112 protein-coding genes and 3 pseudogenes (1 of these 115 running past the window's edge) are annotated in these 115,343 nt (G+C 41.0%); 41 read left to right on the top strand and 74 right to left on the bottom strand.

Going from position 1 to position 115,343, the window contains the following annotated elements; translation table 11 throughout:
• The 7 genes from G4P69_RS07020 to holA form a co-directional block, all read right to left on the bottom strand.
• A protein-coding gene (locus G4P69_RS07020) for a hypothetical protein (RefSeq protein WP_208339077.1) crosses the window boundary here: on the bottom strand, window positions 1-88 show its beginning. The gene continues 356 nt to the left of window position 1, outside the view; only the first 88 of its 444 coding nucleotides appear in the window; the start codon lies at window positions 86-88; its stop codon lies beyond the left edge, outside the window.
• Window positions 89-193: 105 nt separating this feature from the next.
• Window positions 194-583, bottom strand: a complete 390-nt coding sequence (ssb, locus tag G4P69_RS07015; protein WP_208339078.1) for a single-stranded DNA-binding protein — start codon at window positions 581-583, stop codon at window positions 194-196.
• A 177-nt stretch (window positions 584-760) separates the two neighbouring features.
• Window positions 761-1,258, bottom strand: a complete 498-nt coding sequence (locus G4P69_RS07010) for a hypothetical protein (RefSeq protein ID WP_243902118.1) — start codon at window positions 1,256-1,258, stop codon at window positions 761-763.
• Window positions 1,259-1,509: 251 nt separating this feature from the next.
• A complete protein-coding gene (locus G4P69_RS07005) occupies window positions 1,510-2,433 on the bottom strand; it encodes a hypothetical protein (RefSeq protein WP_208339079.1) in 924 nt (307 codons plus the stop codon).
• A gap of 138 nt (window positions 2,434-2,571) precedes the next feature.
• Entirely contained in the window at window positions 2,572-3,477 is a 906-nt protein-coding gene (locus tag G4P69_RS07000) for a hypothetical protein (protein WP_208339080.1), read from the bottom strand.
• A gap of 171 nt (window positions 3,478-3,648) precedes the next feature.
• Window positions 3,649-4,635, bottom strand: a complete 987-nt coding sequence (locus G4P69_RS06995) for a DNA polymerase III subunit delta' (RefSeq protein WP_208339081.1) — start codon at window positions 4,633-4,635, stop codon at window positions 3,649-3,651.
• Window positions 4,636-4,664: 29 nt separating this feature from the next.
• A complete protein-coding gene (gene holA / locus G4P69_RS06990) occupies window positions 4,665-5,630 on the bottom strand; it encodes a DNA polymerase III subunit delta (RefSeq protein ID WP_208339082.1) in 966 nt (321 codons plus the stop codon).
• A gap of 7 nt (window positions 5,631-5,637) precedes the next feature.
• Between holA and G4P69_RS06985 the strand changes: the two genes are divergently transcribed.
• The gene (locus G4P69_RS06985; protein ID WP_208339083.1) at window positions 5,638-5,808 is read left to right on the top strand and encodes a hypothetical protein; all 171 of its coding nucleotides are present in this window, start codon (window positions 5,638-5,640) and stop codon (window positions 5,806-5,808) included.
• A 17-nt stretch (window positions 5,809-5,825) separates the two neighbouring features.
• Here G4P69_RS06985 and G4P69_RS06980 read toward each other — a convergent pair whose 3' ends face one another.
• The 37 genes from G4P69_RS06980 to G4P69_RS06800 form a co-directional block, all read right to left on the bottom strand.
• Window positions 5,826-6,074, bottom strand: a complete 249-nt coding sequence (locus G4P69_RS06980) for a hypothetical protein (RefSeq protein ID WP_208339084.1) — start codon at window positions 6,072-6,074, stop codon at window positions 5,826-5,828.
• Between the two features lie 71 nt (window positions 6,075-6,145).
• On the bottom strand, window positions 6,146-6,358 hold the full coding sequence (locus G4P69_RS06975) for a hypothetical protein (protein ID WP_208339085.1): 213 nt from the start codon (window positions 6,356-6,358) through the stop codon (window positions 6,146-6,148).
• Between the two features lie 49 nt (window positions 6,359-6,407).
• Window positions 6,408-6,938: a hypothetical protein gene (locus G4P69_RS06970; RefSeq protein WP_208339086.1), complete on the bottom strand. Its 531-nt coding sequence runs from the start codon at window positions 6,936-6,938 to the stop codon at window positions 6,408-6,410.
• Window positions 6,939-7,132: 194 nt separating this feature from the next.
• Window positions 7,133-9,232, bottom strand: coding sequence for a DNA polymerase (locus G4P69_RS06965; protein ID WP_243902120.1), 2,100 nt, complete (start codon window positions 9,230-9,232; stop codon window positions 7,133-7,135).
• Between the two features lie 212 nt (window positions 9,233-9,444).
• Complete coding sequence (locus tag G4P69_RS06960; RefSeq protein WP_208339087.1) at window positions 9,445-9,789, bottom strand: hypothetical protein; 345 nt, start codon at window positions 9,787-9,789, stop codon at window positions 9,445-9,447.
• 98 nt (window positions 9,790-9,887) lie between these two features.
• Entirely contained in the window at window positions 9,888-11,624 is a 1,737-nt protein-coding gene (gene dnaX / locus G4P69_RS06955; RefSeq protein ID WP_243902121.1) for a DNA polymerase III subunit gamma/tau, read from the bottom strand.
• Between the two features lie 94 nt (window positions 11,625-11,718).
• Complete coding sequence (gene dnaN / locus G4P69_RS06950; protein WP_208339088.1) at window positions 11,719-13,188, bottom strand: DNA polymerase III subunit beta; 1,470 nt, start codon at window positions 13,186-13,188, stop codon at window positions 11,719-11,721.
• Between the two features lie 399 nt (window positions 13,189-13,587).
• Window positions 13,588-14,442 (bottom strand): DUF5895 domain-containing protein, encoded by an 855-nt coding sequence (locus G4P69_RS06945; RefSeq protein ID WP_208339089.1) that lies wholly within the window; start codon window positions 14,440-14,442, stop codon window positions 13,588-13,590.
• A 69-nt stretch (window positions 14,443-14,511) separates the two neighbouring features.
• Complete coding sequence (locus tag G4P69_RS06940) at window positions 14,512-14,820, bottom strand: hypothetical protein (protein WP_208339090.1); 309 nt, start codon at window positions 14,818-14,820, stop codon at window positions 14,512-14,514.
• A gap of 155 nt (window positions 14,821-14,975) precedes the next feature.
• Window positions 14,976-15,206, bottom strand: a complete 231-nt coding sequence (locus G4P69_RS06935; RefSeq protein ID WP_208339091.1) for a hypothetical protein — start codon at window positions 15,204-15,206, stop codon at window positions 14,976-14,978.
• 64 nt (window positions 15,207-15,270) lie between these two features.
• On the bottom strand, window positions 15,271-15,471 hold the full coding sequence (locus tag G4P69_RS06930; protein ID WP_208339092.1) for a hypothetical protein: 201 nt from the start codon (window positions 15,469-15,471) through the stop codon (window positions 15,271-15,273).
• A gap of 337 nt (window positions 15,472-15,808) precedes the next feature.
• Window positions 15,809-16,867: a DNA methyltransferase family protein gene (locus G4P69_RS06925; protein WP_208339093.1), complete on the bottom strand. Its 1,059-nt coding sequence runs from the start codon at window positions 16,865-16,867 to the stop codon at window positions 15,809-15,811.
• A 10-nt stretch (window positions 16,868-16,877) separates the two neighbouring features.
• Window positions 16,878-17,204 carry a hypothetical protein gene (locus tag G4P69_RS06920; protein ID WP_208339094.1) on the bottom strand — a complete coding sequence of 109 codons (327 nt, stop codon included), beginning with the start codon at window positions 17,202-17,204 and terminating at the stop codon, window positions 16,878-16,880.
• Window positions 17,205-17,268: 64 nt separating this feature from the next.
• Window positions 17,269-17,514, bottom strand: coding sequence for a hypothetical protein (locus G4P69_RS06915; protein ID WP_208339095.1), 246 nt, complete (start codon window positions 17,512-17,514; stop codon window positions 17,269-17,271).
• A gap of 208 nt (window positions 17,515-17,722) precedes the next feature.
• Window positions 17,723-18,448 carry a hypothetical protein gene (locus G4P69_RS06910; protein ID WP_208339096.1) on the bottom strand — a complete coding sequence of 242 codons (726 nt, stop codon included), beginning with the start codon at window positions 18,446-18,448 and terminating at the stop codon, window positions 17,723-17,725.
• 172 nt (window positions 18,449-18,620) lie between these two features.
• Window positions 18,621-19,451 (bottom strand): ThiF family adenylyltransferase, encoded by an 831-nt coding sequence (locus G4P69_RS06905; RefSeq protein WP_208339097.1) that lies wholly within the window; start codon window positions 19,449-19,451, stop codon window positions 18,621-18,623.
• A 2-nt stretch (window positions 19,452-19,453) separates the two neighbouring features.
• Window positions 19,454-20,053, bottom strand: a complete 600-nt coding sequence (locus tag G4P69_RS06900) for a hypothetical protein (protein WP_208339098.1) — start codon at window positions 20,051-20,053, stop codon at window positions 19,454-19,456.
• Window positions 20,050-20,772, bottom strand: a complete 723-nt coding sequence (locus tag G4P69_RS06895) for a hypothetical protein (RefSeq protein WP_208339099.1) — start codon at window positions 20,770-20,772, stop codon at window positions 20,050-20,052. Before G4P69_RS06895 ends, G4P69_RS06900 begins: the two co-directional genes overlap by 4 nt.
• Window positions 20,733-21,494 carry a hypothetical protein gene (locus tag G4P69_RS06890; protein WP_208339100.1) on the bottom strand — a complete coding sequence of 254 codons (762 nt, stop codon included), beginning with the start codon at window positions 21,492-21,494 and terminating at the stop codon, window positions 20,733-20,735. The genes G4P69_RS06895 and G4P69_RS06890 overlap by 40 nt, the downstream gene beginning before the upstream one ends.
• A complete protein-coding gene (locus G4P69_RS06885; protein ID WP_208339101.1) occupies window positions 21,495-21,929 on the bottom strand; it encodes a hypothetical protein in 435 nt (144 codons plus the stop codon).
• 1 nt (window position 21,930) lies between these two features.
• Window positions 21,931-22,389 carry a hypothetical protein gene (locus tag G4P69_RS06880; protein WP_208339102.1) on the bottom strand — a complete coding sequence of 153 codons (459 nt, stop codon included), beginning with the start codon at window positions 22,387-22,389 and terminating at the stop codon, window positions 21,931-21,933.
• A gap of 8 nt (window positions 22,390-22,397) precedes the next feature.
• Window positions 22,398-23,294, bottom strand: a complete 897-nt coding sequence (locus G4P69_RS06875) for a PriCT-2 domain-containing protein (protein WP_208339103.1) — start codon at window positions 23,292-23,294, stop codon at window positions 22,398-22,400.
• A gap of 179 nt (window positions 23,295-23,473) precedes the next feature.
• A complete protein-coding gene (locus tag G4P69_RS06870) occupies window positions 23,474-23,782 on the bottom strand; it encodes a GIY-YIG nuclease family protein (RefSeq protein ID WP_243902123.1) in 309 nt (102 codons plus the stop codon).
• A gap of 90 nt (window positions 23,783-23,872) precedes the next feature.
• Window positions 23,873-24,103, bottom strand: a complete 231-nt coding sequence (locus G4P69_RS06865) for a DUF4351 domain-containing protein (RefSeq protein WP_208339104.1) — start codon at window positions 24,101-24,103, stop codon at window positions 23,873-23,875.
• Between the two features lie 105 nt (window positions 24,104-24,208).
• Window positions 24,209-25,033, bottom strand: coding sequence for a DUF4351 domain-containing protein (locus G4P69_RS06860; protein ID WP_208339105.1), 825 nt, complete (start codon window positions 25,031-25,033; stop codon window positions 24,209-24,211).
• 224 nt (window positions 25,034-25,257) lie between these two features.
• Window positions 25,258-27,315 (bottom strand): hypothetical protein, encoded by a 2,058-nt coding sequence (locus G4P69_RS06855; RefSeq protein ID WP_208339106.1) that lies wholly within the window; start codon window positions 27,313-27,315, stop codon window positions 25,258-25,260.
• Complete coding sequence (locus tag G4P69_RS06850) at window positions 27,288-27,599, bottom strand: hypothetical protein (RefSeq protein WP_208348885.1); 312 nt, start codon at window positions 27,597-27,599, stop codon at window positions 27,288-27,290. Before G4P69_RS06850 ends, G4P69_RS06855 begins: the two co-directional genes overlap by 28 nt.
• Before the next feature lie 3 nt (window positions 27,600-27,602).
• Window positions 27,603-29,333: a type IV secretory system conjugative DNA transfer family protein gene (locus tag G4P69_RS06845; RefSeq protein ID WP_208339108.1), complete on the bottom strand. Its 1,731-nt coding sequence runs from the start codon at window positions 29,331-29,333 to the stop codon at window positions 27,603-27,605.
• Between the two features lie 203 nt (window positions 29,334-29,536).
• Window positions 29,537-30,844, bottom strand: coding sequence for a hypothetical protein (locus G4P69_RS06840; protein WP_243902124.1), 1,308 nt, complete (start codon window positions 30,842-30,844; stop codon window positions 29,537-29,539).
• A gap of 131 nt (window positions 30,845-30,975) precedes the next feature.
• The gene (locus G4P69_RS06835) at window positions 30,976-31,725 is read right to left on the bottom strand and encodes a hypothetical protein (protein ID WP_208339109.1); all 750 of its coding nucleotides are present in this window, start codon (window positions 31,723-31,725) and stop codon (window positions 30,976-30,978) included.
• The gene (locus G4P69_RS06830) at window positions 31,722-33,419 is read right to left on the bottom strand and encodes a TrbI/VirB10 family protein (RefSeq protein ID WP_208339110.1); all 1,698 of its coding nucleotides are present in this window, start codon (window positions 33,417-33,419) and stop codon (window positions 31,722-31,724) included. The genes G4P69_RS06835 and G4P69_RS06830 overlap by 4 nt, the downstream gene beginning before the upstream one ends.
• A 17-nt stretch (window positions 33,420-33,436) precedes the next feature.
• Window positions 33,437-34,213, bottom strand: a complete 777-nt coding sequence (locus G4P69_RS06825; protein WP_208339111.1) for a hypothetical protein — start codon at window positions 34,211-34,213, stop codon at window positions 33,437-33,439.
• Window positions 34,214-34,231: 18 nt separating this feature from the next.
• Complete coding sequence (locus tag G4P69_RS06820) at window positions 34,232-35,380, bottom strand: hypothetical protein (RefSeq protein ID WP_208339112.1); 1,149 nt, start codon at window positions 35,378-35,380, stop codon at window positions 34,232-34,234.
• A gap of 75 nt (window positions 35,381-35,455) precedes the next feature.
• A complete protein-coding gene (locus tag G4P69_RS06815; RefSeq protein WP_243902125.1) occupies window positions 35,456-36,205 on the bottom strand; it encodes a hypothetical protein in 750 nt (249 codons plus the stop codon).
• A 184-nt stretch (window positions 36,206-36,389) separates the two neighbouring features.
• Entirely contained in the window at window positions 36,390-39,212 is a 2,823-nt protein-coding gene (locus tag G4P69_RS06810) for a hypothetical protein (RefSeq protein WP_208339113.1), read from the bottom strand.
• Window positions 39,213-39,248: 36 nt separating this feature from the next.
• A complete protein-coding gene (locus G4P69_RS06805; protein ID WP_208339141.1) occupies window positions 39,249-39,590 on the bottom strand; it encodes a hypothetical protein in 342 nt (113 codons plus the stop codon).
• A 67-nt stretch (window positions 39,591-39,657) separates the two neighbouring features.
• Window positions 39,658-40,260, bottom strand: a complete 603-nt coding sequence (locus tag G4P69_RS06800; protein WP_208339114.1) for a hypothetical protein — start codon at window positions 40,258-40,260, stop codon at window positions 39,658-39,660.
• Window positions 40,261-41,098: 838 nt separating this feature from the next.
• Between G4P69_RS06800 and G4P69_RS06795 the strand changes: the two genes are divergently transcribed.
• Complete coding sequence (locus G4P69_RS06795) at window positions 41,099-41,332, top strand: hypothetical protein (RefSeq protein WP_208339115.1); 234 nt, start codon at window positions 41,099-41,101, stop codon at window positions 41,330-41,332.
• On the top strand, window positions 41,329-41,739 hold the full coding sequence (gene vapC, locus G4P69_RS06790; protein WP_208339116.1) for a type II toxin-antitoxin system tRNA(fMet)-specific endonuclease VapC: 411 nt from the start codon (window positions 41,329-41,331) through the stop codon (window positions 41,737-41,739). The genes G4P69_RS06795 and vapC overlap by 4 nt, the downstream gene beginning before the upstream one ends.
• Before the next feature lie 395 nt (window positions 41,740-42,134).
• Here the strand turns inward: vapC and G4P69_RS06785 are convergent, their stop codons facing one another.
• Together G4P69_RS06785 and G4P69_RS06780 are read right to left on the bottom strand one after the other, a co-directional pair.
• Window positions 42,135-42,686, bottom strand: coding sequence for a DUF192 domain-containing protein (locus G4P69_RS06785; protein ID WP_208339117.1), 552 nt, complete (start codon window positions 42,684-42,686; stop codon window positions 42,135-42,137).
• Window positions 42,687-42,785: 99 nt separating this feature from the next.
• Entirely contained in the window at window positions 42,786-44,441 is a 1,656-nt protein-coding gene (locus G4P69_RS06780) for an ATP-binding protein (RefSeq protein WP_208339118.1), read from the bottom strand.
• 182 nt (window positions 44,442-44,623) lie between these two features.
• Between G4P69_RS06780 and G4P69_RS06775 the strand changes: the two genes are divergently transcribed.
• On the top strand, window positions 44,624-45,196 hold the full coding sequence (locus G4P69_RS06775) for a PDDEXK family nuclease (RefSeq protein ID WP_208339119.1): 573 nt from the start codon (window positions 44,624-44,626) through the stop codon (window positions 45,194-45,196).
• Window positions 45,197-45,343: 147 nt separating this feature from the next.
• On the opposite strand, the gene G4P69_RS06770 is transcribed toward G4P69_RS06775, so the two are convergent.
• The gene (locus tag G4P69_RS06770) at window positions 45,344-45,886 is read right to left on the bottom strand and encodes a hypothetical protein (RefSeq protein WP_208339120.1); all 543 of its coding nucleotides are present in this window, start codon (window positions 45,884-45,886) and stop codon (window positions 45,344-45,346) included.
• A 145-nt stretch (window positions 45,887-46,031) separates the two neighbouring features.
• The gene (locus G4P69_RS06765; protein ID WP_390691846.1) at window positions 46,032-46,748 is read right to left on the bottom strand and encodes a siphovirus Gp157 family protein; all 717 of its coding nucleotides are present in this window, start codon (window positions 46,746-46,748) and stop codon (window positions 46,032-46,034) included.
• 440 nt (window positions 46,749-47,188) lie between these two features.
• Between G4P69_RS06765 and G4P69_RS06760 the strand changes: the two genes are divergently transcribed.
• The 3 genes from G4P69_RS06760 to G4P69_RS06750 all read left to right on the top strand — a co-directional run bounded on the left by G4P69_RS06760 (window position 47,189) and on the right by G4P69_RS06750 (window position 53,724).
• Window positions 47,189-47,488: a hypothetical protein gene (locus G4P69_RS06760; RefSeq protein ID WP_208348882.1), complete on the top strand. Its 300-nt coding sequence runs from the start codon at window positions 47,189-47,191 to the stop codon at window positions 47,486-47,488.
• Between the two features lie 536 nt (window positions 47,489-48,024).
• The gene (locus tag G4P69_RS06755; protein WP_208339123.1) at window positions 48,025-49,875 is read left to right on the top strand and encodes a helix-turn-helix domain-containing protein; all 1,851 of its coding nucleotides are present in this window, start codon (window positions 48,025-48,027) and stop codon (window positions 49,873-49,875) included.
• 546 nt (window positions 49,876-50,421) lie between these two features.
• Window positions 50,422-53,724 (top strand): plasmid replication protein, CyRepA1 family, encoded by a 3,303-nt coding sequence (locus G4P69_RS06750; RefSeq protein WP_208348879.1) that lies wholly within the window; start codon window positions 50,422-50,424, stop codon window positions 53,722-53,724.
• Window positions 53,725-53,876: 152 nt separating this feature from the next.
• Here the strand turns inward: G4P69_RS06750 and G4P69_RS06745 are convergent.
• The 6 genes and pseudogenes from G4P69_RS06745 to G4P69_RS06720 form a co-directional block, all read right to left on the bottom strand.
• A pseudogene (locus tag G4P69_RS06745) lies at window positions 53,877-54,756 on the bottom strand (hypothetical protein).
• A gap of 328 nt (window positions 54,757-55,084) precedes the next feature.
• Window positions 55,085-55,519, bottom strand: coding sequence for a hypothetical protein (locus tag G4P69_RS06740; RefSeq protein WP_243902126.1), 435 nt, complete (start codon window positions 55,517-55,519; stop codon window positions 55,085-55,087).
• 210 nt (window positions 55,520-55,729) lie between these two features.
• The gene (locus G4P69_RS06735; RefSeq protein WP_243902894.1) at window positions 55,730-56,449 is read right to left on the bottom strand and encodes a hypothetical protein; all 720 of its coding nucleotides are present in this window, start codon (window positions 56,447-56,449) and stop codon (window positions 55,730-55,732) included.
• A complete protein-coding gene (locus G4P69_RS06730) occupies window positions 56,410-56,877 on the bottom strand; it encodes a hypothetical protein (RefSeq protein WP_208339126.1) in 468 nt (155 codons plus the stop codon). Before G4P69_RS06730 ends, G4P69_RS06735 begins: the two co-directional genes overlap by 40 nt.
• Before the next feature lie 117 nt (window positions 56,878-56,994).
• Window positions 56,995-57,360, bottom strand: coding sequence for a retroviral-like aspartic protease family protein (locus tag G4P69_RS06725; protein ID WP_208339127.1), 366 nt, complete (start codon window positions 57,358-57,360; stop codon window positions 56,995-56,997).
• A complete protein-coding gene (locus G4P69_RS06720) occupies window positions 57,357-57,674 on the bottom strand; it encodes a hypothetical protein (RefSeq protein ID WP_208339128.1) in 318 nt (105 codons plus the stop codon). The genes G4P69_RS06725 and G4P69_RS06720 overlap by 4 nt, the downstream gene beginning before the upstream one ends.
• A 188-nt stretch (window positions 57,675-57,862) precedes the next feature.
• Here G4P69_RS06720 and G4P69_RS06715 point away from each other — a divergent pair, with 188 nt between their 5' ends.
• The 3 genes from G4P69_RS06715 to G4P69_RS06705 all read left to right on the top strand — a co-directional run bounded on the left by G4P69_RS06715 (window position 57,863) and on the right by G4P69_RS06705 (window position 59,618).
• Complete coding sequence (locus G4P69_RS06715; RefSeq protein WP_208348874.1) at window positions 57,863-58,141, top strand: hypothetical protein; 279 nt, start codon at window positions 57,863-57,865, stop codon at window positions 58,139-58,141.
• A 12-nt stretch (window positions 58,142-58,153) separates the two neighbouring features.
• A complete protein-coding gene (locus G4P69_RS06710) occupies window positions 58,154-58,522 on the top strand; it encodes a hypothetical protein (protein WP_208339129.1) in 369 nt (122 codons plus the stop codon).
• Between the two features lie 61 nt (window positions 58,523-58,583).
• Window positions 58,584-59,618 carry a tyrosine-type recombinase/integrase gene (locus G4P69_RS06705; RefSeq protein WP_208339130.1) on the top strand — a complete coding sequence of 345 codons (1,035 nt, stop codon included), beginning with the start codon at window positions 58,584-58,586 and terminating at the stop codon, window positions 59,616-59,618.
• A gap of 1,220 nt (window positions 59,619-60,838) precedes the next feature.
• Here G4P69_RS06705 and G4P69_RS39880 read toward each other — a convergent pair.
• Window positions 60,839-60,970, bottom strand: coding sequence for a hypothetical protein (locus G4P69_RS39880; protein WP_279605108.1), 132 nt, complete (start codon window positions 60,968-60,970; stop codon window positions 60,839-60,841).
• A gap of 887 nt (window positions 60,971-61,857) precedes the next feature.
• Here G4P69_RS39880 and G4P69_RS06700 point away from each other — a divergent pair.
• From G4P69_RS06700 to G4P69_RS06665, 8 genes and pseudogenes are all read left to right on the top strand, one after another.
• Window positions 61,858-63,057 (top strand): acyltransferase family protein, encoded by a 1,200-nt coding sequence (locus G4P69_RS06700; RefSeq protein WP_208339131.1) that lies wholly within the window; start codon window positions 61,858-61,860, stop codon window positions 63,055-63,057.
• Window positions 63,058-63,079: 22 nt separating this feature from the next.
• The gene (locus G4P69_RS06695; protein ID WP_208348870.1) at window positions 63,080-64,261 is read left to right on the top strand and encodes an acyltransferase family protein; all 1,182 of its coding nucleotides are present in this window, start codon (window positions 63,080-63,082) and stop codon (window positions 64,259-64,261) included.
• 109 nt (window positions 64,262-64,370) lie between these two features.
• Window positions 64,371-65,852, top strand: a complete 1,482-nt coding sequence (locus G4P69_RS06690; RefSeq protein ID WP_208348869.1) for a SulP family inorganic anion transporter — start codon at window positions 64,371-64,373, stop codon at window positions 65,850-65,852.
• A gap of 449 nt (window positions 65,853-66,301) precedes the next feature.
• On the top strand, window positions 66,302-67,450 hold the full coding sequence (locus G4P69_RS06685; RefSeq protein ID WP_243902893.1) for an acyltransferase family protein: 1,149 nt from the start codon (window positions 66,302-66,304) through the stop codon (window positions 67,448-67,450).
• Between the two features lie 414 nt (window positions 67,451-67,864).
• Window positions 67,865-68,555, top strand: a pseudogene (locus G4P69_RS06680) (IS1 family transposase).
• Window positions 68,556-68,652: 97 nt separating this feature from the next.
• A complete protein-coding gene (locus tag G4P69_RS06675; protein WP_243902587.1) occupies window positions 68,653-69,162 on the top strand; it encodes an NAD(P)/FAD-dependent oxidoreductase in 510 nt (169 codons plus the stop codon).
• Window positions 69,163-69,225: 63 nt separating this feature from the next.
• On the top strand, window positions 69,226-69,411 hold the full coding sequence (locus tag G4P69_RS06670; protein ID WP_208348865.1) for a hypothetical protein: 186 nt from the start codon (window positions 69,226-69,228) through the stop codon (window positions 69,409-69,411).
• A 9-nt stretch (window positions 69,412-69,420) separates the two neighbouring features.
• Complete coding sequence (locus G4P69_RS06665) at window positions 69,421-69,876, top strand: DUF2214 family protein (protein ID WP_208344347.1); 456 nt, start codon at window positions 69,421-69,423, stop codon at window positions 69,874-69,876.
• A gap of 34 nt (window positions 69,877-69,910) precedes the next feature.
• On the opposite strand, the gene G4P69_RS06660 is transcribed toward G4P69_RS06665, so the two are convergent.
• Complete coding sequence (locus tag G4P69_RS06660; RefSeq protein WP_208344348.1) at window positions 69,911-70,237, bottom strand: hypothetical protein; 327 nt, start codon at window positions 70,235-70,237, stop codon at window positions 69,911-69,913.
• A 261-nt stretch (window positions 70,238-70,498) separates the two neighbouring features.
• Here G4P69_RS06660 and G4P69_RS06655 point away from each other — a divergent pair, with 261 nt between their 5' ends.
• Window positions 70,499-71,113 carry a class I SAM-dependent methyltransferase gene (locus tag G4P69_RS06655; protein WP_208344349.1) on the top strand — a complete coding sequence of 205 codons (615 nt, stop codon included), beginning with the start codon at window positions 70,499-70,501 and terminating at the stop codon, window positions 71,111-71,113.
• A gap of 254 nt (window positions 71,114-71,367) precedes the next feature.
• Here G4P69_RS06655 and G4P69_RS06650 read toward each other — a convergent pair whose 3' ends face one another.
• A complete protein-coding gene (locus tag G4P69_RS06650; RefSeq protein WP_208344360.1) occupies window positions 71,368-72,267 on the bottom strand; it encodes a LysR family transcriptional regulator in 900 nt (299 codons plus the stop codon).
• A gap of 131 nt (window positions 72,268-72,398) precedes the next feature.
• Here G4P69_RS06650 and G4P69_RS06645 point away from each other — a divergent pair, with 131 nt between their 5' ends.
• Complete coding sequence (locus G4P69_RS06645) at window positions 72,399-73,400, top strand: YeiH family protein (protein ID WP_208344350.1); 1,002 nt, start codon at window positions 72,399-72,401, stop codon at window positions 73,398-73,400.
• A gap of 214 nt (window positions 73,401-73,614) precedes the next feature.
• Here G4P69_RS06645 and psbA read toward each other — a convergent pair whose 3' ends face one another.
• Window positions 73,615-74,676 carry a photosystem II q(b) protein gene (gene psbA / locus G4P69_RS06640; protein WP_208344351.1) on the bottom strand — a complete coding sequence of 354 codons (1,062 nt, stop codon included), beginning with the start codon at window positions 74,674-74,676 and terminating at the stop codon, window positions 73,615-73,617.
• Between the two features lie 152 nt (window positions 74,677-74,828).
• On the opposite strand from psbA, the gene G4P69_RS06635 reads away from it, so the two are divergent.
• Entirely contained in the window at window positions 74,829-75,947 is a 1,119-nt protein-coding gene (locus G4P69_RS06635) for an NAD(P)H-dependent flavin oxidoreductase (protein ID WP_208344352.1), read from the top strand.
• 30 nt (window positions 75,948-75,977) lie between these two features.
• On the top strand, window positions 75,978-76,514 hold the full coding sequence (gene petC / locus G4P69_RS06630) for a cytochrome b6-f complex iron-sulfur subunit (RefSeq protein WP_208344353.1): 537 nt from the start codon (window positions 75,978-75,980) through the stop codon (window positions 76,512-76,514).
• On the opposite strand, the gene G4P69_RS06625 is transcribed toward petC, so the two are convergent.
• Both G4P69_RS06625 and G4P69_RS06620 read right to left on the bottom strand, forming a co-directional pair.
• Window positions 76,515-77,078 carry an NUDIX domain-containing protein gene (locus tag G4P69_RS06625; RefSeq protein ID WP_208344354.1) on the bottom strand — a complete coding sequence of 188 codons (564 nt, stop codon included), beginning with the start codon at window positions 77,076-77,078 and terminating at the stop codon, window positions 76,515-76,517.
• 35 nt (window positions 77,079-77,113) lie between these two features.
• Window positions 77,114-79,180, bottom strand: a complete 2,067-nt coding sequence (locus G4P69_RS06620; RefSeq protein ID WP_208344355.1) for a hybrid sensor histidine kinase/response regulator — start codon at window positions 79,178-79,180, stop codon at window positions 77,114-77,116.
• A gap of 866 nt (window positions 79,181-80,046) precedes the next feature.
• Between G4P69_RS06620 and G4P69_RS06615 the strand changes: the two genes are divergently transcribed.
• The 6 genes from G4P69_RS06615 (at window position 80,047) to G4P69_RS06590 (ending at window position 84,883) form a co-directional block, all read left to right on the top strand.
• A complete protein-coding gene (locus G4P69_RS06615) occupies window positions 80,047-80,427 on the top strand; it encodes a TSUP family transporter (RefSeq protein WP_208344361.1) in 381 nt (126 codons plus the stop codon).
• A 47-nt stretch (window positions 80,428-80,474) separates the two neighbouring features.
• Window positions 80,475-81,311, top strand: coding sequence for a sulfite exporter TauE/SafE family protein (locus G4P69_RS06610; protein WP_208344356.1), 837 nt, complete (start codon window positions 80,475-80,477; stop codon window positions 81,309-81,311).
• Entirely contained in the window at window positions 81,312-81,701 is a 390-nt protein-coding gene (locus tag G4P69_RS06605; RefSeq protein WP_208344357.1) for a DUF1634 domain-containing protein, read from the top strand. It begins immediately after the preceding gene.
• A 741-nt stretch (window positions 81,702-82,442) separates the two neighbouring features.
• Window positions 82,443-82,928, top strand: coding sequence for a hypothetical protein (locus tag G4P69_RS06600; RefSeq protein WP_208344358.1), 486 nt, complete (start codon window positions 82,443-82,445; stop codon window positions 82,926-82,928).
• A gap of 3 nt (window positions 82,929-82,931) precedes the next feature.
• Window positions 82,932-83,609, top strand: coding sequence for a response regulator transcription factor (locus G4P69_RS06595; protein WP_208344359.1), 678 nt, complete (start codon window positions 82,932-82,934; stop codon window positions 83,607-83,609).
• A 23-nt stretch (window positions 83,610-83,632) separates the two neighbouring features.
• The gene (locus G4P69_RS06590) at window positions 83,633-84,883 is read left to right on the top strand and encodes a HAMP domain-containing sensor histidine kinase (protein WP_208348862.1); all 1,251 of its coding nucleotides are present in this window, start codon (window positions 83,633-83,635) and stop codon (window positions 84,881-84,883) included.
• Window positions 84,884-85,237: 354 nt separating this feature from the next.
• Here G4P69_RS06590 and G4P69_RS06585 read toward each other — a convergent pair whose 3' ends face one another.
• The 6 genes from G4P69_RS06585 to G4P69_RS06560 all read right to left on the bottom strand — a co-directional run bounded on the left by G4P69_RS06585 (window position 85,238) and on the right by G4P69_RS06560 (window position 90,199).
• Window positions 85,238-86,053, bottom strand: coding sequence for a COG4705 family protein (locus G4P69_RS06585; protein WP_208344656.1), 816 nt, complete (start codon window positions 86,051-86,053; stop codon window positions 85,238-85,240).
• Between the two features lie 399 nt (window positions 86,054-86,452).
• The gene (locus G4P69_RS06580; protein ID WP_208344657.1) at window positions 86,453-86,680 is read right to left on the bottom strand and encodes a hypothetical protein; all 228 of its coding nucleotides are present in this window, start codon (window positions 86,678-86,680) and stop codon (window positions 86,453-86,455) included.
• 107 nt (window positions 86,681-86,787) lie between these two features.
• The gene (locus tag G4P69_RS06575; protein WP_208344658.1) at window positions 86,788-87,552 is read right to left on the bottom strand and encodes an NAD-dependent epimerase/dehydratase family protein; all 765 of its coding nucleotides are present in this window, start codon (window positions 87,550-87,552) and stop codon (window positions 86,788-86,790) included.
• A 54-nt stretch (window positions 87,553-87,606) separates the two neighbouring features.
• Entirely contained in the window at window positions 87,607-88,617 is a 1,011-nt protein-coding gene (locus G4P69_RS06570) for a glycosyltransferase (RefSeq protein ID WP_310834117.1), read from the bottom strand.
• Window positions 88,618-89,231: 614 nt separating this feature from the next.
• Complete coding sequence (locus tag G4P69_RS06565; RefSeq protein ID WP_208344660.1) at window positions 89,232-89,585, bottom strand: hypothetical protein; 354 nt, start codon at window positions 89,583-89,585, stop codon at window positions 89,232-89,234.
• 449 nt (window positions 89,586-90,034) lie between these two features.
• The gene (locus G4P69_RS06560; protein ID WP_208344661.1) at window positions 90,035-90,199 is read right to left on the bottom strand and encodes a hypothetical protein; all 165 of its coding nucleotides are present in this window, start codon (window positions 90,197-90,199) and stop codon (window positions 90,035-90,037) included.
• 75 nt (window positions 90,200-90,274) lie between these two features.
• On the opposite strand from G4P69_RS06560, the gene G4P69_RS06555 reads away from it, so the two are divergent.
• Window positions 90,275-90,433 (top strand): hypothetical protein, encoded by a 159-nt coding sequence (locus tag G4P69_RS06555; RefSeq protein ID WP_208344662.1) that lies wholly within the window; start codon window positions 90,275-90,277, stop codon window positions 90,431-90,433.
• Window positions 90,434-90,448: 15 nt separating this feature from the next.
• Here the strand turns inward: G4P69_RS06555 and G4P69_RS06550 are convergent, their stop codons facing one another.
• Window positions 90,449-90,859, bottom strand: coding sequence for a BRO-N domain-containing protein (locus tag G4P69_RS06550; protein WP_208344663.1), 411 nt, complete (start codon window positions 90,857-90,859; stop codon window positions 90,449-90,451).
• A 952-nt stretch (window positions 90,860-91,811) separates the two neighbouring features.
• On the opposite strand from G4P69_RS06550, the gene G4P69_RS06545 reads away from it, so the two are divergent.
• Together G4P69_RS06545 and G4P69_RS06540 are read left to right on the top strand one after the other, a co-directional pair.
• Entirely contained in the window at window positions 91,812-92,489 is a 678-nt protein-coding gene (locus G4P69_RS06545; protein ID WP_208344664.1) for a response regulator transcription factor, read from the top strand.
• A gap of 52 nt (window positions 92,490-92,541) precedes the next feature.
• Window positions 92,542-93,798 (top strand): sensor histidine kinase, encoded by a 1,257-nt coding sequence (locus G4P69_RS06540; protein ID WP_208348859.1) that lies wholly within the window; start codon window positions 92,542-92,544, stop codon window positions 93,796-93,798.
• A 294-nt stretch (window positions 93,799-94,092) separates the two neighbouring features.
• On the opposite strand, the gene G4P69_RS06535 is transcribed toward G4P69_RS06540, so the two are convergent.
• The 3 genes from G4P69_RS06535 to G4P69_RS06525 all read right to left on the bottom strand — a co-directional run bounded on the left by G4P69_RS06535 (window position 94,093) and on the right by G4P69_RS06525 (window position 95,827).
• On the bottom strand, window positions 94,093-94,782 hold the full coding sequence (locus tag G4P69_RS06535; protein ID WP_208344666.1) for a manganese catalase family protein: 690 nt from the start codon (window positions 94,780-94,782) through the stop codon (window positions 94,093-94,095).
• Between the two features lie 447 nt (window positions 94,783-95,229).
• Window positions 95,230-95,388 (bottom strand): hypothetical protein, encoded by a 159-nt coding sequence (locus G4P69_RS06530; RefSeq protein WP_208344667.1) that lies wholly within the window; start codon window positions 95,386-95,388, stop codon window positions 95,230-95,232.
• A gap of 1 nt (window position 95,389) precedes the next feature.
• A complete protein-coding gene (locus tag G4P69_RS06525; RefSeq protein ID WP_208348856.1) occupies window positions 95,390-95,827 on the bottom strand; it encodes a tetratricopeptide repeat protein in 438 nt (145 codons plus the stop codon).
• A 915-nt stretch (window positions 95,828-96,742) separates the two neighbouring features.
• Between G4P69_RS06525 and G4P69_RS06520 the strand changes: the two genes are divergently transcribed.
• The 4 genes from G4P69_RS06520 to G4P69_RS06505 all read left to right on the top strand — a co-directional run bounded on the left by G4P69_RS06520 (window position 96,743) and on the right by G4P69_RS06505 (window position 100,483).
• The gene (locus G4P69_RS06520) at window positions 96,743-97,168 is read left to right on the top strand and encodes a DUF4142 domain-containing protein (RefSeq protein WP_208348853.1); all 426 of its coding nucleotides are present in this window, start codon (window positions 96,743-96,745) and stop codon (window positions 97,166-97,168) included.
• The gene (locus G4P69_RS06515; protein WP_208348906.1) at window positions 97,089-97,397 is read left to right on the top strand and encodes a DUF4142 domain-containing protein; all 309 of its coding nucleotides are present in this window, start codon (window positions 97,089-97,091) and stop codon (window positions 97,395-97,397) included. The genes G4P69_RS06520 and G4P69_RS06515 overlap by 80 nt, the downstream gene beginning before the upstream one ends.
• Before the next feature lie 900 nt (window positions 97,398-98,297).
• Window positions 98,298-99,323, top strand: coding sequence for an AI-2E family transporter (locus tag G4P69_RS06510; protein WP_208348850.1), 1,026 nt, complete (start codon window positions 98,298-98,300; stop codon window positions 99,321-99,323).
• Between the two features lie 230 nt (window positions 99,324-99,553).
• Complete coding sequence (locus tag G4P69_RS06505; RefSeq protein WP_208348847.1) at window positions 99,554-100,483, top strand: NADP-dependent oxidoreductase; 930 nt, start codon at window positions 99,554-99,556, stop codon at window positions 100,481-100,483.
• 12 nt (window positions 100,484-100,495) lie between these two features.
• On the opposite strand, the gene G4P69_RS06500 is transcribed toward G4P69_RS06505, so the two are convergent.
• Window positions 100,496-101,194, bottom strand: coding sequence for a DUF4396 domain-containing protein (locus G4P69_RS06500; RefSeq protein ID WP_208348845.1), 699 nt, complete (start codon window positions 101,192-101,194; stop codon window positions 100,496-100,498).
• A 1,256-nt stretch (window positions 101,195-102,450) separates the two neighbouring features.
• Here G4P69_RS06500 and lepB point away from each other — a divergent pair.
• Together lepB and G4P69_RS06490 are read left to right on the top strand one after the other, a co-directional pair.
• On the top strand, window positions 102,451-103,023 hold the full coding sequence (lepB, locus tag G4P69_RS06495) for a signal peptidase I (protein ID WP_208348842.1): 573 nt from the start codon (window positions 102,451-102,453) through the stop codon (window positions 103,021-103,023).
• A gap of 41 nt (window positions 103,024-103,064) precedes the next feature.
• Entirely contained in the window at window positions 103,065-104,339 is a 1,275-nt protein-coding gene (locus G4P69_RS06490; RefSeq protein WP_208348839.1) for an HhoA/HhoB/HtrA family serine endopeptidase, read from the top strand.
• Window positions 104,340-104,436: 97 nt separating this feature from the next.
• Here G4P69_RS06490 and G4P69_RS06485 read toward each other — a convergent pair whose 3' ends face one another.
• The 3 genes from G4P69_RS06485 to G4P69_RS06475 form a co-directional block, all read right to left on the bottom strand.
• Window positions 104,437-105,996: a Na+/H+ antiporter gene (locus G4P69_RS06485; RefSeq protein ID WP_208348836.1), complete on the bottom strand. Its 1,560-nt coding sequence runs from the start codon at window positions 105,994-105,996 to the stop codon at window positions 104,437-104,439.
• A gap of 141 nt (window positions 105,997-106,137) precedes the next feature.
• Entirely contained in the window at window positions 106,138-108,669 is a 2,532-nt protein-coding gene (locus tag G4P69_RS06480) for a chloride channel protein (RefSeq protein WP_208348895.1), read from the bottom strand.
• Between the two features lie 258 nt (window positions 108,670-108,927).
• On the bottom strand, window positions 108,928-110,313 hold the full coding sequence (locus G4P69_RS06475; protein WP_208348833.1) for a sensor histidine kinase: 1,386 nt from the start codon (window positions 110,311-110,313) through the stop codon (window positions 108,928-108,930).
• A gap of 81 nt (window positions 110,314-110,394) precedes the next feature.
• Here G4P69_RS06475 and G4P69_RS06470 point away from each other — a divergent pair, with 81 nt between their 5' ends.
• From G4P69_RS06470 to G4P69_RS06455, 4 genes and pseudogenes are all read left to right on the top strand, one after another.
• Window positions 110,395-111,069 carry a response regulator transcription factor gene (locus tag G4P69_RS06470; protein WP_208348824.1) on the top strand — a complete coding sequence of 225 codons (675 nt, stop codon included), beginning with the start codon at window positions 110,395-110,397 and terminating at the stop codon, window positions 111,067-111,069.
• A gap of 434 nt (window positions 111,070-111,503) precedes the next feature.
• The gene (locus tag G4P69_RS06465) at window positions 111,504-112,937 is read left to right on the top strand and encodes a glycosyltransferase (RefSeq protein ID WP_208348822.1); all 1,434 of its coding nucleotides are present in this window, start codon (window positions 111,504-111,506) and stop codon (window positions 112,935-112,937) included.
• 74 nt (window positions 112,938-113,011) lie between these two features.
• Window positions 113,012-113,779, top strand: a complete 768-nt coding sequence (locus G4P69_RS06460) for a sucrose-phosphate phosphatase (RefSeq protein WP_208348819.1) — start codon at window positions 113,012-113,014, stop codon at window positions 113,777-113,779.
• Between the two features lie 549 nt (window positions 113,780-114,328).
• Window positions 114,329-115,340: pseudogene (locus G4P69_RS06455) on the top strand (mechanosensitive ion channel family protein).
• Window positions 115,341-115,343: the final 3 nt, after the last annotated feature.

Here is a 115,343-nt window from a genome sequence, read left to right as displayed (position 1 = left end):
TGCACTCTCCATAGGTTATCTTGACTCCTTGCCCATCGTGAGTTTCGTTGATAGATTGTATTTTGAGGGTGAATGTGGCATTAATCATAGATTATTTTATCTCCAAAGTTTTTTGTGATTGCGCCTAGCGCGCCAAAATATCAACAAATCGCACTGACAACTGGCGAGATGGCAGTGGAATGTGTTGTTTTAATTAAAAATTCGCGTTGAGTATCTGGTTTTGTTGGTCGCTATTGGATTCAATTTCTTCGCTGCTTCGGGAGGAACTAATCAGTTCCAAGTTGTTTACACGAATTAAGGGTTTTTCTCTAAGTTCTTCTGTGTTTTTGTCAATCCATTTGTCGAGTACTAACTCGCCGGTGATACCAATAGTTGACCCCTTTTTCACGTACTGGGTTGCGACTTCTGCAATGTTGCCCCATGCCTCTAAGTCAAACCAGAGTGGGGTATCTGATTTGTAGGGTGGTTTAATGGCTAGTGTTAGAGTGCATTTGACTGCACCAGACTCGAAATACCTAGTTTCAGGGTTTTGTCCTACCCTGCCTACAAGTTCGATTTTATTAACGTAAACTTGTTGTGTCATATCCTTGATTATTGTACTTTTCTATATAAGAATGCGCGTAGCGCTTTTTTATCTGCGTTTTCCCATCTAAGAATGCAATGTGCAACTTCTAAATTGGGTTAAATTGGTGTCAAAAAAAGATAAACCTAAGAAAAGACTTAGGTTTATTTTGGAGTTGGAGAATATCACTAAGTGGCTTCAGTTGAGTTGGTTCTTTTCGACCATACCATGCAATTTTTCAACTAGTTTCTCAGAATTCATTTTGGTACGCCCCTTGATTTTGTGTAGTGCTGCTAGTTCTTGCAGTTTCTTTACTGGCAATGCCTTGAGTTCTTCCACAGTCGCTATTTCCAAAGGCTGGCTGGCTTCACCTTCTATAGCGGGTTCTAAAGTACTACTCGGCATATCAGGTGAATCATTACTGAATAAGATCGCCTTGTTATTTATTTGGTTTTCTTCATCTGCTATAGCTTTACCACTTGCTGAATTGGCGTAACCCAAAATTTGCTCTACAGTCGCGATTGTAGGTTCTTTCAACATAGTAATTCTATGGATATTTCCTACTTTCCTTACTGAAATTTTGGCACCAGCTGTGCGAAGTCTCTTTGCTAAATCATTAAGTACAACAAACTCTACATCAAGCTGACGGTATTGGTTTATTATGGCGCTCATAGTTTTTTCTGTAGATTTACTCATACACAAGAGCGCCTCAGCGCGAATAGATTTTTCTGTTATCCTACCCAGGTAGGATTTACACAGCAGGCTATGATTGTTACTCTCTAATTGTGCGATCGCCAATTCTTAGGGGCAATGGATTTGGGATAATAGTTATTGTTCTAAAGCCAATCCTTTAGTTCAAATGCAAAATCCAAAATTACCCCATGTCGCGCATATAGGGGATTGAACCAAAAAATACTTTCGATATCTAAAACTATGAGCTTGTATCCTTAATTAAATAATTCAAAATTATTCCTTAACTTTTGAATTTTGTATTTTGAATCCAAAAAATTCTCAAATAATTCGTTATCATTTCCATAATTCTCCAAAATCATATCCGCAAATTCCTTTCTTAGACTAGGTAGATTTCGGAACAGTTTTTCAATTGGGTAAATAAATAAAGCCTGTTGCCTACTGTAGTACCACACTAGTTGTCTAATGCTGTACATATCATCTGTATCTAGTAGACAATAGCTGATTTGTTGGTATAGATTCTCTAAGGTAAATGGTTGAGACTTGGCACTTGTTCGCACGTCAATTAATACGTTACTACAGATAATTTGAGCATCGGCTCCACCTATGCAATTACTTAAGGAGAAGGTGGCATTAGAAATGATTCTACCATTGATACCATTGGCACAAGATTGCCAAGTGTTAGGTATAGTTTTGATGATAGCTGCTGCATCTGTAATTGATGGTTGCCACTTCTCAAAAAACTCTTTGTCTAGGTGAAACAGTTTTTCGCCTTTGATGAATGGTTGAAGCATTGGATGATTTGAAATGCCCATTCTACCTGTTCCTTCTAGGACGGCTAGCAGTAAGCACAAAAATGCTTCTTCTTCAGGTACATTAGTGTACATTGCGCATTTTTCCAAGAGTGGTACAACATTTAGTTTTTTTGCGCCTACATTTGCTATAGTCTTGTATATCCAGTTAGCGTCATTGGCTGTTTGGGATAGATATTTTCTAACTGCATAGCATACAGCATTTCCTACCAATGCAAAGTCTGTGCCTTCAAGTGGTCTGATAATTGGTTGGCGACACATTAAATTATTGTGGTTTGAAACCAGCTTAATGATGGCATTATTTAATTTCCCGTTGAACCATTTTCTTAAAGGTGAGTTTTGGTTTCTTAATTCTGATGTGAGACTCATAATTTGTGTTGTAAATTTTAAATGAAAAATCTGCCAATTATTTTTGGCAGATTGTGATTGGTAACCGTATTTTGGTTAATTTCTGCTGGCAGTTAGCGTTTTAATTTCTCTTTACCAGAGTTCGATATAGTTTTGAACTCATCTTCTTTTTTGAAGAATTGCATTTTTCTGAGCAATCATAAGTTGATTAAGGTTGTGAATAGCTCGTCCTTTATTGTTTTGGTTAGAGCCGTATCTGCGTGTATCAATTCCTGCTTTTCTTAAAGTGAAACAGCATAAGCAGTTGCATAAATATACAGTAGAAATCTCCCCTGATTTGACTACTTTGTGTTTGATGAGCTTTTCTCCTTCAGCGAGAAAGAAGGAGCCTCCAGAGAAAGCCTCTTTAAAGTGACTGGCACCATCGAAACTAGTAACCCCTAATTGATGGAAAGCTTTAGCGTATGCTGGCGCTGACAATCCAAAGATATGAATCCAAATCTTTTCTGGCAGTTTTTGTAATTCCTCAACTATGGTTCGGATTATATGAATATTGTGATTTTTGTTAGAGGCAGAGGCAACTAATCCTCCTATACCCAGCGCTTTATATCCCAAATTATATAATTCAACCCCTCTTTTCAACCTTTCCTCCACAGTCAAACCATGTATGACTGCCATTGGTAGCCTGCCCTCTAGTTCAGCAGTTAATTCAATAAACTTAGCCGCACTTTCATAGTTGAATCTCCGACGCTGGTTGATATTGTTTCCTAAAAATAGTGAGTCTGGGGCTACTATAATATCTCCAGGTCTACTACGTTCCTTGTACTCACGAATTGCCCACTTTGGGGTAGCAAGATTTCCTCGGATTTTCGGAATATCTAAATAACGATATGAGTATGCACCACAGTCCCATAAGATAAGAGCATTTGGAATTAATGATTGTTTGAAAGCTAGAGAACACAACCAACCACTTGGTTGGTACTCTAAAAGCTCCCATATTCCTATCTTTCTTCCATATAGTTTTAAATATTCTGTCTTGCCAATTACAGCTAAATATTTTGTCATAATATTTAATTATTTTTACCGATATTTATAAACTAAAATGTTTCCTAGCAATAAAAATAGATTTTGATATTGATTCTAGTGTAATATTCCAAATTTAAAATAAGAAATAACCATCAATTCTTGTGAATAAAATTGAAGAATTGATGATATTATATGAATTTGAGATAGCTGTTAAGAATTTTGTAAAAGAAGTACTTCCCATACTAGCCTGGGAGAAGCATTAAGTAATGCAACTTTTGCTTCTTCTAATTTCGATAACCAATTATCACCGTGTTGATGCTTCCAGCTATGTTGGAGGTAGCTAAGTAACCACAGTTGTTGGTCGAACTCCAGCATTGCTTCGATTTCTTTGGCTATTTTCAGTGCATCCAGAAGACTGGTAAAAGGTGTTGCTAGCTGTTCTAGCAGTGATTGGGGAATCGATTTGAGGTAGTTGTAGTGAGAGATTGCTTGCCCAGGACTACCAGCAGCCATCATCCTCACTATAGGATTACTGAGAATGTGTTCTTGCCCCAACCTTTTCATAACTATAGTGATTTCAGCACTACTTAATCTCTGGAAAGGAATTGGTTGACAACGGCTTGTGATTGTGGCTAGTAAGCGTTGGGGATGATCCGAGAGGAGTATGATGGTGCCAGTGTTGGTTTCTTCCAAAGTTTTAAGCAGCGCATTGGCACTACCAAGTTGTATCTTCTCAGCACTCTCTATAACCACAGCTTTTTTGGGAGTTAAGAGGGCTGAGGTGGAGAGAAATTGAGTGATTTCTCGAACTTGTTCAATTCTAATAAGGGATGGAGACTTCCAGTGTACTCCATCAGCAACAGCTTCACTTTCCTTCAACAGTTGCCCCTGATGCAGATAAGTTGGCTCTATCCACAGCACATCGGGGTGGTTAATAATGTTGTGGATGTCAAAAGCCTGACTCAGAAAGCATTTGGTAGCTAGAGATTTTCCCACGCCCTTTGGTCCAGCAAATAAGTAGGCAGGAGCTATACGCTGTTTGGCGATCGCTCCTAATAAAAGAGACACTGCCAAGTTTTGTCCCTCTATGCTTGAGAATTCTGCAGTGCTCTCAACTGGTTCCACTACTGCTGTAGTACTAGAAGTTGTGTTGGCTTGTTCTGGAAGTTCTTGTGTAAGTAGATTTAGCTGATTCATGTTTCTTTAATGTAGTTGGTCAATTGGTACTAGAAACAGAGTTTGATAATTTGAGTAGTTAGTGCCAACTTTTCATTGCTGCCGCTTTTGAGCATCAACTCAAGTTCTAATAGCACCTTGAGAGCGTTCTGTAACTTAGCTACAGAAATAGTGGCTACTTCTTGCCGGAGGAAGTAGAGTCGCTTTGGGTTTTTTAGTTCTGCAAATTGGGCGATCGCGCCATCGTCTTTAGACCCAGTAATAACCATCAGTTTGACTATTAGCCAAGTACGGAAGGCAGTAGTCAGGGTAGCAACAATCCTTAAAGCAGGCTCATTGCACTTAGTTAAGTTTTCAACCAATTCCAACGCCTGAGAAACATTGCCCAAACGAATAGCATTGGCTAGTTGCAAACTATTGGCTGCACTTGCTGACACCAACTGTCTCACCATATCTGCATTCACAGTCTCACCACGAGCATAGGTTTTGAGCTTTTCTAGCTCAGTGAATGTCAGTCGTGTGTTGTTGCCCGTCGATTCGACTAATACCCTGTAGGCATCCGAGGTAAGGTTTATGCCTACCTCAAGAGCCAGGGTACGTGCCTGTTGCATTAATGCGTCCGTCTGCCACTGAGAAATTAGGGAGAACTCTTTTACCTGTGCCTGCTCTAGCAGTAGCTTAACTGATTTGTTTCTGCTATCAGGTTTGTTGGTACTAGTGATAAGCAGTGTGTTTGTCTGAGGAATGTTGGGTAGAATGCGCTCTAACTGCAGTAGAAGTTCTTTGGGGCAAGCCCCTAGCAGTGTACTATTGGGCAAATAAACTAGCCTTCCCCCATTCCCCACGGGTGCTGTCATGATATCTGATAGTGCTTGGAGAATGCTAAGAGAGGATTCTGGTGGATAATGGCTGTAGTTAAAGCTCTCCCAGTTTCGATCCAATACTTGTGTTCGCAATTGTTGAATTGCGCGCTGCATAAGGAACTCGTTCTCTCCCCAGTACAAATGTATTGACATAGTTGTGATGAATTATGATGGTGTAGCATTTGTTATTGCAGCTGAGCGTCAGCTCCAAACTATAAAATTTGTAACTACTTTACCGAACCAGTTATCTAAAGAAATTGCTTTAAAATACTTGAAAAAAGTAGAGAATCTTGAAATTGAGAATTATGAAAAAATATACAGCACCCTATGAAAGAGTGCTGCATATTTCTATAATGCGTCAACAGCTAAAAATGCTCGAAAATGCTCTTGAATTCTTCTTTGCACTGTACGATTGCATTGACCCTGCCATTCTTCTGTTAGGGTTCCTCCCATACAGGAGAGAATAGCACTAAATCCATCTCCCCGATATAAAATTGGTAGACTAATTTCGCCTTTAGATGTTTGCCGGGGATTGCACTGTACGCCGAAGCTATTAAGGAGTTTTTCAAGCTTGTTTAGTTGCTGGATTTCTGGCATAATATAAATGTTTATTGTTTAGTAGATGGCGGACGCACTGTATGTTTATGGGTAGTCCGCCGTTTTCGTATTCATATGCGCTTTTGCGCAAAAATATTCTTCACATAGCCAACAATTGTTTTTGCTGCTTCAAGTCCCTGATTCTCTGGAATGTCTCTGCATAGCCAATCAAATGCAGTCTTCCAAGTCTCCCATCTGCTTAGATAGTTTCTTGGGTTAGGATGATGAGTCGCAATAATTCTTGCAGCTTCCGCAATTACTGCTGATTTTGTTTGAGCTTTCATATTTATCTCGGTAAATTCTTCTGATTTGGTTTTAGGGTGATGAATGTATCTATAATTTATTGATTGTGATGAGATAGCATTCAACACTTGTGTAGCGTTCGCTATTGACAAACAGTCCCGAAGGCAATTCCTCTACTTGAGCATTAACTGTCGTGAGCCAATAACGAAATTGTTTATAGAAGCAGCTGTTGTATTGCCAAGGAGTACTGCTAGCTAATGACACAAGTTTACCTTTTGGTGAAAGACAATGGTATGCCTTTTTTATATGAGAAATTTGCTGAGAGAATGGTGGATTTTGTATGATGCTGTGATAGTGATTATGGAGATTGGGTGTGTTAATGAAATCTGAACTTATAACAGTGAGTCCTTGAAGAGTGAGGATTGCCTGAAGTTCTATAATTGGTTCGATGACTTCTACAATTGCTCCACAATTTTGCATAGCGATGGCTAAATTCCCAAATCCAGCAGATGGCTCTAAACACAAACTACCTGATTCAATATTGGATGCTTTTATCAACAGTTCTACCACCCAAGGAGGAGAGGGGAATACATCCCATTTTCTAAGGATTCTGTTATTCAAGGTTGGTAATTTTCACTATGGTTCTAGCAACTTATTGTGTGTACTATTTGAGTTCAATTTGTTGATTAGTACTAAATTTTCTAGTTTGGTTTTTCTTGACCACAAGCAGTTGAAGTATCTAGAAATGCTAAGGTCTGCCCAAAGCTTTTAGAGTGTTTGTGCAGATTGGCTATTCTTGTTAGCTCTCGGTAGTTCTATGCTTTGTCCGCCCAGGAGTTACAGATAATTGACTCTGGTGGTTCGTTTCTGTGTACGGGGACAAGGGAAATGAATTGGCTCATGCTCCAACGCATTGCTTGTTGGATAGTGCTGGCAACATCTTGAGCATATTTAGTATTAGATATGACATCTAACTCATCATGGCAAGAATTTCCTATCCAAACTTTTCCTACCCATTCAGGGTGTTGGTCGTAAATTTCTATGAACTTGGCTTTGGCAAGTTTGATAATCGTAGCTTCTGTCAATGTCCAGTATGCAGCACAAGCATCAGGTAGGCGTACCGAACGCTGTTTTCTATCCCCAAAATCTTGTGGATATTTGGGCAAAAACACGTAGCGTCCTGAAAGGGATTTGACACAGCCTACACCAAATTTCGTGCGAGCTTCTATTTCAGCCAATCCCAAAACGGAAGGTTTAAACTTATTTGCATCCTGTACTAGCTGCCATTGGAATTGTGCCAAGGTCGAATAAGTATTCTTCCAACTGCTAATGTGCAGTTTAGCTTCTGCTAAACTTAGCTCAATACCCGAACCCACCCTCACTGTTTCTTGATGCCGTTTAGGTCCGGATCCGTTTTGGGATCCATAATGAGCATTTTTACTTACTAATCTTAATAATGCGGCTTGGGAATGGTAGGGGTGTGTTTTATCGTTTTTCCAATGTTTAATGTTTTCTTCCGTCCATTCTTGACCAAATCCTTGGGAAGAGGCAATTTTGGCCGCGATAACGCAGAAGGCATCACCGGTAGGTGAATTTAGTTTTTGGATGAGCAAATTATCACCCGATGCTTGGGCTGCGATCGCAGTATGAGCGCTCATAAGGTCGTGAATTATATAGTTGTAACCTGCTGGTGCTACAAACACGCTTCGCACACTCTTGCGGTTTAATTGTCTCAGTTCGTAAGGCATTTTGTCTGGGTGAGGTGGGGTCTGTAAATTGGGTTCTCGGCAATTGGAGCGTCCTAATCCCATTGGTCCAATTTGGTTGTAGCTTCCTCGGACTCGGCCATCTTTGAGGTTTCTAGCAATTCCTTTAAGGTAGTTGATATAATTTTGCTGGGTGCGGATAAGGGATAGCAGTTTGAGGGAAGGGATACGCCAATAGGCACTGAGGGTTTCTGCTGATGTATTTTTAAGATTGAGTTTGAATTTGGCATTAATGAGTGGCAGTAGTGTTTTTGGACTGTTAATTGCCCCTACAGCTTCTGGAAAAGTTGCGTGTAGCTGGGAGAACAATTTTTCCAATACCAACTCATATTCAGCACTCACCTGTTGCAGAACTGTAGAGTTTACAGGCATCCCGTAGTGTTCCATTTGGGCGAATGCAGGGGCTGCTGCACACTCGATTAACCCATGTTCCCAGCTACCCACTGCTTCCATCAGGGGTTTGAGCTTGTCGTAAATTTCCAACACTACAGCAGCATCAGTAGCTGCATAATTGATCTGTCGATTAGATAGCTTCCCTTTTGCCAGTTCCCCCCAGCGCCAATCTGAGGTTTGTGCCGACTTGTCAATAGTAATGCCCAACCGCAGGCATAGAGATTCTAAAGAGTGGGGACGACCGTTTTTTTGGTCTAACCATTGCGTTAGCCCTGCCCAGTACACTTGAGAAAGTAGTTGGGTATCAATGATATTTCTAATGGGAAATCCATATTTAGCAAGCATGAAGGATTGTTCAAATCCCATTGAATGACCAACAACTTGCACCTTAGGGTTTGCTAATCTCTCTCTGAGAGTTGTCCAAAAACCAATCAATTTTAGCTGTTCGTGTGATTGTGCTCGTTCCTGGGGTGTCCATCCTAAATCAATTACCATGACTGCTGTCCTATTAAAAGAGTCCGTTACTGCTATTTGTATGAGCCTAATTTCTCCAGTGTCTGGGGATAAGCCTCCATCTGAGTCTCGTATTGTTGAATAAGTTTCCAAGTCAAACCCAAATCTCTTGCAGTTTTTCCACACTTCAACACACTGGTTGAATCTGCTGTCGTTGATCAAAACTATGCTTTCTTTCTTCGTCTCATCCGGCTCAAGCATCAACGAGTATTGGTGGAAAGATACATTATTCTTTTTACTCATCTTCTTCGGGACTATTGTTTTGAAATGCTCCAATCAACTGATTCAAACGTCCGCTCTTATTACTAATTTAACGAGTGCAAATACGACAAAGTAAAATAGAGAAATTTTTGTACATTGTATTGGTTGTCTAGAAAATATTTAGGTTGTTTTTCGACACTACACGTTGTCACTTTTAATCACAAATTATTAATGATTGTAGTATTATTCATTGTTCATTCAGATGGATTGATGATAATTATTACCTTCCGCATTCGGAAAACATTTGAATTAATTTCTAAAAAGTACTCTTGAGAGGGATGCTGGGATAGAAAGTAATGAAGATCATCAAGATGAGTAAGGGTTAGTTCTCGAAGCGCTGTCGTTCCTTTATTAAGAACGATTTTCGGATAATCTCGTGGTTCGCACTTTCCTAATTTCAATAAATAGTAAGTGATGTACTTGATATTTAAGTAGTAATCTGTCGTGGAATAAATTTTGATAAACTCTGACAATTCTTCGATTCTATTTATTGTCTGACTGTGGACTTGTCTATCTTCTATTTGACAAAATATTTCCATATAAATTTGGCATTAAACTCTCAACAAATAAAGAAAGGCGTCAGCCACTAACGGCAGCCCCTTTGTTGAGGGGCCGTCAATAAAAATTTGTGAGATTTTTACCTGGAAGCTATCAACTGTTGTACTCTTTCTACCCAAACAGATGCTTTCTTCCCATAAACTGGTATGAGAGAATCCCACTGTTTTTGCAAAGCTTCTATGCTCATATCTGGTAATTGTAGCTGTGCCCAGGCAATGGCATCAGTAGGTGTTTTCCAGTTGATCCACGGTGGATTGTCCGAAGTGGGAATGAATGTAGTTGAAGTAGTAGATTTAGCAGGAGGTAGAAGCCCAAGAATAGCAACCTCTAACCATAATTGTGGTTGAGTAGAGAGCTTTACTTGTACTTCACACTGTCTCAGGTGTTGTTGTGCCTGAAGGATAGCTGTAGTATCCCAAGATGATGCCATCTCACACAACTCTATCCAACTATCGGCACTCATCGTCACCATCTTCTTATTGTTAGAAGAGGTTTTGGCAATGAGCATATCTCTGAAGAAAGCAGTTAGATTTTGCAAAATTACCAGTGGTTCCTTACCCCACTCTAATAAGTTGCGGATGATGCCAATTACTGAATCACTGTCACTATTAGCAATTTTCTCTACTAGAGTCAGTAGTTCTTGTTCTGGCACTGTTCCTGCTAATTCCCATACCCAATTCGCAGTAATGGTGGTGGACAACAGACTCAGTTGATCCAAAAGACATTGAGCATCCCTTAAGCAACCTGAAGAAAGTTGTGCCACTAGCCGCAGCGCCTCCGGAGTAATATCTATTAATTCTTCTGCAACTATATGCTGTAGATGTTTCACCATATCCTCAACACCAATCCTCCTAAAATCGAACCGTTGGCATCGAGAGGCGATGGTGTTCGGGACTTTATGAACTTCTGTAGTGCAGAGGACAAATACTACATTGGTAGGAGGCTCTTCCAAAGTTTTGAGTAGTGCCTGGAACGCTTGGGAACTGAGACTATGGCAATTATGCACCAGTAGTCCATTGGCTACAAAATTGTGGTTATCCTGAACTTCTATGTCATAAACTTGTTCAATTCCAGCCAAGTGAATAGATTCGACCGTTTCCAAACTTGTAGTCCATCGGTGGATTTGAATACTGGAGGATGCTGCACCCACATTAGAAGAAGATAGTATCTTCATTCCTTCTTTTACCTCTTTTGCTGAGATCCACCCTTGTTCTGTCCTAATTAAGTGATTGCCAGTGCATTTAATTTCGCAGCTGTTGGTTTTGATGGTTAGAGTTTGCCGTTTACCTTGGTCTAACCACCTTAGAACTTTCTTGAACTCCCAAATTTTTGAAGTTTCGTTGTAGCTAAGAACCATTTTCCCTTGAATATTGGGATTGTCAATTCTTATCAATCCTTCGCTTGTTTGTACTAGCGAATCTCCAGTTAAACATTCATCTATGATATATACCTTGTAGCGGCTGTTGACGGGTACGACATGGGTGCGGTCAATAATTTCCCTTATGTTCTCTACTCCAGAATTGCTAGCAGCATCTATTTCGACAACATCCAACGCTGATCCATTAGTAATTGCAGTGCATGAGGAGCATTTGCCACAAGGGGATGGGGTAGGAGAATCGCCTTGTCCACAGTTAAGAGATTTTGCCAGGATGCGAGCCGATGATGTTTTGCCAGTACCCCTAGGACCAGTGAACAAATATGCTGGGGCAATTCTAGCAGTAGTGATGGCATTGGAGAGAGTGGTGGCGATCGCCTGTTGACCCACAAGTTGAGCAAAGGATTGGGGACGGTATTTAAGATGTAATGGTTGATACATAATTAAAGTAGTGGAAATATAAACGTAATAAAGTACCCCAAACCCAAGCAATAGAGTAGAGTTTGGGTGCAGCAGCTTTGTAATTTACGGAGTCTTATGCAGCAGCTTTAGGTTTCTTCTTTCTGCCTTTGGTCTGAGTGGTGGGAGTAGTGGGAGAGTGAGTTGCTGTAGTGATGTTTTCTGTCACTTGAGGATTTGTGTTAACCTCTGGTAGCTGTGACGACCCTTCTAGAACACTTTTTGCCATTACAAGAGCAACTTCAGCAGCTATTTCTGTTGTTGAAGGTGCTTCCTCATCTGTGACTAATGTTTCTTTAAAAGTGGACGATGTTTGCTGATTGGCTGTGGAGATATCTTCATCTGTCATAGATTCTGTGGTAGATAAAGGATCTATTGTGAGAAAATCTTCTTCAGCAGCAATAAGTTGGAGGGGCATCACCAAGATTAAGTGATTCAAAATGCCACCAACAGGAGTGATAATCACAGGAGTTGTAGGTAGGTTTGCTTGAATCAACACTTCATCAGTAGGAATAAATTTCAAAGCATCGCTGAGGTATTTGATATTGAAGCCGATATGTAACTTTTGCTCTTGGTCGCCCTTTGATTTAATAGAAATTGATTCGACAGCACCACCTACATCTTGGTACTGTGTACATAGATTTGCTTGCTGATTGCTGTAGTCAAAGGTTATGGCAACAACTTTCTCCTTCTGATCTGCAAAAATTCCCACTCGTTTTAAGATGTTATCTAGTGCCTTTCTATCAATGGTGAATTGATGTTGAAATTGTTGGGGAATAAGCGATGAGTATTTGGGGTATTCTCCTTCGATTAGTCTGCTGGTTATACGAAAGCTTGGTAAGTCAAATACTGCAATTCTGTTGTCTAGGCTAATCTTACACTCACTGTTTTCTCCTACACTCCCCAATATTTTCTGCAATTCCGTCAGTGTTTGATGGGGAATTGTCATTTCTACGAGGTCGGGGTCGAAAGCACTTTCTGTATTTTCATTGAGTTCTAAAGTGCCACAGGCAACTCCCAGGCGATGACCATCAGTCGCTGCTGCCTCCCAATGAGTTCTAGCAAACTTAAAATGTACTCCTGCCAGAACAAACTTCGTCTCATCTAGACTTGCTGCAAATAGTGTTGCCTCTAACGCTTGCAGTAATTTGGATGCTGACAATGTAATGCTAGTGCCGTTCGCTTCAGGAAGTGGTGGGAATTCTTGAGGGTTAGCAGCTTGGACACGACATTTGCCAGTGGAGTGCGAGAGGACAGCGCTATTGTCTAAGACTTCTAGAATAATGTCGCCTTTAGGGAGAGAGGAGACGAGTTGAGAAAGGAGTTTGGCTGGTAGAGCAATGGTACCACCATCGTCTACAGAGCATTTGCATTCTGCGCGAATGCCTAGACTCATATCGAAGGCACTTATCACTACAAGTTGTTTGTGCTTATCTGCATAAAGTAACAAATTGTTGAGGATGGGATGATGGGGCTTACTAGGGACAGCCAAGTTGACTTGGGAAAGTGTGTTAGCGAAGTCTTTTTGAGGGATTTTAATTTTCATGGTAATTATCAAAAAATAGGGTCTAAAACCCCGTCCTTGTAGGACGTTTGTGTTAGAATTTCGGGATGTCAGTACAAGACATTTAAATAAAACCTACTCCCGGACTGGGAGGAAGTCTACGCCCAAAACACTCTTGAGGAGATACGCCAGGTGCTTCAAGCCGGGAAACCCGTCCAGCGCACTGGCTCATCAGTACGCCCTAAGTGGCAAACGTATTGAGCCTGGGAACCTGTGAAAACAGGATATTGAGACTGGAAGGTCTTAAAAATCTCTGCCTCTTTAGAGCGGAGAGTGTCAATAAGTTGTTGGTTAAGTGAGTTGGGTGCTTAGAGCGCTACTAAGCACCTACAGAACAGTAATTACTTTAGGTAAAGATGTTTTGCACAAACAGCTACAGGCTCACTCGGAGGTGGCAGGAAGTGCTGATGTCTCAGGAAACCCAGGAATCATTAATGGCTTGGCGGGTTCAAGCGATTCCCACACATACTCCTTAGCAGTTTTGTTGAATCCCATAAAATAGCTCCGCCAGTTTTCTATGGTTAGTCGTTCGTGGTCTACCACTCTACAGGCAAAGCTCTTTTGCTTTGTACCAACTAGTTCCCTGGCTGTTCTAAAACAGAAGACGCCAAGGCTGTAGAACATTGCGTTCTTTTGTTTAGCTGGGATACCATTAACGATAGAGTGGCAAATATTAAGTTCATTACAGAACTCCTGCCAATGGAAAGCAAAGGTAGCTTGGTTAGCGCCTGCTGCTTTATAGATGAAAGGAATTTGGTGCAGTGGTTGGTTCTCCTTATTCAACAAGAAAACTTGGAAGTATTGGAGATTACCAATATTCTCGTCTTCTCTCATCTGGGCAGTGTATCGCCCCAAAATAACTGTAGAGTTGCTTTCCTGAGATTGCTTTCTGTCATACCCCAGCACCGGTGTTTTGGGGCAGACCAGCATTCTGGGGTTTTGGATGAGAATGCCTTGTTCTTGTGCACCGCTAGACTCGAACGTATAAGTAATCAGTTGTTTCTCATCGAAGTCCTTCCACCCAGCGATCGCCATTTGGTTCACAGCTACAAAATAGCCACAGGTAGCAGGAGTGGTACCGCGTAGTGCTTGAAGGCGAGGGAGTTTGGCATCAGGGTCGAGAAATTCTGGAGAACAAAACTCATCCCTTTCTTGTGCAGGAATTGTAGGCTCATTTTGGGGATGAGTTTGAGATACAACAGTAGAATTTAATTCTTGGTTTTGTACTTTTGCCATTATTGTTCAGTTTCAGTTAAGAATCTTGTGCTAAATTAGTCAAGTGTTAGAAGTAGGAGAAGTGGGATATTAAAATTGAATATCAACTTCTGCATAGTTTTTACCGTTACCATTCTGAGTACTGATAAATGAAGGTTTAGGATTAATTAAATCTAGTTCTTTAGAGATTTGTTGTTGACGTTTTAGACAGAGAGACTGATAGATTTGTTGAAGGTTTTGGATAGTTTCATTTAGCTTTTGTAGAGAATCAGTACCAAAGCTAAGTGTTATAGTTTCCCCGTCTTCAATGAAACTACATGATTGTGATTCACTATTGTTGTAAGAAGTGATGTACGTATTTGCACTGATATGAACCATTAAAGAATGAGATATTTTCATGATTTTTTGAATTGAAAATGTTAAGCGTGACAGCAGTTTTTACTTTGTAGTTGAAGTGTGCCAGTTTAAGCACACCTCTATCAGATTCATTAGAGAATGCGCTATGATCGATGCTTAATGCTTAAAAATGGCGCATAGCGCCTAAAAATGCCATGTTATTTTATTGGACGTTTACTTGTTACCAAATTCATTTTGTTAACAAGATTAGTGGCATTTACTATCAACCACCCAGCCTCTCTGCATTTGTTCAATGCATCCTCTAATTCATCTTTATTTTCGAGTACTTTGTAACGAATGAACTCTGCATGATTTCCAGAAACTGGGTGGATATATGTTTGATACCTATTCTCAATTTGGACGTAGCTGATGCGTTTGTAAATCAACATGACTCATTTAACTATTCTTTTGAAACCTTTTGCAGAACTTTAAGAAGCAGATCTTCAAAATTTTCTATTCTATTTTCTGGACTTCTGTCACTTCTGTGATGGTAATTCCACTTGTAGGATTTGGGTGATTTATTTCAGCTTTATTTAAGCGCAATTGGAGGATATCGGGAGGTGGGTTTTCTCCATAACCATCTGTAAATATCCATTTACCTAAAGTTTCATTCCATAGAGCATTTGCTTCCAAATAACGTTTAGTGTAACTCATAGATAAAAGATATTCCTAATTACAAAACTTTTTGAAAGTGATGGTGATGAAGGGGATTTGGAGAGTAAATTTTCTATTTGTGTTCTCTCCCCAGTAAGCCCAATATATGTATTTCCAATATCGAATTGGACGGAATGTTAGCGGTAGATTTTTACATTCAATTTGGTCTTGGTATTCACACTTGCGTATTATCAGCATGATAATCGTGATTTATAAAGAAGAATTCAGGAGTCAGGAGTCAGAAGTCAGAAGTCAGAATGATAAATGCTGGGGGGTTGAAACTTTTCCTAAAACACTATCCCTTTATGGGTGGTGTATTCTGACTCCTGACTCCTTTTTATTTTTTGATAATTAAGATTCTGGTAGCAACATTTGTGGGATGAGTCGAGTTTAGGAATGAACCATCAGCCAATTTTTCATCCCAAGCATTATGGGATTTTAGCCATTGGCGAAATTCCGCGAACTTGTTCTCGCTACGGAAGAACACTGATTCTGGCGCAATTGTTACAAGGGAGCCACCACTAACTAAGCAGTTGTAGGCATGGAGAGTATGCTCAATGAACTTGGAGAATGGTGGATTGGCTATGACTGCTTGCCAGTGCTCACCATTCACTTCAGTAAGAAAGTCGCAACCAATAATGTTCAATCCTTTCAATTTCAATATTTTTCGTAAATCGGATTGGATTTCCACAACATCCAAGTGAACGTACGGATGATGGTGAAGGATGGCTTGGGCGATATCCCCTTTACCGCTAGATGGTTCAAGAACCCGCATCCCTGATTGCAAATGTGCGAGTTTTACTAAGCGAGCGCATAAATCACGAGGAGTAGGAAAGAACTCGTGTAACTTTATCCCTACTAGCTCAGTTTCCATACGATGGATTTGCACCTCAACTGGATCTTCTTTACAAGGAGAGTGCAATTGTTTCAGTGCTGCGATAGCTTGAGAAACTTGCTGCCAATTATAAATATTGGCTCTTTTCAATGTAAGTTGCCAACGAGCATACTCTCCCTTGTCACTCTTAAAAACTTTCTTGATATCCTCTTCATTCCAAGTTGTAGATGACATTTTTCTGAGAATTTCTAATTGCGATTTATTAGAAATGCTCTTAAGGATTTCTGGTAATTCTCCAACCTCAGCGGCATCAGCCATCGCATATAGCCAAGATTGAATCTGTTGCAAAAGTTTTGCTTCTTCGTACATACCCTCAGCAATTCTTAACCTACGCCGAGTAGGGCGTTGTTGGGCGATAGCTGGGTTTTTCTTTGCATCAATGCTTTCTTGCAGTGCTGCTGCTAATTGTCTGAGTTTTGCAGCTTGATAAGGATTGGGGATACGGATACATAGAGAAGTGTGTCCTGTAGCTGGTAGGTCAAATATGGACAATTGATGCATATTTATCTGACTAGTGTGCCAACGATGTGTGGAGATTATTATTGGTATTTGTGGTAGTAGAGCGTTGTGCTAACTCCAAAATTAATTCTGTCGCTACAGACCAGGCCTTACACTCAAAATTCATCGATAATCGTTCTGCCTTTCTTACAGTAGCAGCAGAACATTGTTTATTGTCAATAAGCCATTGTTGAAATTGCTGTGCTTTCTCTTGAGTGTAAAACCCGAAATAGGAAACTTTACGATTTCCTAAAGGGTCAGTGATAGTGGCGACTCTTTCTGATAAGATATTAAGAGTCCATCCATCAGCACTAAGTTGTACTTTGGTGATGTTAATCATTGAATTTACCTATTGTATTTAATAGGTGTAAATTAAATATCACACCTATTAACATTCATACGGGTTACTGTATATTTGATAACCTTTCTTTGCAATAACTAATCATGTTTTCTGCAAGCTTTTGTAGGTCTACAGAAGATAAGATTGCGAAGAAAGTATCGTTAGCAATATCCTGGTCTTGAAACTTGCTGTCTATTTGTGGGTTTTCTTGGATGAGACGTATAGCATCTTGCTGCATATTATTGGCAAATTCATTTAACTGAAATGCAGTTTGGTAGAGTTGTTCGAGATATTGTTTGGCAATTGACATAATATGTTAAAGAATCATCAGTATATTGGCTACCCAAATGATAAATTGAGCAATCAGTTATTTGGTATGAATGGGAGAGCCTCTATCTAGGTGTTCAATTGCCTGATGGATAGTGGTATGCGCTCCGCACAAAACTTGATCTGCTGTCTATACAGATTGTCCTTCTCGGTTTTTGATAGAGATGAGGAAGGTAGTCGACTTTGTGGCATTAGATTTCGACTTCTGGAACAGTAGCGAGGTATTCAGTGGTAGTCATCTCACCTTTAAAAAACTTTTGTAGATTTAATTTGTGTTCATTCATATCGTTTTCTAGTGATAAGATTGGCTCATTAGTGTTGCTAGTGTTTGGCAATTTGGATAATGTCATCGCCAATCGTTTTATGAAAGCATCATGTTTCTGTTGGCTGTAGTTGAATTGGTAGATGGAGGGATAGTCAGCTCCATTGATAAAGCAGTAGGTTATGGAGATGTTATCAGCAATAATTTCTAGAGTTTCTGCTAGAAGAAATAGTTGGAGTTGAGTATGATATGAATTCTCTAGATTTTCTGGATCAGGAATATCTTTTTTAATTGTCCAGTTTATAGCTACGACTTTTTCTAATCCTTCAATTAACAAGTTGTAATCCGCAATTAGTTGACAATTTCCAACCAACTTTTCTCTGCTTATATTGCATTGTTTATTTTCAGCAGGAATGCTGATTATAGGATGGAGTTGTTCCATCCATTGCGCCAGTTCAGGATAAGCTTCAACAAATGGCTCTATAGGTAATCCCATCATCAGTTGTTGTATTAAAAGACGGAGTTCTTCATCATTTTTAAGATCAAGTAAGACATTTGGGTTAGTCGTGGGATATCTGTGGTTAATCAAATACTGCTCGAATTTTTGATAGTCTTTTTCTAATAATTCGAGCATTTCTGCATTTAGTATTAGCATACGTCAGCGCTCTCCAATATCTCCTTGGGGATCGCGTCAGCGAAACTAACTAGGATTAGTTATATTGATTTTCTTGTGATTATGTTTTATTTTTTTTGTGTTAGTCATTTTTTCTTTAAAAAGGGTCGGTCACTTAGAAATCGCAGTTATTAATAGCAGCGTCTGCATAATTTCAATTGTTCAAAGTTTCCTTGTTAATATAAAGTGATTTGGCTACCCCAGAGTAGCTATTAAAGTAGGTAGCAAACCTTCGCAATCCTCCAGTCAATGTCATTGACAATAGGTAATCAGTAGCAATTGCAGCAACTTGCTGGTTGACGAATAAATTCTGTTGATTTTGTAGTGCTATTTCAGCACAAGAGAGTGTAGTTAAATTCAATTCATCTGGTAGAGGAACCAGTAGTTCTGGATGTTGAATGCTAGGGCTGGGAAGGTTAATGCAGAAGTTAGGGTTATCTAAGTTATCAAAGGCTTTTCTTAGACTGAATTGATTTGTAGATCCCAACAATACCTGTCCAGAACTTGCAAGAGCGTGGTTGCCACAGTCTAGCCACCATAGTAATGGTGGATGTTGTGCATAAATTTGGTTGAGACAGTAACTAATTTCAGTACGGGCAGCGGCATTATCTACACAACCAACAATGATTGTGAGTTGTCGCCATTTGGGGTTTACCATTTTCTGGGAGAACTTTTTAGTGATTGCACTCATACATACCCCTAAAGCCAAACTATATCTAGCTGCCAAAACTTCAGCTTTATAAAGTCCAATTTCTGACTGCTGGAAATTTTGTCTGGGAATGTTCTTAGCTTCGATTACATCTGGGTCCACAATTGTGCAACAAGCAGTTTTATTGCTATTGCCTTCAATCTCTAACATGAGTCTGGCGATGGCAGGAATGAGGAATCCACCAGTTCCCCCAGCACCGACAACAATGAACTCAACATGATTGTGCTGGCTGAGCATTAGTGGTACAGATTTGGCGTAAGATAGATCTAATAGCATGTTTATATAGCATCGCTGAACTCAACAGGTAGTTCAAATACCCAATTGGCTGGAATATAGTAAAAGTGGCTGTAGATGCCTACTCGGACATTTAGGGTGGGATGATTGAAGATTTCTCCTAAAACAGCAAAGATCCTAAACTTTCCAGATTCCTCCTGGTCGTCTGTGGTGGAAAAGCAAGCACTGTAAGTGTGGTGGCTATGAATTTCAATCAGTGCTGTTTCATAAGATAATTCAGATGGTTCTACAGGGGTCACATGAGTGGATGTAGCAGTTTGCTTTGGAAGATGCAGATACCACTCTCCACCGGTAAAGCATAGGTGAAAGAGAATTTCTTGATGACCTACAGCCAGGGATGCTTGTAAGATTTTGAGGACTAGATTGGCAGGAACCAGTGGGTATTGTAGATGAAAATAGGGTGATAGATTCGGCAATCCTCGAACAGTGCAGTGGGTAATAGGGACGCATATAGACAGCCCCTGGCGTTGGGCGCGGACAAACACCCCGTTCCCAGCTACCCAGTACTCCATCATGCTTGCTTCTATGGGTGGTAAGGTTGTGCTGGTGACGATTTTGTACTCAATTAGTGATAGTATTGTCATGCTAGGATGTGCTCAATTGCGTCAGCTATGCTTTTGTTGTTTATCGGTACTAAATCTCGTGAGGGGTACTTTTTGGAGTTGTTGTGGTGCAGTTTCTGAAGATGCGATCGCACATCTAGGGGATAGGATTTAGATTTGCGCTGCACCATATGCTCGTTGAAAACACTGGTCCAAAATAACTCCCATGACTTCATAATGCCTATAGGGGAGCAAGGGACTGGGGAGGTGTCGCCGAAGCAGATGGAGCCATCCTCCATGATGTTAGGCAATGGTGCATGGAATAGTTGGTCGTTATAGTTAAATTGTTTACCTTTGACTGCCCAAAGCCAGTATTTGCAACCACACCCCATAAACACTAATGCAGGCATAGCTACTGTGATTGTTGTATTAGCATTAAAGTTGCTAAGGAGAAGCCTATAGCGCTGGGGAGGATAGAACTGAACTAACCATTCACCCTTGTAGCACTTTCCCCATTTCACAGTGTTTGGTGGTAGCCATCCTGAGTCAATTGGCTCTCCAACAAATGCTTCCCTTAATCCTTCTGGAGAGAGGAGTTTGTATGATGTTCTATCATCTTCAGCATATACAAGTAGATATTGTCCTGGTAAGAACAGTAGTTGAGCTAGTATTTCTGTATTAATGTTTCTACTGGTGATGGAGTGCGCAATTGCACTCATATTCAGTGATGGTAAAAGATTTGTTGTTGAGCTTTGTTCCATAATTTAATAACCTGTTTTCTATGAGCAATAGAGGATTCTAACCATTCAGAAAATTCATTCATTCTCTGCCAGTATTGTTGAGAAATAGTCCATTGCTCTTTTAGGTAGAGGAGTGATTCTTTGTTCCAGGGTAGAGACTCATAAATTTCATGGTTTATGTCTAACCAAATGCATCCTGTACTATGGTCAACAAGACATAAAATATCGTATAAAAAGCGTAAAGGAAGTGCAGCTTTTTGGCAAAGTTTATCTAGTTTATCCCAATCAATTTTGTCTGCTGGAATTAGCTTTTCAGGGATAAATGCAAAATGCAAATCCCATTCTTCTTGAGGATGACCATAGCCAAGAAGCGACACCAAAAATTGTTTCGTGAGACTGAGATCTGCCAAATCCATATCCCACCAATCTATGTTCTGGGGATAGACAGGAATTTCTAAATGTCTCTCTGAGCAATCTCGAAAATCTTCTATCCAATCAAGGGAAAACAAATGTTCGTTAACAAGTTCTAGAAACTCAATTTCTCTATCACTATAAACACCAGAATAAGAATGTTGTATTATGGGAGTTGTGGAGGATGCCCATTGGATAGGGAAAAGTTCTTGGTAGAGAGCGAGAAGAGAGATTTGTTCGCTAAGCTCTTCTAAATACCAAATCCCCTCTTTGACAGTGAGGGGAATTTGATATCTTCGTAAAGACTCAGCAGATAGTAGTTGAAGCTGCATTTAGAATCCAGTAATTGGCGTTTGTGATGGTTTAGGAGGAGATTGTTTGAGAATTTTGAGGCTTCTTTCTACCGCTGTGTTCCACTCTCTCCCACTGCTAATTGCTTTGTTGATTTGAGACTGTAGTAACAGTAAGTTTTCAATATGCATTTCTCCTTGTAATTCCAGTATCTTTAGCTGTAAAGTTAGGGTAATTGCTGGATTAATAGTTTGTTCGCTTTGAATGAAAATTTGCATAATATTACCTTGACCTTTAGTCCCAGCTCTTTTAACTATACGAATGTATGTATTTCCATCTTTTTCCTCTCTTTTAATTTCAGCAGTAGAAACTTCTGGATAGAAGGGAGTGAGAGCATCACGAAGTGTTTGGTCAGTTGCACCGACTTCATCAGAGATTGGTGTTTCTTGGCCTTCAAGAATTACAATATATGGCATATTAAAATAGTGATAATTGGTTGAATGGTTTTGGCTGTGTTGAAGTAGATGAAGGTAATTCAGGAGGATCAATTCTTCTCATATTCTCTACTTTATTTGTAGATAATTTTTGTTTCTGTGCCTCCCTATGCCTCGCTTTCTCTGCCATTTGTGGCAGTATTACTTTTAGTTGTACGAGTATATCGTTAAGTAATCTACAATGCTCAATTTCGTTCAGTGTAGTGCTTTTAGTAAGTGGCAGTTCGCCCTTAATTCCAGCAGTGATTAACACTTGTCGATTAGATTCGATAGTTTGTGGAAGAATTTGTATTCCCAAGATGATAGTGGTCTTGTCAAAGTTGTATTTCTCTTCGACAATTTGATGAGTTGTTAATGATATAGTATTTTCAGCTTGCTCATCTTCTTGAGGTTGATTATCTTCTTCTAACTCTTCGTCTAACTTACTTTCTGTTTCAGTCATAGTTTTTATTAAGAAAAATTTGCCAGTTTGTGTAAAGTGTGGATGGTGATGCCCCATTTTTTAAAGGAATGCCATTTGTACTCACACTCTCCTGGTTTGTATTTAGATGACAATTGGCTCCATTCATCCCAAACTCTTAATAAGTTTGGGTTTACCGATTTGAGAGCCATGCCAACTTTTATCCATGAGTCGTAGTCATCTGCAAATCGGGGGTGAATAACCTCCAACAACAGCAGTACTTTTTCCACATCGGCTTGTGTAGATGTTGGAGTTGGGTGTGAAGAATAATAGTGGTGAGCAGCGTGTTGCCTTCTTTGTGACTTTTCAAAAACCGACATTTGCTCAATCACCCAGAGGGGTGCTGTTGCCACTTCTATTTGGTCTGGGCGACAACCAGGCAACCAACGATAATATCCTGTAATGGGGTGGACTGATGGTGGCAGCACTGATTGTAGCTTGGAACCTCTAAGTTCTAGTGCTTCTTCAGGAGCAGTGGGGATTTTTCTGGATTTGAGCCGTTGGTGTTGGGGCAGATCCGGGATTTTGAACAGGTATTGCGCCCTGCATAGTCGCCCCGAAGTAAATGCTACTGTGGGGGGCAGAGATTCAGGAGCGATTGGCTCTCGCGATGCCCCAGAGGCGATCGCCCTAATTTGGTTGTAAGCACTCGAACCATCACAGTCTACAGATACCAAAAATTCTTTGGAATTTTGACCGCATAGTAAACCAATGCCTGTGGGCTGTACCTCGTATAGAGAACTGGAATGATGTCTAGCGACAAACCGCTCTATGTTGACGCGCACCTTAACTTTTCCTGTGCGAGCAAGTTGTTCTCGTAAGGATTGGGGAGTAAATGGATATTGCTCCCACCCATATCCCAGAGGTCTTTTTCCTTGCGTTGGCACTATAAGCCAATGGGGGGGCAATATTTCTAGGGTTTCAATTAGTTTGGTAGTTTGGCAGTTTTTTTGAGGAGCATAGTATAATAGTACGAGTGTTTATGCCAAGTTGAGTTCGATTTTGATATTGTGCGCTGGGTTATTGACCGATTTCTTGGAAGGATTTGACTTGTACAATTTTCATGCTACTTTAATTTGGCACAAATGGGACAAAACCGACGATGGTTTTTCTGCCGTTTTAGCTGTTTTTCAAGGGAGCGATCGCCTCTCCAAACTTCAGCAACTTTGAAAGAGATTTTCCGAGTCAAAGCAACTTGGGTTAAACGAGCGCCTTTTCCTTTTCTATGTTCTCTAATACGTTCGTCTAAGTCCTTGGTAAACCCTAAATAATGTTGTGTTGGTCGATTTGAATTTATTGGTTCGTTAAAGTGCAACAGATAAACGTACATAACAGACCAAGCATCATCATCTGCCAGGTCTGCGTCAGCAGACATTAGTTTAATTGCTCAAACAGCTAAATCCAAAAGCGGATTCAGCCATCTATAAGCTTGCCGTATGGGTATTTTACCCATATATATCTGAAGTTAATTACTCGACTGCTGATCTAACCACGTAACTAAATCAGCTATTGCCGAGATTTTCAAAATTTCTTTACATAAGGCTTCTAGTTGTTCTCTATTTAAAATTTGAACACGCTCAATAATTGATGAATCAATTTTACCAAATCTTTCATTAAGTAATAATATACACAACGAAAGTGCTTCTTGTTGTCTACCTTTATGCAATATATCCTGATAAATTACTGACTCTTGCATAACATCCTCGCTCAACAACTGACGAATCAAGTTTTTCTCAAGCGTCAAATAACAAAAAAGGTCAGATTCATTATCTCCGACCCAATAATATTTAAATATCTAAAGTTAATTGCTTGACTGCTGGTCTAACCACGTAACTAAATCAGGGATTGATGAAAGTCTGAGAATAGCTCTGCCTAAAGCTTCTAGCTGTTCCTTTTTTAAAATTTGAACTCGATCAATAATAAACGAATCAAGTTCGCCAAAGCGTTCATCTAGTAAAGACATACAGAATCTAAGTGCTTCTTTTTGTTCTCCCTTCTGTAATATATCCTGATAAATTACTGACTCTTGCATAACATCCTCCCTTAAAAATTGCTGAATTAAATCTTTCTTAAATCGCAAACCTGCTAAAATCTCTGTATAAGCTGCAATATCCTGTTTAGTGTTCCTATTTGGAATTCTAGCAACACTTTGGGCAACTTGGGCTAACAACGTTTGGGGTGAGGTTGTTTGCGTTAATGGTGCTAACGGTAATAATGCACGATTACCGAGAAATAGTGTTGAATCTTGCTCCCACATTCGTATAACTTGATAGCGATGAGTAGTTGTATCATTAACATATTCTTCGGTAAAAGCTATTTCGTCGTTTGTTTCCTGTAGGAAAATAACTACCTGTGTTACGGGAACGTCGTATTGACGTATCAGCCTGACAGAATAATCCAACATCCGAAAAGGAATCGATGGAGTAGACTTTGTTAGGGTTTGAAACTCAATGTGCAAAATTCTATTTTCTGTTTGCAAGAATGTAACTGAGTCAGCGCGAATTGGTTCGATACTCAACTCTGTTTTTAATACTTTGATTCTTCGTGGTTCGACTGTTAGCAGCCAACGCGCAAATTCGATTGGATATTTTTCAGCTAATACTTTACAAACGTTGTCGTAACTCACACTTTATACCATTTTACACTAAGATTATATTATTAACATTTTCAATTTGATTTAGATAAATTTGATAAAATTTAACTAGATAAATCTCTTTATGAATATGGTCAGTGGTCGCTTAAGGTTGCTCTATCATAAAATGGTTACTATGTATAGCTATCAACAAGTTTAACAAAAAAATATAGGGTTTATTACTTCCTTCTCAAAGAGTGCAACTCCTTTGCACTACTTCATAGAGATAATTCAGACTTAGATTTAGTTGCAGCAGTAGTTCTGGCAGCAGTTTTTTGTGCAGAAAAAGGTATTTGCTCGGACGGAGTATACTGATTAAATATCTCCTCTTGACGCCACTGCTTTAGGTCTTTCATAATTTCCTCAAGAGGCGTCATTTTGAATTGTTCAGTAGACAAGTTTAACTGCTGCTGAGCTATGATTTGGAAATACAGTTCCCTTTGCTCTCCAATCGTTAACTTACCTTCAAAATCTTGCAGTTTCTGTCGTATTCGCTCATTCTCTTGTCTTATGTTGGAGTGCCACTTATAATCACCCTGAGTTTCCAACTGGTTCCAAGCTTTCTGAATTGCTGGGTGAAGTGGAATTTTCATCTCAGACACAGACTCCTTAGGGCGTTGCTTTCCTCTAGAATTTCCAAAGGTATTTCCTAAATCAAACGCTTTGGCATTTTCTGAGATGAACTTCAACTGAGCTATATCCCACTCATTTATACTCAGTTTGTCCACTTTCTTAGTAAGACCTTCTGCTGTCTTTTGTAGAGTAAAAGATAGTAGTTTTGTCCTCTCCCCACTCTCCACCGTTTTATGAAGAAAAAGATTTGCTCTTCCTGCTTCTACGTCTCTAGTTCTAGTCAGGGTATATTCTCCCACAGTTAAAGAGTCTGTATTAGCTTTTTGTAATGCTGAATTTAGCAATCCCAACATCTCAGTTTCTCTAAAACTTTCCAAAGTTTTGAAGGTGCCTGCAGGAGCAAGAGAACCAAGATTATTGGCAACATCTCTGAGGTCTGCGTTCGCCAATTGGGGCAGTTTTTTACCAGACTCTAATTTCTCCCCCACCATGAGAAACTCCTGTCTTTCTACTGATAGCATTTGAGTGGGGGGAATTTTGATTTTAGGATTACCTTTTGAGTTTAGGGAGAACTGCACTAGAGGATTGTCAAATTGGTTTAGCTCATCCCGTCGATGGTGAATACTGTATTTTTCTCCTTGAAGCTTAATCACAAAGGCATCACTTCTGTACACCTGGTACCCATATCCGGTTTCTTCCCCATAAGCTTTAAGCATCTCCACCGCTGTCTGCGCAATTTTTATGTTCTCCTCCTTTATGCGCTTACGTGCAACACGACTGTTAGCAACAGCTTTAGAGGTTGGAACCTTTACTTCTCTTACCCATCGTTTAGTTTCAGGACTTACTTCATCGGAATCGCCTATTTGCTCGTAGCTATATTCAGCAGCAGGTTTTTTGGTTTTGGTTGGAATTTCAGGATCTGTGGTATCTGTTTCGGTTGGGACATTGAACTGAGACTCCTGGGGAGAACGCTTTTTAGGTGGGGTGTTTTCGGTTTCAGGTAATGGTTCATCTGAGTTTTGGAACGCGATCGCTTCCCTTGGCGAAACAACCTCACCAATAAGTGAGGATTTGGGTGATTCAGTACTCTCTTTATCCTCCCCCTTAACATCTGATTCCACCACGATTTGTGTCAACAATTCCTCAGCACTTGAATTGAGTTCTTCCTCCTCAGCTTTAGTTGAAGCTGGTGGTAGCAGTTTGTTATCAACTTCTGATGTTGTAATTACCTCACAAACCAAGTCTATAATCTCTTTTTCTGACAAATTTTCTGTCACTATATTGGTACGACAGTTTCCTTCCTGATCCTGCTGGTACACCACAATACTTGCTCCACTTTCTGTGTAGACAATTATTGCTAGTGACGAATCTCTCTCTAGATTCCCAATGTCTGATTCAACTCCTGGGAAAATAGATGGCTCACACGTCAAGCGTCTCACCACAGTTTGTGCTTGAAAGTCTGTCATCTGAGCAGACTCCCATTTCCACGCCCCTGGACACTCTTCATCAGGGACAAGTCGATATTTTTCACTACCAACCTGTAAGTCTATAGCTGATAATTCCTCCTTCTTCTCTTTTAGTTTTTCTTGTATAGCCTTTAGTAAATCTTCTATAGCTTTCCCGATATTTCTGAGATTATGGATAGAGTTTTCAACAAACTCCTGATAGCTGGAAGCTAGCTGAGTAGCTCTAGAATCGAACATGGCGGTTGGGGTAATCTATCTAGAATGACTTTATTATTAATCTTGACAAAGACTAATTGGTTATCAAAGAAAATTTCAATAAGTGATGGTGGTGCTAACCACTCAGGGTATGAGTCGCAATAGGTTACTTGGGGAATTTCTCTGTTGCACCAATACACCAGAATTCCATCATGGAAATGTGCTTCAATATATGGGGGCTTTTGATAAGACCATCTGGGTAGCCCTTTAACTTTCTCAATCTTTAATAGTAACTTAGGATTGTTTAGCAATAAGTGATGATTCATGTTTTACAAAAATCCTTTATACGCATCTACTGGCAGAGGCGCAGCACCTGCTTGCACAGGTTCTTGAGGTATGGGGAATAGCTTATAAACTTCAGCAATTCGCTTATCCAAATCCTCTTGTGTAGGTCGCCTTTGAGTACTTTTCTTAGTGAGTCTTAATATCAAATTCTCCCATCTAGTATCATTTTCTTTCTCAATATTTATCAAGGCTTTTGGCACCTTAATTGCCTTTAGCAATGGCACAGAAGCTTCATCTTTGTTAGAGTAGGCGGGGTTAATGAATATGCATTTTCCTGGAGGCAGCTTCAAAAACTGTGCTGGTTCAAACAGCTTCCGTGTTTTCTCTTGGTCTGATACAGATGTACTGGTTTTACCTCCCCCAGTACTTTTCGATTTCTGTTTGTACTTAATTTCCTCATCCCCCAAGTAGCTGCTGAAGAGTCGTGCCGATTCTTCTTCCCCTGGGTTGAAGATAAACTTGGTTCCACAAGCACCCAGTATGGTTTTGGCTACTTCCTTACCGTAGTATTTCTCTAGCTGTCCCATGTTCTGCCATCCAAGAATACCGCAGAACCCTTCACTTCGAGATTCGTTAAGCCATTTAAATAAGTCGGGCAAGTACAAAGAGGGCACCTCATCTAGTACAACGATCAGGGGGTCTTTACGTTTTTTAGCGATCGCCCTAGCAACAGTCATGTGCAAAATGCTGCACAGCAATGGACCCACTGCATCCCGACGTTCCCTGTCTAACCCGAAGATAATCATCTGCTTTCCCTTGATTTCCAAAGGAAGTGTAGTCTTACCCACAAAGCATCCCAGGGTATTTTTCTTCATGAAGCGGGTGAACATCAAACTGGCAGTACCAGCAATACCTGCTACAGTTTTCTCAGAACCAGCAGAACTGAACAACTGACCAAAGGAAATTCTAATCCACGGGTTGAGGTTAGCCGCCATCAATCTTTCCACCATGCGTTCGCTACTGAGGATGGCTGCGGCCGTCATGATGTCTGGATACTGTGTTTCTTTGGTCAGCATCAAAATGGCTTCCGTCAGCTGGTCGCCTGCAGGACCAAAGAAAGCGTCATCATTAGAGGAGGCCATCATTTTGAAGTTTTTGTTGATAACAGTAGCTAGCTGGCGTGCTGTTTCAGCATCGGTGGCGTCTCGCAAGAAATCTAAAGGATTACAAACCTCGCTTTCTGGGAAACCAGGGGCGAAGACATGCACCTCATAGCCCATCTTCTTGGCGTAGCTGGCAACCTTAGCCTGAGTGGGATATTTGAAATCATATAAGACGATGGGGAAACCCTGATCAATAGCAGAGTAAATCATAGGGTTGATAGCAGAGAAAGATTTGCCACTACCAGGTGCACCAACTACAGCCGTTCCTCTTTGTACATCTGGTATGTATAGTGGTGTCCCCCCACTCCCTTCCTCCCTTTTTGTGATTTTGTTCTTGAACTTGTGTCTGCCAATATATAGTGTGGCACTATCACATTTGGGGAATAAAATTTGTTTGAGTGCCTTCTTTTTGGCTTTCGCTGTCTCTTTGCCTCCGCCAAAATAGCTAGTAGCTAACTTACCCTTCTTACCTCCAGAAAACATGGACAAAGCAACAATCCCTAATAAGCATCCTGCTAGAGCTATACCATTAGGACTAAATAAGCTGCTTGTATATTTTCCTATAGGAGATTCAGTGTTTTGTAAATCTTGAATCAAATTTGTATCATTCATATAATTATAAATTTTTTCTAAAAAAATCAATTTTTATTCTTATTAAAGAAGAATTTAAAAATAGTGATACTTATGAAGTTTGGCACGGTAATTAAGTAACATTTATAATCATTCAAAAGCATAATTAATAAATTTTTTAGATTTTGATTGCGTGAATTGCAACATTTCAATACAGTGATATGAAAGTGTATGTTGAGAAAACTTTAGTCAAAATTTTGGTGTTGTAGAATGTTGAGGGGAGTCCCGATAAAGATATACGATTTCTCTTTGTAGGGGAGGAATGGAAAAGGACCAATGAAGTAAGGCGAGCATCCTAAATCGACAAACAAGCTGTGTTTGCAGATACGGAAGAACATAGCGGTGGTGATACTTCCATCTGCCTCATTAATGTCCCATACTACTTGTTTGAACACCTTACCAAAAGGATTTCTTCCTGTTGGTTCTTTACCGCCATTCAGCTTACCTAAAATTCCATATCCTCCACTGACTTTTTGAAACTTACCGCTCATCCATTGAGTACCTGTCAGTCCCCCTAAACCCGATAATTCTATATGGGCACAGTTTTGAGAGCAGGGTACGTTAAATCCCTCCTGATAGCTGCCACTAATAGACCGTTGGCGATTAGCTTCTACTTCTTTTAGTGGCAAATCCACCTTCCCAACAATATTCCCTTGGGGTACAGTCATAATAGGGAAATTATTAAAGCTGACGTTGTTTAGCCCAGGCACTTCAGCGATAGCGGCATTCTGCCAGTTACTAAAGTCCTTCAATTGTGCCTTTGCAATCCCTGGAATTGATGTCAACTTATACTTGGAAAGGTCAATTGCTCCCAATTCTATATCATCTAATTTTGGGTTCTGTTGTACTAGCTCTCCAATTGTTAAATTTTCAATCTTTCCTGTAGTTAATGTTTGTTCAACCAAGTCCCTAATCGGAGGCACGTCGAGCACTTGTTCATCAGCCAATTTGGGAATTGCCTTAATCAACTCAGGTATTGTTTGCCATTGGGTAATTGAGAAATTAGATAATTTAGTATTTTCTAGGGAAATGTTACTCAGGTTTTCGATATTTTTCAAGCTGAAATTCTCTAACCCTAATACTTCTTCAAAATCACCTAGTTCCATGACCTGATCTAGAGTTTGTCCCGCTTTCCAAATTCTTTTTGATTTGTATCCAGGAGTTTTGACTGTAGGCAATTCAATACTGCCATCACTAGAAAAAACAAATGATTTAAAATTGATGTTATCCCAGTCAGGAACAGGAGCATTATTCAACAATTTTGTGGGCATAGTGGAAGTGAAAGTATAGGGTAAAGTGGCTGCTGTTGCTTTTTGACTTAAAAGAGAACCCACCAGATTCCCACGACCAAACGCTAAAAAGCCATGTAATGCTAAACTCGTTAGTAACCCGAATACCATCCATGATTTTAGGTTTTTATTGAGATTAGAGCGATTGAAAGCTATTTGAGATGATTGAATATTTTTTTTGCTTTTAGTAGTACGTAGTAACATATTTTGGATATAATTGTAATGATAAATTTATGAAACTAAAACTATATTTAAGTCTACAAGGGGCGAAGTTTTAAACCAATAACTATTCTGAGTTGTGAATTCTTCTTCATATTGTGTGGGTTACTTTGAATTCATAATTTTGAATTGTTTTGTTGGGATCCTAATTCTAATAGGCGCTCTATAAGCCTTTGAGACACTCCAGCATTCTGCGCTGCGGTAGTGAGGTTTTTGCCAGCCTCTAGCTCTTGCACTAGCTTTTGCAGTTTTCCCCACAGTGGATTTGTGGAAGTAATCCACTTGCTTTGAGCAGCTACCTGTATGCCCTTGTTGATGGTGGCGATCGCTATTGAGTCCGAGGGTGATGCTGAGGTTTCAGCTTTGGTTATGTTAGGGGTGATCTGAACTATGCTGTATGTTGGCATGCCTTTGCCCATTACCACCCTAAAGTTATAGGTTTTGCTTTCGCCCCCTCGTGTCTGCGTCACCACTGTGAGAAGAGTACCGTTAGTGGCTGCGGGTATTCCTCTGAGGCGTAACGGTTCAATTTGTCTAAGATGGATTAGTCCTGCTCCTGAGTTTTTGCATTCTTTGTTGGACAGCCCTTCCAAGCAGCCGTCTACATCCATCAGTACTCTAGAAGGGTCATCCAACCACACCCGCTTAATGGTTTCCTCAGTGCCGTAATACGATATTGATACTCCGTATCCTGACCACACATGCACTGTTTGCAACTCGGCTTGTATACCAGTCGCTCTGCTTTGGGGAATGGTACGGACAGAACGAATGCTACTAGAATCTGGCTGTGCTGCATAGCAAGGATTAGCTGCGATCAAGGAAATAGATAATCCCAAGGATATCCAGAAGAATTTGCTTTTTGTCATAAATGCATCGACTTATTGACTGTAATGAGAATTTTTGTGCCTTTTTTAACAAACCAGATGTTGGGTCTTCCTACGATTTCTTGCAAGGCTTTTTGGTTCCTTGCTTTTACTTGGTCTGATACTGCACCAAAGGCTCCTTGCAAAAATGCAGCGCCAATAGATCGTCTGCCATTGTTACTGGTCTGTATGCTGCTAAATCCCCCACCAGATTGGGAAAGGCTAGTTTGCACATCAGGTCGGTTGATGATTTCCCCTACCTTAGCCAATCCCGATACCAGCCCTAATCCTGCATCCAAGCTAAATATTTCTCCCCCTTTACCGTGATATTGGTGGGCTACTAGTGGTTCTCCCCCCTCTCCCAATACGGAGATCGCTCCCTTAGACACCGGGTACTCAGTACCGTCTTTGAGAATTGCACTCACTTGTGCGATCGCCCTACCACTTGAGTCTACCCCTTGCATTTCTATTGAAATGAGTGTGCCTGTTGGAATTGCCTCTTCCCTGGTGTTGCTCCTTAATGGTTCGGTCAGTCTAGCAACAAACTGGGGTTGGGGGTCACTTGAACGACTACCAGACGACCAAATTAATGAAGTTTCTAAAGTAGCAGCTGCATGTTCCCCCACCACTAGGTACTGTTCTTGCTTTCCTTCAATAATTCCTGCTTCTTCTGATGAGTAATCCCCGTTAGATGTAGTAGTATTTTTTAGCTCATCACCATTTTTAGAAGCTAAAGAGATTACAGGCGTCCACTTTGGTTTGAGTTGTTCTATTGCCCTACTTGTGGTAGTCGTTGTGTCGCTATTTGTGTCTCCTGTGGCTTCTTCTGTTCTAGAGTTACGACGATTGCCAGATCTGCGCCTTGGGGTATACTCTGTGTCGCTCCAGCTACCAGTATTATCTGTAGAACTTACATTTGCCGTGTAGTATATTTGTCCACCACTTCCCAAGGAACGCAGTCTTTCTAGCTCTATAAGGGGATCTGTGGGTTTGGCCGCAACTTCAGTTTGAGGGAGTGCTAGTGCAACTTGTAGTTTTGGTGTAACAGGTGGGGGTGGGAGTGAAGAGCGTGTTATGCCTAGGGGAGGCGGTGGAGATGCCACTCTGGTTGGTACTGACGCATAAGTACTTATTACCCGTTGTGTTGGTTTAGCGGTCGTTGTCTTTGACAACAATTCTTGCTTATCCTTATTAACAGAAGGAGATTTATTCGACTGTTTTGGTGTTTTTTGACTATTTAGTAAAGCTAGCTCCGAAGCTTGCCTTTGCAGTGCTAACTTGGCATACACATCGCCATCCTTTAATGGTTCTTTTTTTTCCTCAGTGGCAGTTGGTATTGCTGCAATTTTTGATTCCTCTTTCTTTTTAGTTAAGTCCCCATTCATAATGGGTTCCAAAACGAGGTATATCAAGAATAAAATGACTGCTACTCCACCACCAACCACTCCAAACCGGGACCAGGGAGAATTGACTAAAGAATGTCTGGTTAGTGCTAGAGCTGGGTCTTCCGTTGGTGAATCCCCACTATCATCCTCTCCTTCTAATAGAGAAGTTTCATCATCATCTTCTAACTGTAAAAGGCTATTAACAGTACTTTTTTTGCTTCCATTAACACCATTATTCTCTACTAACTGCCCAATATTGTTGGGAGAATTTGAATGTCCATTATGCTCAAAATTTGTTTGATTATCACTCATAATTTTAAAGGCTGTTATCACTTCTGTAAATCCAAATCAGTAATTTCAGTAATTTCCAGTCCAGACTTACGAGTCTGATAGATTTTTTTAGCAATTTCTGTAGTTTCTGGAGGGAATTGGGGAGTGCTGATAGCTTGGACAGTAACAGTTTTGTTGAAGCCTATTCCACTTCCTGCATTATCTTCTTTGGAAAAAGTGACCAGGGTAGCCACTATATCTACCTGCCATTTTCCTTCTCTAATTTTTCTGGGTTCGCTAACATAGCGAGGAACTAGAGATGTTTGAATATTTCCACTAAATGCACCGGGTGGAGTGAGTTCTGCTAGTTTCTTCAAAAAGCTAGCTCTAAAATCCTCTTTCTCTGTGAGTGCAAATGCTGCTTCCCACGCTTTGGTCGTCACCCGACCTATACCTTTTTTTAGCTTAATTTCAACTCCTTTATCAGCTTTTGTTACCACTTCTCCATCTCTAGAATTTGATAGCATTAACCCATCCCAATTGAACATTTTTACCATACTGTCACTGACAAATTTTTTGATGACTTCAGCAGAACGTTCTTTGGGGTCAAGAGCTTTAACATTTACTGTACTGCCATCAACAAGCTGTACCAAGGACGGTGCTTCTTTTCGGGATAGACTGGAAGTAGCACCATAGTTAGCAATTTGAATAAACAAGGAGAGAATACTTATTACTAAAGAAGAAACTGCAACAATGGCAATGGGGTTAGAGACAGATTGTCCAGAACTAAGTATTCTTAATGGTTGTCTACTATTTTTTATTTTGGTATTAAGCATATCTTAGGTGAATTGAAATCATTTATTAGCAGCTTTACTAGTAATTCTGCTAGTGACTGTGTTGATAGTGGCAGAAAGTGCAACACTACCACCAGTAGCCACTCCAGTACCAACCCACTCTGCACCTTTATTGAGTTGTGTCAGTACTGCTATCCCTCCCCCAGCAGCAATTCCTGTTGCTAAGAAGGGGGCAACAATTCCAATAAAAGCCAGAAAAATCATCGGTTGACTTGCTTTGGCAGTAGCAATGAGTTGTCCAGCTAGACCCAAAATGATATTGAAAGATAGTTTGGCGATCGCTACTGTAAAAAACCCCGTTAGCCATCCTACAATTGCTTTAGTTCCTATAGGCATGAGGGAGCCACCGACTGCCAAAGGTCCAATCAGAGCAGTCAACAATAATGCTAGTTCTAATCCCCATTGGTAGGCATTATTTAGCGCCAGTAAGAGGCTGGTTATAAAGCTAGTTACAACTGCACCAATAGCGGCACTGGATGCAGCAGTTAGTTTGTTGGCAATTCCTTCAACAGGATTGCTACCACCATCAGCTTCTTGGGCAGCTTGGTCAATCTTGTCTAGCCCTCCGAGTACCCAACCACCTATTCCTTCGCCTTTATCCCCTTTAAAAATATTGGGAAATTTTGCTTGTAAGTCTTCCTTAGATCGTTTGAGACATTCTATTTGTTCTTGATTTGACAGTTGGGCAGAACGGCATTGTTGAATGGCGTCCCCTACAGCTGCTTCTATAGCCGCTTGTCCTATTCCTTGTTGGTAAGCAGCTCTCAAGTCTACATCTGCTGCTGTATACTCTAGAACATAAGTGTTAACACTATTAATGTACCCCCGCAACATAAGTGTGCTGCTGGCAAGAACTGTGCCATTATTGGATAATAGCATTGCAACTATAAGCGGCCAGATAAGTTCGGTAAATGCCTTTTGTTCTTCACCGTTGAGCATTTGTTTGCCCCATTCCACCATAAATAGTGCTAAAGAACCTACTGCAAATAGGGTTCCTACGCTGCAAAGAGATTTGTACAATCCTCCTGCGAGCGTTTGTTCCCACAGTTGGCTAAACCCATCTGCCACTAAATTTGCACCAGCAGCAGCGTTTTCTAATAACTGTCCAGCACCAAAATTGTTGGCTGCTATTATTGTTTGCCCAATCATTTATATCTGTATAATTATAAACAGTGTGTGGTCAACTACTCTTCCAATTATGAGTAGTTGATGGTTTGCAGCTTGTTATTTCTTTGCAGTGTAGGATGGGTCTAGTCGGCTCCATCCGCTAAGCTCAAGGAACTGACTAGTAAGACCAGAGGTTATTATCCTCTGAGTACGGTTTTGCTCTGCCCCATTCTCCGCAATTTGACTAAGCATTAAATTGGTACGCTGAGTATCATTGCGTTGCTGCAATGCATCTGTTTGCACTTGCCCTAGCATAGAAACGACCTGGGCGTTCTGAGCAGCGATCGCTTTGAGAACGTCTTGGGAAGAGTGAGCGTTTTGGGCATCTTCAGCTAGTTGTTGCGCATTGTCCATCGTCTCTTTAGTAGCATTAATCTCAGCTAGTGTTCTTGCTTGCCCTTCTTTACTAAGTACGCTGGCGACTGATGCTCTGGTTGTGGCTCTCTCTAGTTGTTTTCCAGTTTCCACAGCACCAATTACTGTGCTAGTTTCTGTTGCAGTTCCTCCTTTCTCCTTAACTTTTTCTGCCAACTGTTGCGCAGCTTCTGTAGGGTCGGAAATACCTAAGTCACCCTCTGAATCAGAAATAGCAGCTAGAGCATCTTTTTGCAGATTTCCCCAGCCACTGCTGATTTCTTGTTCAACTTTGGTGGAAATCCCTTTGAAGTATCCGTTTAGCTGTTCTAGTGCTTTGTCTAAGCTTTGACTGATATTTAATCCCAAATTAATTCCGGCATAACTGGGTAATGTTGTTGATAACAACACCCCAGTTACTGTAACAGTAATTAAGATGTTTCTGTTGTTCATTTTGGCTTTCATCACATTATCCTTTATGGAGAATGGTGGTGGTAATTGTAGTGGCAATGTGTTCACCAATTCAAAACTGAAGACTGTTTTACTGCCTGTATGTATTTAGGCAACAAAGGAAACAAAAACTACGTTTAGGCTAAGCAGGATTAAACTAGAAGATACGATTAATAATCAATCTTATCTAAGAGAGTTTACATTGAGCTTTATTCAATAGTTTGTGGGCTTTGCCAGTCAATTCTTCTTTACGAATCATTTTCACATACTCTTCAGCAAACCTCACCATTCCTGTAAGAGGATCATCTTTATATTTAGTGAGGAATGTTGTTCTCAATTCCTGCTCTTGAGGGTTATTAGCAACGGCAGCTAAGAGACAGTATGCAGGATAATATCGGCAAAAAGTGAATTTGCCATTGTCATCAAGTAACCACTGAGAGTAAATGTTCTCCTTTTTAGGAAAGAAAGCTTCTGTGCTGTTGCGGGAGATAATTTCATAGGGATACTTGAAATGCCTGATGAAGGGGTCAACAGCACTAGTTTGAATCCGCCCTATTAGCCTAGTTGTCAAGTTAGCAAAGATTTTTGGTGCTGACTTACTTTGGTAGATACTGTCTGGTTCTTGAGCAGATAATATCACACGAATACCAGCTTTTGCACCATTAGCACAAAGCCTTCCAATTAATTCTGCAATGGATTCAAATTGGAAGAGAATTGGTGCTTCATCCAAAAAGAAAATTGAGGCTTTAGATGATAAGGCACGACGCAGTGCTGCTGCATAAGCACTTAATGCGAGTATTGCTGCATCAGAGTCAGTGGCAAGAGAACGTAGTGCAAACACCAGCAAAGGAGCGTCTGTGCGGAAGCTGGAAGGTCTGCTGATAGATTTACCAACTCTACTGTTAAGCCAAAATCTCAGTCTTAGTCTGATTTGGTCTAAGGCTTTGAGAATATCTTCACTGTTGTTAGTAATCGTATCTAATTTGATATATCCAGGAGAGCAGTAATTGTAGAAATCATTCAAGGTAGGTGTATCGTTCCATTCTGGTGTTCCCAATCCCTTTTCCAAAGCTTCTTTGTATCGTAACTTAATATCATCATCTGCAAAAAATGTCTCAATTGCTAAGGTGAGAATGCTTTCAATGTTACTAACCCTCGTTGAATCGATATCAAATGGATTTGTACCGAGAACCATAGTTATTAATGTTGATTTCAAAAACTCTTTGAAATCTGTCATTCTCTCCTTTCTAAGCTCTACATTCAATCCCCTTAAATCAGGTAATTCAAACAGATTATTTGCTTCTTTTGATATGTCGAAATATGCACCATCGTCTCCCAGAAAATTGGTGTAATCCGTGAAGGTACTGCTACCGTCAGGTTTAGGATAATCTAGAGCCACAACAGGGATATTTTGAGCTAATGCAAGGGTCAATAGTCCGGCAACTAGCACAGATTTACCAGATCTAGTAGTACCGAAAACGGCAAGGTTTTTGTGGTTATTGTAGAGGTCTAGGTGAACGGGAGTACCTCCTTCTTCAGCAATTAATTCAAACCCTGACTTGTCCCCAGTTGCAGTTTTGATAATAGGCATTAGTCCTGGCACTTCTCCACTGAAGTAGGGCAGTCGTCTATTAAAGGGTTTGGTGAGCAAGTTCTCCCACACAATTGGCAAGGACTGCAACCAAATTTTCCATGCATACTCCATCTCCCTGACAACGACTGCAGGACGAAGAAAGCAACTGGAAATATAGCGGCAAGCTTCGTCTAGCTTTTCTCGCTCTCTGCGGTGGACGAGGAAGATAACAGCAGTATGAATTGGTACAGCACCTTTGTATATGGTTTCTTGGGCTGCGATCGCTTCCTCTATATTGAGGTTAGCCTTCACATCTACACTATTCTTTTGAGCCGACATAGCAGAAGAAACGATAGATTGTTTGGTGATTCGCTGTAGCGCTGTTTTCGCCAGAGCCTCATTTGCCTTACTCAGTTGGCATATGATCTCAGTGTCGGAAACTTTGTCTCTAGCAATCAGCTCCCATAGATACCGCAACTGAGCATATTCGTCCACCCAGCCTACTGGCTTTTCTGTGAAAGTTAGAGCACCTATATAGTGGTTTTGCAAGTAGACCCAAGCTCTGTCTAGGAAAGGGACGGACTCTTGTGTTTCTAGAATAAGATGGCGAATGTGATAGTCGCTATTTTGCTCTTCCCTCACCCCATTTTCATCCAAAATTAGTAAGTGGGGTATGATAGGGGGAGTGCTGGTGTTAAAATGTTTCCACAAAACTGTCCATAACTCGTTAGCACCCAAAGCCCTAAAATTTAGTCCCATTTTGTTAGCAAGGGTTTGTTCCCAAAGTTGGAACCCACAGAAGAAAGAATTTTTAAGGATCGACTCGACTCTTTGGTATCTAACTTGGTGGATCTGACCAGTGAATTTATCCCAACTGTCTTTCAAATGCAGAATGAATTTTTCTACAGGATCAGCAGTTTTCCCATCTTCACTCCCTGAAACTGTGTAGGTACAGTAGATTCTGAGAAACTTGTTTTTACGAGTACCATTTTTGGTCAATTCCCTGATTCTCAGTCTTTCTGATCTGATTAATAGCGTCAATTCATCCCTAGAGCATCCATTTTCTATGGCTTTTAGTTCTTGTTGACGGTCGGAATCTTCAGTGAAAGAACCGAGATGAAGGGTCAGTGTCTCTCCATTGGGGATTTCTTTAAGTCCTGCTTCTATACCCTCGAAAATCGGTACAATTTGTTCTTCTGGCACAGAAGGATGAATGCCTTGGCAGTCAAAACAGAATTTAATTTGTAATCCATCATTCTTTTTGAGAATAATTGCTCCAATATCCTTTCTTCCTCCAATCGAAATGCTAGCAATAGCTGCTATATGAGTTAAGTCCTCAAAAGGAGTTAGGTGCTTGACTACTGCAATTTCTTTGGTGGAGATACTTTTGGTTCCGACTTTGTCTTTAGGTGATTTGCTCTTAGTTGAAGAACTCATTGTGACGAAACATTTTTGATTGTACTAAATGAATGCTTATTTTCGACGTCTCACTATTTTTCTAGAACTTGGCTCTGGCGTTTCTGGTTGTTGAACAAGGGAGTAAAAGCTTTTGTAGCCTCTGCTGATCCTGGGTACTCCTACAAACTTTGATAGCCAAGTTTTGTTACTAGTTAAAGTCCACCAAGTTGCCCACCCCCAAGCAATTACCAACCCAGTTACTAACCACGATGCTTGCAGCATTGCCTTGCAGATGAAGTATACAACTGTTGCAATGGCTGTCCAAGGAAAGACTTGATCTGCAGGAAAAGGACCAATTCTAGGCTGTTCTCCCAAAACTCGATTAACTGTTCTGAAATCTCTACTGCGCTTTAACATATCTATGTGAATGTTGGGATAGTTCCAGTCCAAAATTACACGCTTTACCTACGAGCAGTAGGCGTGATTATCTTCCTCCAGTAACTAATCCTGCAAGAATGTCCCCAATTACTACTGTGACAGCGATGATCAATGGAGTCCTAGCTAGGTTTTGCCAGTCTTCATCGTTTCTGGCAGAATTCACAATTCTTACTAGAGAAATACCCAAATATACTAGGAATAGCCCCCTTAAAACGTTGAAAACTAATTTGATAGCATCTGCTGAGATACCTGTAAAAGCACTTGTCATCCATGTTTCTGCATTATTTAAGAATTGTGCAGAAGCAGGAGCAGTGGCAAAGTCTAACATGAAAATTACTGCGACAATCGCCAATAAAGTTCCATATAAGTTAATCCCCATTCTTCGCTGTAATTTTTCAAAGTTTGTTAGCAGCTTATTAGCTTCTTTGGGGATTGCTATAATAATGGCGGTGAGGAACATTAGCGAAGACATAATAAGGTGATGTATGGAAATATCTACAATCATCAGTCCCGCTGCTGCCACCATCAATAATACAATCGAACTTTTTTCTTGAGTATTCCATTTTCTCGCTTGTACAGTTGGATATTCTCCCATTTCTTCGTGGCCTAAATAAGAGTCGTTGTTGTACTTTGGAGCTTTGGATTTCATAAGCAGAATTCTATTAATCTTATGTTTCTGCTATTTTGTATCAATTCTCTCCCTTCAGTCTGCTATCAAATTTCGTATTTTATTATATTTATGTTTCCTTACATCAACTGATATAAGTATATGTATGTATCAAATTTAACAAATAATTATTTTAGACTTTATAACTTTATAATTGTCATGATTTATTTGAAAATTCTTCATAAAAAAGTAAACACCATTAGAAACTGGTTTTGACGGCAGTTAAAACGAGCCACTGCGGTGGACGGAGAGAAGTTGCAAGGAGGGTTTCCCTCCGGGCAAACTTCGGGGTTTCCTGGCATAAAGCATGTGGTGAATTCAGCGCCTACGGAGGGTTTCCCTCCGTAGGCGACTGGTGTTAGCGCTAGCGTTAGCGACGCAGGAGCGTCACCCGAAGGGCGTTGCCCGCGCCGTCTTTCCGCCCTGATATAAATACCGAGAGAGTGTCAATTCCTTTAATTCCTTGACACTCTCTCTTCTCAGTAGCAAAGACGCTACGCGCGACGCGCAGCTATGCCCGAAGGGCTTTACGGGGCTACCAGACATCCCGATCTATTTCGGTGTACCGAGTTAATTTTGAGTTGGATGATGGGAGGGTCTAACTCCAAGCAATTGTGTTATCATAACATAACTCCAAACCGCTAGTCGAGGACGGGAGTAGCCTTAGTCAGCGAACCTGTTTAAATGGAGTTAGAAGGGTTATTTGCCCAAACCTCTCTTGAGCAAATTATCCAGTTCACTCATCAAGTTGTTCATAAAGCAGTGCTTTATTCTCGGCACACTAGGTTTAGTTCGTTTAATATCCTTTGGATAAACAACAATGCAAAGTATAAAATTACGTTCTCGTGTCGGAAAAGATGGAGTATTACATCTTGATCTTCCAGTAGAAATGACAGATACAGAAATCGAAGTGACAGTAATAATTCAAAGAGTTACACCACAACAAAGGGGCTGGATGCCTGGTTTTTTTGAAGAAGTAATTGGCGGTTGGGTGGGAGAACCACTACAAAGACCAGAACAGGGAGAGTATGAGACAAGGGAGCAGCTATTTTGACTTATCTTCTTGACTCGAATGTTTGCATTCGCTTGATAAATAATAGCAGTCGAGCGGTAACAACTCGACTTGCAGCCCAACAGCCAGAAGATATTTATGTTTCCACGATCACCCAATTAGAACTTTATTATGGTGCGTATCGTAGCGCCCAACACTCAAGAAATTTAGAAATATTGCAACGCTTTTTTAGTCAATTTACTATCATATCCTTGGAGCCAGAAACTGCAAGGGTAGCTGGGAGAATTCGGGCGGAATTAGCTGCTATAGGTAAGCCAATTGGTCCCAATGATTTACAGATTGCGGCTATTGCCGTAGCGAATAATTTAATATTGGTTACCCATAATGTTCGTGAATTTAATAGAGTTAATGGATTGCTCCTTGAGGATTGGGATCAGGAAGAGGCTTAATGCCTACAAGTCTATCAACTCTTTCCTCCGCCAGCCGTCATGTGTACAGACGTACCGTATTGAAACGCACAATCTGAGTAGGGGTTTAGAAAAAAATTCTGCCGTTTTTTGAGATTATTTATTTGAATTCTTCTTAGGCATTTGACTGTTCTTTCTTTCACTATAAACAAGAATGTAAGTAAAACTATTAATGAAAACGTTTATATCGATTATTTTAATGTTAAGTTGAAAAATATAGTCGCGATCAGAGAAAAATAAATACAAACGAGCAATAATGAAACACCTTGAGGGTAAAGAATAATCCCGCGCTCTAAGAGGATGTTTGAGCATCGGGAGTATGTCACTTAAACAGTCTTCGCAGCAGTTTCCACCCTAATTCATCAAAGGCGGTTAGTTCATTTTTTGATTTGAATAGTAGTGCCAGGTTCAATCCCTAGTTGTTTTGCAGATCCTGCATTAAGTTCAAGTACCCGGTCAACTGGCGTGGTGGAGTAGTAGAGAGCACAAGGCTCTTTGTGGCAAGGAGGGGTGTTGGTAACAACTTTGTCGACTGAACCGTTTGGCTGGATAAAAATGATATCTAGGGGAATTTTGACATCCTTCATCCAAAACCTTACTTTCTGAGGCTTTCCTATCTCAAACAGCATCCCTCTGTTCTGTGGCAACGATGAACGGAATTTAAGTCCATATGTTAACTCTTGTGGACTCTTAGCTACTTCCAGTTCAATTTTTTGATCTCCCACTACTGCAGTCGCGCTTATGGGTAGTTGTCGGGGAGAGCGTGCTGCTAAAGCCAGCAATGTCAGCAGTATCGACCCTATGGCTAAACTGAAACCTGCTAGGGGACCAATTATGTTCAAGTATTTTAGTAGAACTTGGGGGGTATTAAGGGAATTTTTCGCTCTAGGTAGAGTTGTTGCTTGGGATGTATGTGGTGCGTTGTTCATTTTTTGTAAGAATGCTCTTTGAAAACTTTGTGGCTGATGCCCACCTGATGAAAACGGTTTAAGCCGTTTACGGCTTAGTCATAAATAATTGTGAATGTGTCAATTGCCAAATATATCGACGTTGCCAATAGCGTACTGAGAGGAGTCTATGGGAGATGAGGGTAATCCCTGAAGATCAGCCTTGTTCCTTATACTCTCCACCCTGTCTGCTTCCCTAATTGCCAATGGATTCATTTGCCGACGTTCTTCTAAAAGAGTGGTAACAGATATAGACAGTGGAGGCAGCTCCTTTTGTGCTGGTACAGGTATGTCTTCTGGAAACAATTGGCAGAAGGCAGTTGCTGCTGCTCTCTCTACAATTGTCTGTATCTCCGCCCCCACACAGCGGTTAGTTTCTTTGAGCAGTTGGCGCCACTCTTGTTGGGTGTATGGATCTCCATTAAGGAATCTTTCATCGAATCTAGCACCATGCAGTTTGAAAATAGTGTGCCTCTCTCCATAGTTGGGCAAGTCTACTTTGTAGATGTAATCAAATCTTCCTGCCCTTGTAAGTTCTGGTGGCAACCATTCCATGCGGTTAACACTGGCAATCACAATTACATCACTGGTACGCTCCTGCATCCAGGTTAGCAACTGTCCTGCTAATCTTCTGGCTAGATCATCATCTCCAGCAAATCCTTTATCAAAGTCGTCAAAATAAATGACAACTTCGTTAAGACTGTCTGCTAATTTCAGTAGTTTTTTCAGTCTTTTCTCTGCTTGGTTGCCATAGCTTCTAAAGTTGCCCCAATCTACTAGAATGAGGGGTACAGCCAAGATTTGGGAGCATACTTTAGCTGCATGTGATTTACCCGTGCCTGGGGGACCTACTAGCATTATGCCCTTAGGAACTCTTAGTTTGTAAGCTTTGGCAAGGGGGCTGAAAAGTCTTTTGAATTTCTTAAAAGCTTCTTGCATCAATTCTAATCCCCCTAATGGAACTAATGGGGGTGGAATAAACTCTATTTCATATAGTTTGTTAAGTAGATTTATTTTGTATTGCAATAGCTTTTTAGCTATTTCTTCTGATCCCTCGTCATAATAGCCACTAATTGATTTTAGCCCTTTGAGAAAGTCCGAGATATATAGCCCAATACCACTACGAGCAATACATAGCTCATCCATTTCACTAAATGTTGGTGGGAGAAATCCCTTCGCTTCCTCATTTAGAGCTGCTAGAAGTTCTAAGGTATTAGGGAGTTCTTGAGTGAGCAGGGGGATTTGGGCTGCAAGTTCTGGGTGCAGGTCAGCTTGTGCTCCTAAGACAATAGCACATTTAATTTTACTCTCGCCCCATTTGCTGAGGGAGAGATTCAGCAAGTTGGATTTTACCCACTCAGACAGTAGGAAGAACTGAGTTTCTTGTGGCACATTTGCACTAATCCAAGGGTATAGGTTCTCTATGATGAGTACTCCCTCCCCCTGATAATGTTCCCAAAACTTCAATACTTGAAAATGGTCTTTTGAGTCTTTTACCAGTGGTGGCGTGTATTCCTCAAACTTTGTGAGATTTATCTGCCCACCATCGAAATACTTAACTTGTTGAATAGTTTCCTGTCCCAAATTCCATAGGTAGCATTTAGTCTCTATTTTTGAGCAGCATTGGGAAATATATCTTAGAACCCTATATCTTTCTTGTAAGGGAGACTCACAGATAATTACAGGCTCTGCTTCCTTAATTAGTTTAAGAAGTTTGTCAAAGAAATTTGGTGACATCTTATATCTGTAGCTTTTTAACAAAAATCTTAATTGTGCTTTAATTAGATAGCTAGTATTAAACTACGTAAAAATCTATATCATTTGATAGAGAGGACTTTTACAGGAAAAATAGATTAGGTTGCAGTTTTGCTTGGGGAATGAGTGTTTTTAGGATAGTGGTGTTATTTTTCAAGTGCAGTATGGCTAAGTCAACTCCTGTCTACCCCATTCTCTTCATTCCCACCTTCTCCAATCCCAAAAACCTGTTTCCTAAGATAAAACCTACTGGAAGTGGCACTGCTCCTGTGGGTGCATCTGAGGAGCAGTTTGGGAAAGTGCTAAGGCTTTATTTTAGTGATTGGGTGCGAGCGCAACAGGAGATGCTACCAGATGGTCACGAGCATCCTTACACCGCTGATTTTTTGATTGTGGAACCGATTACTGGACTACATTTAGATATTGAGGTAGACGAGAGCCACTGCTTTTCCACAGGAGAACCTACCCATTTTATTGGGGATGATGATTATAGAAACAAATGTTTTGTAGAGGCTGGGTGGGTAGTGATTCGTTTTGCAGAGGAGCAAGTGGTGAGCCAGCCTACAAGGTGCTGTCGGTTTATTGCAAATGTATTAGCTAAAGTTACTGGTAATACTGGCATTACTCAGCAGTTTGCGAATGTTCTTCCTGTCACCCCTATGAAGCAGTGGTCAAGACCACAAGCAGCCTCTTTAAAGAAAAAGAAGTATCGTCAAAGGTATTTATCCGCTAAGTGATAAGAAAAATACTGTATTTTGAGTATCAAATTAGTAAGAGAAGTAGTAAGTCGAAAGTAAAGCCTATTTCTTAATTTAACTTTCGACTTCCAATTTCCTGTTAAAGCTTTTAGGATATCCAGGTATTCACAACACCTGAAGACTCGTCTATGCACTCAGCTTTTGTTCCAATGCTGCCACTATTTCAGCCTTACGTAAATCTCGCTTTTTACCTGTTTTAATATCCGTGACAGCGTCTCTCCATCTAATTCCCATTTTACTGCATTCTTTTCGTAACTGCTGTAGAGTCATTTTAGAAAGAGCTACTTGTGGGTTAGCAGAATTTATTGACTTTGAGAAATTTCGTAATACATGTAAATCAATAGGATTATCTTCATTTACTTGTGATAGTAATATTGGTTTTTGTTCCTCATCTTTGTATGTATTATTCTTGAGGGATACCGCCGAATGATCATCTGCTAATGCTGTTTTGCCTAATAGATTCAGTTGTGAGTACCGTACTTCTGATACTTTCAATCCTTTCTTGTAAGCCACAAAATTAATGGTTTCACAGTAACAATGAACAAGGTGAAACAGATAGTTACTATGTGGAATACTGCCGTCAAAATTTCTTGCGCGTTCATTTGAAAAAATCCTGATTTTTAATAACTGAACTTGTTTGTAGAGATTGCCAGCTTCAGATCGTTTCACGCATTAGCTTGCTAATATAGTTATTCAGTTAAATTCTATTGAGAATAGCTTATTCCATCCTCTTTATGCTATTACCTAATTGTGAAAATAAGTAAGCCAAGTAGCCTTAATACAACTTGGCTTTTATGCTAGTCAAATAGTGAGGTTATTTCTTCTGGGAAGAATGCTTAAATCTAACGTGTTTACCTACTTCAATTTCTGCAATTCTACTCACATCACGACCTTGTTTGTAAGCTTCTATAATTTGTTTGGTGAGTGGACGATATTCCACCCGCACTTCTCGAAACTCTTCTGGAAATTCTGGATCTTCAGGTTCAACCTTCAGTAAAACCTTGGGAGGATTGTTTTGAAAAGCAATTTCTCTCTCCACACCTGGATTACGATTTTGAAGTACACCATGCTCATTGAGGAACAGTAAGTATGATTTGAGAGATTCAAGCTGTTTCTGTTTGCGATTGATGGCTGCTGTGTGCAATTCAGTAATTGCCTTAAGGCGGCTTTGCCATACTTCTATGTCTAGTTTCAATTGGTCTGCGACATAAGCGATGGCATCGATTTTACGTTCTTGAGCACCTTGCATCTCGAACAGTTGTTGGAGGATCTGTTCTACGTAACCTTCTTCTTCTGAATCTACCTGTTCTAGCTGTTCCCAAAGTTTGGCAGCTTCTAGAGAAAGTTCTTGAAGAGTGAGGTAGTTAATGTTTTGTTCGATATTTGTTGCCATATTTCGACTATTAATAACTGTTAACTGCCCAATAGTGAGCAGGTATTTATTTAGTACGCGCTGTACGCCAGATGTAGGTAGTAGGATCTCTCGAAGGCTTCTTCTTGTAGCATTTCTAATTCTGAGTTTTCGGTGCATTTATGCTGTTCAGTAGCAGGGTTTGAATTATGTGTTTCGTTTTGGAGTTGTGGATTTTTTACGAGTATTTTACTTGAATTTGAGGAGATTGTTGTCATAGATTTTGCATTTTAGTCATTTTCTCCTTCATGGGCGCGTAGCGCATTTTTTTTGACACTCTTCTGCCTAAATGTGAGGAGATTATTAAGAGGATGTTTTAAAAGTCAAAGCGAGTTAAAAATTATGCTAATCGCTTGATACGGAATGCGAATTATTGCGATATAGATAAAAGTTTCTGAAGTTTCTGGTTAATAGCTCATAATCCTTACTCAACCGCCTGCACTGATTGAGTCACCCAGACGTTCGTTCTACAGCCCCTTATAGTAGGTAAAGGCAAAGTTGCCACCACATCACCCCAGTATAAAACTGCTGCTAGGGCTTTGGATCGGTTTATTGAGGAGTTGAGAGAATCTACAAGAGCGTCTTATCCTCTCATCTCTGCCCCAGATGGAACAGCTGCCCCACTGGTGGACGAGGCAACCAAAAAGCTAGAGGATAAACATTATACACTAGACGAGTACTACGCTGATTTGAGACAGATTGCTCACCGAGTGGGCTATAGGCTTTTCATAGACACTACCACCCTTGGTGGGAGCAGAGAAGTATTTATTGTAAACCCCCAAGGCAACTCAAATGAGCGTATAATCTCAACACAGGATGTTGGTGAAGTTATTGGTTGGTTGAGAAAGCAGGATTTGTAAGCTAATGAATACTATTCCTACTTTTACCCATTTTTTAGATTTTGATATTCAATACTATAAAGATGGTATTGAACAGATCAAATCGCTTGATTTTGACGGCTGGATATATGATGAAGGTAATTAATTATCACGACAATGAGAATGATTGTGGCTTTGCATTTGGCTCTTGGGGAATGGATAGAGAAAGCATTACTCAAAAAGATGCTTACTTATGCTGCCAGGTGCTACTTTATCAAAATGCTACTGGAAGAGTAAGAAGACGTAAAAAAAGCAGCAGATATAAATCGGCACACCTCCATACCTGCCACGTACAATACTCGCGCCACGAAGCTTTTCAAAGATTATGTTAGACCCTGATACTCTAGCTTCTTTTAACCCACATTGCGCACTTCAAAATGAATTATCCCCCTTTTCAAGAAAAATTCTTAATAATGGTCAAACTGTTAAGTATTAATATTTAAATCCATTCGAGTTTATGTTCTTTATTTAACCATTGCTAGTGAATTTTTGGAAATCTACGCGTATTACATGGTGAAGTGCGCAATCTAGGTTTTAAACTTACAATAATCCGTTTGCTAGAAGAGTTTCTCAAAGAGAGAATTACCAAACTAGACCCTGATGCAAGACTTGAAGAAGAAATTATTTTCAATAATGCTCGTCAGGAAGTAGACTCCACATTCTTGGAGAAGTATCTTCAAATTCCTGATGAATTCTGGGATTTGAAATATGAATGGTTACAGCTAGCTCACAAACAGGCTCAAAATAAGAAAGAATTGCAGATTTTTTTAAATTCTGAGATTCAGCCATATCTGGATTTATTTAAAGACATAGAAACCGATAAACCCCTATTTATATCTAAAATAACCTCCGACTCAGACGAGTCTGATTATAGTAAAAGTAAAGCCAATTTGAAACACAGAGTTGGCGACACTGTGTTTCAAGATCTCGATTTTCTAACTAGGCTGTGTGCGCTTCGAGTTACTACTGAGCTAATACAGGAGATGGACTTGCACAACCTTAGTTTGTCAACCCTAAAAAATCTATTAGGGGGCGCGCCAAAACCAGTCCCAGTCACTGAAGAAAGGCTAAGAGAAATTACAGGCTTACCCACTCCAGCACCTCTGAGGGCTGGTGTAGAATCTCACTATCGTCCCGATAAATGGAAAAGAGATGCCAACAACTACGGCGTTTTTGAAGCGGCTTCTAAGACTAACCCCACAAATCGAGTAGAAGTTTTCATAGGCGGGGAAAAAGATGGTGATATCTTGGCATTGGAAGCCGCTCGCCAAGTCATCGATTTGATGGGAATTGACGCGGCAAAACTTCAGTTAGTTTTTGCGGCTCACGCTTTCAACAAACACCACCTTTTTAACTCTAAATTCAGTTTGAAAGGTAAAGAAATTATTAAACAAATAGGTTGGGATAAAAAACATCGTTTAACTAATTCTGAAAAACTTGCTGAACTTGCTAGCATTGCCTTTCATATAGGAAGGATGTTAATGCAATGTACCTGGGTAGAAGGCAAGCCAAAGGGTAATAAAGTCGATGTTAGTGTTAGCGTTTCTCCCCTGTGGGTGGTTGAGGTAGATGCCAGAGGACAGAAGAATATATTCACAGGAAAAGTTGATAATCCTGACGAAGTTTATATTAATGTTAGTCCCGGTCCTTGGACAGAGAAATGGCTAAATAGGATGGGATTCAAAGCGGGGTTTGCCCTGCATCAATTTGGCTGGCTAGCCACAGAAATATTAAAAATAGACCCCTACCATGATGAACTGGCGCTAAAGCTGGCAATTCACCTAACAATGGTTAGCCGCATTAAGGTGCAGGATAAAAACCAGTACGAACACAAAGTTGGAACGCTGTTAGAAGCCGTAGAGCTTGAAGCCCGAATTAATGCAGCCCGTCAAGAGAAGCGGGAAGCTTACAACCTAAAGCAACGATGGGATAATGCCCTGACTTTATTGATGAGTATGGGCTGGCGGGTCATCTTTGACGATACTACCTACCCAGAATGGTTGAAACCTGATAGCCAAGCAGAGAAACCTTCTGATTGGAAAAAAGAGAAAATCATTGACCGACTGTGGAAAGCAAAGTTGACCATTAAACCGCCTGATCCTATTCCTACGCTGCTAGCAGCTAAGACTGAACCATTACAACTGAAGCCAGTTGCACCCACCAAGTCAGAACCTATATTAACAGGGACTGATATCCGGAAGCAAAGGGAAGCCAAAGGAGTAAGCCAAACAGCTCTAGCTGAGTGGGCGGGTAAAACCAAAGCTTGGCTGTGCATGGTGGAGAAAGGCAAACGAAAGATAGGCCCGAAAGAAGCAAAAGAGCTTTGGGCAGGTATTGACTTTTTGGCGAATAAGTCAGCCCAACCGTGAATTTACCTTCCCCCAATAGAATTTGGGATGGTAAAACCCAAGCCCCAAGAAGATTTTAGGATTTTAAATCAGGCAAGCTGTGCCCCCATAGGGTTGTTAACGCCGTATGGGGTAAATGGTGAACAGTTGTGTTAACAAAAAAAACTTGCAAAAAATGGCTTTAAACCTTTGTGGGGTAATATTTTCAGCGGTTAACAAAAAATGCCCCATCGGGCGACCAAAATGCCCCATCGGGCGACCAAAATGCCCCATCGGGCGACCAGATTTTTTTGAAACTATTGCTGTATAAGGGTTTCAGCCTGAGTTAACAGCCTGATCAGTTTGATCAGTTTTGATGGGCGCACCAAGTGCCTGTTGCAGAAAGTGCTTTATTCGTGGTTATTCCTATGCCGAAATAGCCGCCGTGAAGATTTCTATACACAGAACAAATGCATCCAGAGTACTCATTCAGTTTCAACAAAGACATTTAGCGCCTTCGCTGCCCCCTTTACCTAGACCCTTAAGCGCACCCACTCCGGTGTGCCAGATGTAGAGGGGTGAAGACTGATGGAATTAGAGCTATACCCCAACGACCTAACAGAAGCTGAATACCGCGAACTAGCCGAACTAAGTGCCATCCATCCCGCCCTGATCTCGCGTAACTTCATCCACATAGCAGGAGAAATAGTTTTCTCCTACCTGTTTATCTCCGGTGCTATACCCCGCAAAAATGCGGGTCGAGTCACGGATGGCTTCTTAAAGCAGTACCAGCACGCCGCAGACGGTGGACTGTGGATTAGTGGGTTAGATCCCCAAAACAATTGGCAACCGATGGAATGGGGGCGCTTCAAGCCTACCAATCCCCGGATTGATTCAGAAAAAGGCAAGCCTGTCAAGTACGAATCTCCACCCAAAACACCCAACCGCGTCACCTACTTCGATGTCCCCGACTGTATCTGGGATCTAGTGGCGCGACGGTACAATATTAAGCGGTATCATTCTCCCCTAGCCCTACGCTTACAAGATAAGTTGCATCCACTTAATTTTTGGGAATGGGTACAGTTTAACCCGGAAATTCCCGTAATACTGTGCGAGGGGGAGAAAAAAGCCGCTTGTTTGTTGAGTCAGGGGTTTGTAGCTGTAGCCCTCCCCGGTATCTGGAACGGGCGCGTTGGTCAAAGGGATTTCGACGAAAGGTTACACCCTGACTTGTTGCCTTTAGCACAAAAAGGGCGCAAGTTTATTATCCTTTTCGATTACGAAACAAAACTTAAAACTTGCTGGTCTGTTTATCAAGCAATTGTTCGTACAGGCAAGGCAATCGAGGCAGTTAGCTGCATTTGTGAGGTAGCACTACTACCGGGACCAGAAAAAGGCGTTGATGATTTTGTTGTCTCTCGCGGCGAAGATGCCAACACACTACTTACCGCTATCATCGATGATGCCAGGGCGCTCAAAGATTACCAACGCGCATACCACCAAAAACGCAAAGGACTGAGCGAGAAGTATAAACCACATCTCGTAGTAAATGTCAAGTATTTATCCCAAGCGGTTAGATTACCACAATCCGGGCTGGTGGTATTATGCAGTGACATGGGTACGGGCAAAACCGAATTACTGAAACGGTGGCGTGACGAAAATCCAGAGCAACGATTCCTTAACAACGGGCATCGGGTGAACTTGCTGAAAAATCTGGCTCTACGCCTGCAAACCGAGATGTACTCTGACCTGGGTTATGTGGGTTTAGCCAAAGCTACTGCCCTGAGTATTACCATTGACAGCTTACATAAACTAAACACCCAAGCCCTCACCTATGGCTGCGTGTTTATTGACGAAGCCTGCCAGTATCTAACTCACCTACTCCACAGTAAAACTTGCAAAGAACATCGGGCTGCCATTTTGGAAGTGCTGGAATACATAGTGTATAGTGCACCACTTGTTGTCCTTGCCGACGCCCACATGGATGATGTAACGGTGGACTTCTTCAGGGCAATGCGTCCTCATGGTGAAGAACCGTTCATCATTAAAAACGAGTGGAAAAATGGTGGGCGCACTGTTTATTGGTATGAGGGTGATGATAATAGCGCCCTAGTTGCCCAGATTTCAGCAGCGCTCATGGCTGGGTTGAAAATCATGGTGGTTTCCGACTCCAAGCGCTTTGTTAAAAAACTTGAACAGTCGCTCTGTGTACCCCTAAGGGTGGATGATAATGACGCTACTTCCTGTTCCCTCGGGCTGCGGGTGTGGTCTATTCACTCAGACAACTCTGGCAGTGAAGAAAACGTTGCCTTCATCAAAGACATAACTAACGCTGTAAAGGGTCTAGATGCCCTTCTAACGTCCCCTAGCCTGGGAACTGGGGTGGATATACCTGATTATCATTTTGATGCGGTTTTTGGGGCATTTCACGGGATTTCGCAAACAGCTACCGAATGCGCCCAACAACTGTACCGCTATCGCCCAAAAGTGCCGATTCACGTTTGGGTAGCTCCCAAACCTCCCTTTGGCTATAAGGAGACCAATGCTACCAAGATTAAAGAACGGCTGCTACAAACAAACGAAATGACGGCTTTCTTGATCCGGATTGACCGCAAAACTGGACGAAGAGGTGCTGAAAAAGACTGGGCGTTGGATGCTTACGTACATATTATGGCGAAGCGACACCAATCTATGAACAATTTGCGCTCTGATTTACGTGAACTGTTGACCGAGATGGGTAACAAAATTATACCTATGGGGGCACAGTCGGATCAACTAGCCTCTGAGCGTCTAAAAAATGCCGCAGCTGCTTTGGACTACGCTTATTATGCAGCAGTTGCCAAAGCCAGTAGTATCACGACTAGTGAGTATCGTCTGCGTACTAGTAAAGATTACCTCAAGCCAGAAGAAGTTTTTGAATGTGAGAAATTCCGCATTCATGATGCATACGGCATGGAAGTAACAGAGTCGTTGGTAGAAAAAGATAGTGGTGGGAGACTTATTCGGGCGATCTCTTCTTTAGAGGCAATTCTCTCAGAGCCAGATGGTATAATAAAAGATTCTCGCACCGGACTGCAATATCCAGCACCACCAACAATCGTGGCAGAAAAAGACCGTCAGGAGCGATTTCACCTACCGTTGTGCATGGACTGGGGCAATTACTCTGCTTCTTGGTTGGCTAGGTATAATTTGGGACTGCATGACATTATAGCGCGCTTAATCTCTGGTGAATCCGTTACTGCTCATGACCCCGACTTGTTGAGAATGACCGATATTGCCAAATATTGTGCGCCTCACGTTAAAGCGATTCTTGGGTTCACGGTTCCCCAGAAATGTGAACCAATGTGGCTGTTGGGGGTGCTAGTTGAGCAACTGGGACTAAAGCTAGTTTCCCGCAAAAAAGGCTCGCGCGGTCAACAAGTTAAATATTACTCGTTATCTCAAGAGGAATTGGATTTTGCGCTCGCGGTAATGAACCACCGCGCTAATAAGCGTGCGCTTAAGGAAGAACGGGCGCGTACTGCCACCGAGTCACAACAGCAATATCAGGCTGCGTTCCAGTCCCAGTACGGGGTTGCGCCACCACATGACTCCGTATCCACCCCCCCCCATAATGGTATAGGGACACCCCTAGGAGAGGGGGTGGATACAAAGAGTGAGACCCCGAAGAATGGGGATTTTGAACCCGATGACGGCAAACCTACCCCCATACGAGCTTGTGTGGAACTACTTAGGGCGGGTATTGAGCATGGGGTAGAGGCTATTATTGCGATCCTCCAGTCCTGGACTACGGAGAGGCGGTGGTGTGCGGTGCTGCTGTTGGGGCAAATAGCAGCCCACGAACTACGGCGATTGGAGCAATTAGTGCCTCAATTTTATGAATGGCTGTAGTCAGCCAATTTACCTAATTTAAGACCCCAGCGCGTCTCGCGGAGGTATCTTTTTTTAAGTGGCTACAACCACAACTAAAGTTCTCAAGCAATTTAACCTGCTTGAATGCGTGAATGCGTGAATTGTTTTGTCAGGAACTGACAAATTAAATATTAAGGTTGTCTACCAAACCTAGCAATTAATTCCGACCGTGACAACTGCATGAGTAATGGGGTAAATTCTTCTGGTGGCAAAGCTAATAATGGTTCAATAATTGCTTGAAGTTCGTTATCTAATGAACCAAAGCGAACTTGTAGTAAGTTTTCGACAACAAGGCGTTCACCTTCTAATTTGGCTTGTTCTCTGTCTTGCTGATAAAGTGGTGCTAATCTCATAACTAATTCCCTATCATCTTCTTCTGGGTTTTGAGCGGCTACTAAGTTCTTCTGCAGGTTGTACAATAATTCTAACGCTACTTGACGAAACGGATGAGTTGCTGGTAGCGCAACGAATTCATCAATTGCCTGATTTTGTACTGTCCCCCGACCAAGAATCCTCAACCACAAAGTTTCTGGAGTTCTTGGTAGTTGGTGAATGGCAACTATAGCTGCTCGCAGAGTCTCTGGCATCAAGTGTACTTCCGACACCCAATCTACTCCTTGTGTTGCGCCACATCCCGATAACACCGTTGCAGATGCTGTGGGTGTGAGAATCCATAACTTTGGGATGGCCGATTCAAGAAGAGAGGTTTTATTTCTCTTGGCTTCTCGCTGTAATTCACCCCTAATTTCTAATAGTTTCAGAAGACAATCACAAATTTCGTCTTTGGATGCAGCATTGCGAAAGGGTTCAAAAATAGCGGGGGTCGCTGCAAATCTTCCTAACAATCCCAATGTTTCTATACTAGTATTTTGTTGTGGTGAAGGAGCAAAAAAAACATCAATTTCTCTCATCTCTCCTGCCACGCGCTTGGGGGAAGTGTACTTCTCCATAATGTTTTAGTAATTCTTCAAAATAATCTTTGGCGAATTAGTCATGAATAAATCGAGTCATTCAATTGGATTTATGGGTGAAAATGAGGGGAATTACTGAAGAATATTTTATCATTTTTAGCAAAAGTTATAATGGAAATAGCCTGATTTTTTACTTGAATGAATTGGAGACGAAACATTAATAAATCGCAGTTTGGTTGGATGATGAAGTAGTGATTCCTGGTAATGAACGGGAGAATACAGTAATTAATCATACACAGCAAGCGGTCGAAGCAACCTGAAAATATCTCACCCCTATTTCTAGCTATCTTGAATATACAAGCAGCTAGAACAAAGGGGTAGATGTAGTCCATTAGGAACCAAGATAAGGCAGTGCAGTAAGCCCAACTTCAGTCAGTTGTCGTAATCCGATAGATTTGACGCAACTCAGAAACTGTGCTGACTGTTTTTATCAGGGCTAAAATTTTCCTTAACTGTTCAATATCTTCGATTTGGGAAATCTCTGGCAGTAAGCTTAATCCATCACTACCAAATTTTATGTCCAAACTTGTGCCAATACCTTCTAACACCCCCAACCTAATACCACTGCGCTCAAAAGAAGTAACATACTGCATACGCTGTTCAGCCTCCAATTGTTCAACTTCCCGCTTAAATTCTGTCTCCAAATCCAATGGTAGCGTTAGCATCCAATCGATAAAAGCCAACAAGTTGAGGACGTAGGAGAGCTCAAACCCCATCGAATACAACCGTCGAACCAAAGCCAATTTTTGCTGCTTGCGTTGTAACCTATCGTTGCGGGTTTGTATTGCCGCCAAATGTGCCATCACCACTATGGCAAGTAGTATTTGGGATGAGATCCAAAAAGTTATTGATAGCCTCGATGATTGCTTGCTAGATATTAGTTCTGGCTTTGAGCATGAAGAAGAAGATCAAGAGGATTGAGTCGCCCTTTTTATTCGCGAGTTATCATCGCGAATCATTTGTTTTTTCCAAATATTGCAAATGCAGTCTCAATCAACGACTACTGCTGCACTCTAACATTTCTCATGACTATTGAGTACCCAAATATCGTGGCTTTCATAAAAGTCACCTCTCTGCTCCAATGTAAACCCACCCAACAACAATCCCAACCAAACCTCTACCATTGGCATATTCAGTGCCTTTTGAAGTTCATTAAAGCGGACCCGAGTTTTGGTCTGTGCCAAGTAACATGCGATCGCACGTCGCCACTGCTCCACATCCTCATTTCCCGCCAGGTTGCGAATGTCCTCCAGACTTTCCACCTCTTGAAGCATCTGCAAAACTTTTGCTTTCTCAACCACAGCTGCTAGCGAATTATCTGCCTGATTATGGGTGGGATAATTATGCGAACCATGCGGTCGAAATGTGTGCGAGACTGCTGGTTCCTTCAAATCCTCCAAGTCAAGGCGCATTGTTGTTCGTACCAAACCCGCAAAGATCTCGGTGCTAACTAGCGGACCTTCAGGGTTATTGCTATCTTGAACATCTTGCAAAAGCGATGCTGCGCGTGTTCTCAGTATTTGGGCTATTTGGTTAAATGCGACACCTGCGGTTTCCAACTGTTGTTCAAGCGGTAAATCATGCAAGTGGGTATCTAAACATTCCCATACTGGATCGAGTGAAGAAGTTGGGGCAGATTCCGATAGCTCATCAAGCACATCCCAAATAGTTAATTGCCGAAACACAGTCACCGCTAAGACTCCGGATGTAGGGGACAGGGACGCACTGGACATTGACTCTGGCTGATCTCAAACATCTCCTTATATTGGTATAGAGTAACGTTATATTTTTTTGAGAAAGCTTGTAAGACCTGTTCGCTATAGGTTTTGATTTTACCAGCAGTTAGACCAAAGCAATGAATTGGTTCCAATCGGCAAACAGGTTGTTGTCCACACCACAGTTCCGCACCAAGTGCGTGCAATGGTCTATCTCCCGACTGTTTATATAGATACAACACTGCAAAATAAATTTGCGGTGGTTCTACGGCAATTGTATCAATGTCTGTAGGTACTTCTTGTATTTTATTGCGGTAGAACGAGCGGCGGTTATGACAGACCTTGGGATTCCAACAATTATCACCCTCTGGCCCATGCAGTTCCTTAGCTTGGGTTGTTGACAAGTTAGAACATAATTGACACTTGCTATTTAATGGCTTAGGCATCTGGGGGAAATGAGGGGGTGAGGGAATTAGGAGACGTTACGTCATAAAAACTTCACGACCAGTTATTTTTTGTGATTGCACTCCCCAAAAAAGTTTGCTTTGCTATCTACTGGCAATTCATCCTCCCAGCATCAACACTCCTGAAGGTATATCCACTACCAACCGCCGAGTTTTTAACCACTGACGACCTAGTAAAACTTCTGACAGCCCTTGTCCGACGTGAATAGGAATATTAAAGGCTTGTCCATCAATCCGTACCTTGCCTAAATAGATTTCAAAATCTGATTCTCCCTGTGCGGTTCGCATGGTTTGCTGCTCAACATAAAACCAACCAAGAGCTTCTAAATCTTGGTCATTAATTGCCAACCAACTGGAAAAGCCTGTATCAAAAAGTGCATCAACTGGCAGTTCCAAGCCATCAGCAGCAATCAAATCGATCTCGAAGAATAATTCACCCTCATCACCAAACGTGCCAGAAATCATATCGTGCCACACACCCCTGTTTCATTTATTCGGAAAACGTGCAGCTTAGCTGAAGGATACTGTTCATGAGCCTTCTGTGCAACCACAAATGGATCTAAATCAATAAAGTAATTACCACTATCCGGTTCAACCGCAATGTACCAGTTGTAGTGAGTTTGCATTAGTGCTGGCTTAACGCGGTCAAAAATCACTTGACAGCGTTGGCGAAACGCCAGACGTTCAGCTTTCCATTGGGCAAGTTGTTCTTGGGTCCACTGAATTTCGGGGAATATTCTGCCCCGGCTTACCGTGCGATTGGGCTTGGCTTCAGTCATTGACTGTTTGTTTTTAAATATAGAACTATACAAATTTTATCAGATAATTTTAATCGTATATTTTATCGTATAAAAGATATTGGCTACATATTTTATGTTGTAGTGCTGTATTATTATGTAGTTCGAGCCATAATCTTTAAAGAAGTAGGAAGTCGAAAGTCGGAGGTCGCAAGTGAAAGAAAAAATAAATGCGCGTAGAGCCAAAATTTCTTGCCAAAGGCGTTTCGAGAGAAAGAAGGTATCCTTTTTTCAATCCCACGGCTTTACGATACTGCTGGCTATTCAGGGGTAAGACCCTATTTGAACGAAAAATCAAAGCTTTCAGAAGCGCGATCGGCTTATTTACCTATGTTCCGAAAGCCTATAAAATCGTTCGGGTGATGGGTCTGACTCACCATTCGCTGCTCAGTATCCTTAAGTCGTGGGTTGCTACTTCCGACCTACGACTTCCTATTTCCGACTTTTAATGAATAATCACAATGGCACAATTAACAATTCAAATACCTGATGAACTGGCTGAACGTTTAGAACCTCTGCAAAATCGCTTACCTGAATTGCTTTGGCGACTGTTGGACATTGATAATTTACAAATAAACTCTCAGCCTACAATTCAAGCTGAGACCACCAATATTGCCGCAGTTTATCAAGAAGTTCTTGATTTTTTAATCAAACGTCCGACACCAGAAGAAATTACGACTTTCAAAGTCTCACCGCTATCTCAAACACGTTTACAAGAATTATTAGAAAAAAATCGCTCTGCAACACTCAGTCCAATGGAACTGGCAGAATTAGATGTTTATGAGCAATTAGAACACATGATGCTTTTACTAAAAGCACGAGCATCCTAAGAGAACGATTGGATTGGTTGTTTACTGAAGCAGGTATATAACTTTTTTTAGGAGTAATGGAGTGCGCTCGCCTGATAGTCAAACAGATTCCTTGCCACCTATTAAACTCATAGAGCTCGAAAATGGGAATGCAGCATCTGGTAATACTTCTAGAAAACTAAGTGGCAGACCGAAAAAGATCACGGCACCGATTGATATTCGTTGGGTGAAAGTACAAGAATTTTTACGCAGCAGTAACCTTAGCCCCAATAGCCGTAAGTCATATGAACGAGAACTTAAGCGCTTCCTGGGTTGGACGGAACTGCACTATCATGAGTTACGCTCTCGTCACTTTGGGCATTACAAAGAATATTTGATGGAGCAGGTGCAAACGGACAATGGAAAATCTCTATCAAAAAACAGCATTAACAGTGCGTTGACAGCTATTAAAAGTTTTTTCAGGTGGTTGACCTTGGCTTACCCTGATATTATTTCCACTAACCCAACAGTTGGAGTGAAGTTTGAAAAAGTCCCTTTGCCTCCTGCACAAAGCTTAACCCCTGAACAAATGGAACGGGTATGGGAGGTGTTGGAATTTTTGGGTGAGACTAAACAACGAGATACTGCTCTGGTTCACATTCTCAGTCACGGTTTGAGGGCAGGGGAAATTGTAGACTTGAATGTGGGTGCATTCGATGGTAGGCTGCTGTTTTTAGCAGATACAAAAACTGATGAACCAAGACTGGTGCCATTGCGCTCTGAAAGTCGTCAAGCATTGCGGGATTACCTATTGTGGCGAGAAGAACACGGTGAAATCATCACAAGCGATCGCCCCTTGATTATTTCCCATCACAATTCACATAAGGGGGAGCGATTAAGTTATCACGGTATATATTTTGCTGTGGAGAAGATTGGAGAACTAGCGGATATTCCTAACTTACATCCCCACCAGTTTCGCCATACCTACGCTACGGATTTATTGCTCAAGGGGATCGACCCTAGCCATGCAAGACGGTTAACTGGGCATACTAGTGAAAAAGCATTTCGTCGGTATACGCTCCGGAGTGAGCAGGAAGCGGCGATCGCTGCTTACTATCGTGCGATAGGGGAAGATTGACGCACCCAAGAATACTGCTGGTTATTCAGCACTGCTAGAGTGATCGCCGAGATACGTGCATTTGTGTGATTCGTTCACTCGAAATGAGTAGTAATACTCACAAAATGAGTGGCAGGTTGAAAAATTGTGATTTGAACCAACGCGTGGTTCTAAGTTTGAAACCCTGATTGGGAAAGGATTTCAAAAACAGTACTTTTTTCGCTGACGTTTTTATTAGGTTTAGAGACTACAAAATTTAAGGACTCTTGGACAGCCTGATCCTTCCATTTTTGGTCAAAGGACAAGTTATCGTTCCCATATCAGGAATCTTTAACAATTCCCTCACGTAAGAATCAGGGTTTCAGGCTCTAAAATACTTGGTTATGCTTTCAGCCCCTGAAAACTTTTGGGTAAAGTGACATTCAGGCTCTAAAATACTTGGTTATGCTTCCAGCCCCTGAAAACTTTTCGGTATAGTGACAGTAAAGTGACAAAAAAACCCGTGTGACAAGCACGGGAATCCTTTATTTCTTATGTATTATGCAAAAGTATAACAAAAATGTTGTATCCGTAGAACAGCCTCAGCCTAGAAACATACGCTCCGATCAAAATTTTTCACACGAGTGAAAATTGTTGGTCGAAGGTAAAAGAATTTTTGCGCTCGCAAGCTGCCAGAACCTACGAAGAATTAGATCAAGCCATCACAAATGCTCGCTTATGCAGTGACTAACAATGAAATTATTGGATGCTTTACTCACTATTGTTAGTATATTGCACCCAACTGAGAAACGCTATAGTCTAGATTCCACATCTTAACGAAAAACTCATAATTTTCTTTTAGAGACTTACACTTACTTTACAAAAATTGTGATATTGTTTCATTAACAGTAGACATATAACTTTCCTATAAAATAGAGAACAAAAGTGTAGACTTGGAAATTGACTCTTAGGCACTTGTCATGATTATATTAACAGGCTATAAAAATTTAATAGAAAGGAGCCGGTATAGTAATCGGGGCAGTGTTTACCTCTTTGCGCCGATGGTAAACTTCAACGAAATGGCTGAAGTAGGCGAAACTCCACCTTAGTCTCACTACATAGATATTTTCTCATCTCTCGGTGCTGAGGTCAAAATTAAGCAAGGTGTAACTTTTCAGGGATTAAATAATACTCCAATCTCGATTATAATTTAAAGGAGATGTTATTAACCCTGCCACTTCTTCGAGGGGGTGTAGAAGGCCTTAGTAGGCGGTGTTTTTTGGCTTTTCTTGAGACTTCTTATCATTAAGACGACGCCCAAAAGCACATCCATTTGCTCGTTTTAGGTGGATAAATGCATCGTCTACTACATTTAAACCAAGAAGCCTCGCCATTTTTTCAGGATCAGACTCTCAGCACTCTATAGTAGGAGCTTAACTCCAAGATTGTGGGTGCGCTTCCGCCGAGCTATGTCCAATAATGTCGTGAAAAAAACCTTCTAAGCATCCAGGGTAAGAATAAATTGGACAACCCGCCGGGCACTGGTTGGCGTGGACCTCTGCAGGCATGCTTCGTAATTTATTTTTTCACAACCCCTAACACCTCCCAAGCTGACCACGTATGTCGACGCGCTCGAATTGGAGCGAGGGTCAAATTCGAGAGTCGGGAAGGCTTAATCACACCTACTAAAAGTAATTATGCTTTATCGTTTAGGCACTTGCCTTGAAATAAAATACCAGCCGTCTTCAGGCATTCTAGTATCGGACCAACCATTTAATTAGTACAGGGCTGGTATTTTATTGAGTGCGGATCTCCCTCAAGCCAAGAAGCCTTCCCAACTCTCCGAACTTCATGCGTCGTAAGCTTTTAGGCTTGATTGTCGGTACAAGCGAATACTCCTGCCAAACTCTTCAGTATAGTCAAGTACCCCATTAAAGGGAAGAGATACGTGCCACTTTTTCGGAGCCTAAACCAGACATTCATGGCAGGCTTCTTGATTAGATGTGTGGACTTGTCACTTAAAGGAGATGGTGTTAAAGGCTGCTATGAGTGTTGCGGCTTCTTCGAGGGGGTGTAGAAGGGCTTAGGCGGCGCTGTTTTTCTGGTTCTATTGAACCTTAGATTGAGAAGGCAGCGCCTAAAAGCACAACAGGAGTGCTCGTTTTAAGTAGATAAATGGACTAAATTTACAAGCTGCTCACCACAATACTCACGTGAGCGCTTAAAGAGTAGATACTGTGTCCATCTAACTAGTTACCTATGTAGTTTCAGAGTAAAATTAATGAATCAGTCTATAGAAAAATCTTCTCGATTACGTCTTCATTATTTGGATGGTTTGCGTGGACTTGCAGCTTTATATGTAGTACTTGTTCATATTGAGCCAGAAATAGGAGCAACATTACCTTTATTCTGGTCGCTGTTTGGGAAAACTCTAAGATACGGTGGATTTGCAGTAGCAATTTTTATAGCTCTATCTGGTTATGTTTTAATGCTTCCCGTATCACGCTCCCAGAGTGGTTATATTTCAGGTACTTTAGTTGACTATATTAAGCGTCGCTCGCGTCGAATTTTACCACCTTACTATGCGGCTTTACTGTTTAGTTTATTACTAGCATTTGCAATATTTTTGCTCGAGAGATTTAGTGGATTTGAGTGGAATCAGATTGCCGGAAAGGGACCATTCTCTCCAGAATTTACATTTATAGATGTATTATCTCATTTACTATTGGTTCATAATCTTAGTAATGCCACTCATATGAGTATAAACCCACCGATGTGGAGTGTTGCAACAGAGTGGCAAATTTATTTTATATTTCCAATAATATTACTGCCAGTTTGGCGGCGCTTTGGCTTGCTCGCATCTATAATCACAGCTTTTGCGATTAGTCTCTTGCCTCTATATTTGTTAAATGGTTTATTTGAAGCAGCTTCACCTTGGTATCTAGGAGTATTCGCTTTAGGAATGGGAGCAGCAGAAATTGGTTTTTCGACTAAACCAAAATTAGTAGCAATGAGAATTTCTCTACCTTGGGGTACGCTCACTGTTGTATTTATTATTATTGCTTTTATCACCGAGTGGAGAAAACTTGGATTACATATATGGATAGGTCATAGCTTTTTTGGAATAGCAAGCGCTTGCTTATTTATTTACTGTACAAAGTTTATTATTGATGGAAAAAAGGGATCTCTAATTTTAAATATATTCGAGCATCCTCTTGCAGTAGATTTGGGAACCATTTCCTATAGCTTATATTTAACTCATGGACCAGTACTTTCATTAGTCCGTTACGGTTTATTCAACTTACAATTACCTGCTAGTACATTTGCAACTGCATCTTATTTGCTAGGTACAATTGCATCGCTACTTTTCGCTTACCCTTTCTACCTGTTGTTTGAAAGACCATTCATGTCAAATTTTCTACAAAAACGAAAATTACAAGATACTAATTTTCAACAACCTAATAATACAAAAAAACTATAAAAGATTTTTAGTAGTGCAAATTATGACTGAAAACTTTATTCAGACAACAATTTCTGACGAACGAAAATTTCGTCTTCATTTTCTAGATGGAATGCGTGGTATCGCTGCTTTTTATGTACTACTTACTCATCTTTGGATATACCAAGGAGAAAATTTACCTCAGTGGATAAATATACCAACAAAGTTAACCAGGTACGGTTCGTTCTGCGTTGTAGTTTTTATTGTTCTGTCTGGATACTGCTTAATGCTACCAGTGGCAAGGTCTCAGACAGGTTATATTCCTGGGACTCTATCTGATTATTTTAAGCGTAGAGCACGAAGGATTATACCACCATTGTACGCAGCGATTTTATTTTGCTGCTTGCTTAGTTGGGGCATATTAGTTCTGGAGAGATTTACAACTTTTCAATGGCAAATGCTCAATAAAGATATGTTCTCTCCTCATTTTTCTATAACGGACGTACTTTTACATGTTTTTTTGATTCAAAACTTTACAACTAATGCCCAAACTTACATGCTCAATATCCCATTATGGAGTGTTGCACTAGAATGGCAAATCTACTTTTTCTTTCCTCTATTGTTTTTACCAATTAGACACCGCTATGGTTGGATAGTAGCGATAGGGACTGCTTTTTTTCTTGGAATTATGCCTCATTATCTTCTGAATGGCTATATGGATGTAAGCCACCCTTGGCTAATGGGCTCATTTACTTTCGGAATGCTAGCAGCAGAAATTACATTTTCACAGGTACCTTTTTTAGTTAAGCTAAGAAACTCTTTACCTTGGCATCAGCTATCAATAGTTTTTGCCGCGATTGCAATTTTAACTGAGTGGAATAAACTAGGAATACCAGCTTGGATATACGAGTCTTTTGCTGGTATTGCTGCTGCTTGTTTAATAGTTGACTGTACTAAAATTATTCTGATTGATAGAAAAAGACATATCATTTTGCGAATACTTGAAAATCCTGTAGTCCTAAATTTAGAAGCTTTTTCTTACAGTTTATATCTGACTCATGCTCCAATAATCACATTACTACGGCAATTACTTACTCAATTTAATATGTCTCCTACTGCATTTACAATCACGCTTTACACAGTAGGTATAGCAATATCGTTAGCGTTTGCATATGTGTTCTATTTGACAATTGAGCGACCTTTTTTGTTATTACTGAAAATTCGTAAAAAACTAGCAGCTAACTGATGTACTCAAACCGAAGTCCAAGGCTTACGCTGAAGCTGCTTGTTTACATCCAAGAGTTGGTTAATAACCTGTCTATCTAAAACTTCATTTCTAAATAGCAGAGGACAACTTGAACATAACCGTTTTAAAGCGAGAATGGTTCTCCAACACTAAAGCAGATATACTAGCTGGGACTGTAGTTGCTCTAGCACTGATTCCAGAGGCGATCGCATTTTCTATTATTGCAGGCGTTGATCCAAAAGTTGGGCTATACGCTTCGTTTTGCATAGCAGTGGTAACAGCTTTTGCTGGGGGTCGTCCTGGGTTGATTTCCGCCGCGACGGGAGCAATGGCGCTGTTAATGGTAACATTGGTCAAAGAACATGGGTTGCAATATCTGTTTGCAGCAACGATGCTCACGGGAGTCATTCAAATTATTTGTGGGTGGCTGAAGCTAGGTCGGCAGATGAAATATGTGCCACGAGCCGTCATGATTGGCTTTGTTAATGCCTTAGCAATCTTGATTTTTATGGCGCAGTTGCCGCAACTTGTAGGGGTTCCCTGGCTGGTATATATTATGTTAAGTGTGGCTCTTGCCATTATTTACTTACTACCACGCTTCACCAAAATTGTACCTTCACCCTTAGTTGCAATCGTCGTATTAACAGCTTTTTCCATAGTTACTGGAATCAAGGTTCCGACAGTAGGTGATATGGGCGAATTACCTAACACCTTCCCCTTGTTCAGCTTCCCAACAATTCCATTAAATTATGAGACATTCACAATTGTCTTTTCCTACGCCTTACCTTTAGCTGTAGTGGGTTTACTAGAGTCACTGTTAACAGCGTCACTGCTGGATGAACTCACCGATACCCCTAGTGATAAAAATAGAGAAGCCATCGGTCAAGGTATTGCCAATATTGTAGCTGGATGTTTTGGTGGGATGGCAGGATGTGCGATGATTGGGCAGTCAGTCATCAACATCAAATCTGGGGGACGCAGCCGTCTTTCTACCCTATGTGCTGGGCTGTTGTTACTGTTCTTCATTTTGGTGTTAGGTAAATGGGTTCGGCAGATACCAATGGCATCCCTAGTTGCAGTGATGATCATGGTTTCAATTGGAACTTTTAGTTGGTCATCTCTAATGAACTTACACCGTATACCGAGAAGTGAAACTGCTGTCATGATTACAACTGTTTTCATGACCGTACTTACACACAACTTAGCAATAGGAGTTGTCATAGGTGTAGCATTTAGTACCGTTTTGTTTGCCCGCAATATTGCCAAAATTGTGTTTGTAGACACAGTTCTTAGCGATGATAAAACTTTTCGGATTTACAGCATTATTGGTCAACTTTTTTTTGTATCAGTAGAAGAATTTCTCACCGCTTTTGATTTTAAAGAAGAATTGGAACGTGTGAAAATTGACCTGACCCATGCCCATATTTGGGATCAAGCAGCAGTTGCAGCTATCGATAGAGTTGTGATTAAGTTTCGCAGAAATGGTGTAGAAGTAGACCTCGTGGGACTGAATGAAGCGAGCGCCACGTTGCTAGAAAAGCTGGCTATTCACGATAAACCAGGCGCGCTAGAAAACCTTAATGACCACTAAATTACCACAAGCACAATTATGAAAAGAATTCTTCTATGCACTGACGGATCTTCTTTCTCCGAAAGGAGCTATCACTATCGTAGTTAGCTCCACGCTTGTGTGCTGCAGTAGGACTTGGTGTATTTTAGGTTGGGTTATTATTTTAAGTTGGTCAGACTTAAATCTTTCCCCGTTCTTCTAGCTTTCTGAGCTGTTGCTCGGCTAGATTTCCTCACCTACATGGATAGTGAGTTGTCATTAGATGAGGATAAAAAGTGCGAACTCTACCTTGTATTGGTTACTCATCTAAAGCCAGTCATCCTTAAGTATCTTGTTACTTATTTCGACTGAACAAATCGCACAGTAGATAAGTGCGTCGTCTTGCTTCGATTTTCGCAACAAGACCCTGGTGCAAGATACTAAATCAGCAATTTTGTACACCTCTAAGTATCAAAATGAGGTTAATTATCATGACTCCACCTTCAACAACACTCAAGGCTAAAATCCATCTTTCTTATTTGGATGGGCTACGTGGTATTTCATGTCTGTTTGTGCTTTTCTTTCATCTGATTCAACATCAAGAAGGAAATTTGCCTATCTGGATAACCTTACCACATAAGTTACTGAGATATGGTTTCTTAGGTGTACCAGTTTTTATAGTGCTATCTGGTTATTGTTTAATGCTGCCAGTAGTTCGCTCTCAAAAAGGTTATATTCCAGGTACTTTGCTAGCTTACTTCAAGCGAAGAGCGCGACGAATCATTCCAACATATTACGCATCTGTTATTTTTTGCTTACTCATAACTTTAACTATATACATCTTGGAGAAATTGACTAACTTCCAATGGCATGAGCTTCCTTGGGACTGGTTTTCACCTAATTTTTCCTTAACGGATGTCATTTTACACTTTCTAGTGATCCATAATTTGGCTTTAAGACCACAAGCTTTTAGCATTAACATTCCATTTTGGAGTGTAGCTGTAGAATGGGAAATTTATTTTCTGTTTCCAGTACTGCTGCTACCGTTATGGCGATTTTGGGGTTGGGGGTTTGTTTTTAGCGTTGCTTTTGTTATTGGACTCATTCCCATTTATTTATTTAATGGTGTCATGAGTCATACTAGCTTTATTTATTTAGTGTCATTTGCTTTAGGTATGCTAGGAGCAGATATAGGTTTTTCACACAAACCATATTTGCAGTGGATGAAAAAGTCTTGTCCATGGGTTTTACTGACTATAATTTTTACTATTTTTTGCTTATTGACGGAGTGGCAAAAATTAAAAATAGATGAATGGGTTTGCTTAATGTTTGCAAGTATGGCAACTGTTTGTTTGATCATCTACTGTACTAACTATGTGAGTGAAAGTAAAAAACTGCCAATGATTGCCAAGTTATTGGAATCTCCCATCCTTATAAAACTAGGAGCATTTTCCTACAGTTTATATCTAACTCACGGACCAGTAACTACGCTTGTACGGCACTTTCTGCTCAACCTGCAATTGACTCACACTATATTAGCAGTGTCAATATACTTGGTAAGTGGCGGGGCTGCTTTGGTTTTTGCTTACTTATTTTACCTAGTTTTTGAAAAGCCATTTACATCCACGTCCCCCCATTAGACCCAGTTGCTGTTGATGCAATTGTTAATGTTTTGGGAACTAATGACCTGCACGCCGAAGCTTTAGCTGCTTTTCATCGTGTCCATTTTCATTGAAATTCTTCAAGTTTTACATATACTTCGGTAGGTTGAGAAATTGCATATGAAATTTCCCACTCTCTGAATCCTAAACTTTGATATAGCGAAAGCAGCAACTTCATTCTCTTTGCGTGTTCCTTGTGTAGTACGTTTGACTCTATCTTGCGATCTGGCGCGAAGAAAAACGCCGTCGGGAACAAGATGACCTGGGCAATGGTGTGAATTCTGCTGCAGTTTTTGCGGCGATGACCCGCCAGGTGCCTGAAAACGCCGTGATCTCGGTAGATGTGGGAAACAAGGCGTTGCATAATAAAGGGAGGAATGGAGGAGACCTACTGTGAATTGTCCATACTGCGCCTCTACTGAGATTAGGAAAAATGGCTTCCGGTGAGGTAAACAGAATCACATCTGTACTAATTGCGGTCGCCAATTTATTGATGTCAAAAGCTCACCAAAAGGGTACTCACAACAGAAAAAAATAGAATGCTTAAAAGCATACGTGAATGGTGCTGGGTTTAGAGCAATTGAACGCCAAACAGGGGTTCATCATACCACTATAATTAACTGGGTCAAACAAATTGGTGAAAAGTTACCGGAGGCACCACCAACAGATAAAATACCATCCGTTGGAGAATTAGACGAACTGGAAACTTTTGTGCGGTCAAAAAAACAAAATTGGGATATGGACGGCGATAGACCACTTTAGTAAGGGAATCTTGGCTTGGGTTATAGGAGACCATAGCGCAGAAACTTTTAAACCTTTATGGAATATTGTTAGCTTCTGGAGGTGCTATTTTTACGTCACAGATGGATGGCCTGTTTACGCTAGTTTCATTAACTCGGAAGACCATATTATTAGCAAAACATATATGACGAGAATTGAGGGGGAAAATACACATTTACGCCATTATCTGGCACGCCTACATCCCAAAACATTATGTTACTCCAAATCTGTAGATATGCTTAAGCTCTCACTCAAATTGTTACTACACTATTTAAAGTATGGAGAAATACCAGTATTTAGCTGATTCATCCCGCATTTATGCAACGCCTCGATTATCTCCCTCATTTAGACGAAATGCAGGATATAACTTGCACGTATGCATGGTCTGTGATGGCTATGAAATGACGGATAAGCAATGTGGCTTTTTTGCTGGAAGTGAAGCCAGCATTGAAGAAATGATATTTAACTTAAGCTGGTTTACGCCTTATATCACCATCTTTACCCACGGCTTATTTCCAGTCAGTACAAAACTCCGCCAAATATTACAAGAATATGGCTATCAGCTCATCGAAACGCCGATCAAACAATTTCTGGGTAAAAACCATCAAATGACCGGCGTAGAACTGGTGGATGGATTTGTGATTCCCCTCGAAACTGGATTGATTTCAATGGGAGCACGCTATCACCATCACTACCTCAATGGTTTGAATCTTGAACGTAAGGGGGGATATTTGGTTACTGATAGGTTGGGACGCACCTCCCATCCCCGTATCTTTGCCATTGGCGACTTAAAAGTTGGGCTGAACCAAGTCGCAGTTGCTGTAGGAGATGGTGCGGTCAGTGCGACCCAAATTTGGCGAGAAGTTCGTCGTCCGAGAAAGTGGATTGAAAATTTATCGGTGGCAGTTTAGTGTCATCTGCCATGACTGAACACCTATACTCAGTAAACCAAAAAGTTTTTTAGAAGCCTTGCCATGCGGACACTTGACCTAAATGGAGGCATTCTACAAAACAACCTATTAATGAGCATTTCAGCCGATACCACCAGCGACATTAAGGCGATCGCTCTTAACCGAACGCTGTTTGCCTTCTTGTTCACGAGGGCTGGAACCCTTATCATTACGTTCGTTTCCAAAAGTTTTGGTTTACTGATACTGTAAGAGAAACCAATGTGGGAAAGTGCGGTTACAGCGTATTTGCATTATTTGGGCTTCATGCTGGCGTTTGGCTCGTTAGTCGTTGAAAGTCAAACGCTGAAAAAAGATCTCAGCATACAAGAAGCTTGGAGAGTAGTTACGGCAGATGCGATTTATGGCTTATCGGCAACTATGATTCTGGTTACTGGAGTTTTGCGAGTCATCTACTTCGGTAAAGGAACTGATTACTACCTTAGCAGTCCAGTGTTTTATACAAAGGTCGGGCTGTTCCTTTTGGTGAGTTTACTGTCTATCTACCCCACCGTTTCGTTTGTGTCCTGGGTTAAGGATTTGCGAGATGGCAAAAGTCCACACCAGGAAGAGGAAAAAGTGCAGCTACTGTGCTGGTTAATCAAAGGGGAATTAGCCAGCTTTGCTTTGATACCTTTGCTTGCAGCGATCTTGGCACGGGGGATTCAGATCTTTTAGCCCAGCCGTTAGAGGTGGGCGTAGTATTGGATAGTTACATATGGTGATGAGAATTCATATCTGATTCATGTTGCTGGTTATGTACGCCTACTTGATTGAGTTGGAGTACGCTCATATTCACTCGACCAAGGCTGACCAATCCCATCGTAATTATTCCGGCACTGACCAATCCCATTGAAACAAATCCAACAGAAATTACGCCCATTGGTACTAGCCCAATGGAGATTAACCCATGAGGAATTGCACCAATCGAAATTAATCCATGAGGTGAGACTCCAATTGAGAATATACCATCATGGGGTGCAATGCCGATCTCCAGCAATTTTAGCTTTTTAGGACGGGATGTTTGACGTTCAACCATAAAGCGCCTATTGACAAGCTACTACCCTCGAACCTTAAGCTCATGCCTAAGTGATTGTCAAAAGACAGCCTGTCAATTTTCACCTATTCTAGCAAGGAGTTTTAAGTTGATAGCAGAACATATATCTCTCCGTGTTCCCTGAAACACTGATTAATAGTTGATTTTTTAGAGTCCAGGTAGTTCACCTCGTACTGATAACACGCTCTTGACATCAGCAACAAATTCTAAACACACTAGAGATTGAAATTTCATTTAAAGTAAATGCAAAACACTGATGAGCTTGAGCGATGGAACCAGAGATATTCTAGCGAGGAATATTTTTTTGGTTTAGAGCCAAATGAGTTTCTGTGCTCTCAAAGTTACAGGTTCTCACCAAAACAAAAGGTACTTGCCCTAGCAGATGGTGAGGGTCGCAACGGTGTTTGGCTGGCTTCGCTTGGACTTGACGTTTTGTCTGTAGATATCTCACCAATTGCTCTAGAAAAAGCGCAGCACTTAGCCGCTAGTCGTGGTGTCACTTTAACCACAGAAGTTGCTGACCTTTCCACTTGGAGATGGGGAATAGAACAGTTTGATGCTATTATTGCAATCTTTATCCAATTTGCCTCACCGGATTTACGTAGATTAATTTTTGAGGGAATTAAGGCATCTTTGAAAACTGGAGGTTTACTAATACTTGTGGGCTATACCCCAAAACAATTAGAGTATAAAACTGGTGGTCCTCCATATATTGAGAATATGTACAGCGAACACTTACTACGAGAATCGTTCTCAGAAATGGAATTTCTACATCTGGAAGAATACGAAGCGATCTTATCAGAGGGGGTAGGGCATAGCGGAATGTCGGCTCTCATCTCACTGGTTGCTCGTAAGTAATTAACCTGACCATTTTTTGAATTCAAAATTCAAAATGCACTCATTAAGAAGAAAAATTCTGAATTAATTAATTCTGGATACAAGCCCCCACTGATTTAAAAAATCAGTGGTGCTTCTAGGTGGCGGGTTTCAAGCCCCCACTGATTGTAATTTTGAATTAATAATTTTTAATTTTGAATTGTTTTGACGAGCCAATTGTTAGCTTTAAGTTAATTCCGGTGTCGCTGAATCTTAGGATGATTTGCACAGCCATTTTAACTAGTGAGTAAAATTTGCTCAAACACTTGAGAGACTCTAGTAGAAAAGCGCTCGCGGTGCTTGAGTAACACAAATTGACGGGTGATATCAGCAAAATCTATAATACTAATTTCACGAATGGTACCAAGTTGCAGTTCCTTGTTCACCATTAATTCGGAAATTGCCGCCACTCCTACTCCACTTTCGACGGCAGCCTTAACCATTTCACCTGTACTCATTTCCAAAATAGCTGTTAATTCGGCTAGCTCAACTCCGGAGTCTTGCAAAGCTTTCTCAAATCTTTGACGAGTTCCGGAGCCTTTTTCTCGCATCACCCAAACTGTTTTAGACAGTTCAGACAGCTCAACACTTTGGCGTTCAAACCAGGGGTGGGACTTTCCCACCACCACAGCCAAGCGATCGCCTCCTACCACTCGTTGTTCTAAACAGTCCCTAAGCGATGGCTCAAATTCCCCTTCTACAAAACCTAGGTCAAACAATCCTTTTACTGTCCCAGTGCTAATCTGTTGAGTATTGCCTAAGGTACAGTTGATCCGAATTCCCGAATATTGTCGTTTAAACTTGCTAATGAAGTAGGGAAGCCAATAATTGCCAATAGTCTGGCTCGTGCCTAATCTCAGTTCGCCTTGTTGCAGATTGTTTAATTCCCGCAATCCCCGCTCGCACAAAGCAACTGCATTGAGAATTTTCTGCGCTTCGACCTGTAGCAACATCCCTGCTTGGGTTATCTCTATACGACGACCAATGCGATGAAACAGCTTCACGCCATATTTCTGTTCCAAGTTTTGGATGACTGCACTTACAGAAGACTGAGTAATGTAGAGCGCATCAGCTGCACGGGTAATGTGCATATGTTGTGCTACTGCTAGAAAGATTTCTAACTGGTCGAGGGTCATCCTTGGCATGGAATCGTTTTCCCTAACTCAAACATTTAATCGTTTCTTTCTATTATTTTCACAAAAAAGAACGTTTGTTTCTATGCTTTAGCTTGTTTAAAGTGAAATTAAGCACAAGATGCAAACAACTCATGAAAAAATTTAGTAGTCCTCTAATAACACCACAGACAAGGATATTAGTAGGGGTAGAGGTGCGAAAACTTCTATTTCTATGCGGTGCCTTTTTATGCCTGCTCAATTGGATTTATCCACCCTTAGCACTAACGCTAGGGATGACTTTATCACTAACTGTACACAACCCCTTTACTCGTACCAGTAGGTACATCGCTAAATATCTACTGCAAGGTTGTGTTATCCTGCTTGGTTTCGGGATGAATTTAACGGTTGTACTGAAAGCTGGTGAGAGTGGTGCATTATTTGCCGCATTTAGCATTATAACTACTTTCTTTTTCGGTTATATTTTGGGACAGCGCCTGAAGATTCCCGTGAAAGCTTCCGTTCTCATTTCGGCAGGGACAGCCATCTGTGGCGGTTCGGCAATCGCTGCTGTTGGTTCAGTAATTAGCGCTACAGAAAGTGAAATTTCTGTAGCAATAGGAACTGTTTTTCTACTTAATGCAGCAGCATTATATATCTTTCCACCTCTAGGTCATCTGCTGCACCTAACACCAACACAGTTTGGCACCTGGGCTGGTGTAGCAATCCATGATATCTCTAGTGTTGTCGGAGCAGCATCAGACTTTGGCTTAAGCTCACTCGACACTGCGACCGCAGTAAAACTCTCGCGTGCTTTGTGGATTGTCCCTGTCTGTGTAATAGCAGCTTTTATTTTCCAACGTGATCACACACAGGATACGCAACAAGTTTCAAATCGAATACAGATACCTTGGTTCATTGGCTTGTTTCTTCTAGCTTCAGTCGTCAGGACGTTTGTACCAGGGATAGCTATTTGGTCACCCCTACTCAAACATCTATCAGAATCGGGGTTGACGCTAGTACTGTTTCTTATTGGTACAAATTTGTCACGACGAGCTTTAAAAGCAGTTGGTTGGAAGCCGATGGTGCAGGGAATGGTGTTATGGGTATTTATCAGTGTTGGTTCTGCGTTAATTATTCAACAAATTGTTCATTAAAACGCCATCTATGGCTGGTGTATTCTGAACGCCAGATTCCTACAGAGGGAGACCCTCCTGCAGAACTGGCTCCTCCTGAATTCTGCCTCCTGACTCCTCTTTTATTGACCTCTCTTCTGGCTAAAGCCAAAATGAGGGGATAATTGAACGTCTAACCCCCTCATTGAAATAAGCTCAAATCGGAATCTTCCGCTATGAATCGCGATCGCTAAAGCTAAAGAGTCACAGAGGTAGCATTATTACTCGCTAATACTTCTGGAAAATGGTGAGTATTGGGAGCGTGCATTACCTGGATGCCTAGTGCGGCTCGATTGAGGATATCAGCATAGGTTGGAATTACCTTTCCCTGACTGTCCAGAATGGATTGATTGAAATTAAAGCCATTCAAGTTGAATGCCATCACACCAACCCCCAAAGCAGCAGACCAAATGCCAATAGTGGGCAAAGCAACTAGCAAAAAATGCACAGTGCGGCTGTTGCGAAATGCCAAAGAGGGAACCAGCAACCGTCCTAGATAACCAGCATGACCTGCCATCAGGTTATAGGTTGCTTCCTGCTGTCCAAAGTGATATCCAGTATTTGCCGATTCTAGTTCCGATGTTTCCCGAATCAGGCTTGCCGTCACCAGAGACCCATGCATAGCGCTCAATAGTGCACCACCAAACACACTTGCGACACCAATCATGTGCAAGGGATGCATTAAGACATTATGGTCAGCTTGAAAAGCAAGCATAAAGTGGAAGGTGCCAGAAATGCCTAATGGTAAGCCTTCTGAGAAGCTACCTTGCCCAATAGGATAAACTAAAAGTACGCTAGTCGCAGCGGCAACTGGACCGGAAAAGGCAACGGCAATCCAAGGACGCATGCCCAAACGATAGCTCAATTCCCACTGACGACCCATGTACGCAAAAATGCTAATTAAAAAATGTAGCACAATTAACTGGTAGGGACCACCATTGTAGAGCCATTCATCTACGTTAGCCGCTTCCCAGATTGGGTAGAAGTGTAGCCCAACGGCGTTGGATGTGGGAACAACTGCTGCAGTTATCAAGTTGTTGCCATTGAGTAAAGAGCCGCTGACAGGTTCGCGGATACCATCAAGATCCGCAGAAGGTGCAGCAATAAATGCGAGGGTAAAAACGATCATTGCCACTATAGCAGTTGGAATCAGCAACACACCGAACCAACCTACATACAGCCGATTTTCGGTACTGGTCACCCAGCTACAAAACCAATCCCATAAGCTACTGCTACGGCGGTTTAAAATTGTAGTCATGATAGCAATTGAGTAATTAAGGTATAAGCGAGCGCAGAAACTCGCATAAAAATATTATAACTATATAGTTATATTGTTTCAAAATAGATGTAAAATAAAAAAGAGTCGTGACAATACTGCGTAGGATAAGCAGGGGAGACAGAAATACCTATATGCCATCATTACCTTTACTCCAAATTGGTCAACACATTGCTCGCTATCCCATCATTCAAGGTGGGATGGGGATCCGTATTTCTGGAGCACACCTTGCTGCTGCCGTTGCCAACGCAGGCGGTATTGGGATAATATCTGCTGTTGCTCTAGGGCTAAACTCGCCTTACTTTGATATCACCCAGCCCAGTCGCAAGCGCAGAGAGCAGTTTTTTGAGGCAAATCGGTTGGCGCTGATTGATGAAATTCGAGCAGCCCGTGCCTTAAGCCCTAACGGGATTTTGGGGATCAATGCAATGGTTGTTGCTCAAGATTATGAGACACTGGTTCGAACTGCGGCTCAAGAAAGTGTTAATCTAATTATTTCTGGTGCGGGACTGCCGTTGCAATTGCCAGAGTATACCCTGGCGTATCCAGAAGTAGCATTGGTGCCAATTGTCTCCAGCACTCGTGCAGCTCGAATTATGTGCCGGAAGTGGGAACGTCAATACGGACGGCTACCTGATGCCTTTGTCGTGGAAAATCCCAATTCAGCGGGTGGGCATCTGGGGGCAAAACTTGAGGAGTTGGGCGATCTCACTAACGAAGCGGAACAGGTTATCCCCGAATTAGTGTCCTATCTCAAACAGGAAGTTGGTGAATCCATTCCAGTGATTGCGGCTGGCGGAGTCTGGGATCGGGCAGATATCGACCGGATGCTAGCATTAGGAGCGAGTGGTGTACAAATTGGCACTCGCTTTATCACCACAGACGAATGTGATGCCGATATTCGCTACAAAGAATTTCACCTGCATGCCAAACCAGAAGATGTAGTGATTATTTCCAGTCCAGTAGGAATGCCAGGGCGAACATTACGAAATGCATTTGTAAACAAGGTGATTGCCGGTTCACCGGATGTAGAAAAACGCTGTTTGTTTAATTGTCTCCATGCTTGTAAATGCCGCGATGAACAGAAATCCTTCTGCATTATTCAGGCACTGGATAAAGCTACACGAGGAGATATTGAAAATGGGCTAGTTTTTTCCGGCAGTAATGCAGGACGTGCCAAACAAATGATACCTGTTGCGGAACTAATGGCAGAGTTAGTCACTTCAAGCAAAGCCACGTGCTTTGCAAATTGAATACGCTACTTGAAATCAAGGATATGCATTATGGACAAAAGTCTTCCATTCGAAGGTTCATCCCTATCCCGGCGACAACTCCTCAATTTTTTGACTGGAGCCTCTGTCGCTACTACGGCAGGTTCTGCCCTTTACACTGTAGGTAAATTCTTCATCCCTCCTGCAGAATCAACGGGAGAGGGAGGTGCCATTATTGCTAAAGATATTCTGGGTAATCCAATCCCAGCCACGCAAATCTTAGCAGAAGTACCAGGAACTCGTGCCTTGGTTGCAGGTTTGAACCATGAACCAACGTATTTGACAGTGACAGAAAGTAACTCTTTGGATTCTATTGGTATTGTGGATAACTGCACTCACCTTGGTTGCACCTTCCCTTGGAACCCTATGGATCAGCAATTTCAATGTCCTTGTCACGGTTCCCTCTATGCTCCTAATGGAACTGTAGTTCGTGGTCCAGCACCCCTCCCACTCAAGATTGTCCACGTTACTGTCATCGACAACAGCATTTTGATCTCAACTTGGACACAGACTGATCCCCGCACAGGAGAAAAACCTTGGTGGATTTGATTATATTGGGTTAGAAATTAATGAACATTCGTTAACTCGAAACCTCCACTCTAACAATACAGCCCGACATTGTAAGCAAATTAATGCCTTAAGTAAGGACGCTATCCCAGTATCATTAGTTGGGTACATAGACCCGATAAAATTTGAAGGAATCTGTGCAGTGGGCTGTAATTCAGCAACAAAGCCAAACAGCCTCTGGTTAGAGAAGGAGCTATTTACAGCCCAACCTTGATTATTTAAAGGTGTCAGTTGGGAAATATTTTCTGGGAGTATTCCCAATTCTCGTTGGAGAATTTTATGTACAGTTGTAATAATGTCTTCTCCTTGTAGAACCCTTCCCCCAGGGAAATCAAGTGTTTTTTCTCCCAATCCTGGACGATAAGTTGGTGGTGGTAAAATCAACTGTTGATTTTGAATTGGTAAAATAATTGCCGAGTCTGCTTTTTCTACCCGCCAATATTCCAAGATTTGTCCTGTTTCATCCTGGAGATGTTCGCCTATCACTGTCAGCCAGTGCAAGTGCAGTTCTAAGAATCTATCCTGAGTTTGCCAACCTGTATTCATGGTCAGTCCCATATACAAATTAAGTGCGTAACAGCTTAACTGATAACTCTTAAAATAGTTGCGAGTAACTCATCTAGCTCTACAGGCTTAGCTAAGCTTGTTTGAAAACCTACTGATTCTGCCTGTTTTCTATCCAATTCGCCAGCATACCCAGTTAAGGCGATCGCCGGAATCTGTCGATTTTGTTCTACAACACTTGCTCTAATTTGACTCATCAACATATAACCATTAACATTTGGCATCCCAATATCGCTGATGAGTAAATCCTGCTGTGAATCAACCAAAACTTGTAATGCTTGCTCAGCTGATCCAGCAGTAGTGACAATTGCTCCATACTCTTCCAGCATAAATACAAGCATTTCTCGATTGTCTGGTTCATCATCGACCACTAAAATTTTTAAGCCTGCTAGAGGCAAAGGAGTAGAACTAAGATGTGGAAGAGTTTTTGAGTTCTTTATTTTTTCTATTTTATCGCTATGTTGTAAAAGTGGTAGTTTAACAATGAAACTTGCTCCTTGACCTTGTCCCATGCTCTGAGCATCGATAGTTCCACCATGGAGTTCTACTAAGCGGCGAACAATTGCCAGTCCCAAGCCTAAACCGCCAAATTCTCTAGTTGTGGTATTGTCTGCTTGGCGAAAAAATTCAAAAACATAAGGTAAAAATTCAGATTGAATTCCTATACCTGTGTCTGTAACTTTAATCTCAGCAAAATTTTGAGTTGATTGTGTTAGATTAGAGTTCTCTTTACCACCAACAATAGACAGTTGAATCTCTACTCGACCCCCGTGTGGTGTAAATTTGATAGCATTAGACAGCAAATTCCAGACAATTTGCTGTAAACGTTTCGGGTCACCTAAGACATAATATGGTTCTAAGGAAGTTTTCAGATGACTCAATGAATGGCATTCCAAATATTCGAGAGATTTATCTGTATTTCCTGAATCTAAATTTCCAATTGACAATAACAAATTTATTGCTTTTTCTTCTGCCGTAAAACGAACTATTTCTGTTGCTGCTTCAATAGTCGATACCAAGTTAACTGGATATAACTCTAAACTGATTTTGTTTTGTATGATTCGGGAAATATCCAGTAAATCTTCAATTAATTTAGTTTGCAATTTGGCGTTACGTTCAATAATTTGAAGAGCGTAATTACTAGTATCTGGATCTAATTTTTGACTTCGCAGTATTTGCGCCCAACCTAGAATTGGGTTAAGGGGCGATCTTAATTCATGGGAAAGGATTGCCAGAAATTGATCTTTACTACAATTTGCAGCTTCTGCTTCAGCTCGTGCAGACTGCTCTCGCGTAAGTAATAAGGTTCTTTCCGCTTCTACCTGTTTACGCTCAGTGATATCAGTTAACATTAGAAGTACGCCATTAAAATTATTTTGAGTACTGACAATGGGCGTAGTGGAAACAATTGCCCATAAATCAGAACCATCTTGAGTCCGAAAACGACAATCAAATCGCTGTCTTGTGCCTTCCTGCCATTGTACCAAGACTGTTTGAACTTCGTTCTCAACTGTTTCAACTATTAAGTTCTCAAAATAACAATCACTCATTTCTTCTACGCTATAACGCAGCATTTCAGCTAGACGCTGGTTCACGTACTCAGTTTGCAACTTTCTATTCAATAACCAAATACCTTCGTAAGCGGTGTCAACAATCCGACGATACCGTTCTTCGCTCAGTTGAAGTTTAAGTAAATTGGCTTCAGATCGCTGTCGAGCAATCCGGAGTGAGGTATTTAAAGAACTAATCAGCAGCGCAACTATACTAAATAAAATTAAGTGGAGAAGATTTGCTTCATGCCGAAGTGTTAAATTATCGTTAAGTACGGGCGTTAAAAAAAAGTTGCTGGCTAAAACTGACAAAATAGTTGCAAGCAATCCCGATCCTAAACCCCCATACCAAGCACTAAAAGTTACGGCAGCAAAAAATACAGAGAATGCTGTCGATTTTATGAGAGACTGTAGTACAATGCTCAGTAATAGAGCAACTACGACTGATAAAATCGTGACGCTATAGCGAGCTAAAATATCACGATTCAGGTAATTACGACAGTATTCTGGCAGGAGATTTATCAGATAACTCATGCTCAATCTTTCTCAACAATCTATACGGTTAATGTATTACAAACGGTTAAGGCAGTAGCTTTTTCGGGAATGTGTATAAGCCTTGTTATATAAGGCTTGCAGAAAATTTTAAACAAAGATTTTTTATCTGTTTAAAGTGTAATTTATACTTCAATGCTTGGAAAGTTTTATCTGTCAACGTATTTTCGTCCATCTAGTTACAAAGATGGATTCTAATAGCTTCGTGTGATAATTCTCTGTCAAATTTGTGTAGTTTGTGTGACTATCTCAAGTTAATCTCGCAATACGATGCTTAGGCATCTATATTATGAGCTTCCTCAGTCAAGTTGTTGAGTACTACATAATTGGCTGTCGGTTTAGAACCCAATCCAATATTTAGAGGTTTTTAGTCGTTCAATCATTTTTATTTATCATTTTAACAAAAAAGAATGATTGCTGGTATGAATATGCTTACGTAAACTTAAATTAAGTACTTTGGGCAAAATTAAAAAAAATAAAAAGGAGTCAGGAGTCAGAATACAGGGGTCAGAATGCACCCTTCTCAAGAGCGGAGACGCTACGCGCAGCCATGCCCGTTCCTCGCTAACGCCAGTCGCCCACGGAGGAGCCACTGCGTTGGCGGGGTCTCCCCGCTTAAAGCAAGTGGCGTTGGAAACCCGTTTCTTGCAGCGCTGGTCTCACCACCCATAAAGGGATGGTGTTTTAGGAAAAGTTTCAATCCCTATCTCGTCGACAAGGAACGAGGTTTTAACCAGTATTTATCATTCTGACTTCTGACTCCTGACTCCTGAATTCTTCTTCATAAATTTTATCTCTTAGTTCTTAACCAGAGATTTACAAAATTTGAGTCAATGGTACACAAAACGATGGATACTGTTTTACTTTGTCTAATATTGGGATTAATTGCGGGAATAGTCAGCGGAATAACTGGAATCGGAGGCGGGATAATTATTCTGCCTGCTTTAATTTTCCTATTGGGATTTTCGCAACATCAAGCTCAGGGTACAACATTAGCTTTGCTTGTTCCTCCTATCGATATCTTGGCTGCATGGACTTACTATAGACAAGGATATGTAGACTTAAAAATAGCAGCATTACTCTGTTTGGGTTTTGTATTAGGTGGATGGATAGGAGCTAAAGTAGGAACCGGATTATCTAATGTAGTTTTGGAAAGAATATTCGGGGTTTTACTGCTTGTCAGCGCTATCCGGGTAATTTTTACAAATGTTGGTGATTCGGTTGGATAAATCATCTCCTCAAAATCAGTAATTTAAGTGCCGTAAAATTTACAAAAGTGAACATTTTAGAGTTTTCCTTATTAGTTTGGCTTAGCTCCTTAACCGCAGGTTTTCTGGGTTCATTGACTGGGTTAGGGGGTGGAGTGGTAATTGTGCCTTTGTTGACTGTGGTGTTTGGGGTCGATATTCGATATGCTATTGGCGCTTCACTAGTGTCTGTAATTGCTACATCTAGCGGTGCTGCATCTGCCTACGTCAAGGAAGGTTACACTAACATGCATTTGGGGATGTTTCTAGAAGTAGCAACAACTTTTGGTGCAATAGTCGGGGCTATAGTGGCTGGTATGGTTTCTAACAGAGCGATCGCTATTGTTTTCGGAGTTGTTTTACTTTATAGTGCTTACGTATCGCGTCAACACCGCGTTGAACATCTAGACAACGAACCCCCAGATCGTCTGGCAACTGTTCTCCAACTCAACGGTAGTTATCCAACTCCTGATGGAGAAAAGTCTTACAACGTCCGTGCTGTACCTGTTGGATTTGGGCTCATGTTTGTTGCTGGTATACTTTCAGGATTACTTGGCATTGGCTCGGGCGCAGTTAAAGTTCTGGCAATGGATCAAGCGATGCGTATTCCATTTAAAGTTTCTACCACGACCAGCAATTTTATGATTGGAGTGACTGCAGCAGCTAGTGCTGGAGTTTACCTGAAGCGGGGTTATATTGATCCAGGATTAGCAATGCCAGTTATGTTAGGGGTACTATTAGGAGCTTTGTTAGGCGCAAGAGTATTGGTAAGAGCTAGGATTGGGCTTTTGCGAATTATCTTCAGCCTTGTGATTTTGGCTTTGGCAATTGAGATGATATATAAAGGTTTAACTGGAGGGATTTAGATGGTTCAACTCGGACGCAGATGGAATGAATATCGAATCGAGCAGTTTGTCGGGAACCTTTTAAGATTTGGAGTCCTCTTTGCGACGACTGTCGTTCTGGTAGGCGGAGTTTTGTACTTGATCCGCTACGGTAATAATCCTGCCAATTACCGGTTTTTCCAGGGAGAACCTGCAGATTTTCGCTCTCTTGAAGGAGTAGGAACAGCAGTTTTATCAGGTGGTCGTCGCGGTATTATCCAATTTGGATTACTACTATTAATCGCCACACCAGTCGCCAGAGTGCTTTTTTCTCTGTTTGCCTTTGTGCGCCAAAGGAACTTGACTTATATAATCGTAACTTTGATTGTTCTAGCTGGCTTAATTTACAGCCTTTTTGGTGCAACTTCTTAAAAAACAGAACTATTGTATACTCCAATCCCCGCGCCCCAGGTTTGGTAGCCATTAGGAGAATGTTTGCCCGAATTATGCTTCCTGCCTTTTGCTTTCCTGTTCACTGTTCCCCGTTCCTTTTTTTGGTAATATTTTGCCAACAGAGTCCTAACTATCGCGAACCTTTTCTCCCTTTCTAGATCCCGTGAAAAGTTAGATGCGCCGGGACTAACCTAGTTTGTAGAACGAAAGGATGTACAAATCTTTCCAAGTTCTTGACATTTAATATCTAGAGTAGGATTAAGGAGGTAATATAGAGGCCAAAGCTTTGTTACTTATCAAAATTAGTTTCTATAAGCTCAATCTTAAATGGATTTTGCCCAGGGAACAAGTCAACAAGTAAAAACAAACGCATAGCTCTTACCGAATATCTATCTTTCATAGGAAGCAGAGAGATCTGAACTCTTTACCCACGAATGAGCGCCTTGGGATTGAAAACTTGGACGCCACAGACCAGAGCGCGTGGCTCACATCTTGCACCTGAAAACCTGGTTGTATTTTTATTAGTCAGTATTAAGCTACAGCCCTTGATTTAGCGATAAAAACCAAGAAAAATCAGGTAGCCTTATCGTGCATCTTTTTACGCTGGGTTTGTACGGACAGGTGAAAGATATGAGGTGGCGTTTCGAGTGAGGCACATCTTTTTTTGAAGTAGGCTTTAAACACACAACCCACATTTTTTATTTTTTCAAGGGATAATTTATGAAAAGGCTAATTTACACTGCTACACTCACTCTAGCTATTGCTTCTTTTAATTTCTGTGTACAAGCCACAACTATTAAAGCATCTGAACCGTTTGTTGACATTGTTAATGCGGTGCAATTTCCTAAAATAGTCAAGCCAAGTAATGCTAATGTTGTTCGACAATCTTTTAGTTTATGGATTCCCCAAACCAGTAACAAAATTTCTGAAGTAATACTTAATATACCTCCAGGGTTAAATGTAAGGAAAGACATAACAGTATCTGATAATTCACAGATAAATCTTCAGGCCGGTATTGCTATCGATGGAAAGAAAATAGTTATAACTTTCCCCCAACCGGTTTCCTCGGGAACGACTCTTAATGTTTCTCTAAACGAGGTAAATATTCATGGTATTTCTAATGGCTGGGATTATCCAGTTAAGGTGAAGTTTGTCGGAATAAACACAGATATTCCTGTTGGAATAGTTCAGTTTGGAGTCTACTAAACAATGAGAATTTTAATAGTTGAAGATGATGAGAGAATTGCTAAACCATTAGCTGAAGATTTAAAACATCAGTATCACGTTGTGGATATAGCAGGTGATGGCATAGAGGGATTGTCACAAGCTACAACAATTCCCTATGATCTGATTTTATTAGATTTGATGCTGCCTCTTCTGGATGGCATTAACTTGTGTAAACGGTTACGTTCTTCTGGATGTAAGATGCTGATATTGATGCTGACAGCACGAGATACAACAACAGATAAAGTGATTGGACTGGACGCAGGAGCTGATGATTATCTTGTCAAGCCATTTGAACTAGAAGAACTAGCTGCTAGAATTAGAGCCTTATCACGTCGAAACGAAAGCCATCAACCACCATGTTTGACATATGGCAAATTCCGATTTGAGCCAAGTACACGGATCGTAACTTATAATGGGAATATTATCTCATTAACTCCTAAAGAATATATGATATTAGAAGTATTTTTGAGAAATCCTCATCGAGTTTTTACTCGCTCATATTTGTTAGAAAAGCTTTGGGAAATTGATAAAGAATCTGGAGAAGAAACTGTGAAAACTCATTTGACTAATTTGCGTCGGAAACTCAAAACGGCAGGTGGGGAGCCAGAAATAATCGAGACTGTATACGGCGTTGGTTATCGCCTGTGTATTTCTTCTTAAGAAACTGGTTAAGGAATCAATCTGTGTTTCAGCAAATCCAATATAAACTATTATTATCTTATTTGTCTGTTCTGGCTTCAATACTAGGAATATTTACCCTTGCTGTGCGAATTTTCTTTACTCATAACCTTAACCAACAACTTATAGAAAAACTGAGAACTTTAGGACAGAGTGCTGCTAATGCTGAGGTAGATGATGGTCTACAGAAAGGAGAAAGCGATTTTCCATTACAAGAACTTATTAATAATCATCAAGCTTTGCAATCATTTGATGTGGAAGGCCGCTCCATTGATCAACAAGGACAATACATATTAACCTTACCGCTTTCTCATCAAGAAAGTATACAAACACAGAAGATTGGTAAAGTTCGCATTCTGGGAGTGACTTTACCTGTGAAAAGTGGCAATGGTCGCGTGATGGGTTATGTGCGAGTAAGTCAATCTTTAGAAGAGCTTGATGAAACAATTAACAAATTGGATTGGGGGTTAGGCGGTGGTGTTGTTATTGCTCTAGTTTTGAGTGGAGTTGGTGGTGTTTGGCTAACTCAACAGAGCCTGCAGCCAATTGAGCAAAGTTTTCAACGACTGAAGCAGTTTACCGCAGATGCGTCTCACGAACTCCGTAGTCCTTTAACAGTTATTAAAACTAATATAGCAGTAGCACTAAAATATCCAGAAGGAATACGCTCCACAGATGCAGAAAAGTTAGAAGCGATCGCTAACGCTGCTAATCAGATGACTCGCCTAACAGAAGATTTACTACTATTGGCCCGTAGTGACCAAGCTCAGATCCATAAACGCGACGCAGTAGCTGTAGAGGAGATTTTAGATAGCTTAGTCCAGCTTTATCAGCCACAAGCCGAATTCAAACAAATTCATCTGCTCAAGAGTTTTCATACAAAATCTCAACAGGTGAGTCAACAATTGTTTGTGCTGGGTGATTCAATTCAACTGACAAGAGTGTTTGCCAATTTAATTGAAAACGCGATCCAGTACACACCTGCTCAAGGTACTATTGAGATCAAAACTCGTCTTGCTGGTCAGCAGTTATATGTCTGTGTGAAGGATACAGGGATTGGAATTGCACCAGAACATCTTCGCCAAGTTTTTGAGCGATTTTGGCGGGCGTCTGCGGCAAGGTCGTATCACTCTGGAGGTTCTGGTCTGGGACTGGCGATCGCTATGGCTATTGTTCAAAACCACGGCGGGGAGATCACGCTGACAAGTCAGTTGGGTATTGGTAGTTGTTTTACAGTACGTTTAGCTTTGAGTTAAAGCGATCTGCTACCGTTGGTCTTATGTATATAAGGCACTTAAGGCATAAATATAAATAAATCGAAGAACCTGAGTCTGTGCCCAGCAAAGCTAAACGTGGTTGGTCATGGGCGCAGTTAAGTACCTGGACAGAATTAATTACACACTTTGTTTTGCTGTTCCCCGTTCCCTGTTAAGAGTTCCCTCTCTCCACCTATGAATTTAATTTTGTCCAACTACTTAGTAATTCGTTTAAGGCGGCTATTTTATTTTTATACATCTGGAACGGTTCAAGTCATAACCTTCTACCAAGTGTTACTGTGTCAAAGAATCTCCGTCCGGAGAGTCGTCATGGATCTCCCCAAGCACAGCAGTCTAGACTCTTTTGCGCTTGAAAGAGTTGAGAAACTGTTTGGTCGTTCTAGATGTGAAAAATATCCCAACAACCATAAGCGCCATGATAACGAGCGAAGAAGTGATACGACTTAGTTCGAAGCCTCCTTGAGAGTGCGGCTTGGTTAGGGTGTCGCCGAGTGTAGCTCCCAAAGGACGCGTCAGAACATATGCAGCCCAAAAAAGTACGTTGTCTCGAATATTGGTAAAAAAGTGTGCGATCATCACAAGCCCAAGCAGGACGGTGAATACGAGAGCACCTTGCTCAAATCCAAGACCAGTGGTTGTAGCGACGAAATCGCCTAGTGCCGTGCCAAGCGTGTTTGACACCAGAATCGTCAGCCAGTAGAAGACCTCGTTCTTCTTGGTAGTTATGTTCTCGAACTCAATTGACCCAGTGACACGACTCCATATAAAGAGGACGACAATGACACCGCACAACAGTAATATCGATGATTTCACGTAGCCAAGTCCGACGGTGCGATCAAGGTAGTCCGACATTGTTGTCCCAACGGTTGTGGTGGCAACCACAACCGCCCAATAAAAGAACGGGTGATACCGCTTCGACATGACCTGAGCAACAAGCGTGATACAGAAGAACCCCAAAAAGATCAAGCTACTGACGGCATAGCCGAGCTTCAAAGTCATGGAAAGGGCATCGCCGCCTGTTTCCCCGACTGTTGTCGCGCAGATCTTGATCACCCAGAACGCAAAGTTGACATGCGGAACCTTACTGACTCGGTTGCCTGTGTCGTGTTCATCTGATTGTCGAAACGCTTTCATCTTTTGATTTGCCATAGCCTCAAAGTGTAAAGCCTCTTTCAATTCAGCTTAATGACTTTACAATAGATATCAAAAGTCAAGAACTAGGAAAGAACATCAGTGGTAAGTTAAGAAAACTGCACGAATGTCTTTTAGCGATTTTTAAGTAAAATTGACAGGGGAATGCAATTTTGGGGTCGCCACAAAAACAGAAGTGTTTATTAAGTTTCAGCTTTCCTAATTCGCACATATATGGGTTCGCACATTTATATGTACTTGAAAACATAAAAATCAGCAAAAAGCTTATATAGCTTGAACTTTACGCTGTAAACCCGGTACTTTTAAGTGTGATCGCTCCCCAAGTTACCGCAGCATGTTCCGTTCTTTTTTTTTTAGCTTTACGCGATCAGCCAACAGACAATTCCGGTGTAGATTTTATTTTGGTGTGGAGTTTTTTATTCCGTCAATACCAGCAAGCAATGCCTCTTGGGAACTCTCAAAGCAACTGAATAAATATAGATGCTCAGGAGTGATCGGTTCAGGGTTTAGTCGTAATTGGTCGGTAAGCGTCAATGTATATGAGAATTTGTCAGGTTGAACAGGATGAGCATAGACGCTCGCTCGCCAATTACCATAAGCTTTTTCAACGATTGGGTGTTTCATACTGGATTTTAACTAGACTACAATTTAAACTAAAACTCTCGTGTGACAATTCTGTGTCAGGCTTTTGAATTTGATTAGACGGTTTGATATACAAGCAGGTGAATATATTATACAGTTAAGGGATGTCCAATTACTGCTTGAGAACAAAAGCGGTTAATAACTGTGCCAAAGGCTTGATCGAAGTCTAATCGAGTCATGAGTCGTTGATCATCACCCATCTCATCAATACGAGTCCCAAAAACCACTCCCTGCATAACGTCTGTTGCTCGCAGATTCCAAATTTTACAAGCAAACATAATGTTGTTAGAACCATGTACTTTGCTCCAGTGATACCACGAGCCTGCTTGACGAGGGAAAGGAAATCGATCTTGTCTTCCGTTGTACTCTATCTCGAAGAAGCCTTCTGGAATATCAGTGTTAGGTGTCCCATACTCACCCATTGTCCCCAATTTAACCAAATGAGCCTGGGGGCAAATATCCCGTATCGCAAATAGTAGATTAAATGTTGTCGTAATGTTATTAGTCTGTACAAAAACTGCATGAGAGACATCGATCATGGAGTATGGTGCGGAAGGACACTCACCAAGATGAACGATCGCCTCTGGTTGGAATTCCCGCAAAACCTGCGCCACAAAGGTATAATCGCGTAAATCTCCTGACCAAAAATGTAGCTCACAGCCAAAACGTTCTCTAAATGCTTGAAGTCGCTCTTCCATAGGAGCGATAGGGATCGCGCTACAAGAGTTCATCTCCTCCACCCATTGGCGACGAAAGAAGATGTCTACTCCAGCGACTTCATGTCCCCGAACAGTCAAATACTGCGCTAAAGACCAACCTAAATATCCATCAACTCCAGCAATTAAAACTTTCATCTTTATATGTTCACTCTTCTATAAACAAATGCGTCCTCCTAGTATGACAAACAATTAGCTGCTAGCTTTCTCTTCGAGAAAGCCACCAGATAGAATTCGCAGATGTCGCCCACGCCAATGGATTGTCCGACCTGATGTACCTGCTAGCCAAATCGCAAAATTCTTAAAATCGTGAATTGGAAGCGTCCACAGACCCCACAAGAGCCTAGTACAGCCCATACTATATATACATATCACTGCTTGAGCAATTCTGATAAATACAGTAATTAAGCAAATAATAACTGCCCATTGTGCAGCATCGGAAAGTATTAGTAAAGGGATGCAGTAAACAGTTCCATATGTAAAGGCGATCGTGTAATACAACCACCCTCGATTCCATCTGCTCATTCTCGCCCAACGTAACTCCCTTTGTAACAAATGTTGCAAACCTTCAAGTCCGTTGTTAGTTTCCAAAATATATTGTGACAGTTCGACGCGATAGCCAGCAGCAGCTACCATATTACCAATGTAGTAATCACAGCCTATCCGGTTGACAACACTTTTTAACCCACCAATTTCCTCCAGTACAGATTTACGGGTAGCAATGGTAGCACCAAGAGCAAATTTGAGACCCCTTTCTAGACTACGAGCTATCAATACACTGGGGATAAAGTCGATGCATCTTCCAAAAGAAGCAAACATTGCAGGTAGAGAATTTGGCTGGTGACCAAGATAACCACAGGTGACAATGCCTATCTTCGGATCTGCCAAGGGCGATGTTACTGTATGCAAATATTCCGGTTTTACCCATATATCGCTGTCTGTCAGGACAATGATTTCATGCTGTGCTGCCTCAAGTAGATGAGTAAGATTACTGAACTTGTGGTTAATACCGCGCTCCTCCAGACAGAAGACCAGTTTAGCGCGGTTAGGGTATTTGGCAACCAGTTCTTTCAAGATGGGAACAGCTGGGTCATTGAGATTCATGACGCCAAATAGTACTTCATAATTTTGATAATCTTGTTGGCAAAAGCTGTTCCAATTTTTCTGAGCATCTGCATCAACCCCACAAACTGAAATCAACACTGAAACAGGTGAATGACTCTTGTTTTGAGACCGTGATTTCGCTCTGAAAAAAAGACTAGTCTCAATAGCACACCAAATGTAAAATATCACCGATCCCCCAATCAGAAGCAGTAGGAATACCTGTAGAGCAAGCATCATTTTCTTTGATTTTCTCCCATTTCAGCGACCAATACTGGAAGCATTTAGTTTTTTAAATATAAGTTTAAATTATTCCTAGATGTATATGCCAAAGTTTTTTGGCTTTTTTCATCTCATCTGGGCTGTTTTATCCAGGTTTTCGCTTCAGGGTAAGGCAGTCCCAATGAAATGAACACCATAGTGCTGCCGCTACATTGTTCCCGGACAAAACAGGACAAACCAAGTTCAGGGTTAGGTGTTAAACATCTATCTAGTTTTGCGCTTGCTTGTCCTGTTTTGTCGTGGATTCCCCCAACCCTAACACCCTGTCATCAGATCAATGCATTGAAGAAGGCAGAAGTACGAAGGCAGAGGGCAGAAGGAACACTTTCGTTGGGGATTCAGACCCCAACCAATTGTAAACACCGTGTAGACGATGGGGTTTTAGACCCTTGTTCCTTTCAGTCACGGGCAGACGTCAGGAGCCAGTATTCCCTTCAGCATAGCTGCCTCCTGCCCTCTGCCTTTCTTGATAACTTATGCAATAAGTATTTCAACTTGTTGCCAAATTCTTGATTAATCGTCCAGACTAGAGAAACCATATTTTTATAAACTAAACGACCAATTTGACTGACTGCACAAAGACTACTAGCTTGTGCTTGAGATTGAACAATACTACGAACATTACGAGGACTGAGATAACCATTAAAGCGGAGCCTGTCGAAGTCCTTCGGGAAAGCCTTACCGCAATTAGGACATTTATCAGGCTGATACCCTTTACAATTTTCCTTGTGGTTTTCAGATAGTTTTTGTCTGCATAAAGCGCATCTAAAATCAGAATCTAGTGACATGTCTGTACTCATTATATTTTTATTTTATATAAAGATAAATATTCGGGAACCTTTCAAGAATAAAATTGAAAAAGTAAAAAACTCGGGAAGTTCTACAGGAGTTAAATATTTCGTAACGATATAGGATTTGAAATTATGCAAAAGTAAAGAACTCGGAAAGATTTATTTTTTGTCTTTAATCTCGAATAATAAAAAAAATGTTACTATATATAGGGTATAGTCTTGCATATTCATAATAGACATACTTCCTTCACCAGATAAATAATAGAAGTACTCTTGTGTCTTACTAAGAGTACTTTTTTATCAAAAAGAACACATTCGTCAGAATTCAGGAGTCAGAAGAATAAATGCTGGTAAAAACCTCATCTATGAGGGGATGAGATAGGGGTTGAAAATGAGTCTTAAAACACCATCCCACGCATGTTGTCAGGAGAGGAGGGCAGGCTTAATTACTTTTTTACAAGCAATTGACCTGCGTTATCTAAATCTCCTACTTTACCGACTTTTTGCCAGCCGTTAGATGTCTTTTCGGAAGCACAAGCTGCAATTGCTACTGGTAGAGAACTTACTACCCAGCCTACACCAACGAAAGTTAAAAAATTGCGACGATTCATCACTGCTCAACCAAAATCACAACTTATGTACATACACTGCTTTTCAAGTATTTTGATGTAAAAATTTTTACTTTCATGAAACCCAACCCCCCTTTACAGCAGAACCACAGTTTGCTTTCTACCACACCAACGTGTCCGAATATCAGCCATCTTAGAAGTGCGATCGTTCTGCCACATTTAGCCCAAATGCGCATTCGCAAGCGATCACCCACAGTGTGGCAGTTGATTTTGTAAAATTTACCACATATATTATAAGCAAAAACAAGCCACACTACTATACAAAGATTTGAGTTGTTCCAACTCTTCGGTATTAGTTTGTAATGTGTCGTTGTCATCAGCAATCTGACGAGCGCTCACTAACACTTCACTGTTTATCCATTGTTTGAACCGTTTTGCTACTGGTTTCCCACTGATCATTATCAATGAATAAAGTCCTGACTTATTAGTAAACTTTAAAACATGCCATAACTGACCTGTATTTATTACATATTCCCTCTCTAAGTAATGCGATAAACCTTCTATATCGTGACTTTCTATCGGCTCAATATAACCAAGCGCTTTACACAAGTCTTGTACAACAAACCATGTTTCGCCTTTTAGTGTTATTGTGCGAATGTCATACTGCTGTTCAAACTTAAACTGTTGTATTGTGTATGTCATTTGTTTTGCCCTCACTTTCTTTTCCTCACAGGAAGTTAAGATAAAGATCTCACAAGTGTAATTTTTTTGCGCTTACATCTAGAACACCGATTCATTAATAAAATTCGAGATCGAAAAAGCTTATTGTAAGGTCTTACACAATCAAATATTCCTTCTTACAAAACCAAGAAACCAGGTTTTTGATGATTCCGATTACTGAATCGGTGTTGTAAAATGAGGTGATGCGCGGGAGAATAAGTTTTCCAAATCCATACTCAATACTAAAATAACTTAGGTAAAGAACTCGGAAAGTTTTGTATAAGTTCAAATTTTTTAGGTTCTTGGCTACTTTTGGCACTTTTATGAAGAAGAACTCAAAACACATCCGTCAGAATTCAGCTTGGGATTCTGTACGATAGCGCAGCTGTGTTCGAGTCATCTCCCAAGGGGAGACGCTTTGCGAACGAGCGTCTGAGTGTGGGTCAAAATGGAATTTTAAATTAAGCAAAGGTAAAGAACTCGGAAAAATTTATTCCTAAGCTGAAAATCCTTGTATACTTCATTAGTATTAAATTGTCGATTAAATTAGTGAGTGCTTCTTTACTAAATATGCATTTAGGGAAACTAGGAGTGCTGGGTAATAGACCGCTTTGTAGCATTAGTCACTACAACGAGGCTGTGCTACCCTACAGGAAGCTTCCCTCTTAAACCCCTTGTTCCCTGTGCTATGCTTCCGAGACGGTTCTAACCCAAGCGTCTAAGAGAAGAATCCATAATGCCAAATAGACGCGGGGACGGTCTGAGGGGAGACGCAGAAACTGATATTTTCATCTTTGGTTGTCGGCGATCGCCCGCGTAAGAGTGACTGACTTGTAAGTAGGGAACAGGGAACAGGAAAAAATTCTACTTACATGCAGTGCGGGGAAACTTGTTTCATTGTGACTGCCTTTGGCGATAACAACACGAAAATGCTATGAAAATTCTTTTAGTTGAGGATGATGAGCGTATTGCACAACCACTTGCAGAAGTGCTGACGGATCAAGGTTATGTTGTTGATATCGCTAGCGATGGTCAACTAGGATGGGAGTTTGTTAAAGCCTTTCCTTATAACTTGATACTGCTAGATTTAATGCTACCAAAGTTAGATGGGATAAGTTTGTGCCGACAACTACGGCAAAAAGGTTATTCTTTTCCGATTCTGTTGCTAACTGCACTAGACACTAGCACAGATAAAGTCATTGGGCTAGATGCAGGAGCAGATGATTATGTCGTCAAACCCTTTGATCTACAAGAGCTGATGGCTCGCATTCGTGCTTTATTAAGACGGGGAATTACAATTTTACCTCCTGTATTTGAATGGGAGAACTTGCGTCTAGACCCAAGTAATTGTCAAGTGACATATAATGGACAACCAGTACATCTAACTCCGAAAGAATATAAAATTTTGGAATTGTTTCTACGTCACAGTCATCAAGTGTTGAATCGCAATGATATTTTAAAACATCTTTGGTCTTTTGAAGAGCCGCCTGGAGAAGAAACAATAAAAGTCCATATTCGCAGTTTGCGACAGAAATTAAAATTGGCTGGAGCCAGTTTTGATTTTATTGAAACAGTATACGGTTTAGGTTATCGACTCAAACAAGTTTTTTAAGTGGATGTTTCAGGCTTTAAGTAGACGTCTTTTGTTTTCTTACCTAAGTGTAATGGTGACAATTTGGGGAACCTCGACTATAGTTGTCTACCATTTTTTATCTTACAATCTTTATCAAAAACTAGATAGAGAAATTGTAAACTTAGCAACGGCAGCTTCCCACAACTTAATAGCAATGCAAACTGATAAAAAAGCTATTGATACTAAAATTCCCCGAATTTTGGATAGCGATGATGGAGATTTAGATATCCCTTGGCAAGATTTACGCCAAAATCGTCAAGGAGTAGAGTGGTTTGATGTCAAAGGTCGACTTTTGGCAAAAGCGGGAAATACTATTTCTCAGGAGTCGTTTACTGCTAATTTTAATGTTAGCCAATACAAAAAAATCCGCAGCATTACTATTCCTGTTTATCCGCGTTTGACTGGAGGACAAAAAAAGCTTGTAGGTTATGTGCGGGTGAGTGAATCCACAAAAGAATTAGAAAAAGAGCTTGACAGACTTTTATTAGGATTTGAATTGGGAGGAATTATTGTCATAATTCTTAGTAGTCTGGGTGGCTGGTGGCTTACAGGACAATCTTTGCAGCCAATTCAACAAAGTTTTCAGCAGTTAAAACAGTTTACTGCAGATGCTTCTCATGAGTTGCGTAGTCCTTTAACAGTCATTAAAACTTCAGTTGATGTGCTTATGAATTATCCAGAAATAATTCATCCATCTCATGTAAATAAATTAGAAGGAATTGTATCCGCAACGAACCAAATGACTCGATTAGTAGAAGATTTACTTTTATTAGCTCGAACCGATATACTAACAAATACTCAAAGGAGTGAATGGATAGCTATTCCCCTCGACGAACTTTTAGAGGATTTGGTGGAGTTATTTGAACTGCAAGCACTATCTAAAGATATTCAGCTGATATCAGAAATATCCACTGAAGTTTTTGTCAAGGGTGAAGTTATTCAATTGAAGCGATTATTTTCTAATCTCTTGCAAAATGCTTTGCACTACACACCCGAAGGAGGATCTGTCATCGTTTCACTTGTTAAACTTGAACACCTAGTAGTCATCACTTTTCAAGATACAGGTATTGGTATTGCTCCAGAACACCTGACGCTAATTTTTGATCGCTTTTGGCGGGCAGATCAAGCTAGAAGTCGACGGGAGGGGGGAGTCGGTTTGGGATTAGCTATTGCTTTAGCTATCGCTACAACTCATGGAGGAGATATTAGCGTCACTAGTGAAATTGGTGTCGGTAGCTGCTTTCAGGTTCGGTTGCCATTATTTTCAGCCTCGAAGCGAACCCCCTGACGAGAGTTGACCAACGCTCAACCGGGGAGCGGGGTGGAGGGCAGAATCGCCAAACTATGCACGGACACATAGACCAACCCGCACGACTTTATGATCAGTTGACTTCTCCAACACTGGCAATCTTACTACGCTATTTCGAAGAACTCTCGTTTTTTACTCGGACGATAGAAGTTTGTGAAAATAGCAGTGTTCCCGAATAGTAAGCACTGCTATTTTGTGGAATGAACCGAAAAGGGTGCTTTAGAACCTAGCGCCACTGGGTATTTATCACGTTCCATTCCAAAGTCCGGTAGTTTATGAACGTTGACTCAAGGGATCTGCAATGTAACGGAAATTTGGCTCTGAGTTCCAAGGACCACGTTCATCTTCTATCCCGTTAGTAGACAAGTTATAGTATATGTCAACGGTGCTATCAGGTTGGACATTACCAAACAACGGATCAGTTAATTTACCTAAGCTATTCAATGCATTCATAAACATTTGGGTATGGGAGATTTCCCGTGTGAGAAGATGAACAAGTGTGTTTTTGGTTCCTTCATCGGTAGCTAACTTAATCAACTCCTCATAGGTTTGACGTGCACCAGCTTCGGCAGCAATATTAGCTCGTAAATCCCGTACTACATCGCCACCTTCATTTAAATAGCTAGCTGTCCAAGCATTACCTTGACTATCTAGAAAGTGCGGTCCTTTGCCACGTACAGCAAACAAAGTACTCTTGAAAGCCTCGGTTTGGTCCACGCTTTTAGTGTGAGCTTCAATCATTTTGCCTACCATTTCCAAATGGCTAAACTCTTCAATAGCTATGTCTTGAAGCATATCACGGATACCTGCATTCTCCACATGGAAAGACTGTACCCAATATTGTAAAGCCGCAGAGAGTTCACCTGTTGCACCACCGAATTGTTCTAAAAGTAGTTGAGCAAAACGTGGATTAGCTTCTTTCACATCAACAACATGAATTGTTTCTTTCTTATGAAAAAACATTAGTAATTTCCTTACTGTTGCAGTTTAGGTTTAACTTATTAAGAATAATTTTTTGAAAATTTTACTCTTAATAGTTAGTTAGTTAGTCATCTTCAAAACTTAACTAATATCGTTAAACATAGCAGCTAATCAAACATACACCATGAGACAGACTTCTTCTGTAAATCTGTATTGCTAAAGTCTGATTATGCCCTAACGGCATCGAATTAATTCTGATTTGTGAAATCTGATTTCTTTTTTAGGTTTTCTGATTAGTAAATTTATCCTTCTGGAGGATAATTAAACTCAATCCGCATCGTCTGTATACCTTGTTCTACTTTCACTTCAATGACCTGTAGCTCTCGTGCCGCCGGAATGACGCTGATTTGTCCGCTACGTTCCCAACGAGCAATTTTTACCTTATCGGGCTCAGATAAGTGGGCATTGCTACGTAAAGATGCGAGTAACTCAGTTACCGAAACGACGGTCTTCTGCTAAGCGCACCATCAACAACCCTGCTATATAAATAACTATGGCACGTAAACCCATTTGTAAAAGAGTGAACGTCTTTGGCTGTAGGTCTATACCCAAAGCCGAACGAATACATTCGCAGGCTTGATAATCCATATTACGAGTTTTGTAGTTGTTTAAGATGATTCAAAGCATCTTGGTAATTATCTTGTTCTCCTTGAGATTTAAAAATATCCAAAGCTTTTTTCAAATCTGCAATTGCTCCCTTTTTATCCCCTAATTTACTACGAACTTCTCCTCGATTGTAATACGCAGCAGCATTGTTAGGATTTACTTCTAAAGCATGAGTATAATCTGTTACTGCTGCTACAAATTTTCCTGAGCCAAAATCTGAATTTCCTAAACTCAAGAATAAAAGAGACTGATCTTGTTGAAGAGAAATGGCTTGAGCTTTTTGCTTCTTAACTTGAATCATTTCCTGAGAACGTTCCGAATTTCTTTTACTTTTTAAGTAGTGGGTATACGCAGGAAAGACATTTTCCCTCAGTGGAGTTGCTATTGTAAAAGTCATAATAGCTAAGTAGATAAATTTCATATTTTGTCAACTTACTTTACTCATCCAATTGGTATAAGTTATGACTTTTTTATTTTCTCTGCTTTAAAGAGCCTATGCCTTTAGCTTAAAGATAGAACTTAGATTCTCTTCATACTTATGGTTGAATTTTTGACGAGGCCTTTGAAAGTGAGAGTAAATTGTCAACTTAACTTAGATAGAGAAAACAAAAATACTATCTTTGGATATAGAAAATTTAACTGATTCCTAAAGCCAATGGTAGAGAATCATAGATTTTTTATTAGCTAATATGCTAGCCGTTATCTTTGTGGGGAGCGTTTAGAAGTTGGAATTTGCCAGACTGATGGCACAAATAACTTCTTTGAACTGACTGGTCGTCCTCCATTACCACCCCGTTGGGCGTTAGGCTATCGTCAATCACTCTCTTCCCAAAGTAACTCAACATTGTTTAGAAGGTAGAGGTAGCGACCATCGAGAAGCGTATAATGTATATGGATTACTGGAAGCGCGCGCTGCGTATGAAAGTCTGTGCTATTATCGACCGCGTCAACGTCCTTAAAGATTGAGTGTACAAAATTTTCTAAAATTCGAGTGTCTTAATCCAGGCTTGACTCAATGGGAGCTTTATTCTGCGTTGCATTGGATTGGTAACGTAACCCCAAAAACCCGGTTTCTTATAAGTTGACCTAAAATTGGTCTTCACAACGACGGAAATCGGGTTTTTTGTCTCTGTTGCTTGGCTAATGTATTGATGTTTATCCCCATACCCTAACCGAGGATAGATTGCAACAAAGTCCCGCGAAAATAGGATATCGGTGGTGTTACAGATTTGTGATTTGAAACTACTAAGTTTAAACAAGTATCAATCTGAATTAATAGCAAATTTGAAACACTACCCATAAGCTCGAAAAAACTTTAACCTGTAAGGAAAGAGCAATGATTAAACAAGGATTAGCTACCTTATTAGCCACAGGAGCATTTCTCTATGTAGGAGGAAAAACCTTAGCACAACAAACTACCCCTATACAAAATACCTCGGGGCAGTCTAACCAAACTCAGACAACTCCAATCAGCTCAAACACTAAGCAGTTTTTGAATAAAACTGCTCAAGATAGCGCCTATGAGTTGGCATCAGCAGAACTTGCTCTGCAAAGAGCTCAGAGTCCGCAGGTAGCACAGGTAGCTCTCCACATATTTAATGACCATGCCCAGTTTCAAAGAGCATTGCTAGAGCTAGCCCGTCAGCATAATATGAGTGTGCCAGTTGATTTAAGCAAACAGGATCGGAGTCGACTGGAGAATTTATCCCACACACAAACAAGGTACAGCCTTCGATCAGGCATACACTCAAGAGCTAGCTAAGTCAAATGCCAGTAGCGTATCTGAGTTTCAGCGTCAAGCTACTACGACAAAAAGCCAGGATGTGCAAGCCTTCATCAGAAATTTTTTACCTACACAACAGCAGCATTTACAACTAGCTCAAGCGGCAAATAATGGCGGTAGTATTACTGAAAGTGGTGGGAATGGGAGTAGCCCTGGCACCAACAGTAACACCAGTGGTTCCAATACAAATGGCAGCACAGGCCAGTGAAATAAAGATGTGTGGCAGTAGCTAGGTGTCGTTAAGTGCAGGCTTTACATGAGTACTTTATATTGAGGCTTAAACTCTCAGTTTTTTGTACAGCAAGATCTATAAATAAATTTTTGTAGTGCAAATATACTGAAGAAGTTTAAATTGCAAGTAGACATTTTTAATAGCCTGCTGTACTTCAACTTAGTTTGATTAAATACAGCAGGATTTTGCTACACGGGATATAATTATTAATCACAAAGTACATCAAACTTTTGAGAAACTTTTCCACCATCTGTAAAGGCTAGAAACACCGAAAATCGTGAAAATTTGCGCCGAGTTAAAATTTGGTGGCACGACAAAACAGGCTAGAGTCAATTTCAACTCTAAACAAAATAATAGTAAATACCCTGACCTAGGCTGGTCTTATTTCAAACAATCTTCTGACCAGGATAGTAGCATTGCTACTTGACTAATATAGTAACCATCAAAGCCCAGAACCACGCTCATTCGCAGGCTTAAGAACACTATTGTTAATCCGGTTTTAGCTGCCAGGGTAATTCTATTATAAAAGTTTCTCTACATAAGTAACGGGCGGCGAACGCCGCCAGTGGGGGTGATCCTAAGTTAAGCTTAATTACAGAACTTGACAACAAGCAAAAATGCTCCATATAGATTCCAGTATTAGCGATCGCTTTGCAACAAAGCCAAAAAGAAGTTAACAAAATATTCCTCCGGCTAGAGAATGAACTCTTAGCTATGCGAGATATTTAATAATAAAAGAGGCAATAGGTTACCTAACTCAGTACCACTTGCGGCTATCAAAAATCACTCAAACTTAACAACCTCGGCTTTTCTACTATTTTTAGTCAACATCGCACTTTCCAGGGGCAGGACTTATAGCCAAAGTTTTTAGATAACATGTCAGACAATAGGAACAAAAATAGTTTAAAAGACCGGCTTACCCAAGGCGCTCCCCTAACGTTTTGGTTGGTGGTGATAGCGTATATTCTCTACAGATTGGTACTGGTTTTAGAGATAGTTGCTGTTGCAGGGCTTTTGGCATTGGTTATGCAAATGAGTTTGGAGTGGCTACAAAGAATTGTCAAGGTGCGTTCGATAGCAGTACTGATAATGTTAGGCTTGGTTGTAGGGTTCGGGGCATTTATTGGGCTGGTGCTGATACCGAACTTCATTGTTGAAACTCAGGTTTTGCTTCAGCAATTACCAAATTATGTAGATTATCTGAGGAACTTTGTTGCAAGCCTTCACAATAAATGGAGTTTTGTCTCTAATTTCACCTTGGGTTTAGATCAGTTAAGGAATTATCTAGGACGAATAATTACTTCATTTCCTTTAGTGCTAAGTAATACATTTAATCAGACTGTTCAAGCAATAGGCACAGTCATTTTAGCCATATACATGGCAACAAATCCCAGTTCTGTACTTGAAGGAATCCTACGGTTAATACCACGCAGATACCATGATCAATTCTTGAGGTTGCTACCTGCTATACGAGTTCGGCTTCAAGGTTGGATATTCGGTGTGGGAATAGCAATGGTATTTGTTGGTGTAGGGGCTGGAGTTGGACTATATTTTATTGGAATCCCGTTGTTTATATCCTTTGGCTTCTTTGCCGGAATACTAGAAATTATTCCCTACTTTGGCTCAATTATTGGCACGCTTCTACCGGCGCTCATAGCTTTGACAATCCCTCACGGCCAAACAAAGGTATTGTTAGTCTTGGCGTTATTTTTGGTATTGAATCAAGTAGATGCACACATAATCCAGCCCCTAATTGTGGGTAAACAGGTGGATTTGAATCCAGTAATTGTTATTATTGCTTTTCTCGTAATGGGTGAGTTGTTTGGATTAGTAGGTGTGTTATTGGCAGTACCAGCGGCAGCAATTTTTGTCACTCTCATAGATGAGTTTAGCCCCGATTAGCCGCTAGAGAAACCGCTATCAAAACCGGAATTGCACCAAGAGTGTACCTTGAGTACTGGCGACTGAAGGCGCACAGGTCGCTACTATTGCCCGCCATCAAGAACAACAGTTATTTATGATATCACGCAAGCCCCACATGTGAATGTTAATGAGATCCTGATAAGACCAACACAACAAGAGCACTGATTCGGATATCATCAAACATGACAGAAATTTATAGGAGGTAGGAGATGCCAAAAGCAGTGCGCTTTGACCACTACGGGAATGTAGATGTTCTTAAAGTTATCGATGTTCCAAAACCATCGCCTAGCCCTGGTCAAGTACTGGTTCGTGTGGTCACCGCCGGTACTAACCCTGGAGAGATTGCTATACGAGAAGGCAAACTTGACAAAATGTTTCCCTCAACATTCCCCTCAGGTCAAGGGACAGACTTCGCTGGGGTGGTTGCTGAACTGGGCGACGGTGTAACTGCTCCTAGTGTAGGTACGCCAGTCATCGGCTGGTCGAACAAGCGCTCAGCCCAGTCAGAGTTTGTTGCTGTTCCTGCTGAGCAACTGGTTGTCAAGCCTGAATCCCTGGACTGGGATGTAGCTGGATCCCTTTTCGTTATCGCATCGACGGCGATGGCTTCTGTCTCTGCTGTTAAGGCTCAGCGTGGAGAAACAATTCTAGTGTCTGGTGCCTCCGGTGGGGTAGGATCGCTCACTGTGCAGCTGGTTCTGCGTACAGGGGCTTCTGTCGTCGGTACTGCCGAACAGTCGCACCATGACTGGTTGCGCTCAATAGGTGTGACACCAGTCGACTACAAAAATGATCTGCGTGAGAATCTGATCCGTGTTGCTCCAAGCGGCTTTGATGCTGTGATTGACACTGTGGGTCATGGGTATGTTGATTTAGCAATTAATATGGGTATCGATCCGGATCGGATCAATACCATTATCGATTTCGCTGCAGCAGACAAGCACAAAGTTCATACTGACGGGAGTTCAAAGGGTGAGTCTAGTGACGTTCTGGCTAAAGTCGCTGGGTTGATCGCAGACGGGGAGTTACAGGTTCCTGTGGCTGCGGTGTATGACCTCAAAGACGTGCGTCAGGCATATACCCAGTTAGCCGAGGGGCATACAGGTGGTAAGATTGTGCTTCGGGTTTCAGCACCGTAACTGATGAGCTGCTTACATCAATTCCTTAATGTTTTGATTAAGCAGCCACCAGTTAACCGGATAGCTGGTGAGAAAGCCGCAGACCATGCCGATCTGCATCATAAACCAGAACACGGGATTGTTTGGGCGTAATGTTTCTGGGGAAAAAAGAATAAACAGTGCGATCGCCATCCAGCCATACATTCCGATTTGCCACGCTGTTAATGAAAGAGTATCTGCTTTCACCGCAGCTTTTAGACCATCAATCATCGAAAGTCCGCGCATCGGTTGGATAGTGAAGTATTGAAAAGCAATCCCAAGCATGAAAGCAAGAATATAATCTAATAACCAAGTGCCAGCCACATGGCTACCAAAGATAGCAAACGGCACAAAAAAAACGAACCATTCAGCACAAATATCTCCTAAAGTGCAACCACTACCGCAATGAGTTGCTCCGACAGCAACACTTTGCCAAAATGGCTTTTTCTTATTTGGAGGTTTTTCGCCTTGCTCTTTAGCTCTTTGAACTCGCTGTTTAGCACTCAAGCGACCCACTTTGTAGTAGCCATAAAGCCCTAGTGGTCCTGACCATAAAGCTGTGACTGGCCAAACGACCTGCATTATCCACATATTTTGTGGATTTTTGGTAAAAATATCAATAGCAATGATTAAAAAGCAGATTCCAGCAGTGACTAATGAGACAATTGCAAGGTCGTAAAGCCATTGGGGCATTTTATTAGTCTCCTATGAGCTAGAAATATATTGAAAAATTAATACAGGTAGGTTTACACATTCTAAGCGCAGAAGGTGATTCCGCTTCATTTTACGGCGACAAAACTGGACTGCGGTGAAGCCAAGCCGCGCCATGTCCATAATGCCCAATGTTCAACTCCTACATATTAGCGCGGCGGGAGCGCACGCTGGAAAGGGAGTTAAACACCCACCATAAAGTGTTCATATTGTTCGGTTTTATTCATGTTTCACCTAACCCAACCTAATATCTCAAATTCAAAACGGTATTAGTTGTCTAAGCGGCTGAAATATTAGAGTAAAAGCATCTAACTTAGGCTTGATAATTTCGCCGCTAATCAAACGTAACAGTGTAATTATATTCTTCCCATTTCCTAGTTTCAATCCAGAAAAAGGTAAAGTTAAGTGGCTGTTTTTGCCTATCAATAACAGAAATATCTACAAAATAGACTCATAACTTTGTGGAAGTAGAAGGCGTATCTTTATACCCTAATTTAAGATGATTTCCTTTGTTTAGGCTATAACTTCAAACTCATTGAAGAAGGCAGAAGTACGTTCGCGTAGCGTCTCCGTAGGAGAAGGCAGAGGGCAGAAGGTTCCTTACGTTAGGGGATTCGACCCCAACCGAAAGGGTGCAACTTAAGGAAGTTGGGGTCTTAAACCCTTGTTCCCTCCGCAGATCGGGCTCCAGATCTGGAGGCAGAATTCCCTTCTGCCTTCTGCCTTCTGCCTCCTGCCCTCTGCCTTTCCCGATAATAATTCTATCTAATGGACGAGGCTTTTTTTATATCTAAAGAAAGACTTTGATTTCATTTCAATTTCATTTTAATGTATCATTAATTGAATTATGTATACTCTGTACATAAAAACTTGACACGGCTTATTTATGAAGAAGAGTTCAGGAGTCAGGACTCAGAATGATAAATACTGGTTAAAACCACGCGTTAACTTGCTGCTCTGCGAAACTTTTACTAAAACACCATCCCTTTATAGGCGATGCATTCTGACTCCTGTATTCTGACTTCTGACTCCTTTTTATTGTCAGAATTAGAATTTTATCTTTATAGGCTTTTAATACGATTATTTATCATAGTAGTGATATCCTCCTTTAGTAAGATTACCTTATATTCAATAATTTGACACAGTTTATTCATAGTTATGCAACATTAAGTTGCTATTTTAAAAATGTGGGCTTCACAAAAGACGAATTAATTTTTTGAATTATAAAATTTGTCGTTATGGTCAAAAAAAGTCTTCAGCCTCATTTTTGGTTTGAGGGTTTAAAAACTGTTGGATTAAGTTTAATTATTGCGTTCGGAATTAGAGCCTTTGTTGCCGAAGCTCGTTATATTCCTTCCGGTTCAATGGAGCCTACTCTCCAAATTAATGATCATCTCGTGATTGACAAAATCAGCTATGACTTTGAAAACCCGCAAAGAGGCGACATTATTGTGTTTAATCCCACAAAAACACTTTTAGAAGAAGATTATCACAGCGCTTTCATTAAAAGAATCATCGGTTTACCAGGAGAAAAAGTTGAGGTGAAGAATGGAGTACTATATATTAATGAGCACCCTTTAAAAGAGAAGTATATTGCTGCCAAACCGGACTATCAATGGGGCCCGGTGATTGTACCGCCTGATTCGTATGTAGTTTTAGGGGACAATCGTAACAATAGCTACGACAGTCATTATTGGGGGTTTGTTCCTCGCCAAAACATTATAGGTAGAGCAATTATCCGCTACTGGCCTATAAGCCGCATTGCAGAATTGGATCAAAAACCTCAAGTCTTATTTGCAAAGACTAATTAGCATAAGTAAAATCACTTAAAATCAAAGATTTTTTGAGAAAAATGAAACACGATCAACAGGATTTAGAAAGGGATCTTAGGTTATCCGACAATAAGCAACCAATTGATAGGCGTTCGACTTTACCGAAATCTGCTACTAATTTGTTGATGTTCTTATTGGGGGCGGGAATTGCAATATTAGCAAGTTATTTAGTATTCCACAATCAACAACCCCCTAAGCAATCTGTCGGTAATGTCTCAACGTCTGCACCAGTCTCCGCGCCAAATCCTGCAATGGCTCCTTCCACTACGGCGATAACACCTGCTGCTAACTCAATAGCTAATATAGTTAAGCAAGTAGGACCAGCAGTCGTGCGGATTAACTCGACAAAAACTGTAACTAGTAAATTACCTGAAGAGTTTAGCGATCCGTTTTTCCGTCAATTTTTTGGTTCTGACATCCCAAATCAACCTTCTCGTCAAATAGTTAGAGGGATTGGTTCTGGTTTTATTATCAATGCTGATGGCCAAATCCTGACCAATGCTCATGTTATTGATGGTGCAGATAGGGTGACGGTAACTTTAAAAGATGGTCGTACTTTTCAAGGAAAAGTCTTAGGCGAAGATACTGTGACAGATGTGGCTGTGGTCAAGATACCATCTGAGAATTTACCAACAATGACGTTAGGTAATTCGGATCAACTGCAACCGGGAGATGAGGCGATCGCGATCGGCAATCCTCTCGGACTTGATAACACTGTAACTTCAGGGATCATCAGTGCAAAAGGGCGTACAATTTCTGATAAACGAGTCGATTTTTTACAAACCGACGCAGCGATCAATCCTGGTAACTCTGGTGGACCGCTACTTAATAGTCAAGGACAAGTTGTTGGGATAAATACAGCAATTATTCAGGGTGCTCAAGGTATTGGCTTTGCGATTCCGATAAATACAGCTAAACGTATTGCAAATCAATTGATAGCTAACGGTAAAGTTGAACATGCTTACGTGGGAATTGAAATGGTAACCCTTACCCCGCAAGTTGAAAAAGCCATCAACAGCGATCCTAATAGTGGCTTAACAGTACAATTAGATAGGGGCGTGTTAATTGCCAGAGTCTTACCTAATTCTCCAGCAGCTTCGTCAGGATTAAGGTCGGGTGATGTTATCCAAAAAATCGATGGTCAGACGATCACAGATTCGAGAAAGGTTCAGGAATTAGTTGACAGTAAATCTGTAGGTAGTAACCTGCAACTACAGCTAAACCGTACTGGACAAATCCTCAATCTCTCCCTACAAACCGCACCACTTCCAGCAAATACACAGCAAAGTGAGTGAGAAAATCTGGTTTTGGATCTCAAAACAGTGAACAGTTATCAGTGATCAACGCCTATGATGGGCGTGATAACTGATAATTGATAACTGTAAAAATTGCTCACTTGGGGTTAAGAAATTTTAGAAGAAAGGGTGAAAGTTCTTGGTTTAACCGACCTAAGCGAATAAATTCGGCATAGGTATCTACTTCAGTCATCAGTAGTTCATCCACCAGTTGTTCTGTCACAAAGTTTCCTAGATTGGGGAACTCTTCTTGTAGTTGGTCAACTTCTGCTGACAACTGCTTGATTTTCTCGTCCACTTGGGTTTCCAAGTAGCTGCAAAACTCTGGTTCGATTCCAGGGCGTTTATCTATCTGCGATAGGTGTTGCTGGACACGATTTAGAGCAGCCTGACGAGCAACTAATTCTAAATACCGCTGACGCAATGGTTGATCGCCAATTAACTGTAACTTTTCTAATAAAGGTTGAATAGTTAATCCCTGCACAAGTAGCGTAAACAGCACGCTGCCAAAGACAGTAGCAATTACTGCTCCTCGCTCTGGTATACTGATCGGCACACTCAATGCCAAAGCAATGGAAACAGCTCCCCGTAACCCACCCCACCAAAGCACCGTTTGCTTTCTTACAGAAATCTGGGAGTTGGCAAAGCGATTGCTGAGAAAGCCCAAAAAGTAGATAGCGATCGCGCGTGTCAAAATCATTCCCGCAACTGTAGTTGCTATTATTCCCAAATTGTCTCTGAGAAGCGTAAAGCGAATTTGGTCGCCAATCACCAGGAAGATAATCGAGTTGACAAAAAACGCTAGAAATTCCCAAAAATCACTAACAACCAGCCGTGTACGCGCGCTCATCCCAATACGAGAGCCAAAGTTACCTAGAATTAGGCTTGTGGTAACAACTCCAATCACCCCAGAACCACCTAGATCGTCAGTAATGAGATAAGCACCATAAGCGGAAACTAGAGTAAAAGACTGCTCGACTAATGGTAGATCGAAGCGTTGGGTAAGGTAGGAAATACCAAATCCAATTAAACCACCCACCGCAATACCAATGCCAACAACTTTAACAAACTGAACTAAAATTGGTTGTAATGCCAATTCAGCATTTCCTAAGGACGACGTAACTAAAAAACCAAAGGAAACGACTGCCATACCATCGTTGAATAAACTCTCACCTTCCATCAAAGTTATGAGGCGCTTTGATGTTCCGAGTTCTCGAAATAATGCCGTGACAGATATGGGATCAGTCGCAGAAAGACAGGCTCCAATCAGCAAAGCAGCAGAGAGTGAAAGCCCTGTTATTTGATTCAACCCGATTGCCACTCCGGCAATGGAGATAACGACCCCAATAACAGCATACAGACAAATTGGCAGCATATCCCGCTTTAAATCTGCCCATCTCAAATTCCAAGCAGCTTCAAACAACAACGGTGGCAAAAAAATCGACAAAATTAAGCTCGGGGAAAGATACACCAATCTAACATCTGCCAATGCGAGCAGTAGCCCCACAATAACTAGCAGCAGGGTATAGGGAATATGACGCAACCAGCTAAAAACCCGCGTTAGCGTTGCCACACCCAAGGAAACCGAAAGCACTAAAAGAAATTGCTTCAGATTTGCTTCAACTGCGGCTCCTTCCACTGCTGATTCAATCGCCATGCTAAAATCACCTCTAAAATTATGGGTTTATCCTAATAACCATTGGAATTTTCAATGATTTTTCAGTCATTCTTTATTTATACCCGAGTTTTCCACGCATCTTTAAATAAGGTATTCGTATTCATATTCATATTATTATTCTCAAATAGCAGATGCTGCACGTACCAAAATTACAGTTTGATTACTATTACGAGAGATGGTTGCTGGGATGTTACCATGCACGACTTGCGACAACATCCGCTCACGAGAAGCTCCTAAAACAATTACATCACTACGGTTGTGCTTCGCACAATCCAAGATAGCTTCGGAAACAGAATTTGCATTAACTGCAGAAATTGTTACTAAACCATTAATTTGTTGTTCCAGGAAATTAGCAGCTTTTTCGAGATTCGTTGTATCTCGTTTGGCTTGATCTGGTTCAAAGACTTGACATAACTTGACTGTTGGGGTTTTACTCAGTGAGGTCAGCGCCGGGAGCAATTGAATTGCCTGTCGAGCATTAGAACCACCCGCTATCGGTACCAACCAGCGTTCAAACTGGCTATACTCATTAAGCTTAACTAAAACAATATCACAGGCTGCTTGCCGGATCACTGCATCTACCACACGACTAAAGACCCTTCCCGGTGTGACTGTGCTACCTTTCCAACCCATTAACACCAAGTTAACATGGCGGTCTTTGATGGTTTGCAGAACTGCTTGTGACAAGTCGTGGGCAACTCGAATTTGGGTATGAACTGGGATATTGTGTTTACGCCCTAAACGCACCGCTTGTCTTAGTAAACGTATACTTGCACTGATGCTTACTTGTGTTTCTGCAAGAATCCTGTGACGGGGGACAACTATAATATGTAGACATTCTATTTCATAGTGGCGATCGCGAGCAATCACCATAGCCATTTCTAACAACATACCTGCTGTCTTCGGATTGCTCAACGGTAAGAGTAAACGTCCCCGTCCAGTTTCCGGCGCTTTAGTATGGTAAACTACATGTGACGGTTCGGGTTTGGAACTTGGAAAGTCTTCAGAAGCATTTAAATAGTCAGCTTCGGCTCGAATAATATCACCACGAGTAATAATACCCACCAAACGCCTTCCTTGTACAACTGGTAAACAGTTGATGCTATAACGGTTAAGCAAGTGTAGAACATGAGTAAGGGTATCATCTGGACGAGCAGTTATCGGCTCTGGGGCCATCACTTCTGCCACCGTGGGGTTATTATTCAGGCCTGTTTTAGAGGGATTTGTGATATCTCTTTGGGTTAAGATCCCCACTAGTTGACCGTCTTCTAGTATTGGAAAGTGACGGTGGGAAGATTGGGAAAATGCCTGCAATGCCTCATCCAGACTCATCGTACTTGTCAGGGTTTCCACACGGCGCTGCATAACATTCGCTGCGGTTAGCTGCATCCATGGTGCTTGAGAGGTAGCTTCTTTTGATAAATGAATTCCCTTAAACTCCAACAAGTGGTCGTATAATGATCCTTCTTCTAAAGCTTCCGCTACTAAATAAGCAGTCACTGATACAATCATTAAGGGTAAAACTAAATTAAAGTCCGTGGTCATCTCAAACACGATGATGACTGCTGTAATTGGGACTCGCGCTACTCCACAAAAAAACGCTCCCATCCCCACCCGCGCATAGGTTGTTGCCAAACCTAAAGCTAGCAAGTTGTGTGATAAAGTTCCGACCAAATAACCCAAAGCTGCTCCCAACCCTAATGTTGGAACCAGTAATCCAGCAGGCGCACCAGAAGCATAGGTAAATAGAATGAGCAGAAACTGAACCCAAAAAACCAGTGCTACCAACTGCCAGTTTGCTTCACCCGTCAACAGTAGTTCCCGTAATCCAGCATTATCACGGAATACTAAGGGTAGGCTAGCCAGTGCCAATCCTGTCACCAATCCTGCTAATCCCATTCGCCAGGGTAAGCTGATTTTGAGAAACCGACGCCTTAACTCCAAACACGCAATAATCCCGCGATTAAAGAGTATTCCCCCTGCTCCTGCCAAAATTCCTAACAACAAGTAAAAAGGAATCTCTAATGCATCAAAGCTGGTGTTGGGAGTTGCTAAATGCAGATTTAAATCTAAACTACGGGTGCCACAAATACGAGCAACAACAGAACCAATAAACGAAGCCAGGATGGCAGTTCCTAAAGTGATGTCAGAAACATCTTGCAAAAGTTCTTCAACGACAAACAGTACCCCAGCAATTGGAGCATTGAAAGCAGCAGCTAGTCCTGCACCTGCTCCAGCAGCGATTAACTGACGACGGTGTTCGGGTGAGGTGGGAAACCAGCGGCTAAGCTGATTGGCTAAAGCTGCCCCAATTTGAACCGTTGGTCCTTCACGCCCCAAAGGTATACCAGATGCTAGCACCAGCGTTGCACCGACTAATTTCACCAAGGCAATTCGGAAGTTGAGGGGCATAGGTACCTTTGCCAACACTGCTTTTACCTCAGACATACCGCTGCCAGCCGCTTCAGGAGCAATGCGCTCTACCAACCATCCTGCGAGAAATCCACCTGATACGCCAATTATCGGCAGCGTTAATAAAGCAGGTAACAAGTGAGATACGTGCTGTCTCCAGCCACCCAACCATCCCACACCTTGCCCTAACAAGACAGAGGCTAGTCCAGAAACCAAACCAATTAGACAAGCTTGCAGCATGGCAAGAGGCTTAGGACGGGAAACTCTATGAGATAAGCGCTTCCAAAGAATTCGCCCCCTTAGGTGTGATAGCTTCACCCATTTGGTTCGGATAAATTTTACCACATCAACATAAAAAAGTTACTTATATTTTTTATGCTAAGAAATAATTGTGGAAATCTTGAGGAGAAACCGGGTAAAAGTCGGGTAGATCATCATAAATGTCTTTCAAAAGATAGAATTTTGCCTCCCCCTTTGGTAGTTTGAAAATTTCTTTTTTCACAATCCCTTAGCAACTTCTGTTAAGCTTTGAGCAATTCTGATAGTAAATTTTGTACCTAACCCCACTTGACTTTTTACATCAATTTCTCCTTGATGCAAATCCAAGCATTTTTTTACCACAGCCAAACCGAGTCCTGTCCCAACAATTTTACCAACATTATCACCTCTACGGAAGGGCTCATACAGATACTTTTGAAATTCTAGACTAATCCCAACTCCTTCATCTTCTAACTCAAAAATAACTACTTTTAGTTCCCTACGTAAAGTCAACTGAATTGTTCCCCCTTCAGGTGAATACTTAATCGCGTTTGAGAGTAAGTTACTGAGAATTGAATAAAGCAATTTTTCATCTAATTTGGCGTGAGTGAAGTTACATTTACTAACAAACTTAATCTGATGCTTTGGATTGATACTGAATTTGATATCTTCTATCAAATTAATACAAAATGCTTCTACATCAATAATTTCTGGTTGAAATTTAAGTTTTCCTGCATCTGCTCTACTTAAAGTTAAAATATCTGTCAGCATTTGATTCATTGATCTGGAAGCAGATTGAATTCGGTGCAAATTTTTGATTTTTTTTTCTTCTGTCCACTGCTGGTCGCTTTCAGATAATAATTGAGCAGAGCCTAAAATAATACTTAAAGGTGTACGAAATTCATGGGACACCATTGAAAAGAAATTCAGCTTCAGTTCACTTAATTCTTTTTCTTTAGCCAAAGCTAGTCGCATAGCTTCAGATTGCTGGCGCTTAACCATTTGTTGGTAAAGTACTGCAAAAACGCTTAACAAGATTGTAAAAGTCAGTAAAGTACTACCAAATTCAACAAACATCCGATTACGGATACTATATTGAGATTTTCTTACCCAGATCTGTAATAAGTCTTGTTCTCTATTTTCCATCCTAGCTAGAGTCTTACCAATTTCACTGCGATTATGGTTGATTTTTTGAATCAATGAACCTTGCAAAGTTAGGCTTAATTGACCCGATTGATAAAGGTCTAAAAACTGTCTGGAAAGCTCACCTCTTTGAACTATCAAAGATTTCAGTTTAATTAGTAGTTGTTGTTGACTGTAATTATCAGCAACCTGCTTTTCTAATGTTTCGACTTTAGCATCCAAGCTGTTCATCGCCTGCTCGTAACGTTTGAGTTCTAGGTGATTTCCAAACAGAATGTAACCCCGTCGTCCAGCATCAGCATCGTTCAATGTAGCAAAGACATCTGTAATGTCTTTTAGAGCTTCATGGGTACGCTTTACCTTATCGCCGCTCTGAATTAGCTGAGTAGCATTTTGGTAAGAAATCATACTGACAACACCCATTAGCAGTAAGGATAACCCGAAAGCTCCAGCAATCCATTCCCGTTCTCGCCAACATTTCATAAATAATACTTAATTTAAGTTATCTTAAAGTTAATATTTTTGTGCTGCCTACTGTTTATTAAATTTAAAAATAATCTAACAATGCGCATTTTAGTAGTTGAAGATGATACTCAATTAGCGGAAATGCTGACAGAAGCGCTAACTGAGCGTCACTATGTTGTGAATGTTGCTGTAGATGGTGAGGAGGCTTGGAACTGTGTCAAGGTGGGTGTGTATGACTTGGTTGTACTAGATATTACTCTACCGAAATTAGACGGTGTGAGTTTGTGCCAAAAGCTGCGTTCTCATAACTCTGCCTTACCCATCCTCATGCTAACAGCCCGCGATACACTCGCAGATAAGATAATTGGTTTGGACGCTGGGGCTGATGACTACATGACAAAACCTTTTGAAATGCCAGAGCTAATGGCGCGGATTCGCGCTATGTTGCGACGTGGCAGTGTTACAGCGTCGGCAAACCTTTGCTGGGGAGGTCTGCATTTAAATACCAGCACCTATGAAGTTACTTATGCAGATAAACCCCTGCACCTTACGCCAAGAGAATACACCCTCTTAGAACTGCTGGTTTCTAACGGTCGCAGGGTACTGACTCGGGGAGGAATTATTGAGCGAATTTGGTCACTGGAAGATCCACCCAGCGAAGAAACTGTTAAATCTCATATCAAAGGTTTACGTCATAAACTCCGAGAAGTTGGCGCTCCTGATGATTTTATTGAAACAGTTTACGGCTTGGGCTATCGACTGAAGCAGCTTTAGGCGCTTCTTCTAAGAGAAGCCCGCACCTACCCGAAGGGAGGTGTGTGGAGTCGTCACTTCATAGTGTTATCTACCCGACTTTTACCTGATTTCTCCCCGATATTTCTACAACTGAGCCTTAAACTCATATTTAAGATAACTCCTCGAAACACTACACAGTATAATTCCTCAAAGTTGGAAGATTAGATTTGCTTTGAGGAATTTTAATTTTAACGGGCAAACATTATGGAACAATATCGCCTACTTAACTTAGACAGAACATCTTTGACTGATTGTTACTCATCTGCCCGATTTCTGCTCACTTTCTCCCCAGCTTTTATACTTTTGGGGGATAAGCTAAGGTCGTGTCAGAGTTAACTTAGGGAGACCATTCAAATTTTACTGACTAACTAAATCCATCACCTTTGAATTGCTTACTTTAAGGTTTAAACCTAATGGTTGCTAGTCTTTATCCTCTGAATTTCATGAAATCATCAAAAAGTCCTGCAACTTATTCGACAAATAGTAAGCCTTTTTACGCACTTCTTTCGGTTGATAGTGATCCTTCCCTGAAGATAGGTAAACAAGGAGCATGTGGAAAAAATATTTACGTGCGTGAATTGGGAATAGCACTAGCAAAACGCGGTTGCCAGGTCGATATATTTACTCGAACAGAAGACTCCAAGCAGGAAGAAATTCTGGAACTAACGCCTGGGTGTAACGTAATTCGTCTCACAGCAGGACCCAAAAAATTCATTACCAAGAACGATGTGTTTGAATATCTGCCGAAATTTGTCGAAGCCTGGCTTGACTTTCAACAGCGCACAGGACGTAAATATGCATTAATTCACACCAATTATTGGCTTTCTGGTTGGGTGGGATTGCAACTTAAGCATCGATTGAGGTTACCTCAAGTTCACACGTATCATTCTATAGGGGCAGTTAAATACCGTAATGTTGAAAATCCTCCTAAGATCGCTGTAATTCGACATGGTGTAGAGTTGGCCTGTTTAGAACAGGCAGATTGCGTTATAACTACTAGCCCTCAACAAGCTGAAGATCTGCGTGAGCTGATTTCGCAACACGGGCGCATCCAAGTGATTCCATTTGGTATTAACACCGACCGCTTTAGTATGGTCACTCAGGAACTCGCTCGCCAACAATTAGAAATTCCTCCGGATATCCGAATAATTTTATATGTAGGATGCTTTGATGCCAATGAGGGAATTGAAACTCTGGTAAAAGCTTGTACCAAATTACCCCAACCCTATAAACTCTACTTAGTTGTAAGTAGCCTCGAGAGCGTTGTAGACTGTCAAGAACAACAAAGAATTAGAGCCTTAGTTAATCAACTGGGGCTAGAAGAGGTTACACTTTTTATCGGTGACTGTTCGCACGAACAGTTACCGGCTTACTATGCAGCAGCAAATGTTTGTGTGGTGCCAACTCACTACGAAACCAATGGCTTAGTTGCTATTGAAGCAATGGCTTCTGGAACACCAGTAATTGCTAGCGATGTCGGTGAACTTCAGCATACTGTCGTGCATGGTACAACTGGATTACTTGTTCCTCCTGGTGACTCCGATACTTTAGCGCTTACAATTTGGAATGTATTTGAAAATCCAGAAATTTGGAAGTCTTACGGCACGTCTGGGCGAAGTTGGGTTCAGTCTTATTTCAGTTGTCAAGCCGTTGCAAGTCAAGTTCATAAACTCTATCAATCTTTGACTTTTTCAACGGTGGTTCAAGAATTAATTACATCGAAAAATTTCGCCTCTAATTTAGAAAATTATATACATAAATTATTAGAATCAAGGGCATTAAATTCCCACGAAATTGATGATCTCGAACAATTAGTTGAATCCCTATCCGAGGGCTTAATTACATAAATAAATAACTAGTTAATCTCGAAAATTAAGTCTTGCTATTATTTCTTACTTCCTTGACCAAACAGACTACGTATATGAAACTACTTTTTGTAACTGATTTAGACAACACTTTAGTTGGAAACGAACGAGCTACCACTATTTTAAATCAGCGGATGCGAATTATACGCGATCAGATTTACCTAGTCTACGCTACGAATTACTCCTATCTATATAGTTGCAAACTTATCAAAGAAGCAAAACTTTTACAACCCGATTACTTGATTACCAGCGTGGGTAGTGAAATTTATAAAGAGGGAGTTATTCTAGACCAGGAGTGGGCTGGTTATATCTCAAAAGATTGGGATGTGGAGACAATTTTGGCTATTGCTGGGCAATTTTCAGACTTAAAACCTCACCCCAAAATTGAACAAACCCCTTGGAGAATTAGCTTGTGTTTAGATAAGAACTCGTCGCTTTCAGTCATTGATGAGTTACGAGATTTATTAAACTTTTCTGGATTAAAAAATCAGATAATTTTTAGTAATGGGCGAAATGTTGATATTCTACCTGAATACAGTAATAAAGGTAATGCCACTGCCTATTTACAACAACTACTAAAAGTAATACCAGCTGACACGCTTGTTTGTGGTGACTCTGGAAATGACATCAGTTTATTTGAACAGTTAGCAATGGGAATTATTGTTAGTAATGCAGAGACTCAACTTCTGTCTTGGTATTACCGGAATCATTGTCCTTGGCACTATCTGGCTCAGTATCCTTACGCCGCAGGTATTATAGAAGGACTCCTTCATTTTGATTTATTCCCTGATAAAAGCTGGTGTTCTCTCCCTATTTTTAACTAACAAATTATTTTGACAATCACCTGAATTTTAACCTATACCGTTAATACTGGTGAATTCATAATACTTCCAAAATGAGCTACTCTCAATCCTTAATTTTTTGGGTCATGGGATTATTTTTAGAATATTTGGGAGCCTTTATGAAGAAGAATTTAGAAGTCAGGAGCCAGAATTCAGCATGAATTCTGAGTGACTGGCAGATGAATATTGGTTTAAAACCTCATCCTTTGTGAACGTGCGGAGGGATTGACAATGAGCGTTAAGACACCATCCCTTTATGGGTGATGTATTCTGACTCCTGACTCCTTTTTATGATATTTCAGGTAGCATTATTTATGCCTTGCTTAGTTATTTTATCATTTCGTCAATCTCAAACAAACTCACAATTGCTTCAGCAAGACGTAACTGTAGACAGAGGAGTTTGACAAATTTCTGTGCAAAAATAGTCCGCTAGGTAGGTCTCATAGGTTGATGCTTTACACAAAAGAAATCACCCTAAATCCCTAAGTACTTTGTAAAACTTTGTAAACTAGCGATAAGCAAATCATCATCATGAGTGCATACATATCAGCAGCTTGGGAAAAAGTTCATTCAATGATTATAGGGTTCACTGCACTGCTACCTAATATTTTACTGGCATTTATTGTCTTTGTAATATTTTTCTTAGCTGCCAGGGGATTTAAGAGAATAATCAAACGGTTAACTCTCAACCGACGCTACGCTAGAAATCTAGGATTGGTGCTGGGACGCTTGGCACAGGGGACGACAATTCTAGTGGGTCTATTTGTTTCTCTATCTATAGTGATTCCCTCCTTTAAAGCAGGTAGTCTGATACAATTGCTGGGAATCAGTGGCGTGGCAATTGGTTTTGCGTTTCGCGATATTTTACAAAACTTTTTAGCTGGTATTTTAATCTTGCTAACCGAACCGTTTCAAATTAACGACCAGATTGTCTTTAAAGATTTTGAGGGAACGGTGGAAAGTATCGAAACACGTGCTACAACAATCAGAACCTACGATGGTCGGCGAATTGTCATCCCGAACTCTGAGTTGTTCACTAACTCTATCACTGTGAATACTGCCTTTGACAATAGGCGATTGCAATACGATGTCGGTATTGGTTACGGTGACGATATCGACCAAGCTAAGGATCTGATAATGGAAGCTATACGTAGCGTAGATGAGGTATTAAATGACCCATCTCCTGATGTATTGGTGATGGAACTAGCTGGAAGTACTGTTAATATCCGTGCGCGATGGTGGATTAAGCCCCCGCGACGCGCAGATGATCTTGCCTCGCGCGATAAGGTACTATCAGCGATCAAGAAAAAGCTCGTCGAACACGGTGTTGACTTACCTTTTCCAACCCAACAGATTCTGTTCCACGACCAAACAGAGGAAACTGATGGAAACCGCTCGCTTCAACGTGAGGGCTGGCCTGGTGGTAAAGGTGAAGTGCCAAAACCGCGTGGTATTAGCGACTCACGCGCGATCACTTGCTCAAATGCGCTCCACTGATGATAGCAACGGTAAGACAAGTTCCCCCAAAGACAACGAAAAATGAAAA

The organism is Aetokthonos hydrillicola CCALA 1050 (assembly GCF_017591665.1).
GTDB classification, from domain to species: domain Bacteria; phylum Cyanobacteriota; class Cyanobacteriia; order Cyanobacteriales; family Nostocaceae; genus Aetokthonos; species Aetokthonos hydrillicola.
Note: the sequence above shows the minus strand (reverse complement) of the source record. Positions and strands in the feature narration are given on the sequence as shown.

Coding starts and splice junctions, on each gene's coding strand:
- ssb (WP_208339078.1), bottom strand. CDS start 583: ATGACACAACAAGTTTACGTTAATAAAATCGAACTTGTAGGCAGGGTA.
- G4P69_RS07010 (WP_243902118.1), bottom strand. CDS start 1,258: ATGAGTAAATCTACAGAAAAAACTATGAGCGCCATAATAAACCAATAC.
- G4P69_RS07005 (WP_208339079.1), bottom strand. CDS start 2,433: ATGAGTCTCACATCAGAATTAAGAAACCAAAACTCACCTTTAAGAAAA.
- G4P69_RS07000 (WP_208339080.1), bottom strand. CDS start 3,477: ATGACAAAATATTTAGCTGTAATTGGCAAGACAGAATATTTAAAACTA.
- G4P69_RS06995 (WP_208339081.1), bottom strand. CDS start 4,635: ATGAATCAGCTAAATCTACTTACACAAGAACTTCCAGAACAAGCCAAC.
- holA (WP_208339082.1), bottom strand. CDS start 5,630: ATGTCAATACATTTGTACTGGGGAGAGAACGAGTTCCTTATGCAGCGC.
- G4P69_RS06985 (WP_208339083.1), top strand. CDS start 5,638: ATGAATTATGATGGTGTAGCATTTGTTATTGCAGCTGAGCGTCAGCTC.
- G4P69_RS06980 (WP_208339084.1), bottom strand. CDS start 6,074: ATGCCAGAAATCCAGCAACTAAACAAGCTTGAAAAACTCCTTAATAGC.
- G4P69_RS06975 (WP_208339085.1), bottom strand. CDS start 6,358: ATGAAAGCTCAAACAAAATCAGCAGTAATTGCGGAAGCTGCAAGAATT.
- G4P69_RS06965 (WP_243902120.1), bottom strand. CDS start 9,232: ATGAGTAAAAAGAATAATGTATCTTTCCACCAATACTCGTTGATGCTT.
- G4P69_RS06960 (WP_208339087.1), bottom strand. CDS start 9,789: ATGGAAATATTTTGTCAAATAGAAGATAGACAAGTCCACAGTCAGACA.
- dnaX (WP_243902121.1), bottom strand. CDS start 11,624: ATGTATCAACCATTACATCTTAAATACCGTCCCCAATCCTTTGCTCAA.
- dnaN (WP_208339088.1), bottom strand. CDS start 13,188: ATGAAAATTAAAATCCCTCAAAAAGACTTCGCTAACACACTTTCCCAA.
- G4P69_RS06945 (WP_208339089.1), bottom strand. CDS start 14,442: ATGGCAAAAGTACAAAACCAAGAATTAAATTCTACTGTTGTATCTCAA.
- G4P69_RS06940 (WP_208339090.1), bottom strand. CDS start 14,820: ATGAAAATATCTCATTCTTTAATGGTTCATATCAGTGCAAATACGTAC.
- G4P69_RS06935 (WP_208339091.1), bottom strand. CDS start 15,206: ATGTTGATTTACAAACGCATCAGCTACGTCCAAATTGAGAATAGGTAT.
- G4P69_RS06930 (WP_208339092.1), bottom strand. CDS start 15,471: ATGAGTTACACTAAACGTTATTTGGAAGCAAATGCTCTATGGAATGAA.
- G4P69_RS06925 (WP_208339093.1), bottom strand. CDS start 16,867: ATGCATCAATTGTCCATATTTGACCTACCAGCTACAGGACACACTTCT.
- G4P69_RS06920 (WP_208339094.1), bottom strand. CDS start 17,204: ATGATTAACATCACCAAAGTACAACTTAGTGCTGATGGATGGACTCTT.
- G4P69_RS06915 (WP_208339095.1), bottom strand. CDS start 17,514: ATGTCAATTGCCAAACAATATCTCGAACAACTCTACCAAACTGCATTT.
- G4P69_RS06910 (WP_208339096.1), bottom strand. CDS start 18,448: ATGCTAATACTAAATGCAGAAATGCTCGAATTATTAGAAAAAGACTAT.
- G4P69_RS06905 (WP_208339097.1), bottom strand. CDS start 19,451: ATGCTATTAGATCTATCTTACGCCAAATCTGTACCACTAATGCTCAGC.
- G4P69_RS06900 (WP_208339098.1), bottom strand. CDS start 20,053: ATGACAATACTATCACTAATTGAGTACAAAATCGTCACCAGCACAACC.
- G4P69_RS06895 (WP_208339099.1), bottom strand. CDS start 20,772: ATGGAACAAAGCTCAACAACAAATCTTTTACCATCACTGAATATGAGT.
- G4P69_RS06890 (WP_208339100.1), bottom strand. CDS start 21,494: ATGCAGCTTCAACTACTATCTGCTGAGTCTTTACGAAGATATCAAATT.
- G4P69_RS06885 (WP_208339101.1), bottom strand. CDS start 21,929: ATGCCATATATTGTAATTCTTGAAGGCCAAGAAACACCAATCTCTGAT.
- G4P69_RS06880 (WP_208339102.1), bottom strand. CDS start 22,389: ATGACTGAAACAGAAAGTAAGTTAGACGAAGAGTTAGAAGAAGATAAT.
- G4P69_RS06870 (WP_243902123.1), bottom strand. CDS start 23,782: ATGTCTGCTGACGCAGACCTGGCAGATGATGATGCTTGGTCTGTTATG.
- G4P69_RS06865 (WP_208339104.1), bottom strand. CDS start 24,103: ATGCAAGAGTCAGTAATTTATCAGGATATATTGCATAAAGGTAGACAA.
- G4P69_RS06855 (WP_208339106.1), bottom strand. CDS start 27,315: ATGTTCGATTCTAGAGCTACTCAGCTAGCTTCCAGCTATCAGGAGTTT.
- G4P69_RS06850 (WP_208348885.1), bottom strand. CDS start 27,599: ATGAATCATCACTTATTGCTAAACAATCCTAAGTTACTATTAAAGATT.
- G4P69_RS06845 (WP_208339108.1), bottom strand. CDS start 29,333: ATGAATGATACAAATTTGATTCAAGATTTACAAAACACTGAATCTCCT.
- G4P69_RS06840 (WP_243902124.1), bottom strand. CDS start 30,844: ATGTTACTACGTACTACTAAAAGCAAAAAAAATATTCAATCATCTCAA.
- G4P69_RS06835 (WP_208339109.1), bottom strand. CDS start 31,725: ATGACAAAAAGCAAATTCTTCTGGATATCCTTGGGATTATCTATTTCC.
- G4P69_RS06830 (WP_208339110.1), bottom strand. CDS start 33,419: ATGAGTGATAATCAAACAAATTTTGAGCATAATGGACATTCAAATTCT.
- G4P69_RS06825 (WP_208339111.1), bottom strand. CDS start 34,213: ATGCTTAATACCAAAATAAAAAATAGTAGACAACCATTAAGAATACTT.
- G4P69_RS06820 (WP_208339112.1), bottom strand. CDS start 35,380: ATGATTGGGCAAACAATAATAGCAGCCAACAATTTTGGTGCTGGACAG.
- G4P69_RS06815 (WP_243902125.1), bottom strand. CDS start 36,205: ATGAACAACAGAAACATCTTAATTACTGTTACAGTAACTGGGGTGTTG.
- G4P69_RS06810 (WP_208339113.1), bottom strand. CDS start 39,212: ATGAGTTCTTCAACTAAGAGCAAATCACCTAAAGACAAAGTCGGAACC.
- G4P69_RS06805 (WP_208339141.1), bottom strand. CDS start 39,590: ATGTTAAAGCGCAGTAGAGATTTCAGAACAGTTAATCGAGTTTTGGGA.
- G4P69_RS06800 (WP_208339114.1), bottom strand. CDS start 40,260: ATGAAATCCAAAGCTCCAAAGTACAACAACGACTCTTATTTAGGCCAC.
- G4P69_RS06795 (WP_208339115.1), top strand. CDS start 41,099: ATGCAAAGTATAAAATTACGTTCTCGTGTCGGAAAAGATGGAGTATTA.
- G4P69_RS06785 (WP_208339117.1), bottom strand. CDS start 42,686: ATGAACAACGCACCACATACATCCCAAGCAACAACTCTACCTAGAGCG.
- G4P69_RS06780 (WP_208339118.1), bottom strand. CDS start 44,441: ATGTCACCAAATTTCTTTGACAAACTTCTTAAACTAATTAAGGAAGCA.
- G4P69_RS06775 (WP_208339119.1), top strand. CDS start 44,624: ATGGCTAAGTCAACTCCTGTCTACCCCATTCTCTTCATTCCCACCTTC.
- G4P69_RS06765 (WP_390691846.1), bottom strand. CDS start 46,748: ATGCACCGAAAACTCAGAATTAGAAATGCTACAAGAAGAAGCCTTCGA.
- G4P69_RS06750 (WP_208348879.1), top strand. CDS start 50,422: ATGGAATTAGAGCTATACCCCAACGACCTAACAGAAGCTGAATACCGC.
- G4P69_RS06740 (WP_243902126.1), bottom strand. CDS start 55,519: ATGGCACATTTGGCGGCAATACAAACCCGCAACGATAGGTTACAACGC.
- G4P69_RS06735 (WP_243902894.1), bottom strand. CDS start 56,449: ATGTCCAGTGCGTCCCTGTCCCCTACATCCGGAGTCTTAGCGGTGACT.
- G4P69_RS06730 (WP_208339126.1), bottom strand. CDS start 56,877: ATGCCTAAGCCATTAAATAGCAAGTGTCAATTATGTTCTAACTTGTCA.
- G4P69_RS06725 (WP_208339127.1), bottom strand. CDS start 57,360: ATGATTTCTGGCACGTTTGGTGATGAGGGTGAATTATTCTTCGAGATC.
- G4P69_RS06720 (WP_208339128.1), bottom strand. CDS start 57,674: ATGACTGAAGCCAAGCCCAATCGCACGGTAAGCCGGGGCAGAATATTC.
- G4P69_RS06715 (WP_208348874.1), top strand. CDS start 57,863: ATGCGCGTAGAGCCAAAATTTCTTGCCAAAGGCGTTTCGAGAGAAAGA.
- G4P69_RS06710 (WP_208339129.1), top strand. CDS start 58,154: ATGGCACAATTAACAATTCAAATACCTGATGAACTGGCTGAACGTTTA.
- G4P69_RS39880 (WP_279605108.1), bottom strand. CDS start 60,970: ATGGCGAGGCTTCTTGGTTTAAATGTAGTAGACGATGCATTTATCCAC.
- G4P69_RS06700 (WP_208339131.1), top strand. CDS start 61,858: ATGAATCAGTCTATAGAAAAATCTTCTCGATTACGTCTTCATTATTTG.
- G4P69_RS06695 (WP_208348870.1), top strand. CDS start 63,080: ATGACTGAAAACTTTATTCAGACAACAATTTCTGACGAACGAAAATTT.
- G4P69_RS06685 (WP_243902893.1), top strand. CDS start 66,302: ATGACTCCACCTTCAACAACACTCAAGGCTAAAATCCATCTTTCTTAT.
- G4P69_RS06675 (WP_243902587.1), top strand. CDS start 68,653: ATGACGGATAAGCAATGTGGCTTTTTTGCTGGAAGTGAAGCCAGCATT.
- G4P69_RS06670 (WP_208348865.1), top strand. CDS start 69,226: ATGCGGACACTTGACCTAAATGGAGGCATTCTACAAAACAACCTATTA.
- G4P69_RS06665 (WP_208344347.1), top strand. CDS start 69,421: ATGTGGGAAAGTGCGGTTACAGCGTATTTGCATTATTTGGGCTTCATG.
- G4P69_RS06660 (WP_208344348.1), bottom strand. CDS start 70,237: ATGGTTGAACGTCAAACATCCCGTCCTAAAAAGCTAAAATTGCTGGAG.
- G4P69_RS06655 (WP_208344349.1), top strand. CDS start 70,499: ATGCAAAACACTGATGAGCTTGAGCGATGGAACCAGAGATATTCTAGC.
- G4P69_RS06650 (WP_208344360.1), bottom strand. CDS start 72,267: ATGACCCTCGACCAGTTAGAAATCTTTCTAGCAGTAGCACAACATATG.
- G4P69_RS06645 (WP_208344350.1), top strand. CDS start 72,399: ATGAAAAAATTTAGTAGTCCTCTAATAACACCACAGACAAGGATATTA.
- psbA (WP_208344351.1), bottom strand. CDS start 74,676: ATGACTACAATTTTAAACCGCCGTAGCAGTAGCTTATGGGATTGGTTT.
- G4P69_RS06635 (WP_208344352.1), top strand. CDS start 74,829: ATGCCATCATTACCTTTACTCCAAATTGGTCAACACATTGCTCGCTAT.
- petC (WP_208344353.1), top strand. CDS start 75,978: ATGGACAAAAGTCTTCCATTCGAAGGTTCATCCCTATCCCGGCGACAA.
- G4P69_RS06625 (WP_208344354.1), bottom strand. CDS start 77,078: ATGAATACAGGTTGGCAAACTCAGGATAGATTCTTAGAACTGCACTTG.
- G4P69_RS06620 (WP_208344355.1), bottom strand. CDS start 79,180: ATGAGTTATCTGATAAATCTCCTGCCAGAATACTGTCGTAATTACCTG.
- G4P69_RS06615 (WP_208344361.1), top strand. CDS start 80,047: ATGGATACTGTTTTACTTTGTCTAATATTGGGATTAATTGCGGGAATA.
- G4P69_RS06605 (WP_208344357.1), top strand. CDS start 81,312: ATGGTTCAACTCGGACGCAGATGGAATGAATATCGAATCGAGCAGTTT.
- G4P69_RS06600 (WP_208344358.1), top strand. CDS start 82,443: ATGAAAAGGCTAATTTACACTGCTACACTCACTCTAGCTATTGCTTCT.
- G4P69_RS06595 (WP_208344359.1), top strand. CDS start 82,932: ATGAGAATTTTAATAGTTGAAGATGATGAGAGAATTGCTAAACCATTA.
- G4P69_RS06585 (WP_208344656.1), bottom strand. CDS start 86,053: ATGGCAAATCAAAAGATGAAAGCGTTTCGACAATCAGATGAACACGAC.
- G4P69_RS06580 (WP_208344657.1), bottom strand. CDS start 86,680: ATGAAACACCCAATCGTTGAAAAAGCTTATGGTAATTGGCGAGCGAGC.
- G4P69_RS06575 (WP_208344658.1), bottom strand. CDS start 87,552: ATGAAAGTTTTAATTGCTGGAGTTGATGGATATTTAGGTTGGTCTTTA.
- G4P69_RS06565 (WP_208344660.1), bottom strand. CDS start 89,585: ATGTCACTAGATTCTGATTTTAGATGCGCTTTATGCAGACAAAAACTA.
- G4P69_RS06560 (WP_208344661.1), bottom strand. CDS start 90,199: ATGAATCGTCGCAATTTTTTAACTTTCGTTGGTGTAGGCTGGGTAGTA.
- G4P69_RS06555 (WP_208344662.1), top strand. CDS start 90,275: ATGAAACCCAACCCCCCTTTACAGCAGAACCACAGTTTGCTTTCTACC.
- G4P69_RS06550 (WP_208344663.1), bottom strand. CDS start 90,859: ATGACATACACAATACAACAGTTTAAGTTTGAACAGCAGTATGACATT.
- G4P69_RS06545 (WP_208344664.1), top strand. CDS start 91,812: ATGAAAATTCTTTTAGTTGAGGATGATGAGCGTATTGCACAACCACTT.
- G4P69_RS06540 (WP_208348859.1), top strand. CDS start 92,542: ATGGTGACAATTTGGGGAACCTCGACTATAGTTGTCTACCATTTTTTA.
- G4P69_RS06535 (WP_208344666.1), bottom strand. CDS start 94,782: ATGTTTTTTCATAAGAAAGAAACAATTCATGTTGTTGATGTGAAAGAA.
- G4P69_RS06530 (WP_208344667.1), bottom strand. CDS start 95,388: ATGGATTATCAAGCCTGCGAATGTATTCGTTCGGCTTTGGGTATAGAC.
- G4P69_RS06525 (WP_208348856.1), bottom strand. CDS start 95,827: ATGAAATTTATCTACTTAGCTATTATGACTTTTACAATAGCAACTCCA.
- G4P69_RS06520 (WP_208348853.1), top strand. CDS start 96,743: ATGATTAAACAAGGATTAGCTACCTTATTAGCCACAGGAGCATTTCTC.
- G4P69_RS06510 (WP_208348850.1), top strand. CDS start 98,298: ATGTCAGACAATAGGAACAAAAATAGTTTAAAAGACCGGCTTACCCAA.
- G4P69_RS06505 (WP_208348847.1), top strand. CDS start 99,554: ATGCCAAAAGCAGTGCGCTTTGACCACTACGGGAATGTAGATGTTCTT.
- G4P69_RS06500 (WP_208348845.1), bottom strand. CDS start 101,194: ATGCCCCAATGGCTTTACGACCTTGCAATTGTCTCATTAGTCACTGCT.
- lepB (WP_208348842.1), top strand. CDS start 102,451: ATGGTCAAAAAAAGTCTTCAGCCTCATTTTTGGTTTGAGGGTTTAAAA.
- G4P69_RS06490 (WP_208348839.1), top strand. CDS start 103,065: ATGAAACACGATCAACAGGATTTAGAAAGGGATCTTAGGTTATCCGAC.
- G4P69_RS06485 (WP_208348836.1), bottom strand. CDS start 105,996: ATGGCGATTGAATCAGCAGTGGAAGGAGCCGCAGTTGAAGCAAATCTG.
- G4P69_RS06480 (WP_208348895.1), bottom strand. CDS start 108,669: ATGCTGCAAGCTTGTCTAATTGGTTTGGTTTCTGGACTAGCCTCTGTC.
- G4P69_RS06475 (WP_208348833.1), bottom strand. CDS start 110,313: ATGAAATGTTGGCGAGAACGGGAATGGATTGCTGGAGCTTTCGGGTTA.
- G4P69_RS06470 (WP_208348824.1), top strand. CDS start 110,395: ATGCGCATTTTAGTAGTTGAAGATGATACTCAATTAGCGGAAATGCTG.
- G4P69_RS06465 (WP_208348822.1), top strand. CDS start 111,504: ATGGTTGCTAGTCTTTATCCTCTGAATTTCATGAAATCATCAAAAAGT.
- G4P69_RS06460 (WP_208348819.1), top strand. CDS start 113,012: ATGAAACTACTTTTTGTAACTGATTTAGACAACACTTTAGTTGGAAAC.